Annotated in this window: 91 protein-coding genes and 4 pseudogenes (1 of these 95 only partly in view); 46 read left to right on the top strand and 49 right to left on the bottom strand. The window is 72.4% G+C overall.

The window, feature by feature from the left end; translation table 11 throughout:
* Together ACFY9S_RS28725 and ACFY9S_RS28730 are read left to right on the top strand one after the other, a co-directional pair.
* Positions 1 to 521, top strand: the 3' portion of a protein-coding gene (locus ACFY9S_RS28725) for a TetR family transcriptional regulator (RefSeq protein ID WP_391133673.1). Its footprint begins 88 nt before the window's first position; only the last 521 of its 609 coding nucleotides appear in the window; the start codon falls outside the window, past its left edge; it ends in the stop codon at positions 519 to 521.
* Between the two features lie 84 nt (positions 522 to 605).
* Positions 606 to 1,334 carry a DUF2470 domain-containing protein gene (locus tag ACFY9S_RS28730; RefSeq protein ID WP_391133676.1) on the top strand — a complete coding sequence of 243 codons (729 nt, stop codon included), beginning with the start codon at positions 606 to 608 and terminating at the stop codon, positions 1,332 to 1,334.
* Here ACFY9S_RS28730 and ACFY9S_RS28735 read toward each other — a convergent pair.
* The 5 genes from ACFY9S_RS28735 to ACFY9S_RS28755 all read right to left on the bottom strand — a co-directional run bounded on the left by ACFY9S_RS28735 (position 1,302) and on the right by ACFY9S_RS28755 (position 6,409).
* A complete protein-coding gene (locus ACFY9S_RS28735; protein WP_391133888.1) occupies positions 1,302 to 2,495 on the bottom strand; it encodes a beta-propeller fold lactonase family protein in 1,194 nt (397 codons plus the stop codon). The two genes, ACFY9S_RS28730 and ACFY9S_RS28735, sit on opposite strands and share 33 nt — an antisense overlap.
* Positions 2,496 to 2,585: 90 nt before the next feature.
* Positions 2,586 to 3,692, bottom strand: a complete 1,107-nt coding sequence (locus ACFY9S_RS28740) for a hypothetical protein (RefSeq protein ID WP_391133678.1) — start codon at positions 3,690 to 3,692, stop codon at positions 2,586 to 2,588.
* 108 nt (positions 3,693 to 3,800) lie between these two features.
* A complete protein-coding gene (locus ACFY9S_RS28745; protein ID WP_391133681.1) occupies positions 3,801 to 5,054 on the bottom strand; it encodes an FUSC family protein in 1,254 nt (417 codons plus the stop codon).
* A gap of 111 nt (positions 5,055 to 5,165) precedes the next feature.
* A complete protein-coding gene (locus tag ACFY9S_RS28750) occupies positions 5,166 to 5,660 on the bottom strand; it encodes an FBP domain-containing protein (protein ID WP_391133684.1) in 495 nt (164 codons plus the stop codon).
* Between the two features lie 101 nt (positions 5,661 to 5,761).
* The gene (locus ACFY9S_RS28755) at positions 5,762 to 6,409 is read right to left on the bottom strand and encodes a PAS domain S-box protein (RefSeq protein WP_391133686.1); all 648 of its coding nucleotides are present in this window, start codon (positions 6,407 to 6,409) and stop codon (positions 5,762 to 5,764) included.
* Positions 6,410 to 6,561: 152 nt separating this feature from the next.
* On the opposite strand from ACFY9S_RS28755, the gene ACFY9S_RS28760 reads away from it, so the two are divergent.
* From ACFY9S_RS28760 to ACFY9S_RS28775, 4 genes are all read left to right on the top strand, one after another.
* Positions 6,562 to 9,744 carry a cytochrome P450 gene (locus ACFY9S_RS28760; protein ID WP_391133689.1) on the top strand — a complete coding sequence of 1,061 codons (3,183 nt, stop codon included), beginning with the start codon at positions 6,562 to 6,564 and terminating at the stop codon, positions 9,742 to 9,744.
* Positions 9,745 to 9,774: 30 nt separating this feature from the next.
* Positions 9,775 to 10,749, top strand: coding sequence for a phosphotransferase (locus ACFY9S_RS28765; RefSeq protein WP_391133692.1), 975 nt, complete (start codon positions 9,775 to 9,777; stop codon positions 10,747 to 10,749).
* A gap of 92 nt (positions 10,750 to 10,841) precedes the next feature.
* On the top strand, positions 10,842 to 12,131 hold the full coding sequence (locus ACFY9S_RS28770; RefSeq protein ID WP_391133695.1) for an ROK family protein: 1,290 nt from the start codon (positions 10,842 to 10,844) through the stop codon (positions 12,129 to 12,131).
* Between the two features lie 61 nt (positions 12,132 to 12,192).
* Positions 12,193 to 12,468, top strand: a complete 276-nt coding sequence (locus tag ACFY9S_RS28775; RefSeq protein ID WP_102908608.1) for a hypothetical protein — start codon at positions 12,193 to 12,195, stop codon at positions 12,466 to 12,468.
* Between the two features lie 363 nt (positions 12,469 to 12,831).
* Here ACFY9S_RS28775 and ACFY9S_RS28780 read toward each other — a convergent pair whose 3' ends face one another.
* The 4 genes from ACFY9S_RS28780 to ACFY9S_RS28795 form a co-directional block, all read right to left on the bottom strand.
* A complete protein-coding gene (locus tag ACFY9S_RS28780; RefSeq protein WP_391133699.1) occupies positions 12,832 to 13,860 on the bottom strand; it encodes an NAD-dependent epimerase/dehydratase family protein in 1,029 nt (342 codons plus the stop codon).
* 85 nt (positions 13,861 to 13,945) lie between these two features.
* Positions 13,946 to 15,127: an aromatic acid exporter family protein gene (locus ACFY9S_RS28785; protein WP_391133891.1), complete on the bottom strand. Its 1,182-nt coding sequence runs from the start codon at positions 15,125 to 15,127 to the stop codon at positions 13,946 to 13,948.
* 166 nt (positions 15,128 to 15,293) lie between these two features.
* A complete protein-coding gene (locus ACFY9S_RS28790; protein ID WP_391133702.1) occupies positions 15,294 to 15,959 on the bottom strand; it encodes an HAD-IA family hydrolase in 666 nt (221 codons plus the stop codon).
* Positions 15,960 to 15,998: 39 nt separating this feature from the next.
* Positions 15,999 to 17,039 (bottom strand): PHP domain-containing protein, encoded by a 1,041-nt coding sequence (locus tag ACFY9S_RS28795; RefSeq protein ID WP_391133705.1) that lies wholly within the window; start codon positions 17,037 to 17,039, stop codon positions 15,999 to 16,001.
* A 123-nt stretch (positions 17,040 to 17,162) separates the two neighbouring features.
* Here ACFY9S_RS28795 and ACFY9S_RS28800 point away from each other — a divergent pair, with 123 nt between their 5' ends.
* Both ACFY9S_RS28800 and ACFY9S_RS28805 read left to right on the top strand, forming a co-directional pair.
* Positions 17,163 to 17,972 (top strand): SDR family oxidoreductase, encoded by an 810-nt coding sequence (locus tag ACFY9S_RS28800; protein ID WP_391133708.1) that lies wholly within the window; start codon positions 17,163 to 17,165, stop codon positions 17,970 to 17,972.
* Positions 17,973 to 18,009: 37 nt separating this feature from the next.
* Entirely contained in the window at positions 18,010 to 18,246 is a 237-nt protein-coding gene (locus ACFY9S_RS28805) for a hypothetical protein (protein ID WP_184853309.1), read from the top strand.
* A 50-nt stretch (positions 18,247 to 18,296) separates the two neighbouring features.
* On the opposite strand, the gene ACFY9S_RS28810 is transcribed toward ACFY9S_RS28805, so the two are convergent.
* The 4 genes from ACFY9S_RS28810 to ACFY9S_RS28825 all read right to left on the bottom strand — a co-directional run bounded on the left by ACFY9S_RS28810 (position 18,297) and on the right by ACFY9S_RS28825 (position 20,820).
* On the bottom strand, positions 18,297 to 18,848 hold the full coding sequence (locus tag ACFY9S_RS28810; RefSeq protein WP_391133711.1) for a VanZ family protein: 552 nt from the start codon (positions 18,846 to 18,848) through the stop codon (positions 18,297 to 18,299).
* Positions 18,849 to 19,047: 199 nt separating this feature from the next.
* The gene (locus ACFY9S_RS28815) at positions 19,048 to 19,710 is read right to left on the bottom strand and encodes a DUF4230 domain-containing protein (protein ID WP_391133714.1); all 663 of its coding nucleotides are present in this window, start codon (positions 19,708 to 19,710) and stop codon (positions 19,048 to 19,050) included.
* A gap of 105 nt (positions 19,711 to 19,815) precedes the next feature.
* Positions 19,816 to 20,193 carry an anti-sigma factor antagonist gene (locus tag ACFY9S_RS28820; RefSeq protein WP_391133717.1) on the bottom strand — a complete coding sequence of 126 codons (378 nt, stop codon included), beginning with the start codon at positions 20,191 to 20,193 and terminating at the stop codon, positions 19,816 to 19,818.
* Positions 20,194 to 20,382: 189 nt separating this feature from the next.
* Positions 20,383 to 20,820: a MarR family transcriptional regulator gene (locus ACFY9S_RS28825; RefSeq protein ID WP_391133719.1), complete on the bottom strand. Its 438-nt coding sequence runs from the start codon at positions 20,818 to 20,820 to the stop codon at positions 20,383 to 20,385.
* Between the two features lie 103 nt (positions 20,821 to 20,923).
* Between ACFY9S_RS28825 and ACFY9S_RS28830 the strand changes: the two genes are divergently transcribed.
* Both ACFY9S_RS28830 and ACFY9S_RS28835 read left to right on the top strand, forming a co-directional pair.
* Positions 20,924 to 22,378 (top strand): aldehyde dehydrogenase family protein, encoded by a 1,455-nt coding sequence (locus ACFY9S_RS28830; RefSeq protein WP_391133722.1) that lies wholly within the window; start codon positions 20,924 to 20,926, stop codon positions 22,376 to 22,378.
* 23 nt (positions 22,379 to 22,401) lie between these two features.
* Positions 22,402 to 23,508: a zinc-binding dehydrogenase gene (locus tag ACFY9S_RS28835; protein WP_391133724.1), complete on the top strand. Its 1,107-nt coding sequence runs from the start codon at positions 22,402 to 22,404 to the stop codon at positions 23,506 to 23,508.
* Between the two features lie 380 nt (positions 23,509 to 23,888).
* Here ACFY9S_RS28835 and ACFY9S_RS28840 read toward each other — a convergent pair whose 3' ends face one another.
* Positions 23,889 to 24,839 (bottom strand): zinc-binding dehydrogenase, encoded by a 951-nt coding sequence (locus tag ACFY9S_RS28840; RefSeq protein ID WP_391133727.1) that lies wholly within the window; start codon positions 24,837 to 24,839, stop codon positions 23,889 to 23,891.
* 71 nt (positions 24,840 to 24,910) lie between these two features.
* Here ACFY9S_RS28840 and ACFY9S_RS28845 point away from each other — a divergent pair, with 71 nt between their 5' ends.
* From ACFY9S_RS28845 to ACFY9S_RS28870, 6 genes are all read left to right on the top strand, one after another.
* On the top strand, positions 24,911 to 25,855 hold the full coding sequence (locus ACFY9S_RS28845; RefSeq protein WP_391133730.1) for a helix-turn-helix domain-containing protein: 945 nt from the start codon (positions 24,911 to 24,913) through the stop codon (positions 25,853 to 25,855).
* Positions 25,856 to 26,121: 266 nt separating this feature from the next.
* Positions 26,122 to 27,882, top strand: coding sequence for an ATP-binding protein (locus ACFY9S_RS28850; protein ID WP_391133733.1), 1,761 nt, complete (start codon positions 26,122 to 26,124; stop codon positions 27,880 to 27,882).
* 4 nt (positions 27,883 to 27,886) lie between these two features.
* Positions 27,887 to 28,297, top strand: a complete 411-nt coding sequence (locus tag ACFY9S_RS28855) for a roadblock/LC7 domain-containing protein (protein ID WP_003994857.1) — start codon at positions 27,887 to 27,889, stop codon at positions 28,295 to 28,297.
* Positions 28,294 to 28,665, top strand: coding sequence for a DUF742 domain-containing protein (locus ACFY9S_RS28860; protein WP_033308582.1), 372 nt, complete (start codon positions 28,294 to 28,296; stop codon positions 28,663 to 28,665). Before ACFY9S_RS28855 ends, ACFY9S_RS28860 begins: the two co-directional genes overlap by 4 nt.
* Positions 28,646 to 29,248, top strand: coding sequence for an ATP/GTP-binding protein (locus ACFY9S_RS28865; RefSeq protein WP_102908622.1), 603 nt, complete (start codon positions 28,646 to 28,648; stop codon positions 29,246 to 29,248). The genes ACFY9S_RS28860 and ACFY9S_RS28865 overlap by 20 nt, the downstream gene beginning before the upstream one ends.
* On the top strand, positions 29,245 to 30,495 hold the full coding sequence (locus ACFY9S_RS28870) for a cytochrome P450 (RefSeq protein WP_391133737.1): 1,251 nt from the start codon (positions 29,245 to 29,247) through the stop codon (positions 30,493 to 30,495). Before ACFY9S_RS28865 ends, ACFY9S_RS28870 begins: the two co-directional genes overlap by 4 nt.
* Positions 30,496 to 30,807: 312 nt before the next feature.
* Here the strand turns inward: ACFY9S_RS28870 and ACFY9S_RS28875 are convergent, their stop codons facing one another.
* Complete coding sequence (locus ACFY9S_RS28875) at positions 30,808 to 32,541, bottom strand: hypothetical protein (protein ID WP_391133740.1); 1,734 nt, start codon at positions 32,539 to 32,541, stop codon at positions 30,808 to 30,810.
* A 659-nt stretch (positions 32,542 to 33,200) separates the two neighbouring features.
* Between ACFY9S_RS28875 and ACFY9S_RS28880 the strand changes: the two genes are divergently transcribed.
* Together ACFY9S_RS28880 and ACFY9S_RS28885 are read left to right on the top strand one after the other, a co-directional pair.
* Entirely contained in the window at positions 33,201 to 33,665 is a 465-nt protein-coding gene (locus ACFY9S_RS28880) for a pyridoxamine 5'-phosphate oxidase family protein (RefSeq protein ID WP_391133743.1), read from the top strand.
* A gap of 79 nt (positions 33,666 to 33,744) precedes the next feature.
* Positions 33,745 to 34,137, top strand: a complete 393-nt coding sequence (locus ACFY9S_RS28885) for a VOC family protein (RefSeq protein WP_102908625.1) — start codon at positions 33,745 to 33,747, stop codon at positions 34,135 to 34,137.
* 163 nt (positions 34,138 to 34,300) lie between these two features.
* On the opposite strand, the gene ACFY9S_RS28890 is transcribed toward ACFY9S_RS28885, so the two are convergent.
* Both ACFY9S_RS28890 and ACFY9S_RS28895 read right to left on the bottom strand, forming a co-directional pair.
* Positions 34,301 to 34,597, bottom strand: a complete 297-nt coding sequence (locus ACFY9S_RS28890) for a DUF4235 domain-containing protein (RefSeq protein ID WP_102908626.1) — start codon at positions 34,595 to 34,597, stop codon at positions 34,301 to 34,303.
* Positions 34,598 to 34,643: 46 nt separating this feature from the next.
* On the bottom strand, positions 34,644 to 35,669 hold the full coding sequence (locus ACFY9S_RS28895) for a glutathione S-transferase C-terminal domain-containing protein (protein ID WP_391133747.1): 1,026 nt from the start codon (positions 35,667 to 35,669) through the stop codon (positions 34,644 to 34,646).
* A 139-nt stretch (positions 35,670 to 35,808) separates the two neighbouring features.
* Here ACFY9S_RS28895 and ACFY9S_RS28900 point away from each other — a divergent pair, with 139 nt between their 5' ends.
* Positions 35,809 to 36,729 carry a cation diffusion facilitator family transporter gene (locus ACFY9S_RS28900; RefSeq protein WP_391133894.1) on the top strand — a complete coding sequence of 307 codons (921 nt, stop codon included), beginning with the start codon at positions 35,809 to 35,811 and terminating at the stop codon, positions 36,727 to 36,729.
* Between the two features lie 86 nt (positions 36,730 to 36,815).
* Here the strand turns inward: ACFY9S_RS28900 and ACFY9S_RS28905 are convergent, their stop codons facing one another.
* Together ACFY9S_RS28905 and ACFY9S_RS28910 are read right to left on the bottom strand one after the other, a co-directional pair.
* The gene (locus ACFY9S_RS28905; protein WP_391133750.1) at positions 36,816 to 37,265 is read right to left on the bottom strand and encodes a nitroreductase/quinone reductase family protein; all 450 of its coding nucleotides are present in this window, start codon (positions 37,263 to 37,265) and stop codon (positions 36,816 to 36,818) included.
* Positions 37,266 to 37,372: 107 nt separating this feature from the next.
* Positions 37,373 to 38,005 carry a LysE family transporter gene (locus tag ACFY9S_RS28910; protein ID WP_391133753.1) on the bottom strand — a complete coding sequence of 211 codons (633 nt, stop codon included), beginning with the start codon at positions 38,003 to 38,005 and terminating at the stop codon, positions 37,373 to 37,375.
* Between the two features lie 451 nt (positions 38,006 to 38,456).
* Between ACFY9S_RS28910 and ACFY9S_RS28915 the strand changes: the two are divergent.
* The 3 genes and pseudogenes from ACFY9S_RS28915 to ACFY9S_RS28925 form a co-directional block, all read left to right on the top strand.
* A pseudogene (locus ACFY9S_RS28915) lies at positions 38,457 to 38,825 on the top strand (cytochrome P450); the annotation flags it as partial.
* A gap of 110 nt (positions 38,826 to 38,935) precedes the next feature.
* Entirely contained in the window at positions 38,936 to 39,472 is a 537-nt protein-coding gene (locus ACFY9S_RS28920) for a flavoprotein (protein WP_391133756.1), read from the top strand.
* A pseudogene (locus ACFY9S_RS28925) lies at positions 39,473 to 39,810 on the top strand (aldo/keto reductase); the annotation flags it as partial.
* On the opposite strand, the gene ACFY9S_RS28930 reads toward ACFY9S_RS28925, so the two are convergent.
* Positions 39,810 to 40,652: a phytanoyl-CoA dioxygenase family protein gene (locus tag ACFY9S_RS28930; protein WP_391133759.1), complete on the bottom strand. Its 843-nt coding sequence runs from the start codon at positions 40,650 to 40,652 to the stop codon at positions 39,810 to 39,812. The pseudogene ACFY9S_RS28925 and the gene ACFY9S_RS28930 sit on opposite strands and share 1 nt — an antisense overlap.
* A 63-nt stretch (positions 40,653 to 40,715) precedes the next feature.
* On the opposite strand from ACFY9S_RS28930, the gene ACFY9S_RS28935 reads away from it, so the two are divergent.
* Entirely contained in the window at positions 40,716 to 41,663 is a 948-nt protein-coding gene (locus ACFY9S_RS28935) for a helix-turn-helix domain-containing protein (protein WP_391133761.1), read from the top strand.
* Positions 41,664 to 42,040: 377 nt separating this feature from the next.
* The gene (locus tag ACFY9S_RS28940; protein ID WP_391133764.1) at positions 42,041 to 44,305 is read left to right on the top strand and encodes a ricin-type beta-trefoil lectin domain protein; all 2,265 of its coding nucleotides are present in this window, start codon (positions 42,041 to 42,043) and stop codon (positions 44,303 to 44,305) included.
* Between the two features lie 13 nt (positions 44,306 to 44,318).
* Here ACFY9S_RS28940 and ACFY9S_RS28945 read toward each other — a convergent pair whose 3' ends face one another.
* Together ACFY9S_RS28945 and ACFY9S_RS28950 are read right to left on the bottom strand one after the other, a co-directional pair.
* Positions 44,319 to 45,578: an SLC13 family permease gene (locus ACFY9S_RS28945; protein WP_391133897.1), complete on the bottom strand. Its 1,260-nt coding sequence runs from the start codon at positions 45,576 to 45,578 to the stop codon at positions 44,319 to 44,321.
* 122 nt (positions 45,579 to 45,700) lie between these two features.
* Positions 45,701 to 48,088, bottom strand: coding sequence for a SpoIIE family protein phosphatase (locus ACFY9S_RS28950; RefSeq protein ID WP_391133767.1), 2,388 nt, complete (start codon positions 48,086 to 48,088; stop codon positions 45,701 to 45,703).
* A gap of 257 nt (positions 48,089 to 48,345) precedes the next feature.
* On the opposite strand from ACFY9S_RS28950, the gene ACFY9S_RS28955 reads away from it, so the two are divergent.
* The 3 genes from ACFY9S_RS28955 to ACFY9S_RS28965 all read left to right on the top strand — a co-directional run bounded on the left by ACFY9S_RS28955 (position 48,346) and on the right by ACFY9S_RS28965 (position 54,690).
* On the top strand, positions 48,346 to 51,435 hold the full coding sequence (locus tag ACFY9S_RS28955; RefSeq protein WP_391133770.1) for a glycoside hydrolase family 2 TIM barrel-domain containing protein: 3,090 nt from the start codon (positions 48,346 to 48,348) through the stop codon (positions 51,433 to 51,435).
* Positions 51,436 to 51,581: 146 nt separating this feature from the next.
* Positions 51,582 to 53,825, top strand: a complete 2,244-nt coding sequence (locus ACFY9S_RS28960) for a glycoside hydrolase family 9 protein (protein WP_391133773.1) — start codon at positions 51,582 to 51,584, stop codon at positions 53,823 to 53,825.
* A gap of 73 nt (positions 53,826 to 53,898) precedes the next feature.
* The gene (locus ACFY9S_RS28965; RefSeq protein ID WP_391133776.1) at positions 53,899 to 54,690 is read left to right on the top strand and encodes an alpha/beta fold hydrolase; all 792 of its coding nucleotides are present in this window, start codon (positions 53,899 to 53,901) and stop codon (positions 54,688 to 54,690) included.
* Between the two features lie 99 nt (positions 54,691 to 54,789).
* Here the strand turns inward: ACFY9S_RS28965 and ACFY9S_RS28970 are convergent, their stop codons facing one another.
* Positions 54,790 to 55,719: a sigma-70 family RNA polymerase sigma factor gene (locus tag ACFY9S_RS28970; RefSeq protein WP_391133779.1), complete on the bottom strand. Its 930-nt coding sequence runs from the start codon at positions 55,717 to 55,719 to the stop codon at positions 54,790 to 54,792.
* Between the two features lie 174 nt (positions 55,720 to 55,893).
* Between ACFY9S_RS28970 and ACFY9S_RS28975 the strand changes: the two genes are divergently transcribed.
* From ACFY9S_RS28975 to ACFY9S_RS28985, 3 genes are all read left to right on the top strand, one after another.
* The gene (locus ACFY9S_RS28975) at positions 55,894 to 56,139 is read left to right on the top strand and encodes a hypothetical protein (RefSeq protein ID WP_062930854.1); all 246 of its coding nucleotides are present in this window, start codon (positions 55,894 to 55,896) and stop codon (positions 56,137 to 56,139) included.
* A gap of 3 nt (positions 56,140 to 56,142) precedes the next feature.
* Complete coding sequence (locus tag ACFY9S_RS28980; protein ID WP_031110699.1) at positions 56,143 to 56,520, top strand: hypothetical protein; 378 nt, start codon at positions 56,143 to 56,145, stop codon at positions 56,518 to 56,520.
* Positions 56,521 to 56,849: 329 nt separating this feature from the next.
* Entirely contained in the window at positions 56,850 to 58,475 is a 1,626-nt protein-coding gene (locus ACFY9S_RS28985) for a ricin-type beta-trefoil lectin domain protein (protein WP_391133783.1), read from the top strand.
* Positions 58,476 to 58,532: 57 nt separating this feature from the next.
* On the opposite strand, the gene ACFY9S_RS28990 is transcribed toward ACFY9S_RS28985, so the two are convergent.
* Together ACFY9S_RS28990 and ACFY9S_RS28995 are read right to left on the bottom strand one after the other, a co-directional pair.
* Positions 58,533 to 59,702 carry an alpha-hydroxy-acid oxidizing protein gene (locus tag ACFY9S_RS28990; RefSeq protein WP_391133786.1) on the bottom strand — a complete coding sequence of 390 codons (1,170 nt, stop codon included), beginning with the start codon at positions 59,700 to 59,702 and terminating at the stop codon, positions 58,533 to 58,535.
* A 172-nt stretch (positions 59,703 to 59,874) separates the two neighbouring features.
* Positions 59,875 to 60,429: a hypothetical protein gene (locus ACFY9S_RS28995; RefSeq protein WP_391133789.1), complete on the bottom strand. Its 555-nt coding sequence runs from the start codon at positions 60,427 to 60,429 to the stop codon at positions 59,875 to 59,877.
* Positions 60,430 to 60,755: 326 nt separating this feature from the next.
* Between ACFY9S_RS28995 and ACFY9S_RS29000 the strand changes: the two genes are divergently transcribed.
* Positions 60,756 to 61,190: a protease inhibitor gene (locus tag ACFY9S_RS29000; protein ID WP_391133792.1), complete on the top strand. Its 435-nt coding sequence runs from the start codon at positions 60,756 to 60,758 to the stop codon at positions 61,188 to 61,190.
* A gap of 163 nt (positions 61,191 to 61,353) precedes the next feature.
* Here the strand turns inward: ACFY9S_RS29000 and ACFY9S_RS29005 are convergent, their stop codons facing one another.
* The 3 genes from ACFY9S_RS29005 to ACFY9S_RS29015 are packed head-to-tail and all read right to left on the bottom strand — an operon-like array spanning position 61,354 to position 63,226.
* On the bottom strand, positions 61,354 to 61,560 hold the full coding sequence (locus ACFY9S_RS29005; RefSeq protein ID WP_102909786.1) for a CDGSH iron-sulfur domain-containing protein: 207 nt from the start codon (positions 61,558 to 61,560) through the stop codon (positions 61,354 to 61,356).
* The gene (locus tag ACFY9S_RS29010) at positions 61,541 to 62,197 is read right to left on the bottom strand and encodes a HemK2/MTQ2 family protein methyltransferase (RefSeq protein ID WP_391133795.1); all 657 of its coding nucleotides are present in this window, start codon (positions 62,195 to 62,197) and stop codon (positions 61,541 to 61,543) included. Before ACFY9S_RS29010 ends, ACFY9S_RS29005 begins: the two co-directional genes overlap by 20 nt.
* Positions 62,198 to 62,218: 21 nt before the next feature.
* Entirely contained in the window at positions 62,219 to 63,226 is a 1,008-nt protein-coding gene (locus ACFY9S_RS29015) for an iron-containing redox enzyme family protein (protein WP_391133798.1), read from the bottom strand.
* 75 nt (positions 63,227 to 63,301) lie between these two features.
* Between ACFY9S_RS29015 and ACFY9S_RS29020 the strand changes: the two genes are divergently transcribed.
* Complete coding sequence (locus ACFY9S_RS29020) at positions 63,302 to 63,910, top strand: NAD(P)H-dependent oxidoreductase (RefSeq protein WP_391133801.1); 609 nt, start codon at positions 63,302 to 63,304, stop codon at positions 63,908 to 63,910.
* Between the two features lie 21 nt (positions 63,911 to 63,931).
* Here ACFY9S_RS29020 and ACFY9S_RS29025 read toward each other — a convergent pair whose 3' ends face one another.
* From ACFY9S_RS29025 to ACFY9S_RS29050, 6 genes are all read right to left on the bottom strand, one after another.
* Complete coding sequence (locus ACFY9S_RS29025; protein WP_391133804.1) at positions 63,932 to 64,132, bottom strand: hypothetical protein; 201 nt, start codon at positions 64,130 to 64,132, stop codon at positions 63,932 to 63,934.
* 59 nt (positions 64,133 to 64,191) lie between these two features.
* Positions 64,192 to 65,199, bottom strand: a complete 1,008-nt coding sequence (locus ACFY9S_RS29030) for a hypothetical protein (RefSeq protein ID WP_102909791.1) — start codon at positions 65,197 to 65,199, stop codon at positions 64,192 to 64,194.
* A gap of 189 nt (positions 65,200 to 65,388) precedes the next feature.
* Complete coding sequence (locus tag ACFY9S_RS29035) at positions 65,389 to 68,214, bottom strand: NHLP bacteriocin export ABC transporter permease/ATPase subunit (RefSeq protein WP_391133807.1); 2,826 nt, start codon at positions 68,212 to 68,214, stop codon at positions 65,389 to 65,391.
* A gap of 1 nt (position 68,215) precedes the next feature.
* Positions 68,216 to 70,441 (bottom strand): NHLP family bacteriocin export ABC transporter peptidase/permease/ATPase subunit, encoded by a 2,226-nt coding sequence (locus ACFY9S_RS29040; protein WP_391133810.1) that lies wholly within the window; start codon positions 70,439 to 70,441, stop codon positions 68,216 to 68,218.
* Entirely contained in the window at positions 70,438 to 71,244 is an 807-nt protein-coding gene (locus ACFY9S_RS29045; RefSeq protein ID WP_391133813.1) for an HlyD family efflux transporter periplasmic adaptor subunit, read from the bottom strand. Before ACFY9S_RS29045 ends, ACFY9S_RS29040 begins: the two co-directional genes overlap by 4 nt.
* A gap of 116 nt (positions 71,245 to 71,360) precedes the next feature.
* Positions 71,361 to 71,576, bottom strand: coding sequence for a hypothetical protein (locus tag ACFY9S_RS29050; RefSeq protein ID WP_003994898.1), 216 nt, complete (start codon positions 71,574 to 71,576; stop codon positions 71,361 to 71,363).
* A 744-nt stretch (positions 71,577 to 72,320) separates the two neighbouring features.
* On the opposite strand from ACFY9S_RS29050, the gene ACFY9S_RS29055 reads away from it, so the two are divergent.
* Positions 72,321 to 73,730, top strand: coding sequence for a trypsin-like serine protease (locus ACFY9S_RS29055; RefSeq protein ID WP_391133816.1), 1,410 nt, complete (start codon positions 72,321 to 72,323; stop codon positions 73,728 to 73,730).
* A 237-nt stretch (positions 73,731 to 73,967) separates the two neighbouring features.
* Here ACFY9S_RS29055 and ACFY9S_RS29060 read toward each other — a convergent pair whose 3' ends face one another.
* Entirely contained in the window at positions 73,968 to 76,124 is a 2,157-nt protein-coding gene (locus ACFY9S_RS29060) for a SpoIIE family protein phosphatase (RefSeq protein ID WP_391133900.1), read from the bottom strand.
* A 437-nt stretch (positions 76,125 to 76,561) separates the two neighbouring features.
* On the opposite strand from ACFY9S_RS29060, the pseudogene ACFY9S_RS29065 reads away from it, so the two are divergent.
* A pseudogene (locus ACFY9S_RS29065) lies at positions 76,562 to 76,966 on the top strand (DNA-binding response regulator); the annotation flags it as partial.
* Here the strand turns inward: ACFY9S_RS29065 and ACFY9S_RS29070 are convergent.
* The 4 genes from ACFY9S_RS29070 to lanKC form a co-directional block, all read right to left on the bottom strand.
* Entirely contained in the window at positions 76,889 to 78,853 is a 1,965-nt protein-coding gene (locus tag ACFY9S_RS29070) for an ATP-binding cassette domain-containing protein (RefSeq protein ID WP_391133819.1), read from the bottom strand. The pseudogene ACFY9S_RS29065 and the gene ACFY9S_RS29070 overlap by 78 nt on opposite strands.
* On the bottom strand, positions 78,850 to 80,694 hold the full coding sequence (locus ACFY9S_RS29075) for an ABC transporter transmembrane domain-containing protein (protein WP_391133822.1): 1,845 nt from the start codon (positions 80,692 to 80,694) through the stop codon (positions 78,850 to 78,852). Before ACFY9S_RS29075 ends, ACFY9S_RS29070 begins: the two co-directional genes overlap by 4 nt.
* An 82-nt stretch (positions 80,695 to 80,776) precedes the next feature.
* Positions 80,777 to 80,893: a SapB/AmfS family lanthipeptide gene (locus ACFY9S_RS29080; RefSeq protein ID WP_031113019.1), complete on the bottom strand. Its 117-nt coding sequence runs from the start codon at positions 80,891 to 80,893 to the stop codon at positions 80,777 to 80,779.
* An 84-nt stretch (positions 80,894 to 80,977) separates the two neighbouring features.
* A complete protein-coding gene (gene lanKC / locus ACFY9S_RS29085; RefSeq protein WP_391133825.1) occupies positions 80,978 to 83,572 on the bottom strand; it encodes a class III lanthionine synthetase LanKC in 2,595 nt (864 codons plus the stop codon).
* A gap of 186 nt (positions 83,573 to 83,758) precedes the next feature.
* Here lanKC and ACFY9S_RS29090 point away from each other — a divergent pair, with 186 nt between their 5' ends.
* Positions 83,759 to 86,206, top strand: coding sequence for a SpoIIE family protein phosphatase (locus tag ACFY9S_RS29090; RefSeq protein ID WP_391133828.1), 2,448 nt, complete (start codon positions 83,759 to 83,761; stop codon positions 86,204 to 86,206).
* 25 nt (positions 86,207 to 86,231) lie between these two features.
* On the opposite strand, the gene ACFY9S_RS29095 is transcribed toward ACFY9S_RS29090, so the two are convergent.
* Entirely contained in the window at positions 86,232 to 86,927 is a 696-nt protein-coding gene (locus ACFY9S_RS29095; protein WP_391133831.1) for a DJ-1/PfpI family protein, read from the bottom strand.
* Positions 86,928 to 87,082: 155 nt separating this feature from the next.
* Between ACFY9S_RS29095 and ACFY9S_RS29100 the strand changes: the two are divergent.
* The 7 genes and pseudogenes from ACFY9S_RS29100 to ACFY9S_RS29130 all read left to right on the top strand — a co-directional run bounded on the left by ACFY9S_RS29100 (position 87,083) and on the right by ACFY9S_RS29130 (position 92,695).
* Positions 87,083 to 88,015: pseudogene (locus ACFY9S_RS29100) on the top strand (LysR family transcriptional regulator).
* Positions 88,016 to 88,089: 74 nt separating this feature from the next.
* Positions 88,090 to 88,509 (top strand): CBS domain-containing protein, encoded by a 420-nt coding sequence (locus ACFY9S_RS29105; RefSeq protein ID WP_391133834.1) that lies wholly within the window; start codon positions 88,090 to 88,092, stop codon positions 88,507 to 88,509.
* 180 nt (positions 88,510 to 88,689) lie between these two features.
* Positions 88,690 to 88,872, top strand: coding sequence for a hypothetical protein (locus ACFY9S_RS29110; RefSeq protein ID WP_391133905.1), 183 nt, complete (start codon positions 88,690 to 88,692; stop codon positions 88,870 to 88,872).
* Between the two features lie 104 nt (positions 88,873 to 88,976).
* Positions 88,977 to 90,044, top strand: coding sequence for a glucose-1-phosphate thymidylyltransferase (locus tag ACFY9S_RS29115; protein WP_391133837.1), 1,068 nt, complete (start codon positions 88,977 to 88,979; stop codon positions 90,042 to 90,044).
* A complete protein-coding gene (gene rfbB, locus ACFY9S_RS29120; RefSeq protein WP_391133839.1) occupies positions 90,041 to 91,021 on the top strand; it encodes a dTDP-glucose 4,6-dehydratase in 981 nt (326 codons plus the stop codon). The genes ACFY9S_RS29115 and rfbB overlap by 4 nt, the downstream gene beginning before the upstream one ends.
* Positions 91,018 to 91,905, top strand: coding sequence for a dTDP-4-dehydrorhamnose reductase (rfbD, locus tag ACFY9S_RS29125; protein ID WP_391133841.1), 888 nt, complete (start codon positions 91,018 to 91,020; stop codon positions 91,903 to 91,905). Before rfbB ends, rfbD begins: the two co-directional genes overlap by 4 nt.
* Positions 91,892 to 92,695 carry a methyltransferase type 11 gene (locus tag ACFY9S_RS29130; RefSeq protein ID WP_102911090.1) on the top strand — a complete coding sequence of 268 codons (804 nt, stop codon included), beginning with the start codon at positions 91,892 to 91,894 and terminating at the stop codon, positions 92,693 to 92,695. The genes rfbD and ACFY9S_RS29130 overlap by 14 nt, the downstream gene beginning before the upstream one ends.
* A 121-nt stretch (positions 92,696 to 92,816) precedes the next feature.
* Here the strand turns inward: ACFY9S_RS29130 and rfbC are convergent, their stop codons facing one another.
* Together rfbC and ACFY9S_RS29140 are read right to left on the bottom strand one after the other, a co-directional pair.
* Positions 92,817 to 93,422 carry a dTDP-4-dehydrorhamnose 3,5-epimerase gene (gene rfbC, locus ACFY9S_RS29135; RefSeq protein WP_391133843.1) on the bottom strand — a complete coding sequence of 202 codons (606 nt, stop codon included), beginning with the start codon at positions 93,420 to 93,422 and terminating at the stop codon, positions 92,817 to 92,819.
* 4 nt (positions 93,423 to 93,426) lie between these two features.
* Entirely contained in the window at positions 93,427 to 95,370 is a 1,944-nt protein-coding gene (locus ACFY9S_RS29140; RefSeq protein ID WP_391133845.1) for a glycosyltransferase, read from the bottom strand.
* A gap of 370 nt (positions 95,371 to 95,740) precedes the next feature.
* On the opposite strand from ACFY9S_RS29140, the gene ACFY9S_RS29145 reads away from it, so the two are divergent.
* Positions 95,741 to 96,250, top strand: coding sequence for a YfcE family phosphodiesterase (locus ACFY9S_RS29145; protein WP_391133847.1), 510 nt, complete (start codon positions 95,741 to 95,743; stop codon positions 96,248 to 96,250).
* A 116-nt stretch (positions 96,251 to 96,366) separates the two neighbouring features.
* On the opposite strand, the gene ACFY9S_RS29150 is transcribed toward ACFY9S_RS29145, so the two are convergent.
* The 4 genes from ACFY9S_RS29150 to ACFY9S_RS29165 all read right to left on the bottom strand — a co-directional run bounded on the left by ACFY9S_RS29150 (position 96,367) and on the right by ACFY9S_RS29165 (position 100,430).
* The gene (locus ACFY9S_RS29150; protein ID WP_391133849.1) at positions 96,367 to 96,969 is read right to left on the bottom strand and encodes a carboxymuconolactone decarboxylase family protein; all 603 of its coding nucleotides are present in this window, start codon (positions 96,967 to 96,969) and stop codon (positions 96,367 to 96,369) included.
* 74 nt (positions 96,970 to 97,043) lie between these two features.
* Positions 97,044 to 98,096, bottom strand: coding sequence for an alcohol dehydrogenase catalytic domain-containing protein (locus ACFY9S_RS29155; protein WP_391133851.1), 1,053 nt, complete (start codon positions 98,094 to 98,096; stop codon positions 97,044 to 97,046).
* A gap of 27 nt (positions 98,097 to 98,123) precedes the next feature.
* A complete protein-coding gene (locus ACFY9S_RS29160) occupies positions 98,124 to 99,131 on the bottom strand; it encodes a zinc-binding dehydrogenase (protein WP_391133853.1) in 1,008 nt (335 codons plus the stop codon).
* A gap of 192 nt (positions 99,132 to 99,323) precedes the next feature.
* Positions 99,324 to 100,430: an XdhC family protein gene (locus ACFY9S_RS29165; protein WP_391133856.1), complete on the bottom strand. Its 1,107-nt coding sequence runs from the start codon at positions 100,428 to 100,430 to the stop codon at positions 99,324 to 99,326.
* Positions 100,431 to 100,621: 191 nt separating this feature from the next.
* Between ACFY9S_RS29165 and ACFY9S_RS29170 the strand changes: the two genes are divergently transcribed.
* Positions 100,622 to 102,601, top strand: a complete 1,980-nt coding sequence (locus tag ACFY9S_RS29170) for a GTP-binding protein (RefSeq protein ID WP_391133859.1) — start codon at positions 100,622 to 100,624, stop codon at positions 102,599 to 102,601.
* 81 nt (positions 102,602 to 102,682) lie between these two features.
* Positions 102,683 to 104,542, top strand: a complete 1,860-nt coding sequence (locus ACFY9S_RS29175) for a cellulase family glycosylhydrolase (RefSeq protein WP_391133861.1) — start codon at positions 102,683 to 102,685, stop codon at positions 104,540 to 104,542.
* Here the strand turns inward: ACFY9S_RS29175 and ACFY9S_RS29180 are convergent.
* The gene (locus ACFY9S_RS29180; RefSeq protein WP_391133864.1) at positions 104,535 to 105,791 is read right to left on the bottom strand and encodes a YncE family protein; all 1,257 of its coding nucleotides are present in this window, start codon (positions 105,789 to 105,791) and stop codon (positions 104,535 to 104,537) included. The genes ACFY9S_RS29175 and ACFY9S_RS29180 overlap by 8 nt on opposite strands.
* 193 nt (positions 105,792 to 105,984) lie before the next feature.
* Between ACFY9S_RS29180 and ACFY9S_RS29185 the strand changes: the two genes are divergently transcribed.
* Complete coding sequence (locus ACFY9S_RS29185) at positions 105,985 to 106,650, top strand: TetR family transcriptional regulator (protein WP_391133867.1); 666 nt, start codon at positions 105,985 to 105,987, stop codon at positions 106,648 to 106,650.
* A gap of 266 nt (positions 106,651 to 106,916) precedes the next feature.
* On the opposite strand, the gene ACFY9S_RS29190 is transcribed toward ACFY9S_RS29185, so the two are convergent.
* Both ACFY9S_RS29190 and ACFY9S_RS29195 read right to left on the bottom strand, forming a co-directional pair.
* Positions 106,917 to 107,258, bottom strand: a complete 342-nt coding sequence (locus ACFY9S_RS29190) for a hypothetical protein (protein WP_391133902.1) — start codon at positions 107,256 to 107,258, stop codon at positions 106,917 to 106,919.
* Positions 107,259 to 107,263: 5 nt separating this feature from the next.
* On the bottom strand, positions 107,264 to 108,076 hold an 813-nt coding region (locus ACFY9S_RS29195; RefSeq protein ID WP_391133870.1), incomplete at its 5' end, for a cbb3-type cytochrome c oxidase subunit I.

Genomic DNA, 108,076 nt, shown 5'->3' on the forward strand with positions numbered 1-108,076 from the left:
TCTCGGAGAGTCCCTTTGACGACGTGTGGATCGAGCAGGTCGCCGAGATCGCCGGGGTGTCGCGCGGGCTGCTGTACCACTACTTCCCGACCAAACGGGACTTCTTCGCGGCGGTCGTCGAGCGCGAGAGCGAGCGCATGCTCCGCATGACGGCGGCGGTGCCCGGCATACCGGTCCGCGAGCAGCTCGCGGCGGGTCTTGAGACGTTCCTGGAGTACGTCCAGGCGCACGCGCACGGCTATCGGGCCTTCCACCGCGCCGACGCGGCCGGGGATCAGGCGGTGCGACGGGTCTACCAGCGGGCTCTGGCCGCGCAGGAGCGGCAGATCCTCGCCGCACTGGGCGCGGATCCCGAGTTCGGCCCGGATTTCGGGGAGCGGCCGGAGATCCGGCTGGCCGTGCGCGGCTGGCTGGCGTTCACCACGGCCGTCTGTCTGGAGTGGCTGCGCGGCACGGAGTTGAGCCGGGAGCAGGTGCGTGAGCTGTGTGCACGCGCACTGCTGGGCGTCCTCGCCGTCTGAATGGTCTCGCAAAGCCGCGTGACGTGGTTGGCGTGCACCCCGATCTTCGGTAGGTTAGGTGAGGCTTACCTAAGGAGGTCTGGGATGGGTGACGACAGCCACAGCTGGACAGCGGCTCCCGCCGCCGCGGAGCGGGCGCGCTCGGTGCTCGCCGCCGCGTGGTCCTGCTCCGTGACCGCGGAGGGCACGCGGGAGGAGCTGGTCGGCGCGCACACCGTGGGCGAGGACGGCCGGGTGTACGTGGACGTGCCCGAGGACAGTTCCCTGCTCGCGGCCGCGATCTGCGCGCCCCGCGGCGAGCCGTCCGCGGTACTGGAGTTCGCCGACGTCGCGCCCGTCCCGGTCGGCAACCGGATCCGCGCCCGGCTGTGGCTCGCGGGCTGGTTCGCCGTCGAGGGCGAGCGGCTCGCCTTCACGCCCACGCGCGTGGTGCTGCGGCGGCCGTCCGGCTCGGTGGTCGTGGACCTCGGCGAGTTCGCCGCCGCCGTGCCCGACCCGCTCACCACGGCCGAGGCCCGGTTGCTGACCCACCTCGCCGACTGCCACGCCGACGCCGTCGAGCGGCTCACCCGCCTCGTCGACTCCGGCAGCCTGCACGGCGCTGTCCGCGTCCAGCCCCTCGCCGTCGACCGGCACGGGCTGACGCTGCGCATCGAACGCGCCCGCGCCCACGCCGACGTACGCCTCGCGTTCCACGCGCCCGCCGACGACGTCGCGCAGCTCACCGAACGTATGCACATCCTGCTCAGCCAGGCCAGCGCCGCGTCGTGCCCGCGGGCCCTACAGCGGCAGCGCACAGACGGCGACGGGTGAGGGGAACGCTCCGCCCGCGCGCCGCAGTTCGCCGTCCGCCCCGTTCACGTGGAAGACGGTGACGGTGGAGGACTTCTGATTGGCCGCGAACAGCAGCGTGCCCTCCGGCGAGAAGGCGATCTGCCGCGGGAAGTCACCGCCGACCGGCACCGTGCCGAGCAGCCTGAGCCGGGCGCCGTCCGCCTCGACGGCGTAGCGGGTGAGGCTGTTGTGGCCGCGGTTGGCGAGATAGGCGTGGCGGCCGTCGGCGGTCACCAGGATCTGCGCCGGGTAGCTGGTGCCCGAGCCCGTGCCCGTGGACTGTGCCTCGACGACCTCCACACGGCCGGAGGCCGGGTCGTACGAGCAGACCGCCACGGTGTTGTCGACCTCGTTGGCGAGATACGCGTACCGGCCGTCCGGGTGGAAGGTGAGGTGGCGCGGTCCCGCGCCCGGCCGGGTGTGTGCCTGCGCGACCTCGGTGAGCGTGCCGGCCTTGTCGTCCAGCCGGTACGTGTAGACGGTGTCCGTCCCCAGATCGACGGCGAGGACATGGCCCCCGTCCGGGCTGGTGACGAACTGGTGGGCGTGCGGGCCGTCCTGACCCGGGCCGGGCGGCGGAGCGGTGTGCCGGACGAGGTCGGTGCGCTCGCCCAGGGCGCCCGAGGCGTCGATGGGATGCACGGCCACGCTGCCCGAGCCGTAGTTCGCGCTGAGCAGCCAGCGCCCGCCCGGATGCACCGACAGATGGCAGGGGGCCGCCCCGCCGGTGCCCCGGCTGCCCAGGACCTTCCGGTCGGCCAGCCGCACGGCGGTCACGGCACCGTCGCCGCGCTCGTCCACGGCGTACAGCGTGCGGCGGTCCGGGTGGATCGCGAGGTACGAGGGGTCGCCGACGCCGGTGACGGTGCCGGTGGCGGTGATCCGGCCCGTCGCCGCGTCGTACGTGGCCAGACCGATGCCCTTGCCGCCGCCCTCTGCGGACGTGTAGGTGCCGATGTACAGCGGGCGGGGCCCGGAGGGGCGGCGGGCCTCCCCCGACGGGCCCGTGCCCGTCTCGGGCTGCGGGGCCGGAGTCGTCGCCGGCGCGGGGGAGTTGTCACAGGCCGGCAGCGCCGCCGCGGCGGCCCCGCCCGCCAGTGCGCCGACGAACCGGCGCCTGCTCCAGCCACCACTGTCCATGTCGCCCCTCAGGTCGTCACTCGTCCCCGTCGTGACAGCCACCTTGACGTTTCCGAGCCGCCGGGTGCAACAACGGCAGGCCCCGGCCGCCTACCAGTCCCCGTCCTCGACCGGTTGGCCCGGGGCGTCCTTGAGCTGCTGGATCTGCCCCGGCGTGGGCGGCTGCCAGGGCTCGTGGTCGTCGCCGAGCCAGTCGCCGACCGGCTTGACGGACCGGAGCGTGCCGGTGGGGGCCACATCCAGCGCGTCCTCGTCGTAGTAGTCGAACCAGGGCAGGCCCGCCCGGGTGTACGCGGCCCGGTCGACCGGCGACGGGGGCGCGGCCTCGCCGGTGATGCGGCGCCACTCCGGGGGTGTCACCAGGTGGACGAAGACCCGGCCCGCGGGCTGCTCCGACCAGTCCGTGAGCGGCCGGTCGTCCTGGTAGACCTCCTGCCGCAGGGAACCGCCGACGCCCAGACCCATCGCGGCGGCCGCGCGGGGAGGACCCGCCGGAGCGGCTGCCGCGGCCGGCGCCGGAACCGGCCCGGGCGCGGGCGGGGCTGCCATCGGCATGGAGGCGCCGAAGCCGGCCGAGGCGGACGGCGCCGCCATGGGCATCGCGGCGCCGTAGCCACTCGGCGGAGGCACCGCCTGCTGCCGCTCCGCCCGCTGCCGCTCCTCCTCCCGCCACCGCGCCAGCTCCCGGTCGTTCAGGGCGAAGGAACGCAGCTGGACCCCGCCCCACACCTCCTCGCCCGTGACCTGCCCCTCCACGGTGGCGCCCAGGCCGAGCGGGACGGCCACGAACTGCCGGACGGTGCCCGTGCCGGAGTTGATGCCGTCCAGCCAGGGCTGGCGGGGGAGCACCACGTAGTTCTGCGGGCCGCGGGTGAGGCGGTCGCTCCAGGGGCGGCCCGAGACCGCGCACACCTTGCCGACCCCCACCTGGAGCGCGGCCGGCTCCGAGGTGCCCGCGAAGCTCAGCCACATCGCCTCGCGCAGATACACCGGCAGCATCACACCGCCGCGCGCCCGCCACGCCTCGGGAACCCTGTCCCCGTAGTCCGCGACCCGCCGCACCGGGAACTCGCCGAGCCCCGGCGGCAGCGGATGCGTCCCGGTCTCCGGCAGGCGCAGGGTGCGGATGAACCGCACGGCGACCCCGCCCGGCAGCCGCAGTGTGTTCCCGTCGATCCGCACGGTCGTGTCGGCCATCGGTCCGCTCCTCGCATCAGGCGCCGGCCCTTGCCGGCGTTCCCCTCAGGGGTCCTTTCCCATGCCCGTCCGGGTCGCTCGGCCGGACGCACAGAGGGAGAGGGCCCCTCAGCGAGAACGCCCGCCGAACCCCGCGCGGTTCCGCCACATCTGTTCCGTGACGCCCAGCCGCTCCCGCAACCGTGTCAGACGGGGCATCCGGGCGCGCTGCTCGCGCGACACACGGTCCAGTTCCTCGAACAGGCGCCGGGTGCGGTGCTCGGTGTCGAGCTCGTCGAGGATGCGGTTGACCTCTGTCAGGACGGCTCCCGGAAGCTGCCAGTGCCCGGGCGCCCGTTCGGCCTCCTCGCGCAGCAGCAGCGCCAGCTTGTCGCGGGTACCCGCCGCGGTGCGCAGTTCCGCGGCCAGACGCTCCTCCGCCGACTCGGCGCTCGTGCTGAGGTGGGTGGTCACCAGCACCGCGAAGCTCACCACGGCGTCGGCGATCTCGGACAGCAGCTGCTCCAGGGCGGCGCCCGTCTCGGCCTCGAACGGGGGCTCGGGTTCGCGCTCCTTCGCGAGGTCGGTGAGGGAGCGGGCGAGGACCCGCAGGACGACCGTGCAGATCTCCAGCGTGTCGAGGCCGGTGCGCAGCACGACCCGGTGCAGCACGCTGTCCTGCACACGCGGGTTGAGCCGCAGACTGTCCTCGGCCTGCCGGAGGGCCGCGTCCACCTCGACGATGTCGTGGTCCAGGCGGCGCGCCTCGTGCAGCTGCTTCTCCGCGCGGTCCACGGGCGTGCCGCCGGCGGCCTCCTCGCCCATGCGCAGCATCAGCTGCCGCAGTCGCCGGGCCAGGTCCCCGATCGACTCGCCCGCTTCCTCCACCCACACCGGCGGAGCCAGCAGCAGGTTGCAGGCGAGGCCGACGACCGCCCCGATCAGCGTCTCCACCACTCGGGCCCAGGCGGTGTCCCCGACGCTGGTGACGCCGAGGACGAGCATCGCGCTGATCGCGACCTCGGGTACGTACTCCTCGACCCGGACCAGCCGGCCCACGGCCAGCGAGGCCACCAGGAGCAGCGCCAGACTCCACCAGGTCAGGCCCACCAGCAGGCTGAAGGCGATGGCGAGGAGAACGCCGGTCACCACGGCGTTCACCCGCCGGAAGCCGTTGGTGAGCGTGGCGTACAGCGTCACCTGGACGACCAGAAGCGCCGTCAGGGGAGCGGTGAGGGGCGCCGCCTCGGGGCTCAGGCGCAGCGCGATGACGTAGGCGATCGTCGCGGCGGTCGCGGACCGCAGCGTCTGGACGACCACGGGATCACGGCGCTTCCTGACGATCCGCCCGGCCTGCGCCGTCCACTCGCGTACCTCTCGCATCCTCGGGCTGTTCCCTTTCCCCGGCGCATCGAACGCATCCGTCGAACACGTCCGTGAAGGACGCTCATGAAGGACGTTAGTGCCGGGGCAAACCACGGGCGACCGAGGGGCTCAGGCGTACACCTTGTCGAGGAAGGCGGCCAGATGGCCCGTGGTCCGCTCGATCTGCTCCTCCAGGGTGAGGCTCTCCTCGAACCGGGCCCCGCTCTCCAGCGCCTTCTTCCCGCGTACGTACAGGGAACAGGCGAGGTCGGTGCACATGTACGCCCCGACGGTGTTGCCCTCACGCCCGGCCGCCCCCGCCTTGCGGGCGGTCATCAGCGAGACGCCGCCCCGCGGGTGGGTCGTCAGGCACAGCGAGCACATGCTGCGGTGCAGGAACCCGCGCTGCGCTGCTTGGAACCGCATCGCGACGCCGACGAGCCGCCCTTCCCGCCCGGTCACCAGGTAGCTCCGGTCGGGCGCCCCCGGGTCACGCCACCCGAGGAAGTCGAGATCGTCCCAGGGCCGCGCGTCGAGGTCCCGGGGCACGGCCAGACGCTTGGCCTCGCCCTTCGAGCAGTTGATGAAGGAGGAGCGGATGTCCTGCTCGGTGAGCGGCTGCACGGGAGTCTCCTGGGATGCGGTCGTCGCGAAACCTAGGGGTCCTAGGTTCATGGGCCAGGTCAGGTTAGACAGCCTCGGCGCAGCGGGCGACCGGATTTCCGTCAGGCCTCGTCACCCGGGACGCCCGGCGGCCACACCCCGGGGGCCAACACCCCCAGAGCGTACGCGCGGGCCACCAGTTCCGTGCGGTTGGAGGCGCCCCAGCGGGACGACAGGCGGCGCAGATGGTAGGTCACCCCGTCCGCGGTGAGCGCCGTCTCCCGGGCTGCCCGGGCCGTGGTGGCGCCGGCGGCCAGAAGTGCCAGGATGCGGGCCTCCACCGGGGTGACCGGGGTCTGTGCAGCGGGTGCGGCGGGGGAGGAGGCGCGTTCGGCGTCCACCCGGAGCATCACCAGCAGCGCGGGGGTGTCCTCCACCGTGTCGCTGACCGGATCCGCTGTCAGTTCGCCGTAGCGCTCCACCTCGCCGGGGGTCTGCCAGCGCACAGCTACCTGGTAGCGCGAGCGGTGGCGCAGGCGCAGGGCCTGCGCGATGCGCTCCACCTGCGTGGCCTCCCGCGGGCTGAACAGATCGAGCACGTCACGGCCGCGCAGCCGCCCCGGCGTCGTACCGCACTCCGCGGCCATGGCCGGATTGGCCAGCAGTACCGCCCCGTACACGTCGCACACCGCGACCGGCATCGCGACCCGGTCGAACAGCAGCAGCGCGCGGTTGCGCCACGTCACGGCCTCCTGCCGAACCCGGTCCACGCATTCCTCCTGCCATACCGGGCCGCTCCCGCGCAAGAGCGGCGCATCTGCTTGCACTACACAATCATGTAGGGCCGCGGCATCGTCCGCCGGGCCGGGTGGATCACGCTGGAGCGCAGTACCTCCGTAGCGCGAAAGGCAGTTGCCGCGTCATGCCCCCCACCGGACAGACTCCCCCGATCGCAGACACCCTTCCCGGCGTCCCCGTCGCCGACATCTCCGCCACCGGACCCGGCGGTGCGCCCGTCCAGCAGGCCATGGACCTGATGCGCGAGCACGGGCCCGTGTTCGTGCGGCGGCTGTACGGGCGGGACACGCTGTTCGTGGGCGACCTGGACCTCGTGGCCGACCTCGCGGACGAGCAGCGCTTCGCCAAGCACATCGGGCCGGGTCTGGAGAACGTCCGGGAGTTCGCCGCCGACGGCCTGTTCACGGCGTACAACGACGAACCCAACTGGGCGAAGGCGCACGACATCCTGATGCCCGCCTTCGCGCTGGGCTCGATGCGCACCTACCACCCCGTGATGCTGAAGGTGGCCCGGCGACTCATCGCGTCCTGGGACCGCGACGCCGGCGCCGGACGGCCGGTGAACGTCCCCGACGACATGACCCGCATGACGCTCGACACCATCGGACTCGCCGGGTTCGGCTACGACTTCGGCTCCTTCGAGCGGGCCGAGCCGCACCCCTTCGTCGAGTCGATGGTCCGCTGCCTGGAGTGGAGCATGACCCGCCTGGCGCGCGTCCCCGGCCAGGACCACTCGGTGCAGGACGCGGCCTTCCGCGACGACTCCGCCTACCTCGCCCGGGTCGTCGACGACGTCATCGCCGCCCGCACCGGCACCGACCAGAGCGACGCCGACGATCTGCTCGGCCTGATGCTCACCGCCGAGCACCCCGCCGACGGCACCACACTCGACACCGCCAACATCCGCAACCAGGTCATCACGTTCCTGATCGCCGGCCACGAGACCACCTCCGGCGCCATGTCCTTCGCGCTGCACTACCTGGCCAAGCACCCCACCGCCCTCCAGTTGGTGCAGCGCGAGGCCGACGCGCTGTGGGGCGACCAGGCCGACCCCGAGCCCACGTACGACGAGGTCGGCAGGCTCACCTACACCCGCCAGGTGCTCAACGAGGCCCTGCGGCTCTGGCCCACGGCCGCCGTCTTCTCACGGCAGGCCCGCGAGGACACCCTGCTCGGCGGACGCGTCCCGCTGCGCGCCGGACAGTCCGCCCTGGTCCTCACGCCGATGCTGCACCGGCAGCCCGTGTGGGGCGACAACCCCGAACTGTTCGACCCCTCCCGCTTCACGCCCGAGGCGGAGGCCGGGCGGCCGGTGCACGCCTTCAAGCCGTTCGGCACCGGCGAGCGTGCCTGCATCGGGCGCCAGTTCGCGCTGCACGAGGCGACCATGCTGCTGGCCATGCTCGTCCACCGCTACCGGCTGCGCGACCACGCCGACTACCGGCTCACGGTCAAGGAGACCCTCACCCTCAAGCCCGAGGGCTTCACCCTCGCGCTCGCGCCGCGCACCTCCGCCGACCGCGTCCACACCCCGCTGCCCGGAGCGGCCCCCGCCCGGGTCACCGAGTCGGCCGAGCCGCAGGGCCTGCCCGCGCGCGTCCGCCCCGGCACCGCCGTCCTCTTCCTGCACGGCAGCAACTACGGCACCTGCCGCGACTTCGCCGCTCAACTCGCCGACGAGGCCGCCGCGATCGGATGCGCCACCGAGGTGGCCCCGCTCGACACCTGTGCGGGCGGCCTGCCCACCGACCGGCCCGTCGTCATCACCGCCGCCTCCTACAACGGCCGCCCCACCGACGACGCCACCGCCTTCGCCGCCCGGCTGGAGGAGACCCACGACCTGACCGGAGTGACGTACGCCGTCCTCGGCGTCGGCGACCGCAACTGGGCCGCCACCTACCAGCACGTCCCCACCCGCATGGACGAGCGGCTCGCCGCGTCCGGCGCCGTCCGGCTGCTGGAACGCGCCGCCGCCGACGCCTCCGGCGACCTCACCGGCACCGTCCGTACCTTCACGGCCGCCCTGCGCACGGCCCTGCTGGAGCGCCACGGCGACCCGGACGCCACGACGCCGGACCCCGCGCCCACGACCGCCTACGAGGTGCGCACCCTGACCGGCGCCCCGCTGGACGCCCTGGCCGAACGGCACGAACTCGTCCCCATGCGCGTCACCGAGGCCCACGACCTCACCGCGCCCGGCCACCCCCGCCGCAAGCGGTTCGTCCGCGTCGCGCTGCCCGACGGCGTCACCTACCGCACGGCCGACCACCTCACCGTGCTCCCCGCCAACGCCCCGGACCTCGTCACACGGGCCGCCGACGCGCTCGGCGCCGACCTCGACACCGTGCTGGACATCCGCCCCACCCGCCCACGCCGGGACGGCATCGCCGTCGACCGGCCCGTGACGGTACGGCAGCTCCTCACCCACCACGTGGAACTGCAGGAGCGCCCGAGCGCCGGGCAGCTGGCCGCGCTCGCCGCCGCCAACCCCTGCCCGCCGGAGCGCACGGCCCTGGCCGCCCTCACCGGCGACCCGCGCACCCTCGTGGAGATCCTGGAGGACCACCCGGCGCTGCGCGGCGCTCTGGACTGGCCGCGGCTCCTCGACCTCCTCACCCCACTGCGCCCGCGGCACTACTCCATCTCCTCCTCGCCGGCCGTCGACCCCGGCCACGTGGATCTCATGGTCTCGCTGCTGGAGGCACCCGCCCGCTCCGGCAAGGGCGTCTACCGCGGCACCGGCTCCGGACACCTGACCGCCGTGGAGCCCGGTGACACGGTGTACGCGCGCGTGCAGCCGTGCCGGGAGGCCTTCCGCATCGACGTCACCGGCGACTCGGCACCGGTCGTCATGATCGCGGCGGGCACCGGCCTCGCTCCGTTCCGCGGTGTCATCGCCGACCGTACGGCGGCCCTCGCGGCGGGCGCCGAACTCGCCGTGGCCCTGTGCTATTTCGGCTGCGACGCCCCCGACGCGGACTTCCTGCACGCCGGGGAACTGCGCGCCGCCGAAACCGCCGGAGCCGTCTGTCTGCGCCCCGCCTTCAGCGAGACCCCCGAGGGCGAGGTGCGGTTCGTGCAGCACCGGATCGCCGCCGAGGCCGAGGAGGTGTGGGCCCTGCTGGACGCCGGAGCGCGCGTGTACGTCTGCGGAGACGGTTCGCGGATGGCGCCCGGGGTGCGGGAGGCGTTCCGTACGCTGTTCCGGAAGCACACACCGGACGCCGACGAGACGGCCGCCGAGCAGTGGCTCGACGGGCTCATCGCGGACGGGCGTTACACCGAGGACGTGTACGCCGCCGGCTGACGCGAACGCAGGGGGAGGGGTGGGCACACGGTGGTGGACTCCTGGGAACGGGCCCGGCACGTCCTTCAGGAGGCGGGCCTGGACCCGGGCCGCCTCGCCCGCCTCGCCCCGATGAGCGGCGGCACGTACAACACCGTCGAGGAACTGCGCCTCACCGACGGCAGCCGCTACGTGCTGAAGGTCCCGCCCCCCGCCGCCGTCCCCGGCCTGCGGCACGAACGCGATCTGCTGGTCTCCGAGGCCGAGTTCTACCGCTCGGCCGCCCGCGCCGGGGTCACCGTGCCGCGGCTGGTGTCCATGGGCGACGGCTTCCTGCTGATGACGGCCTGCCCGGGCGCCCCGTGGGACGGCACGCTCACCGACACGGAACACACCGCCCTGCGGACGGAGCTGGGAGGCCAGGTGGCACGGCTGCACCGCGTGACGGGCCCCGGCTTCGGCTACCCCTCCGGCGCCCTCGGCCCGCTCGCCCCCGACTGGCGGACGGCGTTCACGGGGATGTTCGACGCCGTCCTCGACGACGCCCGGCGCTACGGCGCCCGACTGCCCCGGCCCGTCGACGCGGTGGCCCGTACCGCCGCGTCCGCATACGACACCCTCGACGAGGTCACCGTCCCGTGCCTGGTCCACTTCGACCTGTGGCGGGGCAACATCCTCGTCGACCGCCCGGGCTCACAGGCCCGTATCGGGGGCCTCATCGACGGGGAGCGCATGTTCTGGGGCGACCCCCTGGCCGACTTCGTCTCCCTGGCGCTGCTGGGCGACATCAGGAAGGACGAGGAGTTCCTGGCCGGCTACCGGGAGGCCGGCGGCCTGGCCGGCTTCGACACACCGGCCCGCCTGCGCCTCGCCCTGTACCGCGCCTACCTCTACCTGATCATGATCACCGAGACCGTTCCCCGCCAGGCCGGCGAGGAGCAGCAGCGTTGGGTGGGGGAGAAGGTCGCCCCGGAACTCGTCGCGGCCCTGGACGAGATCAGGGCGGCCTCCGGAGCCGCCGGTTAGCTCACGTCATGAAGTAAGTGGGAAGGGAAGTCGAGCCACCTACCGACCCGACAGTATGTTGCAGGTCGGACAGGGCGAGCGAAGGGAGCCTCATGGCGGCGGGGAACGGGCGCACGGTACGCGATCTCAGGCGGGCCAACCGCACGGCCGTGCTGCAACGGCTCTACTTCGACGGTCCGCTCAGCCGTTTCGAACTCGGTCCGGCCACCGGCCTGAGCTCCGGCTCCGTCAGCAACGTCGTCGCCGACCTGGTCGCAGACGGACTGGTCGAAGAGGCCGGAAGCGTCGACTCCGACGGCGGCCGCCCCCGCACCCTGCTGCGCGTCGCGCCCGGCAGCGGCCACATGATCGGCGTCGACGTCGGCGAGACCCGGGTCCGCGTCGAGCTCTTCGACCTCACCCTCACCGAACTCGCCCGCGTCGAGCACGCGCTCACGCCGCAGCGGTACGAGGTCGAGGTCATCGTGGACCACATCCGCGAGGGCATCGCCGAGGTGCTGGACACCGCGGGCCTCGCGCCGGAGCGGCTCCTCGGCGCCGGCATCGGCGTCCCCGGCATCGTCGAGCGCACCCCCGGCCGCGGCGCGCTCGTGCACGGGCAGACCATCGGCTGGGACGCCGTCCCGCTGGAGGCCCTGCTCCGCGCAGGTTCCCCGCTGCCGGACACCGTCCCGTACTTCATCGACAACGGCGCCAGGACGCTGGGCCAGGCCGAGATGTGGTTCGGCGCCGGACGCGGCGCCCGCAACGCCGTCGTCGTCCTGTTCGGCTCCGGCGTCGGCGCGAGCCTCGTCACTCCGGACGTGGAGCAGGGCCGCGCCGTCGAATGGGGGCATCTGACCGTGCGGGTGCGGGGCCGCCGCTGCCGGTGCGGGGCGCTCGGCTGCCTCGAGGCCTACGCGGGCGCCGAGTCGCTGGTCGCCCGCTGGCGGGAGGAAGGCGGCCGGGTCCCGGACGGCACCGACGAGGAGACCGCCCTCACCGCGATGCTCGCCGCGGCCCACCCACCCGCCGGCACCGCGGCCGACCCCGTCGCGCTGGCCGTCCTGGAGGAGACCGCCGAGTACCTGGGTGCGGGCCTGTCAGACCTGATCAACCTCTTCCAGCCCGAGCGCATCCTCATCGGCGGCTGGGCCGGCCTGGCGCTCGGCCCGCGCTTCCTGCCCGCCGTACGTCGCCACGCCATGGCCTACGCGCTGCGCCACCCGGCCGGGAAGGTGACCGTCGACCTGGGGCGGCTCGGGCCCGACGCGGTCACGGTCGGTGCGGCGATCCTGCCGCTCGCCGACTTCTTCGCGCGCGGCGGGCGGCGCCCCCACCCGGCACCGGAGGACCCGCTCCCGGCCTGGCGCACGGCGCTCCAGGAGCGGACCCCGCGCTGAGGTTTCGCCGATCACCGCGGAGGTACTCGCGTGGCGCCCGGACCACAGAAGGGAGCACGCCGTGACCGACCACCGCCTCGAAGGACCCGGCGAGAACGGTGAGCCCATCCCGCGGGACATGCCGGACCAGCAGGCCGACGACGGCGAGGACCCGTGGGAGGTCGCCCCGCGCTTCACGGGCACCGGCGAGGACGACAAGCAGCAGAGCGACGACGAGACCGACGAGCCCGCCGATGACGTCCCCGACACGGACGAAGCGGGGACGGGCCGGCAGGGAGCACCGCACTCGGGAACGGTCCACCCCGAGCACCCGGTGCCGGACGAGCCCTCCGCCTGAGGAGGGCATCCCACCGAGGGCCGCAGCCGGCTGTGGGGGTCGGCTGCGGCCCTCGGGCATGTCCGGCCTCGCTCGCGCAGGCCCGGGACGCTCAACCGCGTCGCGTCCCCGCAGCGGCCTGCGGGGCCGGGGCGCTCGGCCCAGCTTGCGTCCCCGCAGCGGCCTGCGGGGCCGGGGCGCTCGGCCCAGCTTGCGTCCTTGCAGCGGCCCGCGGGCCCGGGCTGGTCAGCCCAGCTTGCGTCCCCGCAGCGGCCCCCCCGGGATCGGGGCGCTCGGCCCACCTTGCGTCCCTGCAGCGGCCCTCCGGGGCCGGGGCGTTCAGCCCACCTTGCGTCCCCGCAGCGGCCCGCGGGCCCGGGCTGGTCAGCCCACCTTGCGTCCCCGCAGCGGCTCCGTCGGCGCGCCCGCGCCCTGCTGGAGACCCAGCAGGAACTCCTCCAGCACCTCGGGTGCCGTACGCTCCGGCTGCCAGCCGAGCTCCACTCGCGCACGTGTGCAGTCCATCAGCGGCAGTCGCAGCACCGCGTCGAACAGGTGCGGGGAGGCGGGCAGCAGATGAAGGCCCCAGGCGGCGGCGATCGCCGACCGGGCCGCGCCCCGCGGCAGCCGCACCGGACGCGCGTCGAACATCTCGCCCAGCAGCCGGGCGTCGACCGGCGGGTCGGCCGCCAGGTTGAAGGCACCCCGGACATCGGAGCGCAGCGCCAGCCGATACGCGTTCGCCGCGTCGTCCGTGTGCAGCGCCAGCATCCGCAGCCCCGGGATGTCCGGCAGGAAGGGCAGCAGCTCCGGGCGGGCCAGCGGACCGGGCAGGAAGCGGCCGCCGAAGATGCGCCGCTGCTCACTCGCGGACTCCCGGCGGAACAGGAAGGCCGGCCGCATCCGCACCACCCGCGTCCCGGGGTGATCGCGCTCGAACGTGTCCAGCGCCCGCTCCAGATAGGCCTTCTCCCGGCAGTAGGCGGCGTCCGGCCAGCCGTGCGTCGGCCACGACTCGTCCACCGCCTCGTCCTTGGGTCCGGGCGAGTACGCGCCGACCGACGAGGCGTGCACCAGCGCGGGCACGCCCGCCTCGGCCACCGCCTCGAAGACCTGCATGCTGCCGAGCACATTGGTGCGCCACGTAGCGGCCGGATCGTGCGTCGGCTGGAACGCCCAGGCCAGATGAACCACCGCGTCCGCGTCCCCGAACCGCTCCACCAGATCGGACCGCTCGGACGCCAGATCGACGGCGGCCCAGTCCGTCTTCGGCGGCGACCAGTCGGGGATCCGCCGGGCCAGGCCCAGCACGGAGGCGACCTCCGGGTCCTGCGACAGCAGACGCACCACACTGGTGCCCACATTGCCGGTGGCACCCGTGACCACGATCCTCATGCCCGTTCCGCTGTTCACCTCGTGCTCCTCTCGGCCGCGGTCCCCCGGGAGGTGACCGAGTACCCGGGGGACGCGGAAAGCACGTCGGCGAGCGGAAGCCGCGTCACTGCTCCGGGTCGCCCGGGACGGTTTCGGCCCAGAGGTTCTCCGCCTGGAGCAGCAGCGTGCCCAGGACGGCCGTGTGGGCGGCTCCCTCCCCGGCGTGCCGGCGCAGGTTCTCCTGCAACTCCCCGTGCAGCTCTCGCATCGCCTTCTCGGTCTCGTCGTCCGGCCGGGCGGTCACGCCGCCGTCGAGCAGACTGTCGGCCTCGGCGCACAGGGCGTCCCCGATCAGCCGCAGCAGACGCGCGTACGAGCGCAGGGCCTGGCCCTCGGGCGGGGCGGGCGTCCGGTTGTCGTCCATCGACACCGCCAGGGCACGGGTGAGCGTGGTGACGTGCCCGGTGACCCGGCCGAGCCGCTCGTCCTCGTCCACCGCCGGCAGGGCACCCTCGTGCGGCACGCGGTGCAGGGCGCGCAGCGGGGCGTAGGTCATGCGCAGGCTCTCCTGACTCCACCGGCGTGCCGAGCGCAGCGCCTGCAGACGGTGGTCCAGCCGGGTCGAGGCGGTGACCCAGCCGGAAGCGGTCTGCGCGTCCCACTCGCCCTCGCGCAGGTCGGCGGCGACGGTGTGCAGCACCTCCCCCGTCTCCCGGGCGAGCGCCGCCAGGTTCGCCCGTACGTCCCGCAGGTGGATCGGCGGCAGGACGAGCGCGTTGACGGCGACGCCGATGACCGCGCCGATCGCGGCCTGCCCCACCCGGTGCCCGACGGCGGACAGGCTCACCATGCCCGAGGAGATGGTGAACAGGGCCGTGGTCGCCGCGTAGATGCCCTGGTCTCCGAACCGGGGCCAGTTCGCCAGCAGCATCAGCACCGGCACGGACAGGGCGAGCGCGCCGGTCGTGTCGTCGGTGATCGCCTGTGCCGCCGAGGCGAGCAGGGTGCCGACGCAGATCGCCCCGAACTGGCGCGCGCCCTGCACCAGGGAGCTGAACACGGTGGCCTGTACCAGCACCAGTGCGACCCAGGGCGCCATCAGTGCCAGCGGGTCGCCCATCCAGACGCCGCCCACCAGCCATGCCAGCACCGCCGCCCCGGCCGCCTTCAGCGACTGGACGACCAGATCCCGCTCCCGTCCGGGCCCCTGCCACGCCGCTCGTACGGCGTTCCAGGCGCCCCGCGTGTCGCGCCGCACGGCATCCACCGGCCGTACGGCGCGCGCGCCCTGGTCCAGGGCGCGCATCCGCCCCTGGGCCGTCGGTGCTCCCTGGGGCCGCTCACCGGGGGCCGGCGCCGTGCTTCTGTCCCTGTCCTTCCGCCCGAGGAGGGTTCCCGCCGTCCGCCGTACCGCATTCATCACACGCGTCATGCGCTGTGGGTATCCGCGTGACCGGCGGTTTCACTTCGCTTCATGCGAGCGCCCCCTCGCCGAGGGCGGACAGGAGGTGTGCGGGATCGGCGTAGACCGCGTCCGCTCCCGACTCCTCCAGGTCGGCGCGCGGGATGCCGCCGCACAGGACGCCCACGCAGCGCACTCCGGCCCGGCGGCCCGCCTGCATGTCCCACACGGTGTCGCCGACGAACACCGCCCGCTCCGCCGGCGCTCCCACCAGCTCCAGGGCGTGCTCGACCGGCTCGGGGGCGGGCTTGCCCTCCTCGACGTCGTCGGCGCCGGCCATGGCGGCGATGGCCTCGTCCGCGTCGATGGCCCGGCGCAGGGCGCTGAGCTCCGCCCCGCCCGCCGAGGTGGCCAGGACCACCGTCCAGCCGTCCCCGTGCAGCCGCCGCAGCAGCGTCCCGGCCTCCGGCAGCGGGGGAAGCCGGTCGAAGTACTGCCCGTACAGGGCCTTGTGACCGGCGCTGATGCCGGCGTCCTGGTCCGTGTCCCGGTCGTCGCCCAGCAGGTGGGCGACCAGGTCGGTCGACGGCAGGCCCACGGCCCGGTGGATGGCGTGCATCGGCACCTCGTGGCCGGCCTGCCGGAAGGCCTCCCACCAGGCCACGACGTGCAGATGGTTGGTGTCGACCAGCGTGCCGTCGACGTCGAACACGGCCGCCCGTCCCGTGCTTGCCATGGGTGCAGTCCTTTCCTCTCCGGCCGCGCGGGTACCACGTCAGGGGCCGGCCACGCCGGACGGCATCCGCCGCTCCCGGGTCCAGGCGAGAAGCTCGTCGAGGGACCAGGTGGTCACCACCCGCTCGGGCGGCACACCGCACTCCTCCGCCCGCCCGCAGCCGTTGATCTGCCAGTCCAGCTGCCCCGGCGCGTGCGCGTCGGTGTCGATGGAGAACAGCACTCCCGCGTCCACGGCCCGGCGCAGCAGACGCCGCGGCGGGTCCAGCCGCTCCGGCCTGCTGTTGATCTCCAGGGCGGTGCCCGTCTCGGCGAGCGCGGCGAACACGTCGTCCGCGTCGAACTCCGACTCCGGCCGGCCCCGCCCGGTCACCAGCCGTCCCGTGCAGTGCCCGAGCACGTCCGAGTGCGGATCGCGTACGGCGGCCACCATCCGCCGGGTCATCGACCGGGCGTCCATGCGCAGCTTGGAGTGCACCGACACCACCACCACGTCCAGCCGGTCCAGCAGCTCCGGCTCCTGGTCCAGCGTGCCGTCCTCCAGGATGTCGCACTCGATGCCGGTCAGCAGCCGGAACGGCGCCCAGGTCTCGTTCAGCTCCGCCACCACGTCCAGCTGCTCCCGCAGCCGCTCGGGCGACAGCCCCCGGGCCACCGTCAGCCGCGGCGAGTGATCGGTCAGCGCCGCCCACTCATGGCCCAGGACCGCCGCGGCCCGGCCCATCTCCTCGATCGGGCTGCCGCCGTCCGACCAGTCGGAGTGCAGATGACAGTCCCCGCGCAACAGCGCACGCAGCTTCTCCCCGCCCCGCACGGCCGGCTGCTCGTGCGCCTCGCCCTCCAGCTTCGTCAGATAGCCGGGCACCTGGCCGGCCAGGGCCTCCCGCACGACCTGCGCGGTCTTCGGACCGACCCCTCTGAGCTTCTCCAGCGAGCCGTCCGCCGCCCGCCGGCGCACCTCGTCCCCGCCCAGGTCCTTCAGCACCCGGGCCGCCGTACGGAAGGCGCGCACGCGGTAGGTCGGCGCCAGGGACCGCTCCAGCAGGAAGGCGATCCGGTCCAGTGCCTCGACGGGGTCCATCGCCACCTCCACCTCAAGGGTTCCCCAGCGCCTCGCGGGCCGCACGACGGGCCGACGGTTTGCCCGGTGTCCTCCCGGGTACCGCGATGCCTCGTCCCGGCCCCGTCGACGAGGAGGCTCGTCATGTCCGCCCCCAGCGCGTCCCCCAGCAAGGTCGCCGTGATCACCGGCGCCGACTCCGGCATCGGCCGCGCCACCGCCGTCCACCTGGCGCGGGCGGGGATGGACGTCGGCATCACCTACCACAGCGACCGCAAGGGCGCGCAGGAGACGGCCGACGAGGTGCGCGCGCACGGGCAGCGGGCCGAGGTCGCCCGGATGGACCTCACCCGGCTGCCCGACGCCGCCGAAACCGTAGACGACCTGTGCGAGCGGCTCGGCCGCATCGACGTGCTGGTCAACAACGCCGGGACCGGCACCATGACGCCCTTCCTGGACCTGGAGCTGTCCGACGTGCGCGAGGTCCTGGACGTCGATCTCGTCGGGCCGTTCCTGTGCGGGCAGAAGGCGGCCCGGCACATGATCGGGCACGGCGAGGGGGGCCGGATCATCAACGTCACGTCCGTGCACGAGCACCAGCCGCGGGTGGGCGCCGCGCCCTACTGCGCCGCCAAGGGCGGTCTCGGGCTGCTCACCCAGGTCATGGCGCTGGAACTGGCCGAGCACCGCATCACGGTCAACGCCGTCGCCCCGGGCGAGATCGCCACGCCCATGACCGGGCAGGAGGACACCGACCCGCACACCGAGAGCCGCCCGGGCATCCCGCTCAGTCGGCCCGGAGACGCCCGTGAGGTCGCCGCCGTCATCGCCTTCCTCGCCGGCCCGGACGCCTCGTACGTCACCGGAGCGTCCTGGAGTGTCGACGGCGGCATGCTCCGGATGGGGCCGCAGGCCGGTTCGCACCTCACCGGTGACGACTGGCGCCGCCCTTGAACCCGCGCCACCGCCGGTTGCGTTCTACGCTCGATGCATGACCGAAAGCGCGAGCCCGTACATATCCCACCCGCGGATCCTGGTGCTCGGGGTACAGCCGGGCACACCGCCGTTCCGGATCGTGCAGATCGACGGCCAGGTGGTCGGGGAGGCCCGGGCCGTCACCGACGTGCTGTCGGCCGCGGCCGCGTTCGGCATCACCGTGCACGACATGGACGACCCGGACGTGGTCCGGTGGGTGGGCGGAGACAAGTTCACCTGGACCGTGCACTAGGCGGCTACCGGACCGTGCGCCAGGCGGCCACGGTCCAGTTCCGGTCCTCGCTACGCCTTCGCCTTGCCGGCCGGCGACTTCTCTCCCGCCCGGCCCGGGCGGGGCCTGCGTGCGTGGACGGCCCTGCTGAGGCGGCGCCCCAGGAGCAGGTAACCGATGAGCGCGCCCGTCGTGTTGAGGATCACGTCGTCGACGTCGAAGGCGCGGCCGGTGACCAGCGCGCCCTGGGCGAACTCCACCAGGAGCATCACGGTCGCGGTCAGGAGGAGCACGCGCAGGATGCCGCGGGTGCGCGGGGCGACCACCGGCACGAGGACGCCGAAAGGAATGCCCAGCAGGATGTTGCCGCCGATCTGCTTGACGGCGTCGCGCAGCTCCGGCTGGTCGAGGTAGGCCCTCAGGGAGCTGCCCGGCTGGAGATTGCTGTGGGTCAGCGCCTCCGAGGCGGGCGAGGGCTGCAGGGTCAGCCGGGCGAGCACCACGGCGAAGGCGACCATGAACGTGAAAGCGCACAGCATCGCCAGCAGCCGGACGGGCAGCGGGAGCGGGCGTCGCTCGCTCCCGGACCCGGTGGTCCGGGGACGTGAGGCTGCACTGGCCATTCGGTCCTCCAGTCGTCAACATCCCTGTGTGACAGGGCGGTTACCCCCGGGTGAGCCGACGATGCCGTGGGGGTTCGTTCCCGGCCACGGCCCCCGGCGGCAGCGCCGGGGACGCCATCGCCCGGGATCGCTCCCACCCTCCGATTCCCCTTATCGGCCGGAGCACTCCCGGCGGGACGCCGCCTCGTACGGAAGCCGGTCAGCTCCCGTACGAGACGCGCACCGCCTTGAAGCCCAGGGAGCGCAGCAGGCCTTCGAGCATGCCGGTGGTGTTCGACTCGGCGCGTGCGGTCAGTTCGCTCTCCTTCGCCGCGTCGCCGATGTGCCGCACCGCGAGCTTCTGCACGGCCTGTTCGCCGTTGGGGTTGTCCGAGAAGAGGTCACCGAGGCGGTCGAAGAGACCGCGCTGCTTGGAGACCGCGTAGGAGCGGTCGGGGTCGAGGGCGGGCTTGCCCAGGCGGGCGTGGGGCAGCCGGAGCGTGGCGGACGTGCGGTCGCCGTTGACCTTGACATCGTTCTCGCCGACCTTGCCCAGGTCGACATAGGCGTCGACGGTGCCCGCGCCGACGTAGAGGGTGCGGGTGCCGCGGATGGCGTCGGGCAACAGCTTGGCGTCCTTCTCCAGGTCGACGACGACCTGGAAGTTGCCGGAGGCGGCGTCGTAACGGCTGAGGTCCTGGACGGACTTCAGCAGCGCGGGGCCGGACCGGTCGTGGGTGTCGGTGCCGAACAGGTCCTTCAGGCCCGGGACCACGCTCAGCCGGAGCCCGGCGAAGAACACCACGAGCACCAGCACGAGCGCGGCCACCACCTTCGCCCAGCCGGGCATGCGCCCGGGGAGGCGCTTGACGGGAGTCGTCATGCGACGGCCCTCCTTCCTACTGTGCGAATGCCCGCCACAACCCGTGCCAGACCGCCCGGTTGAAGAGGAACCGCCCCGGGCGGAAGCACGCGGGGCGCACGCCCGTCAGAGGCGGTGCGTCGCGTCCGGCTGCTCCAGCGCGGCGTCCAGCGTCGGCTGTGGAGGAAGCGTCCGGGACAGGCCGGTGATCCGCAGGACGCGCAGCGTCAGCGGGTGTGCGCAGACGAGGAGCACATGTCCCCGCCGGTCCAGCACCCGGCTGCGGGCCCGGTACAGCAGTCGCAGCCCGGAGCAGTCGAAGAAGTCGATACCGCTGAGGTCGATCACGATGCGGGCGGCGGGGCGGTCCGTCTCCCGGTCCAGATGCGGTTCGATCTCCGTGGCCGCGGCGAGGTCGATCTCGCCACGGAACTCCAGCACGGTGTGCCCACGTTCCTGGCGGACCCGCAGATGCCGGGTGAGCGGTGCAGGTTCCTGCCGCACGACGAGATCGCCTCCAGCCTGCTCCGTGCGTGGGGAGGTCACGGCTCAACGCCGTTCCCCGCCCTGCAAGTTACCCTCCAACGAGTGAATTTGAGCATGTTCGATTGACATATGTCTTTGAATTGCGGCCGAGTTGGCCGAGGTTCACGCCGGGGCGTGCGCGGGGGCGCCACAGGGGCGCGCTCTCCGCTAGGACAGGGCGTGCCAGGCCCTGGTGAGCGCCTGGCGGAACTGCTCCGTCTGGTGCGCCGTGAGGTCCCGTACCATCCGGTCCTCCAGCTCCCGGACGGGCCCGGCGTGCCGGGCGAGCAGCTCGCGGCCGGCGTCGGTGAGCAGGATCAGCAGCTCCCGGCGGTTTCGGGGGTTGCGCTCCCGGCTCACCAGTCCGCGGCCCTCCAGGGAGCGCACCAGGTCCGCGATGGACTGGGCGGTGACGAAGGAGTCGCGCGCCAGCTGGGCGGCGGACAGTCCGTCGTGCCGCTCCAGCACGGTCAGTGCGGTGTACTGGAGGGCGGTGATCCCGGAAGGTCTGACCAGCTCGTCCAGATGGGAACGCACGACGAGCTCCACCTGCTTGACCATGTAGAGCAGGGAAGGGGGTGCCTTGGTCGCCTGTGTGTCGAGCATGGAAGCAGGCTAGACCATTGACAGGAAACCTGTCCGTAAAGAGACTGCGCACAGACAGGAATCCTGTTTGTTGAAATCTTGGCGACGACGCTGAGGAGTGGCGATGACCACCTTCGAGGGCACACCCGGGCAGCTGTTCATCGGAGGCCGATGGCGCGAAGCCGCGGACGGAGCGCGCACCGAGGTGGTCGACCCGTCCCGGGGCACGGTCGTCACCACCGTCGCCGAGGCGGGCCCCGCCGACGTCGACGCCGCCGTACGCGCCGCCCGCGAAGCGTTCGACGACGGTGCCTGGTCCGGTCTGAGCGGCCGCGAGCGCGGCCGGGTGCTGCACCGCGTCGCCCAGCTGATCAGGGAGAACGCCGACGACCTCGCCGCACTGGAGAGCCTCGACGTCGGCAAGCCGATCACGCTGTGCGGCGCGGTCGACGTGACGAACGCGGCCAACGACTACGAGTACTTCGCGAACCTCGCCCAGAGCCAGGACGGCGCCCTGCGCGAGACCCCCATGAACGCCCTCGCCTACACCAGGCGCGAGCCCCTCGGCGTGGTCGCCGCGATCACCCCGTTCAACTTCCCGCTGATCCTCGCCGGCTCCAAGCTCGGCCCCGCCCTCGCGGCCGGCAACACCGTCGTCCACAAGCCCGCCGACGAGACCCCGCTCAGCGCCCTCTACATGGCCCGGCTGCTCCAGGAGGCGGGCGTCCCCGACGGCGTGGTCAACGTCGTGACCGGCACCGGCCCGGTGGCCGGCGAGGCACTGCTGCGCCACCGCGGCGTCGACAAGGTCGCCTTCACCGGTTCCACCGCGATCGGCCGGCACGTGGCGAGCGTCGCGGGGGAGGCGCTCAAGCCCGTCACCATGGAGCTCGGCGGGAACGCGGCCCACATCGTGTTCGAGGACGCCGACCTGGAGAAGGCCGTCGGAGCGGTCATCAAGGGCTTCGTCTTCAACACCGGCCAGTTCTGCATGGGCGGACCGCGCCTGCTGGTGGCCCGCTCGGTGTACCCGACACTGCTCGGCATCCTCGCCGAGGCCGTGCCCGGTGTGCCGGTCGGCGACCCGCGCGACCCGGCCACCGTCGTCGGCCCGATGGCGGCCGAGAAGCACCTGAAGAAGGTCGAGGAGTACGTCGCCCTGGCCCGCAAGGAGGGCGCCCGGATCGTCTGCGGCGGCGAGCGGCTCGACCTCGACGGCGGCTACTACTACCGGCCCACCGTCATCGCCGATCTGGCCAACGACTCCCGCGTGATCCAGGAGGAGATCTTCGGCCCGGTCCTCACCGTGCAGCCCTTCGACGACGAGGACGAGGCCGTCGCCCTCGCCAACTCCACGCCCTACGGCCTGGCCTCGGGCGTCCAGACCAGCAACCTCGCCCGCGCGCACCGGGTCGCCGGCCGGCTCCAGGCCGGCATCGTCTGGGTCAACGACTGGGCGATGCTCGACCCCGCCGTGCCCTTCGGCGGCGTGAAGGACTCCGGCTACGGCCGCGAGTACGGGCCCGAGGCCCTCGCCGGTTACACGAAGGTCAAGTCCGTCGTCGTCTCGCTCGACTGAGCCACCGCCAAGGAGTTCCCGCGATGCCCACCACCACCCGTGCCGCGGTCGTCGAGTCCGGCGGCGCGCCCTTCACCCTCTCCGACGTCGTCCTCGACGAACCCGGCCCGCGCGAGGCGCTGGTCCGCATGGCCGCCGCCGGCCTGTGCCACACCGACCTGGGGGTGGCCGGTGGCGGACTGCCCTTCCCGCTGCCCGGCGTCCTGGGTCACGAGGGCGCGGGCGTGGTCGAGGCCGTCGGCTCCGCCGTCACCGGCGTGGCGCCGGGCGACCACGTCCTGCTCTCCTTCACCTCCTGCGGCGACTGCCGCAACTGCCGCGGCGGGCACCCCGCGTACTGCGCGACCTGGCTGCCGCTGAACCTGCTCGGAGGCAGCCGGGCCGACGGCACGAGCACCATCAGCCGCGAGGGTCAGGCTCTGGGCGGGCACTTCTTCGGCCAGTCCTCCTTCGCCGAGCGGGCCCTGGCCGACGAGCGCAGCCTCGTCAAGGTCGACCCGGACGTGCCGCTGGAGTCGATCGCCCCGCTGGGCTGCGGCGTCCAGACCGGTGTGGGCGCCGTGTGGAACGTCCTGAAGCCGGAGACCGGCGGCACGGTCGTCGTCCTGGGCGCCGGAGCGGTCGGCCTGTCGGCGGTGATGGCGGCGGCCCTCAGCCCTGCCACCAGGATCGTCGCCGTCGACCGGGTCGCCGAGCGCCTTTCCCTGGCGACGGAGCTGGGCGCCACGCACACCGTCGACACGAGCGGGACGGACCTCGCCCCGGCCCTCGCCGAGATCACCGGCGGACAGGGCGCGGACGGGGTCGTCGAGACCACGGGCAACGTCGGCGTCCTGCGGCAGGGCGTCGACGCGCTGGCCGCGCGCGGCACCCTGGTCGCGGTCGGCGCCCCGCCCTTCGGCACCGAGGTCGCCCTGGACGTCAACGGCCTCCTCGGCGGCAAGCGGATCGTCGGCCTCACCCTCGGCGACAGCGAGACCCAGACCATGATCCCGGCCCTGGTCCGTCTGGTGAAGGACGGACGCCTCCCCCTGCACCGCCTGATCAGCACCTACCCCTTCGGGGACATCGACCGTGCGGTCCAGGACATGAGGTCGGGCAAGACGATCAAGCCTGTTCTGACGTTCTGACGCGGTCGGCCGACGGTCCCGCGAGAGGGCGGCAGGGCGAGCGGAGCCGGCCGCCGTCGGCGGCCGGGCGAGGCGCGAGCGCCGTGAGGCCCCGGGGGCCGCGCGGTCGCCGGGACGACTCCGGCGCGACCGGCCGCCGCTCCGCGCGATGGGACCTGCTGCCGCTCCGCGCGACGGGACCGGCCGGACGGTGTCGGAACGGGGCCGGTGCGACGGTCACGCAGCCGTCCGGCAACCCGGCCACCCCGAAGGTGCGCCGCCGGCTCGAAGGTGCGCCAACCCGGCCACCCCGAAGGTGCGCCGCCGGCTCGCCCGCGTGCGGCCGATGGGGGGACCCCGGCTGCCCGGCGGTCGGAGCGGGGCCGGTGGCCGGGGCGTGCTCAGTCGTTGAGCAGCACCAGCTTCCCCTTCGTGCGGCCGGTGTCGCCCAGGGCGTGTGCCTCCGCGGCGCCGGACAACGGGAACGTCCCGGCGATCGTGGCGCGCAGCTTTCCCGCCCCGACCAGTTCCGCGATCGCCTCCATGCCGCTGCGGTCGGCGTCCACCAGCATCCGCAGCGCCCGCACCCCGAGCCGCCCGGCCTCCTCGTAGAGGTCGTCCGAGCCGCCCGGGAGGATCGACACCAGGACACCTCCGGGGCGCAGCACGCGCAGTGAGCGCAGGGCGTTGTCGCCGCCGATCGTGTCCAGGACGACGTCGGCGTCCTTGACGGCCTCGGTGAAGTCCGTCTCCCGGTAGTCCAGCGCCTCGTCCACACCGATCTCGCGCAGGAACTCGTGCTTGCCCGCGCTCGCGGTGCCGATGACATACGCGCCGCGCGCCTTGGCGATCTGCACCGCCACGTGCCCGACCCCGCCCGCCGCGGCGTGGATCAGCACCCGCTGCCCGGGCCGGAGGTCCGCGTGCTCGGTGAACGCCTGCCAGGCGGTGAGTGAGACCAGCGGGAGTGCGCCCGCCTCGGTGTGGTCGACGCCGGCCGGCTTGCGGGCGAGGGCGCGGGCCGGGGCGATGGCGTACTCGGCGTGCGAGCCGTGCCCGTACGGGTACGGCAGCATGCCGAAGACCTCGTCGCCCGGTGCGAAGGCCGCCACGCCGATGCCGACCGCCTCCACCACACCGGAGACGTCCCAGCCGAGGACGAAGGGCGGCTCGCCGAGGAACCCGCCCGTCGCCCGGTGCTTCCAGTCGGTCGGGTTGACCCCGGCGGCCCGCACCCGGACCAGTACCTGATTCGGCTTCGGCGCCGGGCGCTCGATCCGCACTTCCCTCAGGACCTCGGGGCCGCCGAGGACGTCCTGGCTGATGGCTCGCATCGTGTTCTGTGTGCTCATGGTCAACCAGCGTGCCGGTCCGCACACCGCCCGCCAATGGCAAGATTGCCAACCTTCGCTAGGATCGTGCCATGCGACGTGAACGAGTGGTGGTTCTGGCCCTGGACGGGGTGTACCCCTTCGAGCTGGGCATCCCCAGCCGGATCCTGGGGGCGGCCGACGGCCGCTACGAGGTCCTCACCTGCTCGGTCGACGGCCGTCCGGTGCGCACCGACGCCGACTTCGGCGTCACCGTGGAACACGGCCCCGAGGCCCTGGCCACGGCGGACACGGTGGTGATCGCGCCCGTCGCGCCGGCCCGGCTGACCGCCGAGGTGCCCGGCGACGTCCTGGCCGCCCTCGCGCTCATCCGCCCCGGCACCCGCATCGTCTCCATCTGCACCGGCGCCTTCGTCCTCGCCGCCGCGGGTCTCCTCGACGGGCGCCGGGCGACCACCCACTGGCAGGTCGCCGACCGCTTCCGGCGCATGTTCCCGCGGGTCGACGTCGACCCGGACGTGCTCTTCGTCGACGACCACCCGTTCCTCACCTCCGCCGGGGCCGCCTCCGGCGTGGACATCTGCCTGCACCTCGTCCGCAAGGACCACGGCAGTCTCCTGGCCAACAGCGTCGCCCGCCGTTGCGTCGTCCCGCCGTTCCGGGACGGCGGCCAGGCCCAGTACATCGAGCAGCCCGTCCCCGAGCAGGGCGCCGCGAGCACAGCGGCCACCCGCACCTGGGCTCTGGAGCGCCTCGGTGAACCCCTCACCCTTGCCGAGCTCTCCGGTCATGCGCGGATGAGCCAGCGCACCTTCGCCCGCCGCTTCCACGACGAGGTGGGCATCAGCCCCGGCCGCTGGCTGATCCAGCAGCGTGTGTCCCGGGCCCGGCAGCTGCTGGAGTCCAGCGACCTGACGGTCGATCAGATCGCCGGCCGGGTCGGCTTCGCGACCGGCGCCTCCCTGCGCCAGCATCTGAACGCGGCGATCGGTGTCTCCCCGCAGGCCTACCGCCGCACCTTCCAGACCGCCCGCTGACCCCGACGGCACTCGCGCACGGCACCTGACGCGGGGCCAATTGCACTGACAGCAAAGCCATTTGTCGACCTGTTGTCTTCTTTCGAAGCGTGACGGAACCCTCACGTCCGGAGGGGGCCGGGATTGATCCTTTCGGGTTCAAACCCGATAGGGTTCCGATCGGCGCTGCGAGTTGACGCGATCGCGTCCAGTCGACTCGCAGTGCGTACTCATGAGTGCGGTCCACACACCCCCCCGTTCGATCGTGTTTGCTTCGAAGGATGCAGATGGAACTCGCCACTCCGCCACCGGCGGCGCGGGCCCCTGTCGCCTGGTACAGCTGGTGGTTGATGCCGCTGGGCTTGGGAGGCGGGACCGTAGCCGCCACGTTCATGAGCTCGGATCGAATAACCGCGGCCGTCGCAGGAGTCGCGGCGACGGCGGCCGGTGCCGTGTGCGTACGGCTGCTGCTGCGCACCCGGGCACAACTGCACCGTGCGGAAGGCTCCTTCCGCACCACGCAGGCCGAGCACAACCAGCAGTGGCAGCAGCATGTGGCAGGCCTGGAACGCAAGTTCACCGCCGAACGCGCCGCCCTGGAATCCCAGCTCAGCGAGCAGAACGCGGCGTACGAGCGGCGCCTGGCCGACCAGAGCGCGACGTACGAGACGCAGCTCGCCGACCAGAGCGCCACGTACGAGACGCAGCTCGCCGACCGGTCCCGGGCCTATGAGGAACGGCTGACCGAGCAGGCCACCTCCTACGAGGCCCAGCTCGCCGACCAGGCGGAGGTCTGGCAGGAACAGCTCTCCCACCAGTTCGCCGCGGTCGCCCGGCTCGCCGACGAGCAGCTGCCCGACGCGATGGAGAAGCTGCGCGCCGGCGACGCCATCGACGACCTGCTGCCCACCGTCAGCCAGTGCGCCGCGGTCAGTTCGGAACTCCAGGCAGAACTGCGCAAGCTGCTGCGCACCTCCCTGATCGGCCTGGAGGCGGAGTTCGACCGCTCCACCTCCGCCGAGCAGGCCGTGATCAGCATCGGCAACCGCATCCACGTGCTGACGAGCAAGCTCCGCGGCCGGCTGCACGAGATGCAGGGCGAGCACGGCCGGCTGCCGGCCGTCGCCCGGGGCCTGATGGAGCTCGACCAGGAGCTCGGTCCCGCCGACTCGCTCGCCGCGAGCATCGGCGTGCTCGGCGGATCCGACCGGCCCGGCCGGCAGTGGCAGGAGCCGCAGCGGCTGCTGAGCGTGGTGCGCGGCGGCATCGGCCGGATCAAGGACTTCCACCGGATCCAGGTGCGCCACCTGCCCGAACTCGGCGTCGACGGCGGCCTCGTCGACCACCTCACGCTGATCCTGGCCCACCTCCTGGACAACGCGGCCCGCTACTCGCCGCCCACCGAGCCGGTGCTCATCTCCGGCAAGGAGGTCCCCAACGGCGTCGGCATCGAGATCCAGGACTCCGGCAAGGGCCTGAGCGAGGAGAAGAAGCGCGAGGCCGAGCACGCCCTCGCGGGCACCGCGCCCGGCGCCGGCCTCGGCGGCATCACCGAGGACGCCAACATCGGCCTGCGTGTCGTCGGTGCCCTCGCCCGCCGCTACGGCATCCGCGTCACCTTCGCGGACTCGCCGTGGCTCGGTACCTCCGTGGTGGTCGTGGTGCCGCACAAGTACTTCAGCCCGCTGCCCACGGCCGCGACCGCACCGGCCGCGCCCGCCCCGGAGGTGCGCACCGCCCCGGCTGCCCCGGCCCGTGAGACGGCCACCGCGCCCGAACCACGGGCTGTGCAGGCCGAGACGGGGGAGACCACGCCCGGCGGACTGCCCCGGCGCCGCAGCAAGCGGACCGAGACGGAGGCGCCCAGGCCGGCCGAGCGGTCCGACCGGGGCACCGTCGCCGCCGTTCCGCCGGACGCGTCCTTCTCGGGTCTCGCCGCCTTCGCCACCGCCGGACGCGACGCGACGGAGGCCTCCGAGCCGGCCGACGACCGCGACACCCTCGCCGGCCGCGAGTACACCGAGCACCGCACCGAAGAGAGCGACTAGTCCCATGACACAGCAAGGAACAGATGTGAGCTGGGCGCTCCGCGATCTCGTCGAGAGCATCCAGGAGATCCGTTTCGCCCTGGTGGCCTCCAGCGACGGCAAGGCCATCACCTCCTACGGCGCCGAAGACCCCGACGACGTCGACCGCTTCGCGGCCGTGGTGGCCGGCCTGCAGGCGCTGGCCCAGCCGGTCGCCGAGCAGTTCCCCAAGTACGCCGGGCAGCTGCGCCTCGCGATGATCGAGGTCGACGGCGGGCACCTCTTCGTCGTGCGCGCGGGTGTGGAGACGTACCTCGGTGTCCTTGCCAGAGAAGGCCTCGACCAGGGCCTGCTCGGGCACCAGATGAGGGACCTGGCCCGCAGGATGGGTGAGCTTCTCGGCACCACTCCGCGCCTGGAGGAGCACTCTGGATGAGTGCTCCCCGCAGACCGTCGGACCCGTCCGGTCTCGAGCGCTACTACGTCCTCACCGGAGGGCGCAGCGGACCGGGCGGTTCGGCGTCGAGCCTCGACGTGGCGACACTGGTCGTCTCCCGCGCCGCCCCGTTACCGGGGATGCAGCACGAGCACGAGGAGATCCTCCGCCGCTGCCGCGACCCGCTGTCGGTCGCCGAACTCGGCGCCCACCTCGGGCTCCCCTTCAACATTCTCGCGGTGCTGCTGTCGGACCTGCTGGACGCAGGTCGCGTCGAAGCCCGTAACCCCATCCCGGCGCACGACGCCGGCCGCGGGCCCGACCTCGCGCTCCTTGAGGAGGTACTCAGTGGACTTGAAAGGCTTTGACCGACCCGGAGGCTCGGCCGGGGACACCCGCTCGGTGAAGGTGATGATCGCCGGCGGGTTCGGCACCGGGAAGACCACCATGGTCCGGTCGGTCAGCGACATCAAGCCGCTCACCACCGAGGAGACCCTCACCCAGGCCAGTGCCGACGTCGACCACCTCATCGGCGTCGCCGACAAGACGCAGACCACCGTCAGCCTGGACTTCGGCAAGATCGGCATCAACGAGAGCCTGGTGCTGTACCTGTTCGGCACGCCCGGGCAGGAACGGTTCTGGTTCCTGTGGAACGGGCTGTTCAAGGGGGCCCTCGGCGCGGTCGTCCTGGTGGACACCCGCCGCCTGGAGTCCAGCTTCCGGGCGATCGAGGAGATGGAGCGGCTGGAAGTCCCCTTCGTCGTCGCGTTGAACGTCTTTCCCGACTCGCGGAACTACCCGGCCGAGGAGATCCGGGACGCCCTGGACATCCCCGAGCACACCCCGGTCGTGGCCTTCGACGCCCGCGACCGGGCCTCCAGCCGGGACGTCCTGGTCGCGCTGATCCACCATCTGAAGGAACGCTCGGCCGTGGCCCTGGAGCCCCGATGAACGACTCGACCGAATCCGGACTCCAGCCCGTGCGGGGCTGCCCCGTCGCCCACCACGGCGCCGACCTGACCAGGCTGTACGGCCCGGACGCCGCGACCGACCCGGTGGGCATCTACGAGCGGCTGCGCAAGGAGCACGGCTCGGTCGCGCCGGTCCTGCTCGAAGGCGACGTGCCCGCCTGGCTGGTCCTCGGATACCGCGACAACCGGCGGGTGCTCGACAATCCCCGCCAGTTCAGCCGGGACGCGCGGATCTGGCGGGACTGGAGGGAGGGCCGGATCGAGGAGACCTCGCCGATCATGCCGATGGTCGGCTGGCGCCCCGACTGCGTGTCCCAGGACGGCGAACCGCACCGCAGGCTGCGCGGCGCCGTCACCGACGGGTTGCAGGCAGCGGCCGCCCGCGGCATCCGGCGGCACGTCACGCACTTCGCGAACAAGCGAATCGACGCGTTCGCCGACGCCGGGCACGCCGACCTCGTGGCCGACTACGCCGAGCAACTGCCGATGCTCGTGCTCACCAGGATGCTGGGCCTTCCCGCGGCGGACGGGCAACGCCTGATCGAGTCGTGCGCCCAGGTCCTCAAGGGCGGTGAGGGCGCCCTCGAGCACAACGACCGGATCATGCAGATCCTCGCGGAACTCGCCGAGCGCAAGCGGGCCGAGCCGGGCTCCGACTTCGCCACGGCCCTGCTGGAGCACCCGGCCGGCCTCGACCACGACGAGGTCGTCAGCCATCTGCGCCTGGTGCTGATCGCCGCGCACACCACCACCAGCAATCTGCTGGCCCGGGTCCTGCAACGGGTCCTCACCGACGCCGCCCGGCTGGCCGGCTTGGTCAGCGGGGAGCTGAACATCTCCTCTGTGGTGGAAGAGGTCATGTGGGACGCCCCGCCGCTGTCGGTGCTGCCGGGCCGGTTCGCAACCGCCGACATGGAGTTCGGAGGCCATCACGTCGAGGAGGGAGAACTGCTCATCCTGGGCCTGGCCGCCGGCAACCTCGACCCGGACGTACGGCCCGACTCGGCCGTCGCCGTGCAGGGCAACCAGTCGCACCTGGCGTTCAGCGCCGGACCGCACGAGTGCCCGGGGCAGAACATCGGCCAGTCCATCATCGAGATCGGCGTGGACGTCCTGCTGCACCGGCTGCCGGACCTGCGCCTGGCCGTGCCGCCGGAAGAACTCAGCTCGACGGCCTCCACGTGGGAGTCCCGGCTGGACAGCCTGCCGGTCGAGTTCGCCGTCTAGTGCTGTGACCGGACAGGTTCGCCGGAAAGCTTGCGGCGTCCGGTGCGGTGCATCGCAAGGCGGAGCATCGCCCGCGTACTGGATGTACTCGGGTGATGCGACAACGCGGCGAGGTGCCGTGCCGGGCGTCGCAAGCCGGTGAACCTGTCCGGTCGCAGCAACCACGCCGGCGGACCGTTGCCCGGCCGGCTTCCGGCCGGGCAACGCCGTGCGTGCGTGTGCTTCCGCGTCTGCGGTGGGTCGGGCCTAGGCTGGGCCGCTGCCCCCGCCAGGCGGATGCGAGCAGCGGCCCGAGCACTCAAGGTCGAGGCCTCAGCCGTCGAGCCAGTCGCCTGCGACGCTCGTGGGACGGTATCCCGTGGCGTTCCAGAGGAAATGCGGGTGGGCGCAGCCGAACATGTAGGCGAGCAGTGCGGTGTCTTCCCTCCCGGTCCGATGGTCGTGCAGGGTGTGGAACATCTCGGATCCGACTACGCCGGCGTCTTGTTGGACATGACGGGCGCGGTCCGGCGACGGTGCGGCGCTGGATGCCTCCACGGCGGCGATGTAGGTGCGGCGCAAGATCTCCCATGTGGTGTCCGTGTTGCCGTACCAGGGGCCGTGCAGTGCTTCGAAGGCATGAAGCTCGGCGTCGAAGAGGGCCCACGTCCCGGGGTATTGGGCTCGACAGCGTGCGGACAGCTCGGCGGCCCGGGTGCTCAGTGCCGGTGCGGTGGGCCGCGGGGCGATGGTGAGCGTGGTGCCGTCGGTGAGGATGCCGGTGCACGGGTTGGGCTGCAGGTCGCACAGCGGGCACTCCTCGGCCGGGGGGAGGCCCTGGGTGATGCCGTCGAACCACAGGGCGTGACGGCCCGTGAGCCCCATCCAGACGATGGTGGTGTTCATCAGCCAGGTGTTCCACATCGGGCTGTGCGCCTCGGGCATGCAGCCGTACTTGACGAGGGCTATCGCGCAGGCGGCGTAGAGCGCCTTGGTGTGGGTGGGCATGTCGGCGAGCCAGAAGTTGCTGATCTCGCCGGTGAGGGCGTCGGCTCGTACATCGGCCATGTCGTCGATGACGCGGCACAGCAGCAGGGCGGCGAGGTTTTCTTCCTGCCAGAGTTCGGTGTCGGGGGCGACGTGCCAGAACAGGCAGTCCAGCATCTGCAGGGCTGAGTAGGTGCTCTGGTTGAGCGGGTTGGTCTGGGGGAGCATGACGCTGCCCGCGTCGTGCTGTTGGAGCCAGTACTCGTCGACGGAGCGCTTGTGGGCTGCGAAGAGTCCGGAGACCAGGGCCCGTGCGCTGTTGGCACTGAAATTCTCGGCCAGGCGGCCTTCGACGTGCTGGGTGAGGCGCGTCGTGTCGATGGTGTCGATCACGCGTTTGTATTCGTGGAAGACGAGGATGTCGTCCTCGAAGCGGTGGCGGTGGCCGAGGTCTCGTTCGAGGTCGTTCATCTGCCGGGTCCAGGACCATCCACCGGTCAGGACGCTGTCGAGTTCCCGGCGGTGTGGCCAGGTCTTGACGGCGAGGGGACGACCGGCGCTCTGCCGCCAGCGGTAGTCGTCCAGCGTGCGTGCGGGGGGCGTGGGCAGCCGACGGCACAGAGGGCAGGCGCAGACGGTTGTCTGCTCCTCCTCGCGCGGCGGGGTGAGTGCCCGGCTCCTCCAGGCGCCTTCCAGCATCGTGCAGGCCAGTCTGCAGGCCTCGATGTCGGTGCTGACTTGGGGGAAGGCTGCTTCTATCAGGCGCAGGCTGGTGTCGAGGTGCCTCAACCTGGCGGAGCCCTCCTCGTCGGGCGGGAGGAACGCGGGCCGTGCCAGGTGGAGGGCTCCCTCCACCTGCAGCGTGGTGCCGGAGTGGGCGGAGCCGAATGCGTTCAGCCGCTGCTGAGCGGCGTTCTGGGACCTTCGGTACTGCTCAGTGCTCCCCTTGGCGTGTTTCACCAAGAGGCGGGCCAGGGTGTCCCCCGCCTCCGTGGGGTGGAGCTGGGCGCTTGGCTGCGCCGGGAGCGAGCTGTCGGCGGACGCCTTCGGAACAGCACCTGCGACTCGAGATTTGAACACCGGTCTCCCCATAAGCTGTGGTCCTGGCAACGGAAGGGAACGACCGTGGTCGTTGACCTGCCGTGTCCGGGAATCTTCTGTACCTTCGTGACGGCCTCGCCGGACGGCCGGACTCGTGCGACCGGCTTCGGCTCCTGCTACGAACGACCGCGAGGGGCAGGACTGCGGCGTCGACGGCACTCCTGCCGCAACGCGAGCACCTGCACAGGCCTCAGCTGTGTTGATCAGGAAGCACTCGCGGCTCGTCAGGTGTGGCGCGACCACTGGATCCGATAGGCGCTGCTTCGCCCGAGGCGTGTGGGTAGCCGACAGGGGTGTCGAAGGGCAGGTCGAGCCGGACGTCCTGAGGCATGTGCTTCCTTTCGGGAGACGGACCGCAGAGCCCCCCGCCCCTGCGAGCGGACGGTGCTGTGACCGTCCGTACACTCGAACTCGGCTTCGCAGTCCGAAAGTTGAACCGAGAAGCGGTACGAGACTGCCCAAGGCATGAATCAGCCATTCCGTAACCCTGCCGTGATCTCCGTTACTGCCCGAACCGCATGAGCTGCGTATACTCCCTCGTCCCTCACCCGGCATCGGCTTGTCCGCCGTGCCTCCGCGGCCTCGGAACGTCACACTGGCAAGCGTCAGTCGACGACGTTTCAGGAGGATTGGCGACGATGACGTCCGAACCCGCACGCGGCGCTGAGCAGCGCATGAAGGACACCCTGCACCGTCTCGAACACGACGTGGACGCCTGGGTCGCCACGGCCGACGGCACGTCGGGGACGCCGTACCTCGTCCCCCTGTCGTTCCTCTGGAACGGCTCGTACCTGCTGTTCGCCACACGCGCGTCGAGCCCCACCGGACGGAACCTCGCCGCGACCGGCCGGGCCCGGGTGGGCATCGGACCGACCCGTGACGTCGTGCTCGTCGAGGGCGCCGTGGAGACCGTCCAGCCCGGCGAGCTGACCGAGGAGGACGCCGAACTCTTCGCCGCCAAGACCGGGTTCGACCCCCGCGGGCTGGCCACGCCGTATCTCTACTTCCGCGTCGTGCCCCAGCGGGTGCAGGCCTGGCGGGAGGCCGACGAACTGGACGGCCGCGAACTCATGCGCGACGGACGGTGGTTGACGGCTGACTGAATCGGCCGGACCGGGATAACCGCAAGGTACAGGGCCGCGGGGCACGACCGCCCCGCGGCCGGAATCCTGCGGAGGAGACATGGCACTGGTGAAAGCGGGTGTCCTGGTGCTCGACTGTGCCGAGCCCGAGAAGCTCGCGGTGTTCTACAAGGAGCTGCTGGAAGGGGAAGAAGCGGACGCGACCGCCAACCGGGTGGAGATCAAGAGCGCCGACGGCTTCCGGATCGCACTGCGCAGGGACGTCAACGCGACCCCGCCCAGCTGGCCGCGCCCCGAGAACTCCCTGCAGGCCCATCTGGAGTTCGTGGTCGACGACCTCGACGCGGTGGAACGCCGCGTCATCAGTCTCGGTGGCCGTCCACTGGAGGCCAAGGAGCCATCGGGCCCGTTGGAGGAGCGCGGCTACGCCGATCCGGCCGGCCACTCCTTCACCCTGCGCCGCACCGCGCCGACGGCACCCAAGCAGGGCTGAGCGAGAGTTCAGCCGGTCGCCGGCAACGACCGGATCCCGAGCCAGGTCCCGAAGAGGGCGCCGGCCGGGGGCACATGAAGCATGAAGATCGAAGACGTTCAAGGTGAACGGCTGAGGAAGGGCCGGCCCTGCCCGGCAGCCGCCGGGCAGGGCCGGGCGGCGGTCAGTCCCGGCCGCCCTTCTCGCCGACCGGCCAGGTGCCGGTCGAACGCTCGATGGCCTTGGCGCCCGCGCGGTCCACGGCGCTGCGCACCACGGCGAAGATCGCGCCCTGGATCGCGGCGGCCAGAAGGACCTCGCCCCAGCCGCGGTCCTTGTCCAGAGCGTCGGGCGCGTCCTCCTCGTGCCGGATCGCCATCCACGTCTTGCGGAAGGCGAGCCCGGCCAGCCAGCCGCCCGACCAGCCGAGCACGAACCCGACGGGCTGGTAGGCGAGGGACATCTTCTTCTTCTTTGCCACGGGAACTCCTAGAGGGCTGAGGGTGGGTGAGGGTGGGTGAGGGTGGTCAGGGGGTGTGCGCCGTCGGTATCCGCTCCTCGACGCGGACCGACCCGGGCGGTGTGCCGTCACCGAACGGCCGGCCGCCCAGCTCCTCGCGGTGGTGCGGGGTCAGCCACCCGGACAGGTCGGGGCCCAGGGGAACGACGCGGGTCGGGTTGATGCCGGTGTGCGCCTGGTAGTAGTGGCGCTTGATGTGGTCGAAGTCGACGGTGTCGCCGAACCCGGGCGTCTGGTACAGGTCACGGACGTACGCCCACAGCACCTGGTTCTCCGTCAGCTTCCACCGGTTGCACTTGAAGTGGCCGTGGTAGACCGCGTCGAAGCGGACCAGCGTGGTGAACAGCCGGATGTCCGCCTCGGTGATCGTGTCCCCGACGAGGTACCGCTGCCGCTCCAGCCGCCCCGCGAGCAGCTCCAGCCGCCGGAACACACCCGTGCAGGCGGCCTCGTACTCCTCCTGCCCGGTGGCGAACCCGGCCCGGTAGACGCCGTTGTTGACGTCCTCGTAGACGTCCGCCATCACCTCGTCGATCTCGTCGCGCAGCGCGTCCGGGTACAGGTCGGGCGCGCCGTCCCGGTGCAGGGCGGTCCACTCGGTCGCGAGGTCGAGGGTGAGCTGCTGGTAGTCGTTGGTCACCAGCCGGCCGCTGGGCACGTCCACGAGCGCCGGCACACTGACACCACCCGGATAGTCCGACTCCCGGCGGTCGTACGCCTCACTCAGAAAGCGGATGCCGAGGACCGGGTCGCGGCCGTCGTCGTCCAGCGTGAAGCGCCAGCTGCGGTCGTCCTGGATCGGGTCGGCCACGGCCAGGGACAGGGAGTCCTCCAGGCCGAGCAGCCGCCGGGAGACCAGCGACCGGCTCGCCCAGGGGCAGGCGCGGCTGACGACCAGACGGTAGCGGCCGGCCTCCACCGGCCAGCCGTCCCGGCCGTCCGCGGTGACCCGGTCCGCGAAATGCGCCTTGGACCGTTTGAACGCCCTCCTTCCGTAGCCGGTGTTGCCGTCGTCGCCGTCGTCGCGGCTCATGGGAATGACCTCCTTGCCGTACGTGGGCCCTGGTGAACGCGTTCCCCGTTTTCCGCCGTCGGCACGGTGTGAGTACCTCCGACCGGGGCAATCGGCGTGGGTGACTGATGAAGGAAGTGATCACAAGACACGCGTCACCGTGCTGGTGGCGCTCGCGGCCAATCTGGTGATCGCGGTGGCCAAGGCCATCGGCGGCCTGGTGGCGGGGTCCCCCGCCCTGCTGTCCGAGGCGGCCCACTCGGTGGCCGACAGCCTGAACGAGGTGTTCCTGCTCGCGGCGCTGCGCCGCAGCCGTCGCCCCGCCGACCGGCGTCATCCCTTCGGCTACGGCAAGGAGCGGTTCTTCTGGTCGCTCCTCGCGGCCGTGGGGATCTTCGTCATGGGCGGCTGCTTCTCCTTCTTCCAGGGCTTCGAAGCCCTGACGAGCGGTGCGGAGGAGGAACTCGGAGGCTATGTGGCCGGCCTGATCGTGCTCGGAATCGCCCTCCTCGCGGAGGGCGGTTCACTGTTGCGGGCGCTGTACCAGGTGCGCCGGCAGGGCGGCACGGGTGCCGGGCTGCGCGATCCGGCCCTGCGGACGGTCGTCGCCGAGGACGGCACCGCGGTGCTCGGCGTCACCCTGGCCATCATGGGCATGGCGCTGCACATGATCACCGGCCAGGTGGTGTGGGAGGCCTCGGCCTCGCTCGCGATCGGCACGCTGCTGGTCTACGTGGCCTTCCGGCTGGGCCGCGAGGCCCGGGACCAGCTGATCGGCGAGGCGGCCGACCCGGAGTCGAGCGGGCGGATCCGGGCGCTGCTGTGGGCCCAGCCCGAGATCGACAGTGTGGAAGCGCTCTTCACGATGAAGACCGGACTCGACACGGCTCTGGTGGCGGCCCGCGTCGACCTGGTGCCCGGCCTGGACAGCGAGCGCGTGGAGGAGGTCGCCGTCCGCATCAAGCGATCCATAGCCCGGACGGTGCCCGAAGCCGACCAGATCTTCCTCGACGTGACCGACCGCCCCGCCCGCGAGGCAGCGGAAAGCCCCGCCGCGACGGGGGAGCGCGGCGGGGCCTGAATCACGCGTGCCCCGTCGCGTACGGTTCACACCCACGGGGCGGAGAGTTTTTCGCCGGCTGTCCGCCGGCCGCGGCCGGCAGCGGCTCAGCCGCGCTCGGCCGGCTCCAGGACGAACACCGGTATCTCCCGGTCCGTCTTCTTCTGGTAGTCGGCGTACGCCGGGTACGCCGCGACGGCCCGCTCCCACCACGCGGCCTTCTCCTCGCCTGTGACCTCACGGGCGGTCATGTCCTGCTTCACCGGCCCGTCCTGAAGCTCCACCTGCGGGTGGGCCAGGATGTTGAAGTACCAGACGGGGTGCTTGGGCGACCCGCCGAGGGAGGCCACCGCGGCGTAACGCCCCTCGTGCTCGACCCGCATCACCGGCGTCTTGCGCAGCTTGCCGCTCCTGGCGCCCCGTGAGGTCAGGACGACGACCGGCATCTTCGAGCCCTGCAGCGTCGTCCCCTCCGTACCGCCGGAGCTCTCGTACAGTTCCACCTGCTTGCGCACCCACTGCGTCGGGCTGGGTTCGTACTCGCCTTCCAGAGGCATGGCATCCGTCCCATCGTCGCGTCCGCGGCTCATCGCCACCCGTCTTCAACACCCGTGTCCCCGGGAATCATCCGCACCCCACCGGATCCGGCCGGAAGCGCTGAACCTCATCCCGGCGCGAGCGCCATCCGCACGGCCAGGGCCGTCATCACCCCGCTCGCGACCAGTGCCGTCACCAGCCGCCCCCGCTCGCCGGTCAGCGCGCGGCCCAGCAGGGCGCCGCTCCCGGCCAGCAGCACCTGCCAGCTCGCGGAGGCGGCGAAGGCGGCCAGCACGAACACGCCCTGCTCCAGTGGACCGGCCGGGCCGGTGGCATGGGAACCGAGCACGAGGGCCGCGAAGTAGATGACGGTGGTGGGATTCAGCAGGGTGATGCCCAGCAGGCCCAGGTAGGCCCGGGTGGGGCTCGGGGGAGCGGGGGCGGTGCGGGTCGCGAGCCGGTGGTCCCGGTACGCCCGCACGGCGGTGGCAGCACCCCACGCCGCCAGCGCGAGCAGCACCAGCACGCAGGCCCACCGCAGCGGCCCGAGCACCGGCCGCAGCGCGGACGCCAGGGCGGTGCCCCCGAGCGTGGCCGCGAGGGCGTAGAGCCCGTCGGCGGTGGCGACGCCGAGTGCGGCGCAGACACCGGTGCGCAGGGAGGTGCGGGCGGTGAGGGACACGAGGTAGGTGCCGACGGCGCCCACGGGGACGGCGATGCCGTACCCGGCGAGCAGCCCCGCGACGAGCGCGGCGGTCATGACCGTGGCGGCGTCGGGCCTCCCCGGCGGCCGGTCCGCTGCTGTCGGCGCCGGGCGGGAGCGGCGAGGGACAGCGGCGGGGAAACGGTGAACGTAGGCATGGCCGGATCCTGGGGCCTGCCCCACCGGACCGACAACCGGTTTTCGTATCGGCCTGCCGACGCGTGCCGGGCGCGGAAACCGGCCCGGCGCCGGCGGCTGCGGACCGCCGGTGCTCTGGTGAGGAAGCCGGTCCCGCGGCGGAGGCTGCGGACCGCTGGCGCTCTGGGTGAGGAAGTCGGCCCGGCGCCGGCGGCTGCGGACCGCGGACCACCGGCGCTCGAACAGGGTTACGGCTTTCCCCGGCCATCTTGGCGCCGTCGGCGACATGGCCGAACTTCGTGTCGCCTCATAGGTGCCTGGGGCATCTAATGAAGATCGGCACGACGCACTATTCGTCTGCGAGGTCTTCATGACGGACACGACCGCACCCGTCGCCTTCCCCCAGAGCAGGACCTGCCCCTACCACCCGCCCGCCGCCTACGACGCGCTGCGCACCGAACGCCCCCTGACCCGCATCACCCTCTTCGACGGCCGCGAGGCCTGGCTGGTCAGCGGGCACGCCACCGCCCGCGCCCTGCTGGCCGACCCGCGCCTGTCGTCCAACCGCGACCGGCCCGGCTTCCCGGCCCCCAGCAGGCGCTTCGCCGGAATCCGCAACCGCAGAACGGCTCTGGTGGGCGTCGACGACCCCGAGCACCGCGCCCAGCGGCGGATGGTCGTCGGGGATTTCACGCTCAAGCGCGCCGTCGAACTCCGACCACGCATCCAGCAGATCGTGGGCCTGCCGATCGAGGAGGGGGAGCGCCGCATCCACGGTCACGGCCGGAAGCCGAACGCGGAGCCGTTTCCCCCTCCGGTGAGCCCGGAGCAGTCGCTAGGGTTCCCGGGATGACCGAACAGGCCGCCCGCCCACCCTTCCTCTACGTCGTCGTCTGCGCCGCGGGTATCGCCGCCGACGTCGGCCAACTGATCGCCGCCGCACAGGAACGGGGCTGGGAAGTGGGTGTCATCGCGACGCCCGTCGCCATGAACGGCTTCTTCGACACCGCCGCCGTCGAGGCCAGGACCGGCCGTCCGATCCGGTCCGCCTGGCGAACCCCCGGGGAGCCGCGCCCCTTTCCGGCGCCCGATGCGGTGGTGGTCGCCCCCGCCACCTTCAACACCGTCAACAAGTGGGCGGCCGGGATAGCCGACACTCTCGCCCTGGGCACCCTCTGCGAGGTCGCGGGGCTCGGCGTGCCGATCGCCGTCCTGCCCTGCGTGGCCGACGCCCTGGCCGCCCACCCCGCCTACCGGGACAGCCTCGAACGGCTGCGCGGGATGGGCGTCCGATTCGGCGATCCGTACGCCGGAGAGCCGGAGGAGGCGGGCGGGCGGCGGGAGTTCGCGTGGGACCGGGCCCTGGACCTGGTCGAGCGCGGCTGACGGCCCGGTACCGACCACGTCGACCTCTACCGCATCCACCGCTTCGACCCGCACACCCCGGTCGAGGGGACGATGGAGGCCCTGCACGACTTCGTCAAGGCGGGCGAGGTCCGCTACATCAAGGCGAGTTCGATGTACGCCTGGCAGTTCTCCAGATGCAGTACACCGCGCGGCAGCCGGTACCGGGAGGGCGACCGCACGGTCGTCGAGACGGTCACCCGTATCGCCGGGGAGAGGGCCCCCGCGCGCAGGTCGACCTCGCCCGGCTCCTCCACCGGCCCACGGTGACCGCCCCGATCGTCGGCGCCTCCTGGCCCGGTCATCAATCCCGCGCGGTTCAGTGGGGACTCTGCGGCGCGAACTCCGTGCCGCAGGGTCCCGCCCCCTCGCTCTCCGCCAGCTCCACCCTGGCCCCGCTCATCGTCAGCGTCCGGTAGTAGCGCCCGATCCGCTCCGCCGACCGCCCCACGTAGTGTCCGATGAACGACCGCCGGAACCGCTCCGAGGCCCGGTTCGGCTGCGACCCGTGCACCAGGCTCCCGTTGAAGAACAGGACGTCCCCCGGCGCCATGTCCACCGGCACCGGAGCCGCACCCGGCGGCGGGGGAACGTACTCCCGGGCGAAGGACACGTCCGAGTCGGCGAGCTCCGGGCAGAACAGGTCCATGCGATGCGTGCCCGGCACGACCTCCAGCCCGCCGTTCTCCCGGTCGATCACGTCACAGGCCACCCACGCCGCCACACACGTGCCCGGCTCCACCCGCAGATAGAAGTTGTCCTGGTGCAGCGCCTGCCCCCGGGCCCCCGGCGGCTTGAAGTAGAACATGCTCTGCGCGGCCAGCACCTCCTCGCCGAGGAGAGCCTCCAGCACCGTCCGCAGCCGGAAGTCCAGCATGACCTCACGCGCGAGGCCGTTGATCTCGTGCGGGTGCATCACCCGGGGCCAGACGTGCAGTGGATCGGCGCCCGGCACGTCCGCCGCGCGCGGCTCGAAGTGGCCCGGAACCGGACCGGCCGCCCGCAGCGCCGCGAACTCGCCGCACAGCCGCTCGATCTCGTCGGCCCCGAAGAGCCCGCGCACCACCGTGAAACCGTCCTCCTCGAAGCCCTCCCGGTATCGCCGGAGCCCGGCGGGGTCCAGGATGGAAGCCCCGGCGGCGCTGTTGCCCGTGACTGTCATGAACGCACTCCTCGGTCATGTGTCCTCGGTACGGAACGCTAGGCTCCCGAGCCGCCCAGGAGGATGCCCGTGCGTGCTGACGGATTGCCCGCCGCTGCCGGGCACGAGAACACCGGCGGCTCCGCGGACACCGGGGATCCGGCCCCGCCGCCCGGGCTGGTGGTGCTCGGCCACTTCGACCAGAGCCCCGGCTACGCGGTCAGCCGGCCGAACGGCTCGGCGAGCTGGCTCTTCACCTGGACCACCGGAGGCGGGGGACGGCTGTGGCAGGGTGGCGCGCGTGCCGGTGCCGGTGCGGGCCGGCTGGTCGTGCTCGCCCCGGGCGTCCCGCACGGCTACGCCGTCGAGTCCGGCGCCCGGCACTGGCGGTTCTGGTGGGCGCACTGCCAGGCCCGCCCGTCCTGGACCGCGTGGCTGCGGCCGTACGACGCCGGGGACGGGATGTACGTCGTCACCTCCGCCCCGGCCGGGGTGCACGGCCGTGTCGAGACGGCGTTCCGGCGTATGCACGCCGACGCCCGCTGGACCGGCACCGAGGCGCCGCCAGGCGCGTCACCTCCGGACGGGCAGGTCGCCGTGGCGCACGGCAGCGCGGCCCGTGAACTGGCCCTGTGCGCACTGGAGGAGATCCTCCTCCTCACCACCGCCGGTGCCCGGCCGACGGAGCCCCGGCCCGGATTCGACGCACGGATCCGCCGTGCCCAGGAGCTGATCGACGCCGACCCGGGCGCCCCGCACACCGTCCGGTCGCTCGCCGGGGGCGTCGCGCTCTCGCCGTCCCGCTTCGCCCATCTGTTCAGCCGACAGGTCGGGCAGTCGCCCATGCGTGCCCTGCGCGAGGCGCGGCTGCGCCACGCCGCCCGGTTGCTGGAAAGCACCGACCTGCCGGTGGAACGCGTCGCCGCGGCCTCGGGCTTCGCCAGCCCTTTCCACTTCAACCGCACCTTTCGCGAGCGCTACGGAACGCCCCCCGGGGCCTACCGCACGAGGCGGGGCGAGCCGCCCGCCTGAGCACCGCTATTGGTTCCCGGACAGGCCGCGAAAGGCACGCGCCCGGAAGGCGGCCGGCGGTGTGAGCTGCTGTGCGGGGCGGTGCCTCAATGGTTTCGACGGTGGCCTCCGGGGCGGCCGAAAATGCGCGCCGCCAATGGGGACAGACACCACGGAAATACCTTTCACCCCGCTGGTTGACATCTTGTCAAAAGGCGCTGGTGGCGCATGCAATGCACGAAACCGCGTGATCTCTTGTTCCCTGCCGCTGACCTGTGCAAAGGTGTGCCCTGTCGGCGTGCCAACATCACGCCCTTCTTCCGTATGCGCGAGGCCGACGAGCCGGCATACCCCTTGGTATGGACTTTACCCCGCATGTCCTTGAGAGGAATGCAGTCTTGAAAGACGCAGGCCCGTCGAATTCCCCGGCCCCGGCCCGCAGGTTCGGCGCGACGGACGAGCAACTGAGCGCGGAGCTCAGGAAGTGGACCGGGGCGACGCCCGCACTCCACCCCGTCGGTGAACTGCTGGACCGGCACTGGGAGGCGGCCTTCGGCTACGCCCGGCTGTGCACCGACGGACCGCGCTCCGCGGGAATGCTCACCACCGCGGCTTTCACCCGGCTCTTCGGTGAAACCCTCCGCCAGAACGGCCCGACCTCCGCATGGCGGTCCCACCTGCTCGTCACCGTGCGGCGTATCGCGGTCGAGTGGGCCGGTGACCACAGACTCGACATGCTCCACCCGGAGCTGCTCACCGGCGTCGGCGAAGGCGAGCGCCCCGCATCGCGGCTGCTGCCCTCGCAGCGGCGGCGCCTGCTGTCCGGGGCCTTCCAGCGGCTGCCCCAGTCGGGTCGCTGTCTGCTGTGGCACGTCGACGTCGAGGCCGAACCCCTCGCCTCCCCGGCCGGGTTGCTCGGCCTGGACGAGGAGGGCGCACGCGTCGAACTGGGCCGGGCCCGGGACCGGCTGCGCGAGGAATGCCTCCAACTGCACCGTGAACTCGCCCCCGACGAGGAGTGCCGGCGCTATCTGCGCCTGCTCGACGTGACGTACCGGCGCGGAGGTCTCGCCCTCGACCCGGATCTACGCGCGCATATCGAGGGCTGCGGGCACTGCAGCGCCGCCGCCGACCAGCTCGACCAGTTCAACCACGGCCTGGGCGTCGCCCTCTCGGAGGCGGTGCTGGGCTGGGGCGGGCGGGCGTACGCGGAGAGGCGGGCGAGCGAGGCGGGGGAGAGCACCGGGGGCGGGCGTCCCACGGAGCGCGGGCGGCCCGGGGGAGCAGCCGGTGCGGCCACCGCCGGGACACCGGCCGCTGCGGCACGTGAGCTGTTTCCGGACCCGGTGGCTCTGGCGCGCGAGGTCTTCCCGGACCCGGTCGGAATGGCGTACGAGATCATTCCGGACCCGGTCCGGGCAGCGCGTGAGCCTTTCCCCGAGCCGGCCCGTGAGGCACGTGAGGTCTTTCCGGATCCGGATCCGGTTCGTACGGCGGGTGAGACGTTCCCCGTGCAGACCCAGGGGCATGGGCCCTTCACGGACCCGGTCGCCCTCGCCGGCACCGTCGGGGAATCGTTCACCGATCCGGGCGGCCCGGCGGACGCGCCGCCCCCTCCCGCGGCGGAGACCGTGGGCGCAACCGTGGACCGGGCCCACGCCCTGGTCACGGCCGACGAGGGTCTCTCCGTACCGCCGCCCCTCTCCGCGTCCCCGGGCCCCCGGACCGCGGCCCGAAGATCCGCCCACAGGACGGCCCGCCGTGCCGCCAGGCGGCGCAACCTCACGGCGGGCATCCTGACGGTGAGCGGCCTCGTCGTCCTGCCGCTGGTCCTGTGGTCCACCGGCAACTCCGGCGACGGCGCCCCGGCCGGTGCCGACCGGCCCGCCGGGGAAGCACCCGACTCCGAGGCGGGCGGGGAGACCACCGACCCGTCCTGGGCCGGGGCGGAGGACGCCGGGAAGAGCGCCCTGCGCGGGCGGCTGCACAACGTCGCCTCGGGCCTGTGCGTGGGCATCGACGGCGAGAAGGCCGTCGAGGACGGCGAGGCCGAACTCACGACCTGCTCGGCGGACGCCGCCCAGCAGTGGACGTACGAGACCGACGGCCTGCTGCGCAACGGTGCCGACCCCGACCTGTGCCTGGACTCGCAGCTGGGCTACTCGGTGCGGCTGGCCCCCTGCACGGGCGCGTCCCGACCGGACCCGAAGAACATCCGCTACGACTTCACCCTCCAGGGCGCCCTCGTGCCCCGCTGGGGCCAGGACCTCGCCCTGGCCCCGGCCGCGACCAACGGCTCGGGAGCCCTGGTCCTCAAGGCCCGGACGGACGACGAGGCCCAGCGCTGGGTGATCGACACCTCCAAGGCCGACCTCCAGATGGAGGCCGTCAACTGGAACGCGGCCGCTCCGGCCCCGCGCCCCACGCCCACGCCGTCCCCCACCCCGTCGAGGACACCCGAGCCCGCTCCGACGCCGTCCGCGACCTCCCCGTCCCCGCGGCCGACGCCGAGCAGCCCGGCCGCCACCGACCCGCCCTGCCACCGCTACGGCTACTACTGCGACGCGGACGGCCGGTACGGCACCCCGGGACACGGCTACCCCGGCTACGGATACGGCCCTGGCTACGGCGGCTACGGCTATGGCGGAGACGGCCGCCGCTGACCGGCGTGTGCGCTCAGGTCCCGACCACGGCCAGGGACAGCCACAGGGCCACCACGGCCGGCACCAGCGCGGCCGGCACGGCGAGCAGCCCGAGCCGTGTGAACTCCCCGAGCCCGACCCGGTGCCCGTGCTCCTGGACGATCCGCCGCCACAGCAGGGTCGCCAGTGATCCGGCGTAGGTCAGGTTGGGGCCGATGTTCACACCGAGCAGTACCGCCAGCACGGCGCCGGGACCGGCCCCGGCGGTCAGAGGCAGCAGCACCAGCACCGCGGGCAGGTTGTTGATGAGGTTCGCCAGGACGGCGGCCAGCGCTGCCACCCCCAGCAGTGTGAACAGGCCCGGCCCGTCGGGCAGCACACGCCGCAGCGCGTCGGCGAGCCCCTGGTCGACGACCGCGCGCACCACGACGCCGAGCGCGAGCACGAACGCGAGGAAGGCCGGGGAGGCGGACCGCACCACCGTCAGCGGCGTCGCCCGCCGCCGGAGCAGCGCCCGGCCCGCCAGCACCAGCGCACCGGCCAGCGCGGCCCATGCCGGCGAGACGCCCACGGCGGAGGCCACCACGAACCCGGCGAGCGTGCAGCCGACCGTGACGAGCGCGAACAGCGGCAGCGGCTCGGGACGCGGCTCAGGGTCGGGGGAGGGGAGGGGCGCCGCGAGTTCGTCGTCGAAGAAGCGCCGGAACACCAGGTACTCGGCGGCGATCGCGACCAGCCAGGGCAGTGCCATCAGGGCCGCGAAACGGGTGAAGCTCAGCCCGCTCGCGGTGAAGGCCAGCAGATTGGTCAGGTTGGACACCGGCAGCAGCAGGGAGGCGGTGTTCGACAGATGGGCGCACGCGTACAGGTGCGGCCGGGCCCGGACACCCATCCGGGTGGCGGTGGCGAGCACCACCGGAGTCAGCAGGACGACGGTGGCGTCCAGACTGAGCACGGCCGTGATGACGGACGCCAGCGCGAACACCGCGGTGAGCAGCCGGGTGGGGCGTCCCGCGGCCCAGCGGGCCATCCACGCCCCGCACGCCGTGAACAGTCCCTCGACGTCGCAGAAGTGGGCGAGTACCAGCACGGCCGCGAGGAAGCCGACCACCGGTCCCAGCCGCTGGACCTCCTCCCAGGCGTGCTCCGGCGCGATCACGCCGACCGCGAGGGCGATGCCGGCGGCCGGCACCGCCAGCACGGCCTCGGCCAGGCCCTTCGGGCGGGCGACGGCCCAGACCAGCACGGCGGCCAGCAGCGTCACGGACAGGACTTCGGCGAGCGGGGTGTTCAGGGCGGGGTCCTCCGGGACGCGATCAGGTCGTGCCCGCTCATGAAACCAGGCGTGGGTAAGAGCCCCTCGGCGGCCTCGCCGTCCAGGTCAAGGGCCGCCCTCACCGGCCCGGCGGAGCGCGCTCAGACCTCGTCGCCGAGCAGGGCCAGCTCCGACCAGATCGTCTTGCCCTCGGCGGTGTGCCTGCTGCCCCAGCGCTGGGTGAGCTGGGCGACCAGGAGCAGACCGCGGCCGCCCTCGTCCCAGGTCTTGGCCCGGCGCAGATGCGGAGCCGTGTGGCTGGTGTCGGAGACCTCGCAGATCAGGGTGGCCTCGTCATGGATCAGCCGCAGCCGGATCGGCGGGGCCCCGTAGCGGATGGCGTTGGTGACCAGTTCGCTCACGACCAGCTCGGCGGTGAACGTGGCCTCGGTCAGGCCCCAGCGTTCGAGCTGGTCGACGACCTGCTTGCGGATGGGGGCCACCAGCGCCGGGTCGGCGGGGATGTCCCAGGTGGCGACCTGGGCGGACGGCAGGCCGCGGGTGCGGGCCAGCAGCAGGGCCACGTCGTCACTGGAGCCGCCCGGCGGGAGCAGGCTGTGCAGCACGCGGTCGCAGGTCTCGTCCAGGGAGTCGGAGGACGCCGACAGGGCCTCGCGGAGCATCCGGCCGCTCGCGTCGACGTCCCGCTCGCGGCTCGCCAGCAGTCCGTCCGTGTAGAACGCCAGGACGCTGCCCTCCCGCAGTTCCACCTCGGCGCTCTCGAACGGCAGCCCTCCCACACCCAGCGGGGGCCCCGAGGGCAGGTCGAGCTGCCGGGCCGGGCCGTCCGGCGGCACCAGCAGGGGCAGCGGATGCCCCGCCCGGGCCAGGCTGCAGCGCCGTGACACCGGGTCGTACACCGCGTAGAGGCAGGTGGCGCCCATCTCTCCGGTGCGGTCGTCCCCGCCGGACTCCTGGGACAGCCGGACGACCAGGTCGTCGAGGTGGGTGAGCAGTTCGTCGGGGGCCAGGTCGATGTCGGCGAGGGTGCGCACGGCGGTGCGCAGCCGGCCCATGGTGGCCGAGGCCTGGATGCCGTGGCCGACCACGTCGCCGACGACCATGGCGACCCGCATCCCGGACAGCGGGATCACGTCGAACCAGTCGCCGCCCACGCCGGAGCGGGTGGCCGGCAGGTAGCGGGAGGCCGCCTCCAGAGCGGCTGTGTGCGGCAGAGTGCGGGGCAGCAGGCTGCGCTGCAGGGCGAGGGTGGTCTCGCGCTCGCGGGAGTAGCGGCGCGCGTTGTCGATGCAGACGGCGGCCCGGGCCGTGACCTCCTCGGCCAGCAGCATGTCGTCGTCGTTGAACGCCTCGGGCCGCCGGAAGCGGGTGAAGACCGCCACCCCGAGGGTCGTGCCCCGGGCCTGGAGCGGGACGGACATCGTGGAGTGGATGCCGTACTCGTGGACCCGCTGGAAGCGCACCGGGTCCCAGGCGAGCCACTGCTCCAGGTCGCCGGACGTACCGGACGCCACGACGGTGTGCCCGGCGATCAGCGAGGCGGCCTGCGGGGAGTTCTCCGGGTAGACGTCGACCTGCCCGGGCTTGACGACGGCTTCCGGGCTGCCCCCGTTGACCGACTGGTGGGCGGCCCGGCGCAGATGCACCGGCGGGGCCGTCGGTCCCGGAGTCTCGCCGCCGGGCTCCTGCGCCTCCAGGAGGTCGACGCTGACGAAGTCGGCGAGCGCGGGGACGCAGACGTCCGCCAGCTCCTGAGCCGTACGGGTGACGTCGAGGGTGGTGCCGATGCGCACGCTCGCCTCGTTGACCAGTTGCAGCCGCTCCCGTGACCGGTACTGGTCGGAGAAGTCGTGGGCGGTCACGCACACGCCCCGCGCCCGACCGGTGCCGTCGGTGAGCGGCGCCATCCTGGCCAGCCAGGCGTGCGCCGCCCGGTTCTCGCCGGTCGCCTTCATGTACGTCTGCATGTCCTGCCGCCGGCCGGTGCTCAGCACCCGGCGCAGATTCTCTTCGAGCTCGGAGTTCTGCGGCCGGCTGCCGATGTCGGTGGGCTTCAGGCCCAGCACCCGCCCGGCGGGCAGCCCCAGGAGGTCCGCCATGGCCTCGTTGACGCCGCGCAGCCGCAGCCGCTCGTCGAAGATCATCGTGGCGCACGGCGACTGCGTCAGGGCCATGCGTACCAGCGGGTTGTCCGGAAGTCCCTGGCCGGCGGCCTCCGGCGGGGACACCGCCAGCCAGTCGGTCGTCTCCGCTGCGTCCGGCGGTCTACGGTGGGCGATCACCCACAGGGAGACCGGGTGGCCGTCGCGGTGGCGCAGGGTGAGTGTGCCGCTCCAGCGGGAGTCGTCCGGCACCGGCGGCGGGTCCGTGCCGTCCGCCAGCAGAGCGGCGGCCGGGCGGCCCACGACCTCGGCGGCGGTGTGGCCGAGCAGCCGGCGGGCGCCCTCGCTCCATTCGGTGAGCGTGCCGTCGACGGCGATGACGGCACGGGCGGCCACGCCATCGTCGAACACCTCGTCCGGGCTCATCGTCGCGACTCCATACGGACACTCACAGTGAACAGGGAGGCCAGTTGAGTTCCAGCGTAGTCCGTGGGCGCCCGGCGTGGACCGGTAACCCCCGTGCCGTCCGCGCGGCCGCGGGCAAGGTGTAAATCCGGCCGAAGTGTCCCCTGGGGGAGAAGGACCCTCCCGCACCCTTGACGGTCGCGTGTGACAGGTCGACAGAATCTGTTTGTTCGCGATCAGTTGTGAGTACTTCTGGGTCTTCATGAGGGAGAGCCGCCATGTCGGTCACGCGCAGATCGGTCCTGCTCGCCTCCGCGGCCACGCCCGCGGCCGGAGCGCTGCTCGGCGCCCCGGAGGCCTGGGCCGCCGGGGACGTACGTGGTGCGTCCGGCCGCCGGACCGTCGCATTGCGCGACGGCTGGCGCTTCGCGCTGGTCAATCCGGGCGGCATCACCGACCCGACCGGCGCCTACGCCGACGCCCACCTTCCCGGCTACGACGACTCCGGATGGCGCGAGACCGCCGTCCCGCACGACTGGAGCATCGAGCAAACCCCCACCACCGAACACGGCACCACCAGCGGCACCGGCTTCCTGCCCGGGGGCCTCGGCTGGTACCGCCTGGCCTTCACCCTGCCGCCCGCCCTCGCCGGCAAGCGCGTCTCGGTGGAGTTCGACGGCGTCTACATGGACTCCACGATCTACTGCAACGGCAAGGAGGCCGGCCGCCACCCCTACGGCTACACCGGCTTCGCCCTCGACCTCACCGACCTGGTGCACACCGACGGCACCACCGAGAACGTGATCGCCGTCCAGGTCCGGAACCGGCTCCCCAGCAGCCGCTGGTACTCCGGCAGCGGCATCTACCGTGAGGCACGGCTGGTGATCACCGAGCCGGTGCACGTGGCCCGCTGGGGCACCCGCGTCACCACGCCCGAGATCTCCGCCGAACGGGCCGTCGTGCGGGTCGCCACCTCCGTCGTCAACGCCTCGGGCGCGGCCGCGGACGTCGAGGTCGTCTCCCGGATCGTCGACCGCAAGGGCCGGACGGTCGCCCGTACCTCCTCCACCGCGGCCGTCACCGCCGAGCGGACCGGCGCCCAGGAACTCACCGTCCGGCGCCCCGAGTTGTGGGACTTCGAGACCCCGCACCGCTACACCCTGCACACCGAACTGCGCGTCGGCGGCCGGACCACCGACACCTACCGCACGGTCTTCGGCTTCCGCACCTTCCGCTTCGACCCGGACGAGGGCTTCTTCCTCAACGGCACCCACCACAAGATCAAGGGCGTCGACCTCCACCACGACCTGGGCGCACTCGGCGCCGCCGTCAGCATCGACGCCGTCCGCCGGCAGATGCAGATCATGCGGTCCATGGGCGTCAACGCCCTGCGCACCTCCCACAACCCGCCCGCGCCCGAGGTGATCCAGGTCTGCGAGGAGCTGGGCGTCGTCATGCTGGTGGAGGCGTTCGACTGCTGGCGCACCGGCAAGAACCGGTACGACTACGGCCGCTTCTTCGACGAGTGGTGCGAGAAGGACGCCGCCGAGATGGTGCTGGCGGCCCGCAACTCGCCGGCCGTACTGAGCTGGTCCATCGGCAACGAGGTCCCCGACTCCACCTCCACCGCGGGCCTCGCCATGGCCGACCGGATCATCGCGGCGATCAGGGCCGCCGACGACACCCGCCCGCTGGTCATCGGCTCCGACAAGTACCGCCGCCTGCCGGCCAAGGGCTCCGCGGCCGATCTCATGCTGGCCAAGCTGGACGGCCTCGGCCTCAACTACAACACCGCCAAGTCGGTGGACCAGCTGCACGCGGCCTACCCGCATCTGTTCCTCTTCGAGTCCGAGTCCTCCTCGGAGACCTCCACCCGGGGCGAGTACCAGGAGCCCGAACACCTCAACACCGGCGAGAACCACACCCCCGGAAGGCGCGGCACCTCCTCCTACGACAACAACCTCGCCTCCTGGACCATGAGCGGCGAGTACGGCCACAAGAAGGACCGGGACCGCAAGTGGTTCGCCGGGCAGTTCCTCTGGTCGGGCATCGACTACATCGGCGAACCCACGCCCTACGACGTCTTCCCGGTCAAGGCGTCCTTCTTCGGCGCGGTCGACACGGCGGGCTTCCCGAAGGACATGTACCACCTGTTCCGGAGCCAGTGGGTCAGCGAGCCGATGGTCCATCTGCTGCCGATGACCTGGAACCACGCCAAGGGCGACACGGTCGAGGTCTGGGCGTACGCGAACGTCGGCACCGTCGAGCTGTACCTCAACGGAAAGTCCCTGGGCGTACGGCGGTTCGACACCAAGAAGACCCTCGACGGCCGCGCCTACCTGGAGACCACCGAGGCGACCGGCGACGACAAGACCTTCACCGACGGCCCTTACCCCGGCAGCTACACCAGCCCGAACGGCAGCGCCGGCAAGCTCCACCTCACGTGGCGGGTGCCCTTCGCGCCGGGCGAGCTGAAGGCCGTCGCACGGCAGGGCGGCAAGGTGGTCGCCACCGACGTGCTGCGCACCGCCGGAGCCCCGCACGCGATACGCCTGAGCGCGGACCGCACGTCCCTCGCCGCGGACGGCCGTTCCCTGCTCTTCGTGACCGCCGAGGTCGTCGACCGGCGGGGTGTGGTGGTGCCCGACGCGGAACACCTGCTCTCCTTCGAGGTGGCGGGCGGCTCCCTCGCCGGGCTCGACAACGGCCGCCAGGAGAGCGCCGAGCGCTACCAGGCGAGTACCCGGACCGCCTTCCACGGCAAGGCCCTCGCCATCGTCAGGTCCGGCACGAAGGCCGGCACGGTGACAGTGACCGCCCGCGCCGAGGGGCTGCGCACCGGCAGGGCGACCGTACGCGCCACCCGGGCGGGGGACCGGGCCGAGACGGCACCGGCCGTGTTCGGGCCCGAGCACCCGGCTCCCGTCCGCCGCCCGCACGCGGACGCCAGCTACTCCGGCCGCCCGGACACCCTGCCGGCCGCCATGCTCGACGGAGACCCGGCCACCGGCTGGTCCAACGGGTTCTTCAAGCAGGCCACGCCCCTGCTCCCCGCCTTCGACGGGGCGCGGGCCGAGGACTGGGTCTCGGTCGACCACGGGCGCACCCGCGACTTCGACCGGGTGGACGTCTTCTTCACGGTGGACGCCGCGCACAGCCTGCCCGCGTCGATCGAGGTGGCGGTCTGGGACGGCCGCGTGTGGCAGGCCGCGCGGAACACCGAGATCGGCTGGGCCACCGCCTCCGACGCCCCCACCGCGATCACCTTCAAGCCCCTCCGCGGCTCCCGGATCCGGCTCACCCTGACGAGCCGCCACCCCGACGAGGCGCGCGGCGCGATACGCATCAGCCGGCTGGACACCCTCTAGACCACCCCGGTCCGGACGGGCGGTGAACAGCCAGTCCCGTCCGGACCGTTGACGGAGTGTCACCTCAGCCACAACGATGGCCTGCGTCCGCATCTGGGAGCGCTCCCACGCCGAGCGCCACCCGCACCTCCCGGAGGAGCCCAGACGTGAAACGACGCAGAACCGCACTGCTGTCCCTGACCGCCCTGCTGGCGACCGCCCTCACCGCGCTGCCCTCCGCGCCGGCCGGGGCCGAAGAGGTCGAGCAGGTCAGGAACGGCACCTTCGACACCACCACCGACCCCTGGTGGACGACCAGCAACGTCACCGCGGGCCTGTCCGGGGGCGGGCTCTGCGCCGACGTCCCCGGCGGCACCGCCAACCGCTGGGACGCCGCCGTCGGGCAGAACGACATCACCCTCGTGAAGGGGGAGTCGTACCGCTTCTCGTTCAGCGCGACCGGGACACCCGCCGGGCATGTGGTGCGGGCGATCGTGGGCCTGTCGGTGTCGCCGTACGACACCTACTACGAGGTGACACCGCAGCTCAGTGTCTCCGGCGACACCTATTCGTACACCTTCACCTCGCCCGTCGACACCGCTCAGGGACAGGTCGGCTTCCAGCTCGGCGGCAGCGCGGACGCCTGGCGCTTCTGCATGGACGACGTCTCGCTGCTGGGCGGGGTGGCGCCCGAACCGTACGAGCCCGACACCGGGCCCCGGGTCCGCGTGAACCAGGTCGGCTATCTGCCGGCCGGCCCGAAGAACGCCACCCTGGTCACCGACGCCACGGCCAGGCTGCCCTGGCAGCTCGAGAACTCCGCCGGAAGGGTGGTCGCCCGGGGGAAGACCCTGCCGCGCGGGGTCGACACCTCCTCCGGGCAGAACGTCCACTCGATCGACTTCGGCAGCTTCCGCACCAAGGGCGCGGGCTTCACACTCGTCGCCGACGGTGAGACCAGCCACCCCTTCGACATCGGAACGAGCGCCTACGAGCGGCTCCGGCTGGACTCGGCGAAGTACTACTACACGCAGCGCAGCGGCCTCGCCATACGCGACGACCTGCGGCCCGGCTACGGCCGCCCGGCCGGTCACGTGGGGGTGGCACCCAACAAGGGCGACACCTCGGTGCCCTGTCAGCCCGGCGTGTGCGACTACACCCTCGACGTCAGCGGCGGCTGGTACGACGCGGGCGACCACGGCAAGTACGTCGTCAACGGCGGCATCTCCGCCTGGGAGCTGCTGAGCACCTACGAACGCGCCCGGCACGCCCGCACCGGGCAGGCGGACAAGCTCGGGGACGGCACGCTCGCCGTCCCGGAGAGCGGCAACAAGGTCCCCGACATCCTCGACGAGGCCCGCTGGGAGCTGGAGTTCCTGCTGAGGATGCAGGTGCCCGACGGCAAGCCGCTCGCCGGCATGGCCCACCACAAGATGCACGACGAACAGTGGACCGGCCTCCCGCTGATGCCCCATGACGACCCGCAGAAGCGCGAACTGCACCCGCCGTCCACGGCCGCCACCCTCAACCTGGCCGCCACGGCCGCGCAGGCGGCCCGGCTGTACCGGCCCTACGACAAGACCTTCGCCGGCAAGGCCCTGGCCGCCGCCCGCAAGGCCTGGTCGGCGGCGCTCGCCCATCCCGACCGCCTCGCCTCCGAGAGCGACGGCATCGGCGGCGGTGCCTACGCCGACAGCGACGTCACCGACGACTTCTACTGGGCGGCGGCCGAGCTGTACCTGTCGACCGGGGAGAAGCGGTTCGAGGAGTACGTCCTGAAGTCCCCGGCCCACACGGCCGACCTCTTCAAGCCGATCGGATTCGACTGGGCCCGCACCGGCGCGGCCGGCCGGCTCGACCTCGCCACGGTGCCCAGCCGACTGCCCGGCCGGGACAAGGTGCGCAAGTCCGTGATCAAGGGCGCCGACCGCTACCTGGCCACCCTCAAGGCGCACCCCTACGGCATGCCGTACGCACCGGACGGCGACAAGTACGACTGGGGTTCCAGCCACCAGGTCCTCAACAACGCCGTCGTCCTGGCCACCGCGTACGACATCACCGGCGCCTCGAAGTACCGGGACGGCGCGCTGCAGAGCATGGACTACATCCTGGGCCGCAACGCGCTGAACATCTCCTACGTCACCGGCTACGGCGAGGTCAGCGCGCAGAACCAGCACAGCCGCTGGTACGCCCGCCAGCTCGACCCGAACCAGCCGGGCCCGCCGAAGGGCACCCTCGCGGGCGGGCCCAACTCGAGCATCCAGGACCCCTACGCACAGAGCAAACTCCAGGGCTGCGTCGGCCAGTTCTGCTACATCGACGACATCCAGTCCTGGTCGACGAACGAGCACACGATCAACTGGAACGCCGCCCTGGCCCGCATGGCCTCCTTCGTGGCGGACCAGGGGTAGGAGGGGGAGCGTGCCGCGTGCCGGGGGCGTCCGCCGACAGGACGCCCCCGGCACGCGCGCGTAGCCTGGTGTCATGCCAGCGGTGCGGGTCGACGGCATCGAGGTCGCGTACGACCGGGTGGGTCAGGGCCCGCCCCTCGTGCTCGCGCACGGCGCCACGACGGACGCCCGGCTGTTCCGTGGCCAGGCCGAGGACCTGGCCGGCGACTTCACCGTCGTCGCCTGGGACGAACCGGGCGCCGGCCGTTCCTCCGACGTACCGCTCTCCTTCACCCTGGCCGACTACGCCCGTTGTCTGGCGGCCGTCGTCGAGGACGTGGACCTCGGCCCGGCTCATGTCCTCGGCCTGTCCTGGGGCGGGACCGTCGTGCTGGAGCTCTACCGGCACCACGCCGAGCTCGTCCGGACGCTGCTCCTCGTCGACACCTACGCGGGCTGGAAGGGCTCGCTGCCCGCGGCGGACGTGCGGGCACGGGTCGAGGGTGCGGAACGGATGCTCGCGGTCCCGGCCGAGGTGTTCGCACCGACCATGCCGGGCCTCTTCGCCGGGCAGCCGTCCCCCGAAGCCGTACGCCTGCTGTCGGTGATGTCGGCCGACACCCGGGCCCGGAGCATGCGGACGGAGCTCACCGTCATGGCCGAGGCCGACCAGCGTGACCTGCTGCCGAAGATCGAGGTGCCGACGCTTCTGCTGTGGGGCGAGCTCGACGCGCGCTCACCCGTGGAGACCGTCGCCCGCCAGTTCCTCGAAGCGGTCCCGCGGGCCACCCTGGTCGTCCTCCCCGGCGTCGGGCATCTCAGCAACATCGAGGCGCCGGAGCCGTTCAACCGGACCGTCCGGGAGTTCTGCCGCGCTCACTCCTGACCCGGCCCGGCCCGGCCAGGGCCCGGCGCGGATCGTGCCCGACGGGTTCCCCGGGCCGCCCGTCGAACCAGTCGGCGATGCGCTCGCCGCGCCCGGCGCTCACGCCACCGCCCCGGGGAGGTGGGCGAGCTTGTCCGGATTGGCCACCACATAGATACCGCGCACCCGGTCGCCCTCCGGCGTGAGGTCCAGGACCAGGACGGCGAACGGCGCGTCGCCGTCGAGCAGCACCGCCGCGTCGTCCCCGTTCACGCGCCGGTACTGCCAGACGGGGTGGTCCGGGCCGCCCCGGCCGGCCGAGAGCAGACGGGCCACCTTGTCCCGGCCGTGCACCGGGCGCAGGCTCGCCCGCCGGCGCTTGCCGCCGGCGTCCGTCCACGCCGTGACGTCCGGCGCGAGGACCTCCATCAGCTCGGCGATGTCCCCGCCGAGCGCCGCGCGCACGAACCGCTCGGTCGCCTCCCGCCGCACCCTCGGATGCGCCTCGTACCGCGGCCGCCGCGCGTGCACGTGCTCCCGGGCCCGGTGCGCCAGCTGCCGGACGGCGGCGGGGGAGCGGTCGATGATCTCCGCGATCTCGGCATGCGGGTAGCCGAAGACCTCGCCCAGCACGAACACGGCCCGCTCCAGCGGTGTCAGGGACTCCAGGACCACCAGCATCGCCAGTGACACCGACTCCGAACGCAGGGCCGGGTCCTCGGCGGTTCCGGCGTCGTCGGCGACCAGGGGCTCGGGCAGCCACGGGCCGACGTACGTCTCCCGCCGGCGACTGACCACGGCACGGCGGCGCAGCGCGTGGTTGACGGCGACCCGGACGAGATAGGCACGCGGGTTGTCGACACCGTCCAGGGGAGCGCCGCCGCCGCGGGCCGTCCAGGAGAGCCATGTCTCCTGCAGGACGTCCTCGGTGTCGGCGACACTGCCGAGCATGTTGTAGACGACGCCGAACAGCAGCTCACGATGGTCGACGAACACCCCGGTCGCCGCGTCGAGCGAGGTGCCGGTGCCGGGTACGGAGCTCTCGGTCATGCGGGGGCCTCCTCTGGCGCGCTCACCACTGCGAGCCGGACAGGGCCCCGGAATGTGACATCACACGGCCCGATGTGACTCACATCTCAGGGGAACCGCCGTCTAGGTACCACGCGGCAACCAACCTGACCTGGGGGTATTTACGAGTCAGTACCCCAGCGGTACCGTGAAGGCATGCCAGCTCTCAACGTGGAGTTCAGCGACCGCGAACTTGAGGACCTCAGGCAGATCGCCAAGGAGCGCGGTACGTCCATGAAGGCGCTCGTGCGAGAGGCCGCCGCGGCCGACATAGCCCGCCACCGGGCCCTGCAGGAAGGCGCGGAAGCGTTCCGCCGGTTCTTCTCCACTCACGCCGACGAGTTCGCCGCCGCGTTCCCCGACGACGAACCGCCCGCCAAGGGCGAAGGGCGGGCCGCCTGACCCATGGCGCCCGTGATCCATATCGACGTGCCCTGGCTGCTTCAGCGCCACGAGGAGGTCCTGCCGGACCAGCCCACCGTCAACGACTTCTCCGCGCTGGTCGCCGCCGTCGCCCGGCACCGCGTGGACCCGCCCCGCCTCGGGGTGAACTCCGACCCCGCCTGGCGGGCCGCCGCGCTGCTGCACACCATCACCGTCCTGAGGCCGCTGCCCTCGGCCAACGCCCGCTTCGCCTGTGCGACCGCCGTGGCGTACATGTTCGTCAGCGGCGTCGGCATCGACCCGCCCTACGGCGCCCTCGTCGACCTCGCCCGCGACCTGCTGTCCGGCACCACCGACGTGTACGGCGCGGCGGACCGGCTGCGTTCCTGGCAGATCTGAGGAACGGACGCGGTGCCCGATTCACACGGGCCGCAGGGAAATGTCGAAAACGGGTGCGAGTCGCGTGCATCCGTTCGCCGTTTCTGACTTTCTGTCAATGGCGGGGATGTTGTCCGCGCGCCTTGTTGGCCGTGTGGGGGTTGTGGAAGAGTGAAACGCGCGTGCGGGGGGAATGGCCGGATGTCGCACGTGATTTGTGGACCGCGTCCGATTCGCCGTCGGTGAATTCGCACCTCCCGCGCCGCGCCAAAAGAGGTACGCACCAACCGGGCCTCCTTTTTCGGCGGCACGACCTCTGTGTGTCACATGCGTGGGAAGGAACCATCTCAGTGCCCACCCCCCACCCCCCTCGTCCTCCGTATCCCCCGCCCGGCGGGGATCCGGTGGAATCCGATGAATCACTCGCCGCTCCGTTGAGAGGCAGCCCGGAGGGCGAGGTCGCCGCCCATTCCGTCGCGCTGCTGATGGCGCGGCACTACCAGCCGGTGTACGACTACGCGGTCATCTGTCTCGCCTCGTCGGCGCAGGTCGCCGCGATGGTGACCGGAACCGCCTTCCACCGGACCCTCAACCGCCTCGCCTTCGGTGAGTCGGCCGTCGCGCTGCGCCCGGCCCTCCTGGTGACCGTGCGCGACACGATCCGCGAGTGGTCCGGCGACGATGGAATATCGGCCGTTCTGCCCGCGCTGCAGAAACCTGCCGGAGGGCGCGGGCTGCGCGCGGCGACGTCCATGACGCCCGAAAATCGCATCCTCGCGGAGCGGGCATTCCAGGCGCTTCCCGCCGCCTCCCGCTGTTTGCTGTGGCACGTCGAGGTCGAGGCAGATCCTTTAAGCGTCCCGGCCGGCCTGCTGGGCATGGACACCGACATCGCGTCGGCGGCCCTCGAACAGGCCCGGGACAAATTCCGCGAAGGCTGTGTACACGCCCATCGCGAACTCGCGCCCACCCAGGATTGCCGCTTCTACAACCGCCTCCTCGACGTCCCGATCCGCCGGGGCGGCGCACTCCTGCCCGATGTCCAGCAGCATCTGGACGAGTGCCGCTACTGCCGGAGCGCGGCGGAACAACTGAGCCATTTCGAGGGCCCGCTGGGGCCGTTGACCGCCGAGGCGGTACTCGGCTGGGGCGCCCGCCGCTACCTCGACTCACGCCCGGGACGCGCGTCGCACGGGAGCCGGGGCGCTCGCTCCGGCCGGCGCGGCGGCGGACGGCGGGGCGGCGGACGGCACGGTCTGCTGTCCCGGCTTCCCGTGCCCGCCCGCCGGGTACCGGAGGCGCTGCGCTCCTCCCGGGCACTGATCTCGGGCGTCGGCGCGGTCTCGGCCGGGGTGCTGGCGACGGTGCTCATCATCAGCGCGTCCTCCCACGACGGCGGGGAGGCCGACCCGGCCGGGTCCAACAGCGCGGCCGACGGCAAGGGCCCCACGTCGGCGACGCCGCCCGGCACCGCCGGGCTTCCCTCGGCACCGGGGGTGACGCGGCTGCGCAACGCCGGTGCCGACCTGTGCCTCGACATCCGGGACCTGCCGAAGGAGGGCTCGGGCGCGAAGCTGGCGGAGTGCACGGCGGTGTGGACCCAGCAGTGGACGTACGAGGACGACGGGCTGCTGCGCAGCGTCGCCGATCCCGGGCTGTGCCTGGACTCCCACAAGGACGCCGGTGTCGTCGTCCTCGGCACCTGCGCCGACGAGGATGCCGAGCGGGGCGACGACGTGCGCTACGACATCACCGTGCAGGGGGAGTTGCTGCCCCGCTGGGACGAGCGGCTCGCCCTCGCCCCGGCCGGCGACGACCCGGACGCCGACATCGTCGTCAAGGTACGCGACCGCTCCTCCGACGCGCAGCGCTGGCAACCGGAGCCCCTGCCGACGGCGGAGGGCTCCTTGTCGATCGAGGAGCAGCGCGACCCGGCCGCCCGCCAGGTGACACTCACCGACGGCCGGACCGCCTGACGACGGGCCCCGGGGCCCGCGGGCTGCGCGGCGAACGCGCGGCGCAGCCCACCCTCGTCAGGCCGGATCCTCGACGAGGTCGGCCGGACAGACCGTGCTCGGCGTCGAGTGCCCCGAGAGGGCGAGGGTGAGGTCGAGTTCGGCCAGCAGGCAGCGGATGACGTGCTCGACGCCCGACCGGCCGTCGAGGCCGAGGCCGTAGACGTACGGACGGCCGACGAGAACCGCGCGGGCGCCGAGGGCGAGAGCCTTGAAGATGTCGTCACCGGTGCGGACGCCGCTGTCGAACAGGACGGTGAGCCGGTCGCCGACCGCCTCCGCCACGCGGGGAAGGGCGTCGGCCGCCGCTACGGAGCCGGCCACCTGACGGCCGCCGTGGTTGGAGACGATCACGCCGTCCATGCCGGCGTCGGCGGCCAGTCGCGCGTCGTCCGGGTGCAGGACGCCCTTGAGGACGATCGGGCCGTCCCAGTTCTCCCGCAGGAACGCGAGGTCGGGCCAGCTCTTGGCCGGGTCGGAGAACATCCCGACGAAGTGCATCACGGCCGCGTTCGGATCCTCGTGCACCGGCTTGGCCAGACCCGCCTGGAAAGCCGGGTCCGAGAAGTAGTTGGCCGTACCGACCCCGTGCAGGAACGGCAGGTACGCCTGGTCGAGATCGCGAGGCCGCCACGACAGCAGCGGTGTGTCCAGGGTGACGACCAGCGCGGTGAACCCGGCCGCCTTCGCCCGGTCCAGGAAGCTGCGGGCCACCTCCGGGTCCTTCGGCCAGTACAGCTGGAACCAGCGCTCGGCGTCCCCCATGGCCTCGGCGACCTGCTCCATGGGCGTGCTGGACGCGGACGACAGGATGTACGGCACGCCCTGCGCGGCGGCGGCCCGGGCCGCGGCGGGCTCGGCGTCCGGGTGCATGATCGACAGCACGCCGACCGGCGCCAGTGCGAGGGGGGCGGGAAGGGACCGCCCCAGCACCTCGACCGACAGATCCCGCTCGTGCACGTCCCGCAGCATGCGCGGCACGATCCGGCGGCGCTTCAGGGCCGCCCGGTTGGCGCGGGCCGTACTGCCGTCGCCCGCGCTGCCCGCCACATAGCCGACCGGGCCGGGCCCGAGCCGCTGCTCGGTGAGTTCCTCCAGCCGGGTCAGATCGGTGGGCAGGCGCGGTACGGCGCCCGACATCCCGTTCAGATAGATCTCGTACTGGAAGTCCGCCCAGTGCTTGCCCACGTACGCCCGCCTCTCGTCTTCTCCTCGTCGAGACCGTGCCGTACGGCGACGATACCGAGCGGTATGCGCTCTGGTGGATCAAGGGCGGACCGCTGCCCCGTGCAGCACACGGGCCGGCGCGCTCGGTGGCGAGAACATCGAGCCCGTGCGTCGGCGGGAGGTATCCGACGGGTCACTCCTCGTCCGCGCCCGGTGCGGGGTCCGGCTCGGTGTCCGGGCCCTGGGACCTGACGCGTTGCACGTGTTCCAGCGAGTCGCGCAACTCGGCCAGCCAGTCGTCCGTATGACGCTGGACCAGGCGCACGCACCAGGCCAGCGCGTCGCTGCGGCTGCGGGCCACGCCGCCGGCGATCAGGGTGTCGAGGACCTGGCGCTCCGGCTGGCGCAGCCGCGTCATCACCGGCGCGGCCACGTGCGTGAAGAGTGTCCGCCGCTCGCCGCACTCCACGCCCCAGGACACCTTCCGGCGGAACCGGTGCTCGGCCTCGCGTGCCACGGCCATCCGGTCCTCGCGGGTGCGCTCCCGGAACTCCTGGGCCCGGCTCTCCAGGGCCGCCTCCCGCTCGGCGGCCGGGGCGTCCTCGGCCAGCCGTGGTGCGGGGATGCGGCCGATCACGGTGATCTCCTCGCGGTCGACCGTGATCTCGGTCAGTTCCTCGAAGAGGTCGTCTGGCAGGCGGCCTGCGAACCAGCCGCGAAGCTTCTCTCTCTGCTCTGTAGTAATCATGTAATGACGATTACTCGGCACTTCCATGAACACAAGAGGCCACGAAGTGGTCGGCTGAGAGCGGAATCGGAATGTTTCAGGCCTATTAACGAGCGCACGGAAATCAGCCATCTGGCCGCTTCGTACTCCCGGAGACCGTGCGGTTACGGGCTTCACCCGCGCCGATTCCGTAACTTCACGCCACTGATTCAATACGGAACGTTACTGAAACGCGTGGGGTCGATGTGTGTTTCCGCTGCGGACTCGGCAGACTCGCGCTCGCCGCTCCGGGCACCGACCGAGCACGGGCCGGCACACCCTGTAATCGATGCGGAAGGATGCACACAATGCGGAACACCGCGCGCTGGGCCATGACTCTCGGCATGACGGCCACAGCCGTCTGCGGACCCCTCTCCGGGGCCGCGCTCGCCACTCCGGGTCAGGCCCCCACCGCGCTCTACGCCCCGTCGGCCCTCGTCCTCACGGTGGGCCACGGTGAGAGCGCGATCGCAGCGACTCCGGAACGCGCGGTCACCCTGACCTGTGCCCCGACGCCCGCCGGCACGCACCCGGCGGCCGGGCCGGCCTGCGCGGAACTGCGTGGCGTCGGTGGCGACTTCGACGCCCTGACCGCGAGGGACGGCGTGATGTGCACCAAGCAGTACGACCCGGTGGTCGTCACCGTCGACGGCGTATGGCAGGGCAAGCGCGTCTCCTACGAGCGCACCTTCTCCAACGACTGCATGAAGAACGCCTACGGAACGGGCGTCTTCTCCTTCTGAGAGGGCTGAGCCCACAGACCGGGATCGCGCTGGATCCGTGAAGCGCAGCGGGCCGTGGCTGGGGAGCCGGGCCGTTGTCACGGAAAGCAGCGATCTCGTGCAAGGGGGCCGGCGGGCGGAGTGGGGCCGCCCGCCGGCCCCTGGGCTTCTCACGCCAGGGACATCACGCCCGGTCGCGGTGGCTCGTGTCGCACCACGGGTAACGGCGGCTGCGGCGGCAGGTGCACAGGGCCACGCGGAAGCGGTCGGAGGTGACGACGGAGCCGTCCTCCAGCTCCACCTCCACCGGCCCCTCCATCAGCAGCGGGCCCTTGCGCTGGACGGCGACGCGGCGAGGTGCGGCGGACCGCTCAGACGGGGAGTTCGGCACGGACGACCACCAGCTCTTCCTTGTCATCGGCGGCGGACAGCATCCCCCGCTCCCGCAGCCAGCGTTCCCGGCCGCGCAGCACCGGCCCGAGCGCGATCCGGCGCCGGCGGGTCACGGCGGCCTTCAGGCCGGCCGCGCGCAACTGCCCGACGGTCAGGTCCGGGCCGCTGAGCGCCGACTGCACGAGCAGCAGCACGCCGCCCGGCCGCAGCAGACCGGGCGCCTGCCGGCAGATCCGGTCGACGACCAGCCGTCCGTCGCCGCCCGCGTCCCAGGCCCGGGCCGCGCCCCGCGGCGGCCTGCGATGACCGTCCGGCGCCGGCACGTACGGCGGATTGGCCAGGACCAGATCGAACGTCTCCTCGCGCACCGGATCGAACAGGTTCCCGTGCAAGGTGCGGACCGGGAGTCCCGCCACACGGGCGTTCAGCCGCGCGGCCCACACAGCGCTCCAGGACACGTCCACTGCGGTCACGCGGCTGCCGCGGCGCGCGGCCTCCAGGGCCAGGGCGCCGCTGCCGGTGCCCACGTCGAGGACTTCCGCGTCCGGCGGCAGCGGCTCGTCGGCCAGGGCACCGGCCAGCAGCTCGGTGTCCTCCTGCGGGGCGTACACGCCCGGGGGTACCAGTGCAATCACGGACACCGGGTACCCGGGCAATCAGGAGATATGAGCTGCTTCTGGGGCAAGCGGTGTACGCAGCGACGAACGGGAGGCACGCCAATCGGCGAGCAGCCGAGTGCCGAAACGTTCCTCGACGAACTCGGTGGCGTCGATGCCGAAGGCGACGTCCGGGGCGAGATGCGGCTCGCGCTCCAGCAGCCCGCCGATGACATCGTGACGCACCACCTGCTCGTGGACCGCGTCGGCCTCGACGTGCTCGTCGTAGAAGTGTTCGGCCGCGGGCCCGGCTCCGGTGCGGCGCATCGCCTCGGCGAGCCGCCGCGACCCCGGTGACGAGGTGATCTCGACCGTCGCGAAGTGGCCGACCAGGGCGCCTCTGAGCGCCCGGTGCAGCCCGAAGAGGGACATCATGTTCACGGTGGCCAGTGCCTCGGCGGACGCCGCGTCGAGATGGCGGCCGTACGTGGTGTCCAGCCCCAGGTCCGTCATCAGGTCGGCGAACAGACGGGCGTGCACACGGTCGGCGCGGCCGCCGCCCCACTCGTCGAACTCGACCGCCGCCATCGCCGCCTTCGCCCGGCCCCACAGCCGCGGCAGCACCCAGGCGTGCGGGTCCGCCTCCTTGAGGTGGTACAGGGAGCGCTGGGCCGCGTACTCGCGCACCTGCCACAGTTCGCCCTCGTCACGCAGGAAGTGGGTGACGCCGGTGCCGTCGACGGGTTCGACCAGCAGGCCGGCCAGTGCCTCGTCCACGCTGTCGTGGACGTGCGCGTCGGTGCGCAGCGCGGACAGGAAGCGCTGCTCCACAGCGGCGCGGACGCGCAGCAGGTCGGGATCCCACTCGCGCTCCGGAGGGACCCCCGCGAAGCCGCGGTAGTGCAGCTCGTAGCACAGGTACAGGGCGAGCTGGAGGTCGTCGCCGTACACCTCGGCGCGGGCGACCTCCTCCAGGCCGGGCAGACGGCCCGCGCCCCGCAGATACGCGTCGACATCCCTGCTCAGCGGGCCGCGCGGGGCCGGCAGTCGTGGTCCTTCGTGCTCCATGAACGCCGGGTACCCGCCCGGCGACCGGGGTCACCCCTCGCGTGACACCCGCCCAGGAGGGTACTCCGGCGTGTCATGAAGGCACTCGTGGTCAACTGCACCCTCAAGAAGTCGCCCGAGACCTCGAACACCGAGGCGCTGGCGAACGTCGTCGTCGAGCAACTGCGCAAGGAGGGCGTGGAGGTCGACGTCGTACGGGCCGTCGATCTGGACATCGCCCCGGGAGTGACCAGCGAGCCGGTGTACGACGGCGACGCGTGGCCGGGGGTGCACGAACGGCTGCTGGAGTCGGAGATCCTGGTCATCGCCTCGCCGACCTGGCTGGGCGGGCCGTCCTCGGTTGCCCAGCGAGTGCTGGAGCGGATGGACGCGATGATGTCCGAGACGGACGACGAGGGCCGGCCCGTGGCCTACAACCGGGTGGCGGGGGCGGTCGTCACCGGCAACGAGGACGGGGCGCATCACGTGATCAACGAGATCACGGGGGGCCTGGAGGACATCGGCTACACGATCCCCGGCCAGGCGTGGACGTACTGGAACCAGGGGCCCGGCCCCGGGCCGAGCTTCCTCGACGCCGAGCGGGGCCACGACTGGTCGCGGTCGACCGGGCGGGCCATGGCGGCGAACCTGCTCGGTGTGGCGCGGGCCCTGGCGGCGCGGCCGCTCGGGCCGCCGCCCCAGTAGCCGTGGCCCGCCCCGTTCGCGTCAGTCCCCTTCGGACTCCTCCTGCGCCCGTGTGTTGGGCGTGATGGCCTCTCCCGCCTCGCCCTGGTGGCGGCGTTGGTCCGCGGAGTCCCGGGTGCGGTTCTCGGCGTCCTCGACCTCCCGCAGCACCTCCTCCAGAGCCGTCTCGGGCGGCTTGCCGTGCTGGTCCTCGCCTCGGTCGTGGTCCTTGTGCTGGGACACAGGGGTCTCCCTTCCTGTTCGGTACGTCTTCGGTACGGTCACGCCTGGCTGTGGACGGTTCAGCCGGAGGCCGTGGCGATGCGCAGCGGCATCGGGTCGGGAGGGGCGGCCTCCGCACTGCGCCGGGTGACCTCCGCCCACCAGGAGGGCCCGTCCTCGATGTGGCGCAGCAGCACCCCCTCGCGGATCGCCCAGGGGCAGACCGTGATGGCCTTGATGCCGGTCAGCTTCAGCGCGGTGTGCCCGACCACCGCCCCCGCCAGGCTCTGCGCGGCGCGCGGCGCGGAGATGCCGGGCAGATGCGCGCGTTCGGCGGCGGGCAGCGCGGCCAGCTGTGTGATCGCCGCCCGCAGTTCGGAGCGGTGCATCTGACGGTCCACGAACGGGCCGTGGCGGCCGGGCGCCGCGCCGCATAGCCGCCCCAGCTGCTGGAAGGTGCGGGAGGTGGCGACCGCGGTGCGCGGGCCCTCCCAGCGGATCCGTGCCGCGACGTCCCGCAGCTGGTGGCGGACCTTGCGGCGCAGGGCCCGCACCCGCTCCGGCGACGGCGGGTCCTCGTCCGAGAAGAACTCGTGCGTCAGCCGCCGCGCGCCCAGCGGCAAGGACGCCACGAAGTCGGGCAACCGGCCGCGCCCGAAAGCGACTTCGAAGGTACCGCCGCCGATGTCGAGCAGAGCGAGCGGCCCCGACCGCCACCCCATCCAGCGCCGGGCCCCGAGGAACGTCAGCTCGGCCTCGACCTCGCCCGGCAGGGTGCACAGGTCGACGCCCGTACGGGCGCGGACCGTGCGCAGCACCTCGTGCCGGTTCGGCGCGTTGCGCACCACGGCGGTCGCGAACGCCAGCGGGCCCGCGGCACCCCACCGGGTGGCGGTCCTGCTCGCCTCGGCCACCGCGTCGACGAGTTGTTCCACGGCCCGCTCCGGCACGGGTCCCCCCGGTGTGACCTGCTCGGACAGCCGGAGTCGCCACTTGGCGGTGTGCACGGGCAGAGGCACCCCGTCCGCCGCGTCAGCGACCACCAGTCTGACCGCGTTCGATCCCACATCCACCACACTGATTCGCATGGGCGGTGGGTACCCGTTTACGGCTCCGGTCAACAGATCACACGCCGCGGACCGGCGAGGACGCGCCACCGGGCACGGAGAAGGGGCCGCCGTGTCCCTGCCCCTGTGCACGAGACGGCCCTTGGCGCCTCCCGCCGGGAACCGGCGAAACGGCAACGTCCGCCGGGACCGTGCGAGGAGTGCGCTACGTCACGCCATCTGGCGCCGCACCAGCTCGTGCAGCCGTCCCTGGGCGTCGGCGAGCAACTGGGCGGGCGGGCCCTGCTGGATGACCTTGCCGTCCTCCATCACCACGACCCGGTCGGCGTCCATCACGGTGGACAGGCGGTGCGCGATGACGACGCGGGTGGCGTTCAGGGCCTTGGTGCTCTCGATGACCGTGCGCTGCGTCTCGTTGTCGAGCGCACTGGTCGCCTCGTCGAAGAAGAGGATGCGCGGCCGCCGGATCAGCGCCTGGGCGATCATCAGCCGCTGGCGCTGGCCGCCGGAGACGGCTCCGCTGCCCGCGACGATGGTGTGCAGCCCCATCGGCATCCGCTTGATGTCCTCGGCGAGACCGGCCATCTCGGCGGCGGCCATCGCCTCCTCCGGCGTGTACGGCTCGGTGCCGCAGATGACGTCCAGGATCGAGCCGCTGAACGGCTGCGCGTGCTGGAGCACCACACCGCACTGACGGCGCACCGCGGACTGGTCCAGTGCCGCCAGGTCCTGCCCGTCGTAGAGCACGCTGCCCGACACGGGCCGGTCGAAGCCGATCAGCAACCGCAGCAGGGTCGACTTGCCGCAGCCGCTCGGGCCGACGACCGCGACGAACTCCCCCGGCCGCACCTCGAACGACACGTCGTCCAGGACCAGCGGGCCGTCGTCAGCGTAGCGGAAGGACACCCGGCGTGCCTCGATCGCCCCGGTCAGCGGACCCGGCCGGGTGCTCGCCGTACGCACCTCCGGCGTCGCGTCCAGCACCGGCTTGATCTCCTCGAACAGCGGCAGCGCGGCCACCGCCGAGACGAACGCTCCCGTCAACTGGGTGACGGAGGTCAACACCATCGTCACCGAGGTGCTGAAGGTGAGGAACGCCGCCGCCGACATCGAGCCGCGGGCCGGACCGGCCAGCAGCATGAACATCAGCAGGGTGCACAGCGGCAGGTACACCGCGCCCAGCACCGTCGTGAGGTTCTTGATCCGGCCGACCCGCTGCTGGAGCTCACGGCTGCGCGCGAACTCCGACGCCCACGCGGCGTACGCGTAGTTCTCGGCGGCGGCCACCCGCAGCTTGGGCAGCCCCCGCAGCGTCTGGAACGCCTGGTTGTTCAGCTTGTTGGCGAGCACCACAAGACGCCGCTGCCAGCGCACCTGCCACAGCCCGAGCCCCAGGAACACCGCCGCGATGACGACGAGCATGCCGATCGCGGCCATCGCCATCGGCACGCTGAACCAGAACAGCAGCCCCAGGTTCATCGCGCCGACCGTCACCGACTGGGCGACCGTCGGCCCGACCCCCGCCAGCAGCCGACGGATCGAACTGATACCCATGGCCGCGCTGGCCAGTTCACCCGTGGAGCGCTCGGTGAAGAACTTCGTCGGCAGCCTCAGCAGCCGGTCCCACACCGCCGGCTGGAGCGTGGCCTCGATCCGGCCCTCGATCCGCAGAATGGTGAGGTTCTGCAACAGCATGAAGGCCGCCGCCACCACACTGCTGAGCATCACCGCGAGGCACACCTGCACGATCAGGTCCGTCTGCGCCTTCGGCACGAACTCGCCCAGTACCTTGCCGGTCGCGATGGGCACCAGCGCGCCGATCGCCACCGTGACCAGACCACTGAGCAGCAGGCCCGTCAGATCGCCGCGCATCCCCTGCATGCAGAACCGCAGCAGCCTCAGCGGACTGAGCCCCAGCTCCGGCAGGGGGCGGTAGAACATCACCGCGCGCGGCTCGAACTCCTCGGCGTTCGCCTTCTCGACCGGCGTCTCCCGCCCGGTCGACGGATGCACCGCCACATAGCCGCCGCGCCGCCACAACAGCGCCACCGGCGCGCCCGACAGTTCCCGCCGGCCGACCAGCGGCCCCACGTTGTCCCGCCACCAGGGGCCGTCGAGCCGTACGGCCCGGGTCCGCACCCGGGAGGCCAGGGCGACCTGCTCGACCGGGTCGAGGCGGTCGCCGCCGGTGCCCTTCTGGGTCGGCTCGGTGATCCGGATCCCGGCAGCCTGCCCGACCAGCTTGCAGGCCGCGTACGTGGCGTCCGCGTCGGCCGCGGTCGTGCGCTTCGAGGAGCGTTTGCCGATCGAGGCGAGCAGCGTCTGGTCGGCCTGGGCGCGCACCGCCTCACCGGCCTTGATGCCCTCGGCCGTGCGCGTCTCGTGAGTGCGCTCCAGCTGTTCGATCCAGCGGTCCAGCGTGGTCAGCAGCCGGTACTGCTGGTCGACCATGGACTGCCACAGCGCGGGGTCCATCAGCAGGTCGGCCGCGGCCTCCGCGCCGTACAGCGAGCCGTACTGCACGCTGCCCGGCGGCACCTGCATCCAGAACACGTCATCGTCCGTGGGCGCGGCGGCCCGCTCGGTGGCCATCGGCGCCTGGAAGAGGATCGACAGGCTGCGGCCGACCCCGAGGGCGAGCGCGTACTCCAGCGGACTCGTCGTCGGCGGCACGTACTGCGGGTTGCCGTACTCGTCGTACGACCAGGTCGCCGTGTCGGCGGGCTGGTACAGCTCGCGCAGGCCGATGCGGTGCACCACGCAGTCGCGCAACGGCCGGGCCACCAGGGTGTGCTGCGGGCCCGGCACCGGGCCGAGCACCAGCGAGCCCGCCTCCAGACGGCCCAGATGGTGCCAGTGACCCTGCTGCCCGGCGTCGACGGCGAACAGGTCCACGGCTCCGGACGCGACCAGCCACAGCACCTGCGGGCCTTCGAGGTCGAGACGGTTGAACCCGGCGCAGTCGATGCGCGAGCCCATCTGCCCGAAGGCGCCCAGTACGAGGTCGCCGTGGTGTCCTTCGTGAACGGCCGTCATCTCACCGCTCCCTGACCAGTGCCGCGTACGCGCCGCCACCGGCCACCAGGTCCTCGTGCCGTCCCCGCTCCACGACCGTGCCGTGTTCGAGGACGACGATCTCGTCGCTGTCGCGCACCGTGCTGAGCCGGTGCGCGATCACCACGCAGGCGCAGCCGCGCCGGCGCAGGTTGTCCATCACGACCTGCTCGGTCTCCGCGTCCAGCGCGCTCGTCACCTCGTCGAGCACCAGGATGCTCGGGCGGCGCACCAGCGCCCGGGCGATCTCCAGGCGCTGGCGCTGCCCGCCGGAGAAGTTGCGGCCGTCCTGCTCCACCCTGCTGTGGATGCCGCCCGGCCGGCGCGTGATCACGTCGTACAGGGCGGCGTCGCGCAGCGCGTCCTCCACCGCGTCGTCGGGGATGGACGGGTCCCACAGCGCCACGTTGTCCCGGACCGTGCCCTCGAAGAGGAACACGTCCTGGTCGACGAAGGAGACCGAGGCGGCCAGCGCCCCGCGCGGGATGTCCTCGATGCGCTGCCCGTCGATACGGATCACGCCCTCCCACGGCGCGTACAGCCCGGAGATCATCCGGGACACCGTGGACTTGCCGCTGCCCGAACCGCCGACCAGGGCGACCTGCTGCCCGGGGCCGACCGTCAGGTCGAAGCCGGTGAGCAGCGGCTTGTCGAGCGGGCTGTAGCCGAACATGATGTTCTCCAGTTCCACATGGCCCTGGAGGCGGCGCGTGGACTCGCTCGAGCCCGGCCGGCCGTAGAGCGGGTCGGCCTTGAAGTTCTCGACGTCCTTCAGCCGGGCCACGTCCGCCGCGAAGTCCTGGATACGGCCCGCGACGCCGTTCAGCCGGGTCAGCGGGGCCGTGAACCGGGTGACCAGGGCCTGGAAGGCGACCAGCAGACCGACCGAGATGTGCCCCTCGACCGCCCGCATGCCGCCGATCCACAGGATCAGCGCGCTGTTGAGGGTGGCGAGCGTCGGGGCGACCACGCCCAGCCAGGCGCTCGGCACGCCGAGACGCTGCTGCTCCTCCAGGGTGGTGGCGTGCTGCCCGGCCCACTTGCGGAAGTAGCCGTCCTCGCCGCCGGTCGCCTTCATCGTCTCGATGAGCTGAAGGCCCGTGTAGGCGGTGTTCGTGAGCCGGGCCGAGTCCGCGCGCAGCTTCGCCGTGCGCGTCGCCCGCAGCCGGATCACCACCCGCATGGCGACGATGTTCAGCAGGGCCACGCCGATGCCCACGAACGTGAGCTGCGGATCGTAGGTGTACAGCAGCACCGCGTACAGGACGACCACGACCGCGTCCACGCCCGCCGCCGCGAGGTCGCGGGACAGGGTCTCGGACACCGCGTCGTTGGACTGCAGGCGCTGCACCAGGTCGGCCGGGCTGCGCTGGGAGAAGAACGTCACCGGCAGCCGCAGCAGATGCCGCAGGAAGCGGGCGCTGGAGAGGGTGGAGGAGATGATGCGGCCACGCAGCAGGTTGGCCTGCTGGAGCCAGGTCAGCACCACCGTGAGCAGCACGCACGCCGCCATCGACGGGAACAGCACGTCGAGCAGTGAGGTCTGGTTGCCGATCAGGAACTCGTCGATGTAGGTCCGGCTCAGCGCGGGCACCGCCGCACCGACCGCCACCAGCAGCAGACTCGCCAGCACCGCCGCGGGCATCGTGCCCGCCGTGCCGCGCAGCCGGGCCGGCATGGCGCCGAGGACACCGGGTTTGCGGCCACCCCGGGCGAAGTCCTCACCGGGTTCCATCACCAGCACGACACCGGTGAAGCTGCCGTCGAAGTCCTCCATGGGGATGAACCGCCGGCCCTTGCCGGGGTCGTTGATGTAGACGCCCCGGCGGCCGAGGCGCCGGCCCATGCCGTCGTAGACGACGTAGTGGTTGAACTCCCAGAACAGGATGGCCGGCGACGTCACCTCGGCGAGGGCGGCCAGGTCCATCTGCATGCCCTTGGCCGTGAGGCCGTAGGAGCGGGCCGCCTTCAGGAGGTTGCTGGCGCGCGAGCCGTCGCGGGAGACACCGCAGGCGATGCGCAGTTCCTCCAGCGGGACGTGCTTGCCGTAGTGCCCGAGCACCATCGCCAGGGAGGCGGCGCCGCACTCGACGGCCTCCATCTGGAGCACGGTGGGCGTGCGGACGGTCTTCGCCCGGGCCTTGGGCACCTTGCGCTTGGGCGGGGCGGCGCGTCGCCTGCTCCGGGGTTCCTGTGCGGTCGCGCTCATGGCAGCAGCCAGTCGACGGGGCGCTGGTCGGACAGCCGGATGGAACCGGAGGCCAGCGTCATGGAGGTCAGCTTGTACGGCGGCCCGTCCGCGGAGGACCACCTGTAGCCGCTCTTGGTGGCGGAGGACCTGTCCAGCCGGACCGTCACGGCCACCGGTCTGCCCTTCTTCGTGAACTGCTCGCCCAGCTGGCTGTCCCCGAGGAACGCGCCGATCTGCTGCGGGGACTGCGCCGAGCGGTCCACCGACTTCACATGGCCGCGCAGCACGCCGTACTCCTGGGTCGGCACCGACTGCACGGTCAGGTCCACGGCCGCGTCGCCGGGGATCGAGGCGGCGTTCTGCGCGGGGACGTACACGGTCGCGTAGAGCGGGTCCCCGGCACGGGCGACCTTCTCGACGGCGGCGACGTTCGCGCCGGTCTGGATGATCTGCCCGACGGTCGCGGCCAGCGCGGAGACGCGGCCCGCGTCGAGCGTACGGACGACCGCTTCACCCTTGCTCGTCCGGACCTTGAGCACGGGGGAGCCGGCGGGCACCTGCTCGCCCTGCTTGGCCAGCACCGCGGTGACCTGGCCCGCGACGGGGCTCTGCAGGACGTAACTGCCCTGTCCGTGCGTGATGATGGCGGGCGCGCTCACGGTGGAGGTCACCGAGCCGGTCACCGCCCACACCGAGGCGGCGGCCATCGCGACCACCGTCACGGAGAGCACGAGCCAGCCCTGCGGGCGGGCGAAGCGCACCGGCAGGTCGAGTTCCTCCGGTGACTGGAGCTTGGCGAGGGCCTGTTGGCGGAACTGCAAGGAACTTCCCTCACCCGTGGAAGAGGTACGGACGGCCGAGGCAGAGGCTCGTACGGAACCCGAAGAACCCGGAACCGCCGGCTGCGGTTCCGGGAATCAACGGCACAAGGGCTCGATCAGAGGCCGGAGACCAGGCCGGTGACCGGGGCCGTGTTGAGGCCGGTGACGCCCTCGACGGTGCCGACGGCGGTGTCGACCAGGCCGGAGACCGGGGCAATGCCGTCAACGGTGTCGGTGACGGTGTTCACGGCGTTCACGGACAGGCCGCCGGAGATGGCGTCGAGCTGGGCGTCAGCGATCTCGACGGTCTCGACCTGGGGGGTGGAGTTCATGATGGAACTTCCCTTCATATGGATATCTCACAAGGGGGGAGCGGCCCCCTCTGGGGACAGATGACGGCCGCGACCGCGAGCACCGGGCATCCGTTTCCGAGTGCCCTGAGCGGCCCCCGCGGTGCGATGGATCAAAGCACGCTGCGGCTCCGCGCTTCCAATCAACCACCCCCCTCACCAGGCAACTTGCGTCTCAGCCGCACCGATCCGTGCAGGTTCGTGCACTGCTTGGTGGCGACTCCTTCACATGCGGCACCGCATCGGCGCATCCCGGCCCTTGCTCGGCGGGGCGGCGAATCCGGCACTCCCACCCCAAAGGCGTGTCCGGCACGGCCGAGGTGTGGATAACCCTTATTTCGGTGACCGGGTTGAGCATTCGATGTGCAGATTCGCTGAAGCCGGGATTTGGTTCCGTGACCTCGACGGATCGTTCCCGGGCAGATACGGAGCGTTGCGTTCCGCCAGGCCGGTGGGCGCCCGTCGCTGAAAGGCCGTCATCCGGCCATGGATCCCCCCGGGCGGGCGTGCCCGGCTCCGCCGGACCGGCCTGGTGTGAACAGGGCGGCCGGGGACCCGGCGGTCACCGTGCGGGCGGCGGGAGTTGGCTGATTCCGCAGCGCGAAGGGATCACTTGCAATCGGAATTGAACGCCCCGCGCGGCCCGTGCGTACCAACTGCCATCCAGGCGCCCCCCAGAAGCTGCCGGACGGCGGCACCTACTCCGTTCCCCAGGAGGAGAGAAGTTTGAGTCACAAGCGAATTCCGAAGCGCAAGGCCGCGATAGCGGCGGGCAGCGTGGTGGCGCTCGGCGCGGCCGCGCTCCTGCTCCCCAACGCCAACGCATCGCAGGACGGTTCGTCCGACGACGCGGCGGCCGCGCCGAAGACCCTGAAGGCGGGCGACGCCTCGGATCTCGCCTCGCAGCTCTCCGGGCTCCTCGGCGAAGCGTTCGGCGGCTCCTACTACGACGGCGACAGCCAGCAGCTCGTCGTCAACGTCGTACCGGGCGACAACAACAACGTGGTCGTGCAGGCGAAGGCGGCCGGAGCGAAGGTCCGCGAGGTCGAGAACAGCTGGTCGGAGCTGCAGGACGGCGCCTCGACGCTGAAGTCCGAGGCGACCATCGCGGGCACCTCGTGGTCGATCGACCCGCGCACCAACAAGCTCCTGGTGACGGCGGACAGCACCGTGACCGGCGCCAAGTGGGACAGACTGGAGTCCACCGTGCAGGAGCTCGGCTCCGGCATGGCCACCATCAGGAAGTCCTCCGGCACCTTCAAGCCGTTCGTCTCCGGAGGCGACGCCATCTTCGCGGGCGGCTCGCGCTGCTCCCTCGGCTTCAACGTCACCGCGGGAGACGGCTCGCCCGCCTTCCTGACGGCCGGTCACTGCACACTCGGCGGCAACGAGTGGTCGGACACCCAGGGCGGTCAGCCGATCGCCACCGTCGACCAGTCGACGTTCCCGGGCGACGGCGACTTCGCACTCGTGAAGTACGACGACCCGGCGACCGAGGCGCCCAGTGAGGTCAACACCGGCGACCAGACCGTCCAGATCACCGAGGCCGCGGAGGCGACCGTCGGCCAGGAGGTCTTCCGGATGGGCAGCACCACCGGGCTCGCCGACGGCCAGGTCCTCGGCCTGGACGCCACGGTGAACTACCCGGAGGGCACCGTCACCGGTCTCATCCAGACCGACGTCTGCGCCGAGCCCGGCGACAGCGGCGGCTCGCTGTTCACCCAGGACGGTCTCGCCATCGGCCTGACCTCCGGTGGCAGCGGTGACTGCACGGTCGGCGGCGAGACGTTCTTCCAGCCGGTGACCACCGCCCTGGAGGCGGTCGGCGCGACCCTCGGCGCGGGCGGTGCCGCGGGCGGCGGTGCCGGTGCCGGTGACGAGGCCGGTGCGGGCCAGGAAGCCGGCGCGGGCGAAGAGGCGGGCGCCGGTGAAGAGGCCGGTGCCGGCCAGGAAGCCGGTGCGGGCGAAGAGGCCGGTGCGGGTGAAGAGGCCGGTGCGGGTGAAGAGGCCGGTGCCGGTGCCGATGAGCAGGCCGGAGGCGACGAAGCGGGTGCCGGGGCCGGTGCGGGTGCCGGAGCCGGTCAGGACGCGGGCCAGGGTGTCGAGGACAACTCCGGTCTGACCGAGAGCCGCTGACCCCTTCTCAGCCGTCGGCAGCCGGTCCGACGCCGCCGGCCCGGTTCCGCCCCCTTCCTGGCGGAACCGGGCCGGCCACCGGCGTTCCCCCCACCCGGAGCGTCGGCAACCGATGACAACGCGGCAGACGAGCGTGCGGGACCCCGCGTCTGCGGCGTGCTCCGAACGACGGGCCCTCGCCCCGTTCAAGGACCACTCAAGGCGTGTCGCCTGTCACCAACGTCCCGGGCAGCACCCCTAGCCGAGGGCCCTGATCAGCAACAGGGCGATGTCGTCGAGCCGTTCCTCCCCGTCGGCGCGGCGTTGTTCATGCTGGATGAGGCTGTCGGCCAGTTCGTCCAGCGGCTGGTCCCCGGCGTCGCCCAGCCGCCGGCCCAGATCGGCGAGCGCCTCCTCGAAATCCGTGCCGGGGGACTCGACCAGCCCGTCGGTGTACAGGACGAGCAGCGAACCGGGAGCCAGAGCGACCTCCGTCGTCGGGTACACCGCCGAGGCGTCGATGCCCAGCAGCGGGCCGCCCGCCAGGTCGAGGACGCGTACCCGGCCGTCCGGGCGTCTCAGCAGCGGCGGGGGATGGCCCGCCCGGGACATCACGGCCCGCCCGTGCTCCGGGTCGAGCCGCAGGTACAGGCAGCTGGCGAACAGGTCGGACCCCAGGTCGAGCAGCAGCCGGTTGGTGCTGCGCATGACCTCCTCGGGCGCCTGCCCCACGGTCGTGTACGCGCGCACCGCGGTGCGGACCTGCCCCATCAGCCCGGCCGCCGTCACGTTGTGGCCCTGGACGTCCCCGATCACCGCCGCCGCCGTCCCCTGAGCGCCCACCAGGTCGTAGAAGTCGCCGCCGATGTCCATGCCCTGAGTGGCCGGCACATAGCGGCCGACCGCCTCGATGCCGGGCAGCGACGGCAGGGAGTGCGGCAGCAGCGCCTCCTGCAGTCCGTGCGCGAGCCGGTACTTGGCGTCGTAGAGCAGCGCCCGCTCCAGTGCCTGGGCGATCAGCCCGGCCATGCTGGTCATCACCGCCCGCTCCTCCGTCGGGAACGGGTGGGGCTCGGCGTAGGAGAGCACGCACGTCCCCACCGGGCGGCCCTGGGCGATCAGGGGGAGATAGGCCCAGGCCGCGAAACCGTCGGGGGTGGCGAGTCGCGCCGGGTACAGGCGCTCCAGCTGTTCCTGCGACTCGAAGAAGGCGGGCACGCCCGTGCGCAGCACCTGGGTGCCGGGTGTCGACTCGGTCAGGGGCATCCCGTCGAACCGTTCCACCAGGTGCGGGTCCCGGTATCCGCGGTGCCCGAGCACCTGCAGCCGGTTCGCCCGCGAGCCCAGCACGACCAGGGCCTGGCTGCCCACGGCCGGGGCGATCTCGTCCGCGACCAGCTGCACCACGTCCTGCACCCCCACCGCCTCGGTGAGCGCCCCGGCCAGGTCCAGCACCTGCGAGATGGTGACCAGCCGGGAGGGCGCCCCGTCGGACGGCGGTGCGGTCCGGTTCATCCGGGACACGGCCCTGGACCGGGTGATGCGGACGCTCAGACCCGTCGTGCTCGGGTACAGCCGGAACGACAGCCACTCGCCGGGTGGGCGCAGCGCCACGAACGACGTGACCTGCTGACTGAGCAGCGCGGCCCGGTAACGGTCCTCGTACACCGGGTCGTTGAGCCAGGGAACCGACGCCCACAGCTGGGTGCCGAGCAGCCGGCTCACCGGGACGTGCAGCAGTTCGGCCGCCGCCGCGTTCACGAAGCCGATGCGTCCGTGCAGGTCCAGCGAGACCAGCCCGTACGGCAGCCGGCTCACCATCCGTGCGGCCTCGACCGTGCCGAGCGAGCCGGCCATGCCTCCGACCACGGGCGCGGCGAGCAGATCGGTCTCGGGGTGCGGCGGGATGCTGTGCTGGGCGGCCCGCTCCAGCCGGACCGCCAGCCGGCCGCAGGCCGCGGTCAGATGCTCGCGCTCGTGGTCGGACATCTCCGCCGGATGCGCGCCCGGCCAGGTCACGAAGACGGCGCCGTAGACGGTGGACTCGGTGGCGATCGGCACCGCTGCCAGGGCGAAGGGGTACGGCAGCACCACGGCGATCCGCGGATAGTGCCGGGCCATCTGCTCCTCGCCCCCGACCCACACCAGCCGCCGCTCGCGTGCCGCGTCGGAGACCGGGATCGGCGCGTTCAGACCCACCCGCTCCCAGGGTGCCGCGAACGCCCGGGGCAGCCCGGCCATCACCGCCATCTCCAGCACCGGCTGATCCGGGGACATCAGGTACACCGCGCCGGAGTGGGCGTGCACCTCGTCCATCATCGAGGCGAGCGCCAGGGAGAGCAGGGGCCGGCCGACCGGCGTCCTGGCGGCTGCCGGCGCCTGTGCGGAGGAATGCCCGTCGGACACGCCGACCACCTCCTCGCACGGCCGCGCGACCGGGTCCAGGAACAAATCTCCCCCCTGACGGCCCGTCCCGCACCACGAGCGGCTCCGGAGCCGCCCCGGTTACCGTCGGTCACATGTGCTCCGGCCCCGTCGGCGACGCGTGCCTTCCCCGACCGCCCCGACCCATGCCCCCGTAGTCGAAGCGTGGCCGGGCGTACGGGCGCTGAGCGTGCGCCCCCGCGCACCCTGATGGCCGGTTCTCCGCGCCCACGCAGGGACACGGTCGCGAACAATGGGGCACGCGCTCAATACGACGAGGGGGCGTACGGCGAGCGGAGGGGGTGGCAGTGATCCGGGTGCTTCTGGTGCACGACGAGTGTCTGGTGAGGTCGGTTCTGGCGGAGTGGCTGCGGCAGGAATCCGACCTGGCGGTGCACGACACGTCGTGGCGCGGCGCGCCGGGCACGATGCGGTCGGTTCGGCCGGACGTGTGCGCGGCGGACCTGGAGTGCGCGGACTCCTACGGCATCCCTCCGCTGGGCGAACTGTGCCGGCCGGGGCCGGACCGGGTGCGCCCGCGATTACTCGTGCTCGCCACCGCGAACCGGCCGGGCCTGCTGAAGCGGGCGGCCGAGGCGGGGGCGCTCGGCTACGTCGACAAGGAGGGATCCCCGCAGAATCTGCTGCGCGGGATCCGTCGCGTCGCCGAGGGGGAACGTTTCGTCAACGACTCGCTGGGCTTCGGATTCCTCAAGGCCGCCGAGATGCCGCTGACCCGCAGAGAACTGAGCGTGTTATCCCTCGCGGCCGAGGGGGCCTCCATCGCGGAGATCGCCGGGAGCCTGCACCTGTCCCACGGGACGGTGCGCAACTACATGGCGGCCATCACCCGCAAGACCGGGGCCCGCAACCGCATCGACGCCATACGCATCTCGCAGGGCCAGGGCTGGCTCTGACCCCCGCCGGGCCGGTGCCGGAGCCCAGCTCCCGACGAGGTCCCGGTACAGCGCGGAGGAGCACATCAGCTCCTCATGGCTGCCGTACGCCGTGCGCCGGCCGTCCATCACCAGGACACGGCCGGCGCGGCGGGCCGAGCTGATGCGGTGGGCCACGACCACCAGGGTCCCGCCCGGCCGTGCGGCGAACGCCCGCTCCGCGCGCTCCTCCGTCTCGGGGTCCAGATGGCAGGTCGCCTCGTCGAGCAGGGCGAGCGGGGCGTACGACAGCCAGGCCCGGGCCAGCGCGACCAGCTGCCGTTCGCCGGCCGACAGCGCCGCCGGATCGACCCGGGCGCCGAGCCCCCCGAGCCGGCCGGCCAGGGGGGTGAGGCCGACCGCCTCGGCCGCGGCCAGCATCTCCTCCTCGGGGACCGGGTCCGGGCGCAGGTACGCGAGGTTCTCGGCCAGGGTGCCGCCGAACACGTACGCCTCCTGCGGGATGAGCACCCGCTCGGCCGCGGCCTGCGGGCCGGGCACGGGCTGCCCGCCCACCCGGACGGTGCCGCGCGAGGGCGTGAGCAGCCCCGCCACGAGCGCGGTGAGCGTGGACTTGCCGGCGCCGCTGGGACCCAGGACGGCCAGGTGCGCGCCCGGCGGCAGGTCGAGGTCGAGGTCGTGCACGACAGGGGCGCTGGCGGGGCCGTAGGCGAAGGTGACGGAGGCGAGGGAGAAGGCGGGGGGCGCCTCTTCGCCGCCGGGCCGGTCCCGCACGGGACGCTGGAGCGGGAGGCCGCGGCCGGCCGGCGTGGGGCGCGGTGGGTCGCCGTCGTCGGCCCCCGGAACATGGCTGCCCGGCCCCGTCCGAGGCGTGTCGGCGTCGGCGGTGTCCGTGCGGGTCAGCCTGCGCAGCACCACCGTCAGCCGGGAGCCGCTCGTGCCCAGGCCATGGATCAGGTTGCGCAGGGCCGGGAGCAGGGACTGGGTGACGTAGGCGAGCGCGCCGACCAGGGCGCCGGCGGTGACGCCCCGGGACAGGAGCCAGGGGGCGGCGGCGAGCAGCAGCACGATCGGCAGCTGGCCGCCGATCGTCAGGGACACCACACGCAGCACGCCCCAGTGGGCCAGGGCGCGCGCCGCCCGCAGTTCGGCCTCGACCCGCTTCCCGGTGCCGTCGGCGATGTGCGCCTCCGCGCCGGTCGCCGTGATGTCCCGCAGGCCCGGGCAGACGGTGCCGAGGTCACCGGCGAGGGCCTCGTCGGCGAGCAGGAACGTCTCCTGCCGCCGGGCGAGCGGCCGCAGCGTCGCGGCGAACAGCGCCGTGCCGACGGCCAGGGGCGGCCCCACGACCAGCAGGAGCGGCGGGGCCAGGGTGAACAGGCCCGCCAGGGCACCGACGGCGGTGACCACGAAGGAGCGGGAGACCATGACCAGTCCGGCGAAGGTGTCCCGGGCGATCTCCACCTGCTGGGTGAGCCCGGACAGGCAAGCCGCGTCACCGGTCCGCACCCCCCGCGCGACCACGCGTTCCACGAGCCGGTCCCGCAGCGGTTCGACCAGCGCGGCGACGGCGGCGTAGACCCGGGCCGTCCCGTACGCGCCGAGCAGGACACCGATCCCGGTCACCGCCAGCCAGACCAGCCCGACATCGGCCCGCCCGCGCAGGAATCCGTCGTCCAGGGCGCGGGCGGGCCCGTACCCGATGAGGAAGGTCTGCCCGGTCTCCAGGACGGACCAGGCGGTGAGCCGCAGCAGGACCCGACGGCGGGCCAGCAGGAAGCGCAGGCCCCGGGCGGGCAGGCCGGCGGGGGACCGGGCCGTCACGAAGCCGTCCCCTCCCCGGCAGGTGCTACGGGCCGCGTCCGGCCGTTCATGCCGTCATGTCCCTCTCCGTTCCCGCCCCGGGTGTCCAAAACCGGTGGCGCGTCGCTGTCGCCCGGGTCCGCGGACCCGGCCCCCTCCTCCCCGAACACCGCCCGGTACTCCGCGAGCCGCCACAGCTCCTCGTGCCGCCCCACCGCCCGCACCCGCCCCCCGTCCAGCCACGCCACGGCGTCGGCGCACGCGGCCGTCGCGCCGCGGTGGGCGACGAGCAGCCGGGTGGTGCCCGGGCCGTCACCGAACAGGGCGTCGGTGATGTGCCGTTCGGTCACCGTGTCGAGGCTGGAGAGCGCGTCGTCGAGGATCAGCAGGCGGCCACCGTGCGCGAACGCCCGGGCCAGACCCAGCCGTTGGGACTCGCCGCCGGAGCGCGGGGCGTCGGCGACGGCCGTGTCGTACTCCTTGGGGAGGCGGCGGACGAAGTCGTCCGCGAGGGCTGTGCGGGCCGCTTCCCGGATCCGGCCGGGGGAGGGGGACGGCAGGCCGAGGCCGATCGCCTTCTCGACCGTGCCGCCGAGGAGGGCGGGCCGGGCGAAGGCGTATCCGACGGCGCCGCGCAGGTCGTCGTGCGTCAGCTCGCGCAGTGGCACGCCGTCGAGGAGCACCTCGCCCGCGTCCGGATCGGCCAGCCGTCCGGCCAGCGCGGCCAGCAGCGACTTGCCCGCCCCGGACCGGCCGACCACGGCCAGCGTCGTGCCGCCCGGCACGTCGAGGTCCACCTCGTCGAGCACGGCGCGTCCGCCGCGCCGGGCCGTCACCCCGCGCAGCTCCAGCCGCCCGGGGCCGTCGGGCAGTCGGCGGGCGCCGAACGGGGTGGCGGGCTCGGCCTCGACCTCGCCGAGGCGCCGGGCCGCGGCCCGGGCCCGGGCCAGGCCCGCGAGCCGGCCGACCAGTACACCGACGCCCGTGGCCAGCACCGCGTACCGGGAGGCCGCGAGCACCTCGCCCACCGAGAGCCTGCCCCGGGTGAGCAGCACACCTGCCACGGCGACGACCGCGAGTTGCAGCAACGGAGCCACGGCGACCGCCCGGGCCGCGGCCCGCCCCTGCACCCGCCACATGCGGTGCCCGGCCCGCGACAGATCGGGCAGTGGCCGCAGTACCCGGGCCGTCTCCCGGCCCTCCGTGCCGGCCGCGCGGACGGTGCGGACCCCCTCGACGGCCTCCACCAGCGCGGCCGCGATCCGGCCCTGGGCCCGCTGATAGCGCGCCGCGCTCTCGGAGGTGTCCCGGGAGACGGCGCGCAGGAGAAGGGCGAGCACAGGGGCTCCGGCGAGGAACACGGCCGCCAGCCACCAGTCGATCAGCCCCAGCGCGACCACCCCGCCGACGGGACCGGCGAGCGCGGCGACCAGCGCCGCACGGGCCGCCGGAGTGGTCCCCGCCTCGGCGGCGTTGCCGACCAGCCGCGCGACGAGGTCACCGGAGCCGAAGCGGTCCGCGGCACGCGGGCCGACGCCGAGCACGTGCCCGGTCAGCCTGCGGCGCAGCCACGCGGTGGTGCGGGCGTCGACGGTGCCGGTGAGGACGGTCTGGAGCGCGTCGAGCAGACCGAGCAGCAGGACGAGGCCGGCGCAGCAGAGCACCCAGCGGGTCGCCGGAGCGTGTGCCAGCAGAAGATCGAGGGCCCGGCCCAGAACGGCCGGGAGCAGCAGTCCGGCACCCGTCGCGGCGATGCTCACCAGGCACAGCGCCGCACAGCGGGACCCGCTGTACCGGGTGGCCGTGCGCAGCAGCGTGCGAGCGTGTCCGGCCGCCGGGTCGTCGTCGCCGCGCGTGGTCATACGGGCCTTTCCTGGGACGGGAAGGACCCCGGGCGGCCCCTCCCCGAAGGGAGGGAGCCGCCCGGAGCGAGCAGACCGTCGGTCAGAGACAGAGCAGAACGCTCGCGGCGCTGATGCAGGAGAGCAGGCTCACCGTGCTGTTGCCGCCGCCGTCCGTGCGCTCTTCGGTCTCGATGGTCTGCAGGTCGAGAAGTGCCATGGTGTGTCCTTCCGTTGGGTGTCCGTCCGTGGTCATCCGTGGGGACGGGGTGGTGTCACGACTCCGCGGGATCGCGCAGCCGCGTCAGTGGGGCCGCCTTCCGGGCGGCGGGAGGAACGGCAGGTGGGCGTCGGTCGCCGGGTCGAGGGCCGCGCCGAGCGCCAGCAGGCACCCTGCCGTTCCGGTGGCGAGGTCCATGGAGAGCCGCATCATCTGGTGCCCGGGAAAGGCCAGTTGGCCCTGGTACGCCATCGCGAACCAGCCGAGCCCGGCGATCTGACCGGCCAGGCGGTCCTCGGTCGCGCCCGGCGTGGTCGTGCGGCTGAGGTGCAGGATCATTCCGGCGCGGCCCTGGAAGAGCCCGGGCTGCGCGTAGAAGCGTGAGGTGGCCGCGGTGAGCACACCGGAGCGGGCCGGCCCGAACTCCCCGGCGAGACCGGGGGAGTGGGCGACCAGATCGTCGAGGACCATGCCGAGGCCCGCGCTGCCGTCCCCGAGGTAGGGCAGGGTCCGCCAGCCCTCGTCGACCTCCAGCGACCCGTTCTCCCGGGTCACGCAGGACGCCAGATCCCGGCGCAGGGCCACGGCCGCCGCCTCCAGCCAGGCCTCCTCGCCGGTCCACTCGTACTGCCGCAGCATGAGCAGGGCGGGGCCGCTCGCGCCGCGCAGCAGTCCGGCGCGCGGCCGGGACGAGGCCGGGACCGGCTCGGTGAGCCGTTGTACGAGGATCCGCGCGGCGTCGTGGGCCCGCTCGCCCAGCTCCGCCTCGCCGGTCGTACGGGCCAGGTGCCCGAGGACGAGACCCAGTCCGGCCAGTCCGCCGTGCAGGTCGGAGGAGAGCTTCTGCCACCGCTCGGCGAGGATGCCCTCGACCAGGTCGAGCGCCCGCTGGCGGTGCCCGAGCCGGTCGAGGACCAGGGCGACGCCCGCGAGCCCGTCGTACAGGCCGAGCGGAGTGCCGATCGGGGCCGGTGCCGTCCGGTCCAGCAGCCAGCGCTCGCCCTCGTCGTACCGCTCGGCGCCGGCCGCGTCCAGCGCGAACAGCACCCCCGCGGCGCCGTGGGCGAGCCCGAGCCCACCGCCGTCGGAGAACTGGGCGACGTCGCCGGGGAAGAGCCGGTCGTCACGCTCCGGGGTGGCCGAGGCGAGGATGGCCTTGACCATCGAGTCGCGGCTGTACGGCCAGTCGCCCGGGTCCACCGGCGAGGAGGGAGCGGCCACCGTACGGCCGGACACCTCCCGGGTGATCTCCGTGACCGCCTCGTCCAGGAACTCCCGCGGCACGTCCGGGAACTGCTCCGCGATCACCTGGGCCAGGTGTGCCGCCTTGCCTCGGTCGACCACGAACAGCGTGGTCACGGGCAGGAACAGGGCCAGCCGAAGACAGGCCAGCGCGTACCGGTCGACGTCGGCGCCCCGGCGGTCCGGCGGCGCGAAGAACCCGGGGTGGGCGACGACCTGGCGGCCGTTCTCCTCGGCGGGGGCCGCGGCCTCGAAGTCGAGGAGGAACACCGTCTCCTCGTCCGGGGCGACCATGATGTTGAAGACGTGCAGGTCGTTGAAGACGATGCCCCGGGCGTGCACCGCCGCCACGGCCTCCTCCACCCTGCGGTGGATGCGCAGCGCCCAGGCCGTGTAGCCGGCGACGGCCCGCGGGTCGGGGTCCTGGGTGAGCAGCGGATGCCGCTCGGCGAAGAAGGAGTTGAGCGGACGGCCCTGAAGGAAGTCCATCACCAGGAAGCGGTGCCCGCCGAGCTCGAACCAGTCGCGCACCTCCGGGACGACGCCCGTGCCCGCGACCTGCTCCAGGGCCTGCTTCTCCCGCTCCAGCCGGGCGATCGCGTCGGCCCCGTCCGAGGCGAGACCCGCGTGCGGACGGCCCTCCTTGAGGACGATCCTGCTCCCGTCCCGGGTGTCGGTGCCCGCGTACACACCGCCGCCGTTGGAGAAGTGCAGCGCCTTCTCGATGCGGTAGGGCAGCTCCCCGGTCGTCGTGTTGTTCCGCGCGTCGAGGTGCGGCTGGAGGAACGCCGGGAGTGTCACCCACTCGGGCACCTGGAAGGACGGCGACCGCCGGTCCGGCACCAGCTGCCCCTCGCCGTCCCGCACCGCCGGCACCAGCGAGCCCCGCTCGTCCACGACGAACGCACGTGCGAAGGCGCCGTAGCGGACGTACAACGGGCCCTCGCCCCAGCGCAGGTCGGTGAGGATGTACGGCCCCTCGAACCCCTCCAGCAGCGCGCCCAGCTCGCGCAGCACCTGGTGCAGCTGCTCCTCGTCGGCCGGGTAGACGGTGACGAACTTGCCGCTGCCGTCGCGCGGCGCGTACTTGGTGTTGCGCAGGTGGAGCAGGTGCGGGCCCGGCACGAACTTGAAGGGGACGCGCCGCTCGACGCAGTAGTCCCACACGATCCGCGCCATGTCCTCCGCGTCGGCCCGGGTCGCCGAGGCGTGGATCTTCCACCCCTGGGCCGGGCCCTGCAGCGGTTCGCCCTCCGGGCCGAGCGGCGTCATCGTCAGCCAGTCGCCGATCCGGGCCGACTCCCAGCCCTCCGGCAGCGGCCGGCGGGCCGTCTCGTAGAGGTGGGCGGCGCTCCCCTGCCCGCTCCGCGCCAGCCGGTCCGGCGTCTCGTAGAAATGCCGGTCGGCCAGCGCGTACACCTCGTACCGCTTGTCCATGCGTCCCCCTCCGTGACGAGCACCGAGCTTTCCAGCCACGTGCCGGGCACGCACAGTCACGCCTGTCACGAGAACACCGTGCGGAACTCACGCGTCAAGACATGTTCGGACTCTTTCGAGCGCGTTCGCCGACGCTCCACCACGGAACGCCCACAGGGGCTGCGCAGGTGTCTCATAAGCGCTGTAATGGCCAACGTGGTCAGTCAGGGCGCCCAAGAGCGCGGAACGCGATCGACGCGTGCCGAAGGTGCCCTCAAGGCGATCGCGGTCGATCAGGAGTCACCCGAACGGCTGCGCCGCGTCCTCGAACAGGCACTCGTCTTCGCCGGTGCGGCCTTCGCCGCCGTCTACGCTCCCGGCCAGGACGGCGAGCTGCTGTACCTGATGGAGTCGGCCGGGGTCCCGAGGACGCTCTACGGGCTGCGCGACAGCTACCCGCGGGCCGGACGGTCCCCGGTCGCCGCCGCCCACCGCGGTGGACGGCCGGTGTCGCTGGGCCCGGCGGAACTGGCCGCGGACGCCCAGGCGCGGCGCCTACCCTCCGGCGACTTCTTCCTGACGGCCCTTCCCGTGCAAGGGGACGGCGGCTGTCTGCTGGCCGTGAGCGAGCACCCCGGGGGATTCACCGGCGACGACCTCAGGTGCCTGGAACTCGTCTCCGAAGCGGTCGCCTTCACCGCCCCGGCGGCGCCCGCCGAGGCCGGCGACCTGCCGCCGAGCGCCTTCAGCCTCGCCATGGAAACCGGCCGTGTCCGGGTCGGCGACGACCTGCTGGACCTCTTCGGCCTCGACCCCGTGGAATTCGACGGCCGGGTCGAGACGCTGCTCAGCCTGACCGTCGCCGAGGATCTGCCGTCACTGATGTCCGTGGTGGAGGCCGACCACATGTCCATCGGCGACCGGGAGCTGGAATTCCGGGTGCTCCAGCCCACCGGGCCGCCGAAATGGCTCCGGCTGCGCGGGCGCCTCCTGCCCGGCGGCGAGGGCCGCCCGCCACGGCTCGTGGGCACGGTCGTCGACGCCTCCACGCTGCGCTCCGGCGTCACCGACGTGGTCCGCGTCCAGCGCCTGGCTACCGCGCTGGCCACCGCCGTCACCGTCCGCGACGTCGGCAAGGCCGTGGTCGCCGCACTGCGCAGACCGCTGCGGGCCGACCGGATCGCACTCGCCGAGCTGGAGAGCGAGCGGCTCGTCGTCACCGTCCTCGACCCGCCCGAACCCGAGGCCTGGCCCGAGCTGTGGCGGTCGGAGTGGCGCACCGAGTGGCCTGACGCGCCCGTGCGCGCCATGCCCACCCTCGCCGCCGCTCTGCGCGAGGGCCGGGCCCGCATCTGGCCCGCCGGCAGCCCCCTGGAACGCGCCCTCGCCGAGGTCGGCCCCGGCGGCCTCGCCGTCCTGCCGCTGCCCGCGGGCAACCGCATGGCCGGCGCCTGCCTGATCGGCTGGGACACCCCGCACGACTTCGGCACAGACGAACGCGCCCTGCTCACCGCCTGCGCCGGACTCGCCGGACAGGCCCTGGTACGGGCCCGGGCCTTCGACGCCGAGCACGAACTCGTCGGCATGCTCCAGCGCCAGCTGCTGCCCCGCAGCCTGCCCCGGCTGCCGGGCGCGGTGGCCGTCGCCCGCTACCTGCCGAGCACGGCCGGGCTCGAACTCGGCGGCGACTGGTACGACGTCATCCCGCTACCGGACAACCACGTCGCCCTGGTCATCGGCGACGTCCAGGGCCACAGCGCCGGCGCCGCCACCCTCATGGGCCAGATGCGCACCGCCCTGCGTGCCTACGCCGTCGAGGGCCACCCGCCGGACGTGGTGGTCGCGCACTCCAACCGGCTCCTCGTGGACATGGAGAGCGACCTCTTCGCGACCTGCTGCTACGTCGACGTCGACCTGGAGGAGGGCTCCGCCTGGTGCGTGCGCGCCGGACACCTGCCCCCGGTGCTGCGCTACCCGGACGGCCGGACCGAGATCGCGGAGGCCGAGGGCGGACCGCCGCTCGGGGTGGTCGCCCGGGCCGACTTCCCCATGAGCCCGCTCCGGCTGCCGCCCGGCACCGTGATCGCCCTCGTCACCGACGGGCTCGTCGAGACCCCCGGCTCCGACATCGACGACGGCATGGACCACCTCGCCGAGCAGCTCGCCGGCGCCGCCCCCACCGACCTGGGGCTGGTCGCCGACGCCCTCCTCGGCAACGCCCCGCGCAGCGACGACGTCGCCCTGCTCCTCCTGCGCTACGACGGCATGGAGCTGCGCCCCCTGCGGGAGAGCTGGACGGTGTGGCGGGTGCCCCAGGCCGTCGGGCACGCCCGCCGCTTCGCCCGCCGCACCCTGCGCTCCTGGGGCGTCACCGCCGAGTACGACGCCGTCCTCCTCGTCGTCTCCGAACTCGTCACCAACGCCCTCGTCCACACCGACGGCAAGGTCCGCATGGACCTTACCCTGGTGAACAACCGGCTGCGCGTCGCCATCGCCGACGCCTCACCCCGCTCGCCGGTCAGACCGTCCAGCATCGGCTGGGAGGCCACCGGCGGCCGGGGCGTCCTCCTCGTCGAGGCCGTCTCCGCGACCTGGGGCACCCTCCCGGTCAGCGGCGGCAAGCAGGTGTGGGCGGAGCTGGTGCTGGGCCGCTGAGCCCCGGCCCGGCGGGCGCGACTCCTCAGCCCAGCCGCTTCAGCAGTTCCTCCGCCAGCGGGGCCGACGACGCGGGGTTCTGGCCCGTGACCAGGTTGCGGTCGGTGACCACGTGCGGGGCCCACGGCTCCCCGGCCCGCACGGTCACCCCGGCCTCGGTGAGACGGTCCTGGAGCAGCCACTTCGCGCGGTCGGCGAGACCGCCCTGGACCTCCTCGGCGTTGGTGAACGCCGCGACCTCGTATCCGGCGAAGACGTTCTCGCCGTCGGCCCCCGCAGCGGCCAGCAACGCGGCCGGCCCGTGGCACACGACACCGAGCGGCCTGCCCGACTCCAGGGCCATGGCGAGCAGCCGGCCGGAGTCGGCGTTCACGGCGAGGTCCTCCATCGGGCCGTGGCCGCCGGGGTAGAAGACCGCCGCGTAGTCGTCCAGCCGGACGTCCTCCAGCCGGACGGGACGCCGCAGCTCGGCGAAGGACTCCAGCGCCTTCGCGATCCGGTCGGCGTTCTCCTGGCCGCCGTTCACCTCGGGGGCCAGGGAGGCCCGGTCGACGGTGGGCTCGACACCGCCGGGCGTGGCCACGACGACCTCGTGACCGGCGGCGCGGAACGCCTCGTACGGGGCGACGGCCTCCTCGGCCCAGAAGCCGGTGGGGTGCTCGGTGCCGTCGGCCAGGGTCCAGGTGTCGGCGCCGGTGACGACGAAGAGGATCTTCGACATGGTGGGTGCATCTCCGTGGGACGGGCCGCGGTGGGACAGCGCGGCGATGACTGGTACGAGAACGACCGTAGGTGCCCGGACCGCCGGTTTTCCAATGGCAGCACCCATGCCCGACATAGGAATTCCAATGGCGGGGCGCAGTAGGGTCGGATCGTGTGAGGCCTCTCGACCCCCTCGGCGCCATCGGCACGCCCGCGCAGCCCGACCTGAACCTGCTGCGTACCTTCCTGGCCGTCTACCGGTCCGGCTCCTTCACGGCCGCCGCTCAGCTGCTGGGCCTGTCCCAGCCGACCGTCACCACACAGATCCGCTCACTGGAGCGGCAGACCCGCCGGGAGCTGTTCGAGCGGCTGCCGCGCGGCGTCGCCCCGACAGCCGTCGCCGACGAACTCGCGGCCCGTGTCGCGGGACCCCTGGACGCGCTCGCTGAGGCCACCGGTCACGGCCCCCGGGGCGCGCGCGCCGAGCCGGTCCATCTGGCCGGGCCCGCCGAGCTGCTGTCCACCCGGGCCCTGCCCGCCCTCGCCCCGCTCGTCACCGAAGGCGTACGGCTGCGCGTCACGACGGGACTGACCGAGCCCCTGCTCGAAGAACTGCGCGCCGGCCGCCACGATCTGGTGATCGCCACCACCCGGCCCCGCGGCCGCACCCTGTCCGCGGTGCCGCTGGTCGACGAGGAGTTCGTCCTGGTCGCCGCCCCCGCCTGGGCCGACCGTGTCGCGCGGCGTCCGGCCGCCGACGGCCCCGTGGCGTTGCAGGACGTCCCGCTGATCAGTTACGCCGAGGACCTGCCCATCGTGCGCCGCTACTGGCGGCACGTCTTCGGCCGGCGCCTGAACTCCCGCGCCGCCGTTTCGGTGCCGGACCTGAGGGCCGTCCTGGCGCTGGTCACGGCCGGGGCCGGGTTCAGCGTGCTGCCGCGATACCTGTGCGCGGCGGAACTGTCGTCCGGCGCCCTGGTCCTCCTCGACGCCCCCTAGGACACACCGATCAACACCGGCTTCCTCGTCCAGCGGCCGGGCGCCTCGGACAACCCGCACGTCCCCCTCGTCCGCGACCGGCTGCTGGAGGCCGGCCGCACGTGGTGACACCGCACGACGACCGGGTACCCGGCGCGGCGTAGGACGGAGCAACCGCCACGAGCCGAAGGAAGAGGAACGTCATGGCTCAGCATGTCCGCGACATCATGACCGGCGACCCGGTCACCGTCGAGCCGCAGACCTCCGTCGCCGAGGTGGCGCGCATCATGCGCGACGAGGACCTCGGAGCCGTCCTGGTGACGGACGGTGACCATCTGCGAGGCCTGGTCACCGACCGGGACATCGTGGTCCGGTCGGTCAGCAGGGGCGGCGACCCGGAGCGGAACACCGTGGCCGGCGCGTGCAGCGACGAGTTGGTCACCGTCAGCCCCGACGACGATCTGGTCCAGGCGGTGCAGCTGATGCGCGAGCACTCCGTACGCCGCATCCCCGTCGTCGACCACGGGCACCCCGTGGGCATCGTCTCCCTGGGCGACATGGCCATGGAGCGCGATCCGGACTCGGCGCTCGGCGACATCAGCGCCGCGCGCCCCAACGCCTGACCGGCAGCGCCCCCCGGACGGTCCCGCCCACCTCGCCGTGCGCGGGACCGTCGTCCGTCCTGGAACGCCGGGCGGCGGCGGGGGATTTCGGCCGCGCGGCACAGGCGTCCCGGTCCGGGTTTGTTCGGATTGTCGCTGGGGACTCGAACATCAGTGGAAGCAGAAGGAAGATGATGAGTCGTGGAGTCCATGGACACCAGTGAGAAGCCCGTCGTCCGCAGGCACGAAACCGGCTGGTCGACGGCGCGCCGTCTGCGCGAGAAGGCCGCGCCGCGGACGTGCCTCCCCGCCGTCGAGGACCGGGGCACCCCCGGAGCGGTGCGCTCCGGAGCGGAGTGGAACATCGTCCGAGGTGAGGACTGAGCCCCCTCCGCAGGACCGAGCGGCGACGACCCGGGTAACTCCGCACGTCGACAACTGAAAGAAGTGATGTTCACAGCCGCCGGATCACGACTAAGGTGAACCGAATGAAGGCTCTCGTGCTGTCCGGCGGCGCAGGAACAAGACTGAGGCCGATCACACACACGTCGGCCAAGCAATTGGTGCCCGTGGCCAACAAGGCCGTGCTGTTCTACGGGTTGGAGTCGATCGCCGAGGCCGGCATCACCGACGTGGGAATGATCGTCGGGGACACGGCCGAGGAGATCGAGGAAGCGGTGGGGGACGGGTCGAAGTTCGGCCTCAAGGTCACCTACATACCCCAGGAGCGGCCCCTGGGGCTGGCCCACGCGGTACTGATCGCCCGGGACTACCTCGGTGACGACGACTTCGTAATGTATCTCGGCGACAACTTCATCGTCGGCGGCATCACCGGCCTCGTCGACGAGTTCCGCGGCCACCGGCCCGACGCCCAGATCCTGCTCACGCGCGTGGCCGACCCCCGCGCCTTCGGCGTCGCCGAACTCGACCCCTCCGGCCGGGTGGTCGGCCTGGAGGAGAAGCCCGACCAGCCCAAGAGCGATCTCGCGCTGGTCGGCGTCTACATGTTCACGCCCCGGATCCACGAGGCGGTCCGCGCCATCGAACCGTCCTGGCGCGGCGAACTGGAGATCACCCACGCCATCCAGCACCTGATCGACACCCGCGCCGACGTGCGCTCCACGGTCATCAAGGGCTACTGGAAGGACACCGGCAACGTCGGCGACATGCTGGAGGTCAACCGCACGGTCCTCGAAGCCATGGAGCGCCGCATCGACGGCGAGGTGGACGACGTGTCGGAGACCATCGGGCGCGTGGTGCTCGAAGAGGGCGCACGGATCGTCAACTCCCGTGTCGTCGGGCCCGTCGTCATCGGCTCGGGCACCCTCGTCAGCAACTCCTACGTCGGTCCCTTCACCTCCATCGCCGAGAACTGCCGGATCACCGACAGCGAGCTGGAGTTCTCCATCGTGCTGCGGGACTCCTCGATCCAGGGCGTCGGCCGGATCGAGGCCTCGCTGATCGGCCGGCACGTCGAGGTGACTCCCGCCCCCAGCGTCCCCAGCGCCCACCGATTCGTCCTCGGAGATCACAGCAAGGTGCAGATCACTTCATGAACCTCCTCGTCACCGGCGCCGCCGGGTTCATCGGTTCCCGCTACGTCCGCGCACTCCTCGCCTCGGACGCGCCCGACGCGCCGCGCATCACCGTGCTGGACAAGCTCACCTACGCCGGCACCCTCGACAACCTCGAACTGACCCACCCGCGGCTGGAGTTCGTGCAAGGGGACATCTGCGACGCCGAACTCGCCGACAAGCTGATGGCCGGCGCGGACCAGGTCGTGCACTTCGCCGCCGAGTCCCACGTGGACCGGTCGATCAGCGGTGCCGCCGACTTCGTCCGCACCAACGTCCTCGGCACCCAGACCCTGCTGGACGCCGCCCTGCGCCACGACGTGGGCCCCTTCGTGCACGTCTCCACCGACGAGGTCTACGGCTCCATCGAGTCCGGCTCCTGGCCGGAGGACCATCCGCTCCAGCCCAACTCGCCGTACTCCGCCTCCAAGGCCTCCTCCGACCTGCTCGCCCTGGCCTACCACCGCACCCACGGCCTGGACGTGCGCGTCACGCGCTGCTCCAACAACTACGGCCCGCACCAGTTCCCCGAGAAGGTCATCCCGCTGTTCGTGACGAACCTCCTCGACGGCCACAAGGTGCCGCTGTACGGCGAGGGCCGCAACGTCCGTGACTGGCTGCACGTCGACGACCACTGCCAGGGCGTCGACCTCGCCCGCACCCAGGGCCGGCCCGGCGAGGTCTACAACATCGGCGGCGGCACCGAGCTCACCAACAAGGAGCTCACCGGCCTGCTCCTGGACGCCTGCGGGGCGGACTGGGACCGGGTGGAGTACGTCGAGGACCGCAAGGGCCACGACCTGCGCTACTCCGTCGACTGCTCCAAGGCCCGCGACGAGCTCGGCTACCGCCCCCGCCACGACTTCACCACCGGACTCGCCGAGACCGTCGCCTGGTACCGCGACAACCGGGCCTGGTGGGAGCCCCTGAAGCGGCGCGTCACTCAGGAGCGGGCATGAGGTGGCTTGTCACCGGCGCGGGCGGCATGCTCGGCCGTGACGTCGTCGGGGAACTGACGGGCCGCGGCGAGAGCGTCGTGGGCCTCGACCGCGCCGCCCTGGACATCACGAGCCCCGAGGCCGTCGACGCCGCCGTGCGGGAGCACCACCCCGACCTCGTCGTGAACTGCGCCGCCTACACGGCCGTCGACGACGCCGAGACGGACGAGGCCCGCGCCTTGGAGATCAACGGCGACGGCCCACGCCTGCTGGCCCGTGCGTGCGCGGTGCACGGCGCCCGCATGATCCACGTCTCCACCGACTACGTCTTCTCCGGCGAGGCCCGCACCACCCCCTACCCGGAGGATCACCCGACCGGCCCGCGCACCGCCTACGGCCGCACCAAGCTGGCCGGGGAACGGGCCGTACGGGAGGAGCTTCCGGCGGCGAGCGCGGTGCTGCGCACGGCATGGCTCTACGGCGTCCACGGCTCCAACTTCGTCCGGACCATGATCGGACTGGAAGCCCGCCGTGACACCCTCGACGTCGTCGACGACCAGCGCGGCCAGCCCACCTGGAGCGCGGACGTCGCCGAGCGGATCGCCGACCTCGGCCCCCGGCTCGGCCCCGACACGCACGGTGTCTTCCACGCGACCGACTCCGGCGAGGCCACGTGGTACGACCTCGCCCGCGAGGTGTTCTCCCTCATCGGCGCCGACCCTGATCGGGTGCGCCCCACCAGCAGCGCGGCCTTCCCCCGGCCCGCGCCCCGCCCGGCGTACAGCGCCCTCGCCCACGGACGGTGGCAGGAGATCGGCCTGCCGCTGCCGCGCGACTGGCGCTCCGCCCTGCATGAAGCACTGCCCCGTATCCGCAAGGAAGGTCTTCCTCGTGAAACGCCATGAGTTCCTCCGGGAACTGCACAAGGTCAGCGCCAACCGCAACTACCTGGAGATCGGCGTCAACGACGGGCGCAGCCTGACGCTGTCCCGCGTCCCCAGCATCGCGATCGATCCGGCCTTCAAGGTGGTCTCGGAGCTGAGGTGCGACGTCCACCTGGTGAAGGCCACCAGCGACGACTTCTTCGCGCGTGACAATCCGCTCCAGCACCTCAAGGGCGGCCGTCACCCGCTGCGCAACCTGCGTCGCGGCCGCAGCCCGATCGGCTACTGGCGCCGCACGACGCTGGACCTGTCGTTCATCGACGGCATGCACCTGTTCGAGTTCGCGCTGCGCGACTTCATGAACGTCGAGAAGTACTCGGACTGGGGCAGTGTGATCGTCCTCGACGACATGCTGCCGCGCAGCATCGACGAAGCGGCCCGGGACCGGCACACCAACGCCTGGACCGGCGACGTCTACAAGATGACCGAGGTGCTGGCGCGCTACCGACCTGACCTGGTCACGGTGCAGGTGGACACCGCCCCCACCGGCCAGCTGGTCGTCTTCGGCGCCGACCCGGACAACCGGGTCCTGCACGACAAGTACGACGAGATCATGGCCGAGTACAAGATCCCCGACCCGCAGAAGGTCCCCGAGGCGATCCTGGAGCGGGCCGGCGCGGTGAGCCCCGAGACCCTCTTGGGAGCCGGCTTCTGGCGTCCCCTCACCCAGGCCCGCAACCGGGGCCTGCCCCGTGCCGTCGGCTGGGAGCCCCTGCGCAAGGCCCTGCAGCAGGTCGGTGTGAGCAGCTGATCGACGGCGCCGGCCACCGCCCGGGGGCGGTCGGCGCCGACGGCCTTCCCGGCCTGACGCGACACAGGCCCGGACGCTGCACGCGTCCGGGCCTGCGGTGTGTCCCAGGCGGGGGCCAGGGCTACGTCTCCTGTCTGCCCCGCAGTTCCGCGTAGTACGCCAGGCAGGCCTCGTACGACGGCAGCAGCCCCCGGCGTTCCGCCTCAGCCAGGGTCGGGGCCTGCTCGTCCTTGGGGGAGAGGAGCGGGGTGATGCCCTCGGGCCACTCGATGCCCAGGGCCGGGTCGAGGGGGTGGATGCCGTGTTCGCGGCCCGGGGCGTAGCCCTCCGAGCACAGGTAGACCACGGTCGCGTCGTCCGTGAGGGCCATGAAGGCGTGTCCGAGGCCCTCCGCGAGGAACACCGCGTGCCGCGTGTCGTCGTCCAGCCGTACGGCCTCCCACTTCCCGTAGGTCGGGGAGCCCACACGGATGTCGATCACCACGTCCAGGACGGCACCGCGTACACAGGTGATGTACTTGGCCTGGCTGGGCGGCACGTCGGCGAAGTGCACGCCCCGCAGCACGCCCCGCCGCGAGATCGAGCAGTTGGCCTGCGCCAGGGACAGGTCGTGCCCCGTCGCCTCTCGGAACTCCGCACCGCGGTACCACTCGTGGAAGCTGCCCCGGTCGTCCGGGAAGATCTTGGGCTCCAGAACCCAAGCGCCCTCTATGCCCAGCGGTCGCATGCCGTCACCGCCCTCCGGCCTTGATACGGGAATCCACCTTCCGGCGCGCGGCACCGAGCACGCGTCGCGCGCGCCGGGCCAGCCGCAGCGCGACACCGGGTCCCGGCGCCGGCGTCACCAGCACGCTCCCGCCGCCGGCCCGCAGGGCGAACGGCAGGCCGGTGAAGCGCGCCCGGTCGGAGCCCGGGGTCAGGCACACGGCCACCCGCCAGACGTCGCCCGAGAGATCCTCGGCGGGCAGGTCCGCCGCCACCACCGAGCCCGGCCGGTCCGCCTCGGGGGACAGCGTGCCCGGCACCTCCAGGATCCGGCGGGAGGAGACGAACCTCAGCCGCACGTCGGTGTCGCCCGTGACGTGCACCGGAAGCAGGACCCGGAACCGCTCCTCGGAGACGGCGACGTCCCCCAATTGCACACGGCCCAGCCCGAGTCGCTTGCCGCGCGGACGGAGCTCCAGGGAGAAGTTGCCGTGCGGCTCGGTCCAGTACGGCAGCACCGGCCGGTCGCCGACGACGCCCACCTCCGGCGTGGGCCGGTCCTCGCGCGGCGCCGGGCCCAGGCGGCACTCCTTGGTCCAGCCGCCCGCCTTCACCCGGACGAGCGCGTCCCAGGCGCCGTCACGCGGCAGGGCGGCCGGGTCGACCGTGGCGGTCGCCCGCAGCACCAGCCGGACCTCCTCGCCGTCCCCGACCGGCACGGCCTCGCGCGTGAACTCCACCGGCTGGAAGTACTGCGCGGCGCTGGAGCGCTCCCGCAGCAACAGATCGGCCGTGGCCTGCCCGAACCGCGCGGCGGTCTCCGAGGCCACCCACCGCACCGCCTCGGTCACGTCCTTGGGCACGTCGGTCAGCGGCGTGGCCTCGGCGCCGGCCGGGAACAGCATCGGCTCGCCGCCGGACAGGTACTCGGCCGTGAAGCCGATGCGGAGGGAGCCGTCGTGCCATGCGATGTCCGCGGGGGTCGCCTGGGGGGCGACGCCGGCCTCCCACTCCGCGAAGGCCACCACGTCGTCGTAGCGGTCGGCCGCCGCCAGCGCGGCGACGACCTGCTGTGTCGGTTGCAGACCGGCCGCGACACCGGGCCCGAAGCGCTCGACGACGACCTCGTGGATCTCCTCGAACAGCTCCCTGCGGTAGTCGTCGGGCAGGTTCAGCAGGCGCCGGGACCGCAGCCGCTCCACCATCTCCACCCGCAGCCAGCGCCGGAACAGCCGGTCACGCACCGGACCGGGCTCCGTGTACCGCTCGACGACGTCGAGGGCCTCGCGCAGGTTCCTGAAGTAGCCGACGGGGTCGAAGCGTTCGAACCCGGCGTTGGAGCCGTCGTCCCGCCGGAGGTGGTAGTAGCAGACGTAGTCGCTGAGCACGGAGACGTTCTCCGCGCGCAGATACGCCTCGGCGATGAAGACGTGGTCCTCCAGGCGCCGCCTGCCCTCGGGAAAGCGCAGGCCGATGCGGTCCAGGAAGGCCCGGCGGAACATCTTGTGCGGGGTGAGGCTGTCGATGAGCGGGGCGTTCTCGACGGTGGCGCGCGGATGGTTGCGGCGGAACAGCTCCACCGGCACCCCGCGGTTCTTGCCGGCCATCTTGCCCACGACGACGTCGGCGCCGTTGGCCACGCCGTAGTCGTACATCCGCTCCAGGGCTTCGTCGCCCAGGTAGTCGTCGTTGTCGACGAACATCACGAACTCGCCCCGGGAGGCCTCGATGCCGACGTTGCGGGGCTTGCCCGACCAGCCGGAGTTCTCCTGGTGGATGACCTTCATCCGGGGGTCCTCCGCGGCCAGCGCGTCGAGCCGGGCCGGGGTCTCGTCGGTCGAGCCGTCGTCGACGAAGATCACCTCGAACTCGTCGGGAGGCAGCGACTGCCGCTGCAGCGAGGAGATGCAGTCCTCGATGTAGACCCCCGGGTTGTACACGGGGATGATGACGCTGACCTTGACCGGCATCGGGTTTCCGGGCCCCTTCGGGTCGCTCGCCGTAGACGTCCTGTTGTACTGCGTGTTGCCCGATGCTAACCCGCTGGGCGAGGCCGCCTCACCTTTCGAGACCTCGCCGTGATCATCTCTGCCCGCAGGGCAACTGAGCTGCGCTCTCTGTCTGTTCGCGGTCAAGGTGCGCTCCGGCCCGGGACATGCACGCCGTGGCCCCGGGCAAGGGCGCCCAGCCCTTGGTCGTCCCCCTTCTGCCCCATGGTGCGCAGACGCCACAGCGGGCCGCGGCGGCGGAGCGCGGCGAGCAGCAGGGTGCGCTCGGTCGACCTGGATGCTGCTTCATCCGTATAAGTGGGTACTGGGCGACACCCTCTAGGGTGATGAGGTGCGACTGCTACTGATGTCCGACACCCACCTGCCCAAGCGGGCCAAGAGCCTTCCCAGCCCCCTGCTCGCCGAGATCCCCCACGCCGACGTCGTGTTCCACGCCGGGGACTGGGTCGACACGGAGACGCTCGATCTGCTGGAGGCCCGCTGTCACCGGCTCGTCGGGGTGTACGGCAACAACGACGGGCCGGATCTGCGCGCCCGGCTGCCGGAGGTGGCGTACGCCGAACTGGACGGGGTGCGGTTCGGCGTGATCCACGAGACGGGCGCCAAGCAGGGCCGGGAACAGCGGTGTGCCGCCCGCTTCCCCGGCCTGGACGTGCTGGTCTTCGGCCACAGCCACATCCCCTGGGACACCACGGCCCCCACCGGCCTGCGCCTGCTCAACCCGGGTTCCCCGACGGACCGCCGCCGCCAGCCGCACTGCACGTACATGACCGCCACGGTCGCCGGCGGGCTGCTCACGGACGTGGAACTGCACCGGCTCCCGCCCCGCGCCCCCCGCTGAACCGTGCGTGGAGGTGCTCCGGCACGACGTCGCCCGCGACGACCCCCCGGCCGGGCCCTTCGACCTGGTCCACGCCCGTCCCGCAAACGGCACATGACGGCTCGCAGCCCGCTCGTCTAGGTGCCCGCCTGCCCCTCCGCGAAGCCGGTGCCGTCGAAACCGGGCTCCAGTTCCACACCGGTGGCATTCAGGAAGTAGGCCACCATGTGGTACTGCCCCACCAGCATGACGATCTCGATCAGTTCGGCCTCGTCGAAGTGCTCGGCCAGACCTTCCCAGGTGGCGTCGGACATCGTGGCATCGCGGTTCAGCTCGTCCGCCGCGCGGATCAGGTGCCTCTGGAGGTCCGTCCAGCCGGGTGCCTCCGGCCCTTCGCCGACTCGGTCGATGTCCGCGTCCGTGACGCCCTCGGCCCTGGCCAGGGGGAGGTGCCGCCCCCACTCGTACCGCGAGCCGGTGTTCCACGCGGTGCGCAGGATCAGTAACTCGCGTACTTCTCCCGGCAGTCGGCCGCCGACGAGCAACTGGCCGCCGAACGGCATGAACCGCTCGTAGAGGTCGGGATGGCGGACGAGCGTGGTGAAGATGTTCGGGGCCCCGCCCCCTGGGTCGTGGGGAGCGATGGCCAGCAGTTCCCGGGTTCGTGGGTCCCACTGTGCTTCGGGGAGCGGCGTCAGCCGCGGACGGGTCGGTCGGGCGGCTTCATGGCGCTGTGACATCGCGGCCTCCGGTCTTCGAGAGGCTCACCCTAGGAGACCGGCCGACCGACCGGTAGGTGTGTGGCCGGGAGCAGTCAGCCGGTCGGGTCGAGGAGGATCTTGCGGACGCCGTCTGAGCGGCCTGCGAACAGTTCGTACGCGGCGGGGCCCTCGGAGAGGGCGAAGCGGTGGGAGACCACGACCTCGGGCTTGATCCGGCCGGCACGGGTGAGGGCGATCAGAGGAGGGAGTTCGTAGTGCACCGAGCACAACCCGATGGCGAACTCCAGTTCCTTGACCTGCGCCAGATACATGTGGAACGGGAACGCCTTGTTCTGGCTGACCCCGATGACGCTGACCCGGCCGGCCTGCCGGACGGCCTTGACGGCCAGTTCGATGGTGGCGTCGGAACCCACCGCCTCCACCACGGCGTCCGGCCCACGGCCGCCGGTCATGTCCCGGATGGCGGCCCGCGCGTCGTCACCCTCGACCGGCTCGACGCCCAGGCCGGCGGCGAAGGCGCGGCGTTCCGCGACCAGGTCCACGCCCAGCACCCGGGCCGCGCCCATCGCGAAGGCGGACTGGGCGGCCATCAGGCCGACCGGGCCGAGGCCGACGACCAGGACGGTCTCACCGGGCCGGATACGGGCACGGCGGCAGCCGTACCAGGCGGTGGGGGCGTTGTCCGTCAGGACGACGGCGGCGTCGTCGGAGATGTCCTCGGGGAGGTGCACCAGATTGACGTCGGCGCAGGGCACGGCCAGGAGCTGAGCCTGGCTGCCCGGCAGCTTCGGACTCAGTCCGTAGCAGAGCTCCGTGCTCGACTCGGCGCGCTCGCAGCGCGCGGTGAACCCTGCCGCGCACTGCCGGCACTGTGCGCAGCCGACAGAGGCCGGCACCAGAACCCGGTCGCCGGGCTTGAACCGCGTGACCTGGCCGCCGGTGTCGACGACCAGGCCGACGCATTCGTGCCCCGGTGTGTAGCCCGGTTCCGGGCTGAACGCGTTGCCGCCGTAGATGTGCAGGTCGCTGCCGCAGATGCCGGCCGCGGTCACCTGAACCACCGCGTCCGCGGGGCTGGTGACGGCCGGGTCGGGGGCCTCCCCGTAGCGGATGTCGTGACGGCCGTGGTAGGTCAGTGCCTTCATCGGATCTCTCCCTCCCCTCGCGCCCGGTCAGTCCGCGATCTTCAGCACCAGCTTGCCGTGGTTGTCACCACGGAACAGGCGCATCAGGGTCTCGGGGAACTCCGCCACCGAGCCGGAGACCACGTCCTCCAGGGACTTCAGCCGGCCCTCGGCCCGCCATGCGGCCATCCGCGCGATGCCCTCCGCGTACCGATCGGCGTAGTCGAACACCACGATGCCCGTCATGGAGGCGCGGTTCACCAGCAAGGACAGGTAGTTGGCGGGGCCCTGCGGCTTGGTGCTGTTGTACTGGGAGATCGCGCCGCAGACGACCACGCGGGCGCCGCGCGCCAGCCGCGGCAGCACGGCGTCCAGGACGTCGCCGCCGACGTTGTCGAAGTAGACGTCGACGCCGTCGGGGGCGTGCTCGCGCAGCGCCTTGCGGACGTCCTCGCTCTGGTAGTCGATCGCGGCGTCGAACCCGAACTCGTCCACGATCATCCGGCACTTGGCCTCGCCGCCGGCGATGCCGACGACCCGGCAGCCCAGGATCTTGGCGATCTGCCCGACGACGCTGCCGACGGCCCCGGCCGCACCGGAGACCACGACGGTCTGCCCCGGCTCGGGACGCCCGACCTCGATCAGGCCGAAGTAGGCCGTCAGGCCCGACATGCCGAGTGTGCCGAGGTAGGTCGGCAAGGGGGCCGCCGCAGGGTCGACCTTGGTCACGCCGCGCCCGTCCGACACGCAGTACTCCTGCACGCCGAACGTGCCCGACACATGGTCGCCGACCGCGAACCCGGAGTGCCGGGAGGCGACCACCCTCCCCACCGCGCCGGCGCGCATCACCTCGCCGATCTCCACCGGGCGGATGTAGGACCTGCCCGCGTTCATCCAGCCGCGCATCGCCGGGTCGATCGACAGACAGAGCACTTGTACCAGGAACTCGCCGTCGCCCGGCTGCCCGGCCGGCTCCTCGGCATGCTGCCAGTCGGTGGGGCGCGGCTCTCCCACGGGACGTGCGGCCAGGCGTATCTGGTGGTTGATCGTGCTCATGTCCGGCACCTCTCCTCAGCTGCATACCGTCCAGTCGGTACGGCGGTGAGCGTACGGGTGCCCGCCGCCCGAGGCAAGAGGCGGGTCCGCCAGGTGGGCTGGTGAGGCTGGTGGGCTGGTGGCCGATGCACTGACGGCGACCCGGCGTACGAATCCGGCCTGACGGTGGCCGACCGGGGTCGGCGCCGGTGATCAGGACGTTCGGTGCGGATGCACCGCCCCCTCCGTCGCGGTCAGCGGCGCGCCGCTGCCGCCCCAGCGCAGCGCCACGATCTCGGCGGCGACGGACACCGCCACCTCCTCGGGCGTACGGGCCCCGAGGTCGAGGCCGACCGGTGAGCGCAGCCGGGACAGCTCGGACTCCGTGAGCCCGGCCCCGGCCAGTCGCGCTGCCCGGTCGGTGTGCGTGCGGCGGCTGCCCATCGCCCCGATGTAGGCGGCCGGGCGGCGCAGCGCCTCCGTCAGCAGCGGCACGTCGAACTTGGGGTCGTGCGTCAGGACACAGATCACCGTGCGCTCGTCCGTGTCCGTCTCGCGCAGATAGCGGTGCGGCCACCGCGCGACCACCTCCACCCCCTCGGGGAAGCGCCGGGGCGTGGCGAAGACCGGGCGGGCGTCGCAGACGGTGACCCGGTAGCCGAGGAAGTCGCCGATGCGGGCCACGGCCGCGGCGTAGTCGATCGCGCCGAAGACCAGCATCCGCGGCGGCGGTGCGAAGGACTGCAGGAAGACGCTCACGGCGTCCTCGCGGCGCTGCCCCTGCGGCCCGTAGTGCCGCAGGCCGGTGGCTCCGAGGGCGAGTTCACCGCGGGCGTCGGCGGTCACGGCAGCCTCCAGGCCGCTCGCGCCGAGCGTGCCGAGGACCCGGTCCGGCCACACGGCGAGGGTCGCCCCGCGCGGCGCCGGCCCGTCGGTGACGGTCGCCACCGTGACCGGCTCACCCGCCGCGACCGAGTCGGCGACCGCGCCGAAGCCGGGATCCCGCTCCGGCGTGACCGCGCGCACGAGGACGGTGATCTCGCCGCCGCAGGTCAGACCGACCGAGAAGGCGTCCTCGTCGCTGTAACCGAAGGTCTCGAGACGGGCCTCGCCGCCCGCGGCGACCTCCTGCGCCAGTTCGAACACCGCGCCCTCGACGCACCCCCCGGACACACTGCCCACGACCTCCTCGTCCGGGCCCACGGCCATCGCCGCGCCCGGGTCACGTGGTGCGCTGCGGCTGACCTGGACGACCGTCGCGAGGCCGAACGGGACGCCGGCCGCGTACCAGCCGCCGAGCACCGGGAGAACGTCACGCACGAGCCGCTCCTCTCCTTGCGCGCACCCCGCCGGGTACCCCGGCAGCGGCTAATTCCGTTGTGGCGCCCGGTGCCGGTCTGGTGCACTGCTCGGGTCAGCGGCGTCACCGAGTCCGGAGGAGCTCCGAATGCGCACAGCGTGCATGTCCCCCCAGCCAGGAACGGACCTCTCTCCGAAGGACATGACGCTTCGTGCACATGCTCAACCTTGGAATTCTCGCCCATGTCGACGCGGGTAAGACCAGCCTGACCGAGCGGCTGCTCCATTCGGCCGGGCTGATCGACGAGATCGGCAGTGTCGACGACGGGAACACCCGAACCGACACCCTCGCCCTGGAGCGGCAGCGCGGCATCACCATCAAGTCCGCCGTCGTCTCGTTCCCGCTCGACGGCGTGACCGTCAACCTCATCGACACCCCAGGCCACCCGGACTTCATCGCCGAGGTGGAGCGCGTCCTCGGCGTGCTGGACGGCGTCGTCCTCGTGATCTCCGCCGTCGAAGGGGTGCAGGCGCAGACGCGGGTGCTGATGCGCACGCTCCAGCGGCTGCGCATCCCGACCCTGCTCTTCGTCAACAAGATCGACCGGAGCGGGGCACGCCACGACGAGGTGCTGCGGGAGATCGGGGCCCGGCTGACACCCGCGATCGTGCCGATGGTGACCGCCACCGGCCTCGGCACCCGCGCGGCCCGCGTCATTCCCGTCCCCGCACCGGCGGCGGCCGGCGCCCTCGACGTCCTGACCGGGCACGACGACGTCCTGCTGGCCGCGTACGTCGAGAACACCCTCACGGACGCCCTGCTGCACGGGTCGCTCGTCGCGCAGACCCGTGAGGCGCTCGTCCACCCGGTGTACTTCGGTTCCGCCGCCACAGGCGCGGGCGTGGGGGCGCTCCTGTCCGGCGTCCAGACGCTGCTGCCCGCCGCCGACGGGGACGCGGACGGGCCGGTCTCCGCCACCGTGTTCAAGGTCGACCGGGGCCCGGCGGGGGAGAAGGTGGCCTACGCCCGGATGTTCTCCGGGACCCTGCGCACCCGCGACCGGGTCCCCTTCGGAGCGGACGGAGCCGAGGGCCGGATCACCGGCATCAGCGTCTTCGGGCAGGGCACGGACACGCGTGCCGACCGCGTCGCGGCCGGCCGGATCGCCCGTCTCACCGGGCTCGGAGACATCCGCGTCGGCGACGCGATCGGCGAACCCCGCACGGCGTACGAGCACGTCTTCGCCCCGCCGACCCTGGAGACGGTCGTCGTCCCCGGCCCGGAGGTGCCCCGGGGAGCGCTCCACCTCGCCCTCACCCAGCTCGCCGAGCAGGACCCGCTGATCGGCCTGCGCCACGACGAACGCCGCCGGGAGACCTCCGTCTCCCTCTACGGCGAGGTGCAGAAGGAGGTCATCCAGGCCACGCTCGCCGACGAGTACGGACTCGACGTCGGCTTCCGCGAGACGACGCCGCTGTGCGTCGAACGGCCCCTCGGCACGGGGCAGGCCGCGGAGTTCATCAAGAAGGACCCCAACCCGTTCCTCGCGACGGTCGGTCTGCGCGTCGAGCCCGCGCCGGTCGGCTCGGGCGTGGCCTTCCGGCTGGAGGTGGAGCTCGGCGCGATGCCGTACGCCTTCTTCAAGGCCGTCGAGGACACCGTGCGCGAGACCCTCGACCAGGGGCTGCACGGCTGGCAGGTCACCGACTGCGTGGTCACCATGACGCACAGCGGCTACTGGCCCCGCCAGAGCCATGCCCACCAGGGCTTCGACAAGAGCATGTCGAGCACCGGGGCCGACTTCCGGGGCGTGACACCGCTGGTGCTGATCGAGGCGCTGCGGCGGGCCGGGACGCGGGTCCACGAGCCGATGCACCGTTTCCGGATCGAGGCGCCCGCCGACACCCTCGGCGCCCTGCTGCCGGTCCTCGCCCAGCTCGCGGCCGTACCCGAGACGACCCGGAACCGGGACGAGGCCTGTGTGCTCGAAGGCACCGTGCCGGCCGCCCGGGTGCATGCCCTCGAACAGAGGCTGCCGGGGCTCACCCGCGGCGAGGGGGAGCTGGAGAACTCCTTCGCCCACTACGCTCCCGTCACGCACGGCACGATCCCCGAGCGCCCGCGCACCGACCACAACCCGCTGAACAGGAAGGAGTACTTGTTGAACGTGACACGGAGGCTCGGTGGCTGACGTGTGAGGGTTGTCCGGACGGAACTTACTCCAAAGTCAGAAGGGTTGACGGTGTCCTGATATCGCCGGACTGTAGTGGACATGCCGACTATCCGAGCGCGTCTCCTGGTCGTCCTGGTCGTCCTCTTCGGTTCGGTGTCGGTGGCGGGCGTCCCGCCGGCCACCGCCGCGCCGCCTCCCGGCTCCCTCTGGTTCGACGACCCCACCGTCACGGTGCGGGACGGCCGCTTCACCGACGCCCACGGCCGCGAGATCGTACTGCGCGGCTACAACGTCTCCGGCGAGACCAAGCTCGCGGAGAACAAGGGCCTGCCCTTCGCCTCGGTCGCCGACGCCCGCAAGTCGGCGACCGCGCTGCGTGCCCTCGGCGGCGGCAACACCGTCCGCTTCCTGCTCTCCTGGGCCTACGCCGAGCCCGAGCGCGGCCAGGCCGACACGGCCTACCTGGCCGCCGCCACCGACCAGATGAAGGCGTTCCTCGACGCCGGCATCCGCGTCTACCCCGACTTCCACCAGGACCTCTACTCCCGGCACCTGTTCGACGCCGACAGCTGGTACACCGGCGACGGCGCCCCCAAGTGGGCGGTGGACGCCGGGAACTACCCGGACGAGTCCTGCGGGATCTGCCTCTTCTGGGGGCAGAACATCACCCAGAACGAGGCGGTGAAACGTGCCACCTACGACTTCTGGCACAACGCGCACGGCGTGCAGGACGCCTTCCTCGCCACCGCCCAGAAGACCATGACGTACGTGCGGCAGCACCTGAGCGCGGACCAGTTCAAGGGCGTCGCCGGATTCGACCCCTACAACGAGCCGCACCCCGGCGTCCTCGACTCCGGGCAGACCAGCCGGGCCTGGGAGAAGGACGTGCTCTGGCCCTTCTACGAGAAGTTCCGCGCCCGCATGGACACGGCCGGCTGGCGCGACAAGCCCGCCTTCGTCGAGCCGAACCTCTTCTGGAACGCCAACCTCGACTTCCAGAAGCAGGAGGGCGGCCTGCTCGACGCCGGCACACTCGGCCCGCGCTACGTCTTCAACACCCACTTCTACGACCAGAAGGCCATCTCCGGCGTCTTCATGTGGGGCAAGGCGGCCGACGGCCAGTACACGGGCGACTTCCGCACCGTCCGCGACCGGGCCGCAGCCGCGCGGACGGCCGCCGTGGTCAGCGAGTTCGGACATCCGCTGGCGGGCAACGTCTCCGACAAGGCGCCGACCGTCCTCAAGGCGATGTACCAGGCCCTCGACTCCCGTGTGAAGGGCGCCGACTGGTGGGCCGACCCGGCGGCCTCGGGGCGCGTGCTCTCCGGCTCCCAGTGGCAGTGGGACATCTACAACGGCCGCCACCACGAGTTGATGAACGGCAACCCCGACAAGGCCCTCACCGCCGGCGACGCCTGGAACGACGAGGACCTCTCCGCCGTACGCCTCGACGACTCGGGCAAGCCGGTGCTGCGCCAGGACGCCCGCCTCCTGGACCGCCTCTACCCGAGCGCCACGGCCGGTGAGACCGTCGGCTTCACCTACGAGGACCGCTCCCGCGACGGCTCGACGACCCTGACCTGGAACCCGGTGCCCGGTTCCCTGCCGAACGTGCAACGGCTGGTGGGGTCGGGGCAGTACGGGCTGCTGCTGTGGCGCTCGGACGGCGGCCGGGCGCCCACCGAACTGCACCTTCCGGCGAGTTTCCCCGCCGCGTCCACCACGGTCGTCTCCGACCTGGGCACGGTCCATGCCCCGCCGGGGTACACCGCCTCGACCCCGGTCGGCGTGGCCCCGGAGCCCGGCGGCACGGGAAGCCGCCGCCTGCTGCTCACCGCGCCGGACTCGGGCGTCCTGCACTACGCGCTGGTGACCAACGGGGCGACGGCCCCCTCGGCGGACCTGCTCGCCGCGGCCCGATCGGAGCTGGCGGCCTGGGCGGCGAAGGAGGTCAACTAGCGGACGGGCTCGTCCAGTCGGCCGCCACCCGGCCGAGCCGGACACGCTGCGGGTGGTCACCGACCGGCACGGACGCGACCTTCTTCCCGGTGGCGAAGTCGATGGCCGTGACCTGGTCGGTGCCGCTCTCGGAGACCACGCAGGACTTGCCGTCACCGCTGACCGTGGCCCAGTAGGGCTTGGAGGCGGTGACGAGCGGGCCCTCCTGGAGGGTGGCGCGGTCGACGACGGTGGCGTAGTCGTCCATCGTGCCCGCGACGCACAGCTTGCGCCCGTCCGGGCTCATGGAAATGCCGTGGTGGCGCGAGTCGTTGACGAAGGTCGTGCGGTCGTCGTTGGTCGCCGGGTTCTTCGGCAGCGTCTTGGTGCGGGTGATCTTGGCGGTGGCGATGTCGTACTCGAAGAAGCCGTTGAAGAAGGAGACCTGGAAGTACAGCTTCGACTCGTCCGGCGAGAAGACGGCAGGGCGGACCGCGTCGGAGTGGTCCTTGAGGCCGAGGGCGTCCAGGTGCGGGCGCATGTCGATGACCTTGACCTGCTTGTACGTGGTGGCGTCGACGACGGTGATGCGCCGGTCGCCCTTCGTCCAGTCCAGCCAGGGGGCGTCGGTCTGCGTGTTCACGTCGCCGATCGCCATGTTGTAGATGTACTTGCCGTCCTGGGTGAAGATGTTCTCGTGCGGCTTGTCGCCGGTGCCGAACTTGCCCATTTCCTTACCGGAGACGATGTCCAGCACATGCACGGTGTTGGAGGTCGACGCCGAGACCGCGACCCGCTTGCCGTCGGGGGAGACCGCCATGTGGTCGGAGCGGTAACCGGACACGGGGAAGCGCCAGTTGAGCCGCCCGGAGGCGAGGTCGATCGACACGACGTCGGCGAAGCTCGGCCGGGAGACGACCACCGACTTCCCGTCCGGCGTCGAGTACATGTCGTCGACGAACTGGTCGTGGCCCTCGCCGACGCTGTTGCGGATCGCCATGAAGTAGATCCACCTGATCGGATCGGCGTTGATCGCCGCCATCCGCTCGTCCTTGTCGGGGATCACGTTGATGCGGCCGATCTTCGCGAAGTCACCGGTGGACCTGATGACATCGGCGGTGCCGTCCCAGTTGTTGCCCACGAACAGCACCTCGCGCAGCGCGGCGGAGGAGCCCGGGGCGGCCGCGGTCGCGGCGGTCGCGGGAACGGTGACGGTCAGGGCGAGGGCTGCGGCTACGGAGCACAGGTGCCGGCGTCGGAAGACGGGCATGACTGTTCCCCTCTCTGCTGGGGGGTCTCTGCTGGGGGCGAGCATGGTGAGTGGGACATGCCAAAGGGAGGTGCGCGGAGTCTGAACACGTGTGCTTTCAGAGTGAACTTACTGCAAAGTAAGGAAGGGGCGGCCTTCTCCACAAGACCGCGTGCACGACAAAATCGGTGTTCGAACGAGGAAGGGAGAGCCGGTGCCGGGCAGACTCAGAGCGCCGACCGGCCGCTACGGCGGCAAGACCGCTGAGGAGCGGCAGGCCGAGCGGCGCCGGCGGTTCCTCGACGCCGCGCTCCATCTGTTCGGCGACACGCCGGGCTTCCGCTCCACCACGGTCGCGGCCCTCAGCGAGACGGCCGGGCTCTCCACCCGCCAGTTCTACGAGGAGTTCCGCACCCTTGAGGACGTACTCGCCGCGCTGCACCTCCAGGTCAACGGGTGGGCCGAAGCGGCCGTTCTGGAGGCGGCCTCGGGCGCCGCGGACCTGCCGCTGGTCGAGCGCGCCACCGCCGTCTTCCGCGCCTACGCCGGGAACGTCGCCGCCGATCCGCGCCGGATCCGCATCACCTTCGTCGAGATCATCGGTGTCAGCCCGCGCCTGGAGGAGCAGCGGCTCGCCCGCCGGGCCGGCTGGGTCGACCTCATCTGCGCCGAGGCCGACGCGGCCGTCGCACGCGGAGAGGCCGCACCCCGCGACTACCGCCTCGCCGCGACGGGCTTCATCGGCAGCGTCAACGGCCTGCTGCACGACTGGAGCGCCGGCTGGGTCGACGCGACGCTCGACGACGTCGTCGACGAACTGGTCCGGCAACTGCTGGGAATCCTGCGGCCGCCGGGCTGGCAGCCGCAGCCGCACCGGTGAAGGTGACGGCGGTTGCGGGGCGATGACCGTTGCGGGGTGATGACGGTTGCGGTGGCCGTGACAGTGGCCGCCCTTCCGAACGCCACACGCACCCGCCACCGTCACCCGCGTCACACGTGTGACGCCAGCCACTCGCCACCCGCCGCCCGTCACCCACGTCACACATGTGACGCCACCCGCCGGGCCGCGCCATACGCAGCGCCATACGCAGCGCCATACGCAGCGCCATACGCAGCGCCATACGCGGGACGCGGCGCCACACGCGGTTAGACCGACACCAGCACCACGAGATCCGCCGCCACCACCAACGCGCCCCCCAGCAGGAACCCGGCCAGCAGCCGCGCGCGGAGCCTGCGGTACACCCCCTCGTACTCGCCCCGCAGTTCCTCACCCCGCCGGGCCGTGCGCTGCCACGAGGCCCGGGCGAGGCCGAGATGCTCCGCCGCGAACTGCCGCTCCACCTGAGCCCGTTGCGCCTCCGTCAGCCAGTCGAGCCTGGCGGCGAAGCGGGCGGCGGCCGTACGGGCCTCCTCGTGCGCGGCGGCGGCCAGCAGATGGCCCTCGACGGCGTTGTGGAACGCCCGCACATCCAGCGGGAGCCCTTCCATGGCGGTCACCGGAGCGTCAACTCCCGCTCCGCCGCCGCGATGGCGTCATGGTGCAGGTCGAACGCCGGGGACTCGCTGCGGATCTTCGGCAGGGCGACGAAGTTGTGGCGCGGCGGCGGGCAGGAGGTCGCCCACTCCAGGGAGCGGCCGTAGCCCCACGGGTCGTCGACCTCGACCTTCTCGCCGTACTTCGCCGTCTTCCACACGTTGTAGAAGAACGGCAGCATCGACATGCCGAGCAGGAACGAGAAGACACTCGACACCGTGTTGAGGGTCGTCAGGCCCTCCACCGCCAGATAGTCGGGGATCCGCCGCTGCATGCCCTGGGCGCCCAGCCAGTGCTGGACCAGGAACGTGCCGTGGAAGCCGATGAACAGCGTCCAGAAGGTGATCTTGCCGAGACGCTCGTCCAGCATCCTGCCGGTGAACTTGGGCCACCAGAAGTGGAAGCCGGAGAACATCGCGAACACGACCGTCCCGAAGATCACGTAGTGGAAGTGCGCGACCACGAAGTACGAGTCGGAGACATGGAAGTCGATGGGCGGCGAAGCCAGCAGCACTCCCGTGAGCCCGCCGAAGACGAACGTGATCAGGAAGCCGGTCGCCCACAGCATCGGCGTCTCGAACGACAGGCTTCCGCGCCACATGGTGCCGAGCCAGTTGAAGAACTTGACGCCCGTCGGGACGGCGATGAGGAACGTCATGAAGGAGAAGAACGGCAGGAGCACACCGCCGGTGACGTACATGTGGTGCGCCCACACCGTCACGGACAGACCCGCGATCGCGATGGTCGCGCCGATCAGACCCGTGTAACCGAA

Origin of the sequence: Streptomyces sp. NPDC012474, assembly GCF_042955185.1 — a bacterium.
GTDB classification, from domain to species: domain Bacteria; phylum Actinomycetota; class Actinomycetes; order Streptomycetales; family Streptomycetaceae; genus Streptomyces; species Streptomyces cahuitamycinicus.

What these genes read in the sequence shown, in the direction of transcription:
- ACFY9S_RS28955 (WP_391133770.1), top strand. Translation starts at nt 48,346, where the DNA reads ATGTCGGTCACGCGCAGATCGGTCCTGCTCGCCTCCGCGGCCACGCCC.
- lanKC (WP_391133825.1), bottom strand. Translation starts at nt 83,572, where the DNA reads ATGGACAAGCGGTACGAGGTGTACGCGCTGGCCGACCGGCATTTCTAC.
- ACFY9S_RS29190 (WP_391133902.1), bottom strand. Translation starts at nt 107,258, where the DNA reads ATGGAAGGGCTCCCGCTGGATGTGCGGGCGTTCCACAACGCCGTCGAG.
- ACFY9S_RS29030 (WP_102909791.1), bottom strand. Translation starts at nt 65,199, where the DNA reads ATGCGAATCAGTGTGGTGGATGTGGGATCGAACGCGGTCAGACTGGTG.
- ACFY9S_RS29080 (WP_031113019.1), bottom strand. Translation starts at nt 80,893, where the DNA reads ATGGCACTTCTCGACCTGCAGACCATCGAGACCGAAGAGCGCACGGAC.
- ACFY9S_RS28860 (WP_033308582.1), top strand. Translation starts at nt 28,294, where the DNA reads ATGAGTGCTCCCCGCAGACCGTCGGACCCGTCCGGTCTCGAGCGCTAC.
- ACFY9S_RS29140 (WP_391133845.1), bottom strand. Translation starts at nt 95,370, where the DNA reads ATGCCGGTCAAGGTCAGCGTCATCATCCCCGTGTACAACCCGGGGGTC.
- ACFY9S_RS28830 (WP_391133722.1), top strand. Translation starts at nt 20,924, where the DNA reads ATGACCACCTTCGAGGGCACACCCGGGCAGCTGTTCATCGGAGGCCGA.
- ACFY9S_RS28735 (WP_391133888.1), bottom strand. Translation starts at nt 2,495, where the DNA reads ATGGACAGTGGTGGCTGGAGCAGGCGCCGGTTCGTCGGCGCACTGGCG.
- ACFY9S_RS29150 (WP_391133849.1), bottom strand. Translation starts at nt 96,969, where the DNA reads ATGTCACAGCGCCATGAAGCCGCCCGACCGACCCGTCCGCGGCTGACG.
- ACFY9S_RS28805 (WP_184853309.1), top strand. Translation starts at nt 18,010, where the DNA reads ATGACCGAAAGCGCGAGCCCGTACATATCCCACCCGCGGATCCTGGTG.
- ACFY9S_RS28835 (WP_391133724.1), top strand. Translation starts at nt 22,402, where the DNA reads ATGCCCACCACCACCCGTGCCGCGGTCGTCGAGTCCGGCGGCGCGCCC.
- ACFY9S_RS28885 (WP_102908625.1), top strand. Translation starts at nt 33,745, where the DNA reads ATGGCACTGGTGAAAGCGGGTGTCCTGGTGCTCGACTGTGCCGAGCCC.
- ACFY9S_RS28745 (WP_391133681.1), bottom strand. Translation starts at nt 5,054, where the DNA reads ATGCGAGAGGTACGCGAGTGGACGGCGCAGGCCGGGCGGATCGTCAGG.
- ACFY9S_RS29180 (WP_391133864.1), bottom strand. Translation starts at nt 105,791, where the DNA reads ATGCCCGTCTTCCGACGCCGGCACCTGTGCTCCGTAGCCGCAGCCCTC.
- ACFY9S_RS28800 (WP_391133708.1), top strand. Translation starts at nt 17,163, where the DNA reads ATGTCCGCCCCCAGCGCGTCCCCCAGCAAGGTCGCCGTGATCACCGGC.
- ACFY9S_RS29090 (WP_391133828.1), top strand. Translation starts at nt 83,759, where the DNA reads ATGGCCAACGTGGTCAGTCAGGGCGCCCAAGAGCGCGGAACGCGATCG.
- ACFY9S_RS29050 (WP_003994898.1), bottom strand. Translation starts at nt 71,576, where the DNA reads ATGAACTCCACCCCCCAGGTCGAGACCGTCGAGATCGCTGACGCCCAG.
- ACFY9S_RS29105 (WP_391133834.1), top strand. Translation starts at nt 88,090, where the DNA reads ATGGCTCAGCATGTCCGCGACATCATGACCGGCGACCCGGTCACCGTC.
- ACFY9S_RS28920 (WP_391133756.1), top strand. Translation starts at nt 38,936, where the DNA reads ATGACCGAACAGGCCGCCCGCCCACCCTTCCTCTACGTCGTCGTCTGC.
- ACFY9S_RS28810 (WP_391133711.1), bottom strand. Translation starts at nt 18,848, where the DNA reads ATGGCCAGTGCAGCCTCACGTCCCCGGACCACCGGGTCCGGGAGCGAG.
- ACFY9S_RS28845 (WP_391133730.1), top strand. Translation starts at nt 24,911, where the DNA reads ATGCGACGTGAACGAGTGGTGGTTCTGGCCCTGGACGGGGTGTACCCC.
- ACFY9S_RS28950 (WP_391133767.1), bottom strand. Translation starts at nt 48,088, where the DNA reads ATGAGCCCGGACGAGGTGTTCGACGATGGCGTGGCCGCCCGTGCCGTC.
- ACFY9S_RS29115 (WP_391133837.1), top strand. Translation starts at nt 88,977, where the DNA reads ATGAAGGCTCTCGTGCTGTCCGGCGGCGCAGGAACAAGACTGAGGCCG.
- ACFY9S_RS29035 (WP_391133807.1), bottom strand. Translation starts at nt 68,214, where the DNA reads ATGACGGCCGTTCACGAAGGACACCACGGCGACCTCGTACTGGGCGCC.
- ACFY9S_RS28975 (WP_062930854.1), top strand. Translation starts at nt 55,894, where the DNA reads ATGCCAGCTCTCAACGTGGAGTTCAGCGACCGCGAACTTGAGGACCTC.
- ACFY9S_RS29160 (WP_391133853.1), bottom strand. Translation starts at nt 99,131, where the DNA reads ATGAGCACGATCAACCACCAGATACGCCTGGCCGCACGTCCCGTGGGA.
- ACFY9S_RS28905 (WP_391133750.1), bottom strand. Translation starts at nt 37,265, where the DNA reads ATGCCTCTGGAAGGCGAGTACGAACCCAGCCCGACGCAGTGGGTGCGC.
- ACFY9S_RS28910 (WP_391133753.1), bottom strand. Translation starts at nt 38,005, where the DNA reads ATGACCGCCGCGCTCGTCGCGGGGCTGCTCGCCGGGTACGGCATCGCC.
- ACFY9S_RS28795 (WP_391133705.1), bottom strand. Translation starts at nt 17,039, where the DNA reads ATGGACCCCGTCGAGGCACTGGACCGGATCGCCTTCCTGCTGGAGCGG.
- ACFY9S_RS28815 (WP_391133714.1), bottom strand. Translation starts at nt 19,710, where the DNA reads ATGACGACTCCCGTCAAGCGCCTCCCCGGGCGCATGCCCGGCTGGGCG.
- ACFY9S_RS29095 (WP_391133831.1), bottom strand. Translation starts at nt 86,927, where the DNA reads ATGTCGAAGATCCTCTTCGTCGTCACCGGCGCCGACACCTGGACCCTG.
- rfbD (WP_391133841.1), top strand. Translation starts at nt 91,018, where the DNA reads ATGAGGTGGCTTGTCACCGGCGCGGGCGGCATGCTCGGCCGTGACGTC.
- ACFY9S_RS28995 (WP_391133789.1), bottom strand. Translation starts at nt 60,429, where the DNA reads ATGATTACTACAGAGCAGAGAGAGAAGCTTCGCGGCTGGTTCGCAGGC.
- rfbC (WP_391133843.1), bottom strand. Translation starts at nt 93,422, where the DNA reads ATGCGACCGCTGGGCATAGAGGGCGCTTGGGTTCTGGAGCCCAAGATC.
- ACFY9S_RS28840 (WP_391133727.1), bottom strand. Translation starts at nt 24,839, where the DNA reads ATGAGCACACAGAACACGATGCGAGCCATCAGCCAGGACGTCCTCGGC.
- ACFY9S_RS28880 (WP_391133743.1), top strand. Translation starts at nt 33,201, where the DNA reads ATGACGTCCGAACCCGCACGCGGCGCTGAGCAGCGCATGAAGGACACC.
- ACFY9S_RS29155 (WP_391133851.1), bottom strand. Translation starts at nt 98,096, where the DNA reads ATGAAGGCACTGACCTACCACGGCCGTCACGACATCCGCTACGGGGAG.
- ACFY9S_RS29020 (WP_391133801.1), top strand. Translation starts at nt 63,302, where the DNA reads ATGAAGGCACTCGTGGTCAACTGCACCCTCAAGAAGTCGCCCGAGACC.
- ACFY9S_RS28965 (WP_391133776.1), top strand. Translation starts at nt 53,899, where the DNA reads ATGCCAGCGGTGCGGGTCGACGGCATCGAGGTCGCGTACGACCGGGTG.
- ACFY9S_RS28790 (WP_391133702.1), bottom strand. Translation starts at nt 15,959, where the DNA reads ATGGCAAGCACGGGACGGGCGGCCGTGTTCGACGTCGACGGCACGCTG.
- ACFY9S_RS28980 (WP_031110699.1), top strand. Translation starts at nt 56,143, where the DNA reads ATGGCGCCCGTGATCCATATCGACGTGCCCTGGCTGCTTCAGCGCCAC.
- ACFY9S_RS28850 (WP_391133733.1), top strand. Translation starts at nt 26,122, where the DNA reads ATGGAACTCGCCACTCCGCCACCGGCGGCGCGGGCCCCTGTCGCCTGG.
- ACFY9S_RS28930 (WP_391133759.1), bottom strand. Translation starts at nt 40,652, where the DNA reads ATGACAGTCACGGGCAACAGCGCCGCCGGGGCTTCCATCCTGGACCCC.
- ACFY9S_RS28740 (WP_391133678.1), bottom strand. Translation starts at nt 3,692, where the DNA reads ATGGCCGACACGACCGTGCGGATCGACGGGAACACACTGCGGCTGCCG.
- ACFY9S_RS28935 (WP_391133761.1), top strand. Translation starts at nt 40,716, where the DNA reads ATGCCCGTGCGTGCTGACGGATTGCCCGCCGCTGCCGGGCACGAGAAC.
- ACFY9S_RS28870 (WP_391133737.1), top strand. Translation starts at nt 29,245, where the DNA reads ATGAACGACTCGACCGAATCCGGACTCCAGCCCGTGCGGGGCTGCCCC.
- ACFY9S_RS29015 (WP_391133798.1), bottom strand. Translation starts at nt 63,226, where the DNA reads ATGGAGCACGAAGGACCACGACTGCCGGCCCCGCGCGGCCCGCTGAGC.
- ACFY9S_RS29075 (WP_391133822.1), bottom strand. Translation starts at nt 80,694, where the DNA reads ATGACCACGCGCGGCGACGACGACCCGGCGGCCGGACACGCTCGCACG.
- ACFY9S_RS28785 (WP_391133891.1), bottom strand. Translation starts at nt 15,127, where the DNA reads ATGCGCGCCCTGGACCAGGGCGCGCGCGCCGTACGGCCGGTGGATGCC.
- ACFY9S_RS29000 (WP_391133792.1), top strand. Translation starts at nt 60,756, where the DNA reads ATGCGGAACACCGCGCGCTGGGCCATGACTCTCGGCATGACGGCCACA.
- ACFY9S_RS28730 (WP_391133676.1), top strand. Translation starts at nt 606, where the DNA reads ATGGGTGACGACAGCCACAGCTGGACAGCGGCTCCCGCCGCCGCGGAG.
- ACFY9S_RS29040 (WP_391133810.1), bottom strand. Translation starts at nt 70,441, where the DNA reads ATGAGCGCGACCGCACAGGAACCCCGGAGCAGGCGACGCGCCGCCCCG.
- rfbB (WP_391133839.1), top strand. Translation starts at nt 90,041, where the DNA reads ATGAACCTCCTCGTCACCGGCGCCGCCGGGTTCATCGGTTCCCGCTAC.
- ACFY9S_RS28970 (WP_391133779.1), bottom strand. Translation starts at nt 55,719, where the DNA reads ATGACCGAGAGCTCCGTACCCGGCACCGGCACCTCGCTCGACGCGGCG.
- ACFY9S_RS28895 (WP_391133747.1), bottom strand. Translation starts at nt 35,669, where the DNA reads ATGAGCCGCGACGACGGCGACGACGGCAACACCGGCTACGGAAGGAGG.
- ACFY9S_RS28855 (WP_003994857.1), top strand. Translation starts at nt 27,887, where the DNA reads ATGACACAGCAAGGAACAGATGTGAGCTGGGCGCTCCGCGATCTCGTC.
- ACFY9S_RS29175 (WP_391133861.1), top strand. Translation starts at nt 102,683, where the DNA reads ATGCCGACTATCCGAGCGCGTCTCCTGGTCGTCCTGGTCGTCCTCTTC.
- ACFY9S_RS28825 (WP_391133719.1), bottom strand. Translation starts at nt 20,820, where the DNA reads ATGCTCGACACACAGGCGACCAAGGCACCCCCTTCCCTGCTCTACATG.
- ACFY9S_RS28770 (WP_391133695.1), top strand. Translation starts at nt 10,842, where the DNA reads ATGGCGGCGGGGAACGGGCGCACGGTACGCGATCTCAGGCGGGCCAAC.
- ACFY9S_RS28760 (WP_391133689.1), top strand. Translation starts at nt 6,562, where the DNA reads ATGCCCCCCACCGGACAGACTCCCCCGATCGCAGACACCCTTCCCGGC.